At 67.6% G+C, this 112,741-nt stretch carries 97 protein-coding genes and 1 pseudogene (2 of these 98 only partly in view); 41 read left to right on the forward strand and 57 right to left on the reverse strand.

From position 1 onward, the window contains the following. The 6 genes in view from ACSFB7_RS06375 to ACSFB7_RS06400 are tightly spaced (at most 40 nt apart) and all read left to right on the forward strand, a layout consistent with a single transcriptional unit that may run on beyond the window. Positions 1-916, forward strand: partial view of a 2-methylaconitate cis-trans isomerase PrpF family protein gene (locus ACSFB7_RS06375; RefSeq protein ID WP_435468196.1) — the 3' portion only. 257 nt of this gene lie to the left of the window's left edge; only the last 916 of its 1,173 coding nucleotides appear in the window; its start codon lies beyond the left edge, outside the window; its stop codon occupies positions 914-916. Then, positions 913-1,893, forward strand: a complete 981-nt coding sequence (locus ACSFB7_RS06380; RefSeq protein WP_435468198.1) for a tripartite tricarboxylate transporter substrate binding protein — start codon at positions 913-915, stop codon at positions 1,891-1,893. Before ACSFB7_RS06375 ends, ACSFB7_RS06380 begins: the two co-directional genes overlap by 4 nt. A gap of 16 nt (positions 1,894-1,909) precedes the next feature. Further along, positions 1,910-3,304 (forward strand): MmgE/PrpD family protein, encoded by a 1,395-nt coding sequence (locus tag ACSFB7_RS06385; RefSeq protein WP_435468200.1) that lies wholly within the window; start codon positions 1,910-1,912, stop codon positions 3,302-3,304. A 40-nt stretch (positions 3,305-3,344) separates the two neighbouring features. Beyond that, positions 3,345-4,337, forward strand: coding sequence for a Bug family tripartite tricarboxylate transporter substrate binding protein (locus ACSFB7_RS06390; RefSeq protein WP_435468202.1), 993 nt, complete (start codon positions 3,345-3,347; stop codon positions 4,335-4,337). A gap of 5 nt (positions 4,338-4,342) precedes the next feature. Then, on the forward strand, positions 4,343-5,782 hold the full coding sequence (locus ACSFB7_RS06395; protein ID WP_435468204.1) for an MmgE/PrpD family protein: 1,440 nt from the start codon (positions 4,343-4,345) through the stop codon (positions 5,780-5,782). Positions 5,783-5,810: 28 nt separating this feature from the next. After that, on the forward strand, positions 5,811-6,803 hold the full coding sequence (locus ACSFB7_RS06400) for a tripartite tricarboxylate transporter substrate binding protein (protein ID WP_435468206.1): 993 nt from the start codon (positions 5,811-5,813) through the stop codon (positions 6,801-6,803). 44 nt (positions 6,804-6,847) lie between these two features. Here the strand turns inward: ACSFB7_RS06400 and phnX are convergent, their stop codons facing one another. The 5 genes from phnX to ACSFB7_RS06425 all read right to left on the reverse strand — a co-directional run bounded on the left by phnX (position 6,848) and on the right by ACSFB7_RS06425 (position 13,107). Beyond that, a complete protein-coding gene (gene phnX, locus ACSFB7_RS06405) occupies positions 6,848-7,675 on the reverse strand; it encodes a phosphonoacetaldehyde hydrolase (RefSeq protein ID WP_435468208.1) in 828 nt (275 codons plus the stop codon). A gap of 55 nt (positions 7,676-7,730) precedes the next feature. Further along, the gene (locus tag ACSFB7_RS06410; RefSeq protein ID WP_435468210.1) at positions 7,731-8,867 is read right to left on the reverse strand and encodes a TIGR03364 family FAD-dependent oxidoreductase; all 1,137 of its coding nucleotides are present in this window, start codon (positions 8,865-8,867) and stop codon (positions 7,731-7,733) included. Further along, the gene (locus ACSFB7_RS06415; RefSeq protein ID WP_435468212.1) at positions 8,867-10,582 is read right to left on the reverse strand and encodes a putative 2-aminoethylphosphonate ABC transporter permease subunit; all 1,716 of its coding nucleotides are present in this window, start codon (positions 10,580-10,582) and stop codon (positions 8,867-8,869) included. Before ACSFB7_RS06415 ends, ACSFB7_RS06410 begins: the two co-directional genes overlap by 1 nt. A 382-nt stretch (positions 10,583-10,964) precedes the next feature. Then, positions 10,965-12,047 carry an ABC transporter ATP-binding protein gene (locus ACSFB7_RS06420; protein ID WP_435468214.1) on the reverse strand — a complete coding sequence of 361 codons (1,083 nt, stop codon included), beginning with the start codon at positions 12,045-12,047 and terminating at the stop codon, positions 10,965-10,967. A 25-nt stretch (positions 12,048-12,072) separates the two neighbouring features. Continuing rightward, positions 12,073-13,107, reverse strand: coding sequence for a putative 2-aminoethylphosphonate ABC transporter substrate-binding protein (locus ACSFB7_RS06425; RefSeq protein WP_435468216.1), 1,035 nt, complete (start codon positions 13,105-13,107; stop codon positions 12,073-12,075). A 284-nt stretch (positions 13,108-13,391) separates the two neighbouring features. Here ACSFB7_RS06425 and ACSFB7_RS06430 point away from each other — a divergent pair, with 284 nt between their 5' ends. Together ACSFB7_RS06430 and ACSFB7_RS06435 are read left to right on the forward strand one after the other, a co-directional pair. Beyond that, positions 13,392-13,952, forward strand: coding sequence for a phosphonate degradation HD-domain oxygenase (locus tag ACSFB7_RS06430; protein WP_435468218.1), 561 nt, complete (start codon positions 13,392-13,394; stop codon positions 13,950-13,952). 144 nt (positions 13,953-14,096) lie between these two features. Continuing rightward, on the forward strand, positions 14,097-15,893 hold the full coding sequence (locus ACSFB7_RS06435; RefSeq protein ID WP_435468220.1) for an ABC transporter ATP-binding protein/permease: 1,797 nt from the start codon (positions 14,097-14,099) through the stop codon (positions 15,891-15,893). Here the strand turns inward: ACSFB7_RS06435 and queC are convergent. After that, on the reverse strand, positions 15,872-16,579 hold the full coding sequence (gene queC, locus ACSFB7_RS06440; RefSeq protein WP_435468222.1) for a 7-cyano-7-deazaguanine synthase QueC: 708 nt from the start codon (positions 16,577-16,579) through the stop codon (positions 15,872-15,874). The two genes, ACSFB7_RS06435 and queC, sit on opposite strands and share 22 nt — an antisense overlap. 80 nt (positions 16,580-16,659) lie before the next feature. On the opposite strand from queC, the gene ACSFB7_RS06445 reads away from it, so the two are divergent. The 5 genes from ACSFB7_RS06445 to ACSFB7_RS06465 all read left to right on the forward strand — a co-directional run bounded on the left by ACSFB7_RS06445 (position 16,660) and on the right by ACSFB7_RS06465 (position 22,289). Continuing rightward, positions 16,660-17,070, forward strand: coding sequence for a DUF2177 family protein (locus ACSFB7_RS06445; RefSeq protein ID WP_435468224.1), 411 nt, complete (start codon positions 16,660-16,662; stop codon positions 17,068-17,070). Positions 17,071-17,185: 115 nt separating this feature from the next. Further along, positions 17,186-18,319, forward strand: a complete 1,134-nt coding sequence (locus ACSFB7_RS06450) for an acyltransferase family protein (RefSeq protein WP_435468226.1) — start codon at positions 17,186-17,188, stop codon at positions 18,317-18,319. A gap of 171 nt (positions 18,320-18,490) precedes the next feature. Beyond that, the gene (locus ACSFB7_RS06455; RefSeq protein ID WP_435468228.1) at positions 18,491-19,954 is read left to right on the forward strand and encodes an alkaline phosphatase; all 1,464 of its coding nucleotides are present in this window, start codon (positions 18,491-18,493) and stop codon (positions 19,952-19,954) included. A gap of 32 nt (positions 19,955-19,986) precedes the next feature. Further along, a complete protein-coding gene (locus tag ACSFB7_RS06460) occupies positions 19,987-21,582 on the forward strand; it encodes an alkaline phosphatase (RefSeq protein ID WP_435468230.1) in 1,596 nt (531 codons plus the stop codon). Between the two features lie 8 nt (positions 21,583-21,590). Then, positions 21,591-22,289: a hypothetical protein gene (locus ACSFB7_RS06465; protein WP_435468232.1), complete on the forward strand. Its 699-nt coding sequence runs from the start codon at positions 21,591-21,593 to the stop codon at positions 22,287-22,289. 84 nt (positions 22,290-22,373) lie between these two features. Here the strand turns inward: ACSFB7_RS06465 and ACSFB7_RS06470 are convergent, their stop codons facing one another. Beyond that, positions 22,374-22,856, reverse strand: a complete 483-nt coding sequence (locus tag ACSFB7_RS06470) for a cyanophycin metabolism-associated DUF1854 family protein (protein WP_435468234.1) — start codon at positions 22,854-22,856, stop codon at positions 22,374-22,376. Next, on the reverse strand, positions 22,853-25,144 hold the full coding sequence (locus ACSFB7_RS06475) for a cyanophycin metabolism-associated ABC transporter (RefSeq protein ID WP_435468236.1): 2,292 nt from the start codon (positions 25,142-25,144) through the stop codon (positions 22,853-22,855). The genes ACSFB7_RS06470 and ACSFB7_RS06475 overlap by 4 nt, the downstream gene beginning before the upstream one ends. 139 nt (positions 25,145-25,283) lie before the next feature. Between ACSFB7_RS06475 and ACSFB7_RS06480 the strand changes: the two genes are divergently transcribed. From ACSFB7_RS06480 to ACSFB7_RS06500, 5 genes are all read left to right on the forward strand, one after another. Beyond that, positions 25,284-27,536: a cyanophycin synthetase gene (locus ACSFB7_RS06480; protein WP_435468238.1), complete on the forward strand. Its 2,253-nt coding sequence runs from the start codon at positions 25,284-25,286 to the stop codon at positions 27,534-27,536. A gap of 68 nt (positions 27,537-27,604) precedes the next feature. Beyond that, on the forward strand, positions 27,605-30,172 hold the full coding sequence (gene cphA / locus ACSFB7_RS06485) for a cyanophycin synthetase (RefSeq protein ID WP_435468240.1): 2,568 nt from the start codon (positions 27,605-27,607) through the stop codon (positions 30,170-30,172). Positions 30,173-30,341: 169 nt separating this feature from the next. Next, on the forward strand, positions 30,342-30,758 hold the full coding sequence (locus tag ACSFB7_RS06490; RefSeq protein WP_435468242.1) for a hypothetical protein: 417 nt from the start codon (positions 30,342-30,344) through the stop codon (positions 30,756-30,758). Positions 30,759-30,831: 73 nt separating this feature from the next. Further along, on the forward strand, positions 30,832-31,263 hold the full coding sequence (locus ACSFB7_RS06495; RefSeq protein WP_435468244.1) for a hypothetical protein: 432 nt from the start codon (positions 30,832-30,834) through the stop codon (positions 31,261-31,263). Between the two features lie 174 nt (positions 31,264-31,437). Further along, complete coding sequence (locus tag ACSFB7_RS06500) at positions 31,438-31,701, forward strand: hypothetical protein (protein ID WP_435468246.1); 264 nt, start codon at positions 31,438-31,440, stop codon at positions 31,699-31,701. Positions 31,702-31,717: 16 nt separating this feature from the next. Here the strand turns inward: ACSFB7_RS06500 and ACSFB7_RS06505 are convergent, their stop codons facing one another. After that, positions 31,718-32,497: an SDR family NAD(P)-dependent oxidoreductase gene (locus ACSFB7_RS06505; RefSeq protein ID WP_435468248.1), complete on the reverse strand. Its 780-nt coding sequence runs from the start codon at positions 32,495-32,497 to the stop codon at positions 31,718-31,720. A 119-nt stretch (positions 32,498-32,616) separates the two neighbouring features. Here ACSFB7_RS06505 and ACSFB7_RS06510 point away from each other — a divergent pair. Beyond that, positions 32,617-33,480 (forward strand): annotated as a pseudogene (locus ACSFB7_RS06510) (LysR family transcriptional regulator); the annotation flags it as partial. A 49-nt stretch (positions 33,481-33,529) separates the two neighbouring features. Here ACSFB7_RS06510 and ACSFB7_RS06515 read toward each other — a convergent pair. The 10 genes from ACSFB7_RS06515 to ACSFB7_RS06560 all read right to left on the reverse strand — a co-directional run bounded on the left by ACSFB7_RS06515 (position 33,530) and on the right by ACSFB7_RS06560 (position 46,316). Next, positions 33,530-34,447, reverse strand: a complete 918-nt coding sequence (locus ACSFB7_RS06515; RefSeq protein ID WP_435468250.1) for a dihydrodipicolinate synthase family protein — start codon at positions 34,445-34,447, stop codon at positions 33,530-33,532. Between the two features lie 19 nt (positions 34,448-34,466). After that, a complete protein-coding gene (locus ACSFB7_RS06520) occupies positions 34,467-36,215 on the reverse strand; it encodes an IlvD/Edd family dehydratase (RefSeq protein ID WP_435468252.1) in 1,749 nt (582 codons plus the stop codon). 32 nt (positions 36,216-36,247) lie between these two features. After that, a complete protein-coding gene (gene yjfF / locus ACSFB7_RS06525; RefSeq protein WP_435468254.1) occupies positions 36,248-37,276 on the reverse strand; it encodes a galactofuranose ABC transporter, permease protein YjfF in 1,029 nt (342 codons plus the stop codon). After that, positions 37,273-38,307: an ABC transporter permease gene (locus ACSFB7_RS06530; RefSeq protein WP_435468256.1), complete on the reverse strand. Its 1,035-nt coding sequence runs from the start codon at positions 38,305-38,307 to the stop codon at positions 37,273-37,275. The genes yjfF and ACSFB7_RS06530 overlap by 4 nt, the downstream gene beginning before the upstream one ends. 145 nt (positions 38,308-38,452) lie before the next feature. Beyond that, positions 38,453-39,973 (reverse strand): sugar ABC transporter ATP-binding protein, encoded by a 1,521-nt coding sequence (locus tag ACSFB7_RS06535; RefSeq protein ID WP_435468258.1) that lies wholly within the window; start codon positions 39,971-39,973, stop codon positions 38,453-38,455. Between the two features lie 12 nt (positions 39,974-39,985). After that, on the reverse strand, positions 39,986-41,197 hold the full coding sequence (mmsB, locus tag ACSFB7_RS06540) for a multiple monosaccharide ABC transporter permease (protein WP_435468260.1): 1,212 nt from the start codon (positions 41,195-41,197) through the stop codon (positions 39,986-39,988). After that, the gene (mmsA, locus tag ACSFB7_RS06545) at positions 41,184-42,710 is read right to left on the reverse strand and encodes a multiple monosaccharide ABC transporter ATP-binding protein (protein WP_435469931.1); all 1,527 of its coding nucleotides are present in this window, start codon (positions 42,708-42,710) and stop codon (positions 41,184-41,186) included. Before mmsA ends, mmsB begins: the two co-directional genes overlap by 14 nt. 29 nt (positions 42,711-42,739) lie before the next feature. Next, positions 42,740-43,810, reverse strand: coding sequence for a multiple monosaccharide ABC transporter substrate-binding protein (gene chvE, locus ACSFB7_RS06550; protein WP_435468262.1), 1,071 nt, complete (start codon positions 43,808-43,810; stop codon positions 42,740-42,742). A 12-nt stretch (positions 43,811-43,822) separates the two neighbouring features. Then, entirely contained in the window at positions 43,823-44,788 is a 966-nt protein-coding gene (locus ACSFB7_RS06555; protein ID WP_435468264.1) for an ABC transporter substrate-binding protein, read from the reverse strand. A gap of 73 nt (positions 44,789-44,861) precedes the next feature. Then, positions 44,862-46,316: an aldehyde dehydrogenase family protein gene (locus ACSFB7_RS06560; protein ID WP_435468266.1), complete on the reverse strand. Its 1,455-nt coding sequence runs from the start codon at positions 46,314-46,316 to the stop codon at positions 44,862-44,864. A 155-nt stretch (positions 46,317-46,471) separates the two neighbouring features. Here ACSFB7_RS06560 and ACSFB7_RS06565 point away from each other — a divergent pair, with 155 nt between their 5' ends. The 3 genes from ACSFB7_RS06565 to ACSFB7_RS06575 all read left to right on the forward strand — a co-directional run bounded on the left by ACSFB7_RS06565 (position 46,472) and on the right by ACSFB7_RS06575 (position 50,352). Then, the gene (locus ACSFB7_RS06565; protein ID WP_435468268.1) at positions 46,472-47,431 is read left to right on the forward strand and encodes a LysR family transcriptional regulator; all 960 of its coding nucleotides are present in this window, start codon (positions 46,472-46,474) and stop codon (positions 47,429-47,431) included. A 132-nt stretch (positions 47,432-47,563) separates the two neighbouring features. Then, complete coding sequence (locus tag ACSFB7_RS06570; RefSeq protein ID WP_435468270.1) at positions 47,564-49,279, forward strand: type VI secretion system Vgr family protein; 1,716 nt, start codon at positions 47,564-47,566, stop codon at positions 49,277-49,279. Continuing rightward, the gene (locus ACSFB7_RS06575) at positions 49,276-50,352 is read left to right on the forward strand and encodes an Imm71 family immunity protein (protein ID WP_435468272.1); all 1,077 of its coding nucleotides are present in this window, start codon (positions 49,276-49,278) and stop codon (positions 50,350-50,352) included. Before ACSFB7_RS06570 ends, ACSFB7_RS06575 begins: the two co-directional genes overlap by 4 nt. A gap of 49 nt (positions 50,353-50,401) precedes the next feature. Here ACSFB7_RS06575 and ACSFB7_RS06580 read toward each other — a convergent pair whose 3' ends face one another. Further along, entirely contained in the window at positions 50,402-51,175 is a 774-nt protein-coding gene (locus ACSFB7_RS06580; RefSeq protein WP_435468274.1) for an SDR family NAD(P)-dependent oxidoreductase, read from the reverse strand. 139 nt (positions 51,176-51,314) lie between these two features. Here ACSFB7_RS06580 and ACSFB7_RS06585 point away from each other — a divergent pair, with 139 nt between their 5' ends. Further along, positions 51,315-52,259, forward strand: coding sequence for an SMP-30/gluconolactonase/LRE family protein (locus ACSFB7_RS06585; protein ID WP_435468276.1), 945 nt, complete (start codon positions 51,315-51,317; stop codon positions 52,257-52,259). A gap of 9 nt (positions 52,260-52,268) precedes the next feature. Here the strand turns inward: ACSFB7_RS06585 and ACSFB7_RS06590 are convergent, their stop codons facing one another. From ACSFB7_RS06590 to ACSFB7_RS06615, 6 genes are all read right to left on the reverse strand, one after another. Beyond that, positions 52,269-53,351 carry an aldose epimerase family protein gene (locus tag ACSFB7_RS06590; protein ID WP_435468278.1) on the reverse strand — a complete coding sequence of 361 codons (1,083 nt, stop codon included), beginning with the start codon at positions 53,349-53,351 and terminating at the stop codon, positions 52,269-52,271. Further along, on the reverse strand, positions 53,348-54,304 hold the full coding sequence (locus ACSFB7_RS06595; protein WP_435468280.1) for an alpha/beta hydrolase family protein: 957 nt from the start codon (positions 54,302-54,304) through the stop codon (positions 53,348-53,350). The genes ACSFB7_RS06590 and ACSFB7_RS06595 overlap by 4 nt, the downstream gene beginning before the upstream one ends. After that, the gene (locus ACSFB7_RS06600; RefSeq protein ID WP_435468282.1) at positions 54,301-59,088 is read right to left on the reverse strand and encodes a CapA family protein; all 4,788 of its coding nucleotides are present in this window, start codon (positions 59,086-59,088) and stop codon (positions 54,301-54,303) included. Before ACSFB7_RS06600 ends, ACSFB7_RS06595 begins: the two co-directional genes overlap by 4 nt. 66 nt (positions 59,089-59,154) lie before the next feature. Next, entirely contained in the window at positions 59,155-60,198 is a 1,044-nt protein-coding gene (locus ACSFB7_RS06605; protein WP_435468284.1) for an OmpA family protein, read from the reverse strand. 168 nt (positions 60,199-60,366) lie between these two features. Next, positions 60,367-61,191, reverse strand: coding sequence for a HoxN/HupN/NixA family nickel/cobalt transporter (locus ACSFB7_RS06610; RefSeq protein ID WP_187114068.1), 825 nt, complete (start codon positions 61,189-61,191; stop codon positions 60,367-60,369). 408 nt (positions 61,192-61,599) lie between these two features. Further along, the gene (locus ACSFB7_RS06615; RefSeq protein WP_435468286.1) at positions 61,600-62,478 is read right to left on the reverse strand and encodes a LysR family transcriptional regulator; all 879 of its coding nucleotides are present in this window, start codon (positions 62,476-62,478) and stop codon (positions 61,600-61,602) included. Between the two features lie 145 nt (positions 62,479-62,623). Between ACSFB7_RS06615 and ACSFB7_RS06620 the strand changes: the two genes are divergently transcribed. From ACSFB7_RS06620 to ACSFB7_RS06630, 3 genes are all read left to right on the forward strand, one after another. Continuing rightward, entirely contained in the window at positions 62,624-63,604 is a 981-nt protein-coding gene (locus tag ACSFB7_RS06620) for a DMT family transporter (RefSeq protein ID WP_435468288.1), read from the forward strand. Continuing rightward, positions 63,601-64,728: an NADH:flavin oxidoreductase/NADH oxidase gene (locus tag ACSFB7_RS06625; RefSeq protein WP_435468290.1), complete on the forward strand. Its 1,128-nt coding sequence runs from the start codon at positions 63,601-63,603 to the stop codon at positions 64,726-64,728. Before ACSFB7_RS06620 ends, ACSFB7_RS06625 begins: the two co-directional genes overlap by 4 nt. Before the next feature lie 92 nt (positions 64,729-64,820). Beyond that, positions 64,821-65,453 (forward strand): LysE family translocator, encoded by a 633-nt coding sequence (locus ACSFB7_RS06630; RefSeq protein ID WP_435469933.1) that lies wholly within the window; start codon positions 64,821-64,823, stop codon positions 65,451-65,453. 48 nt (positions 65,454-65,501) lie between these two features. Here the strand turns inward: ACSFB7_RS06630 and ACSFB7_RS06635 are convergent, their stop codons facing one another. The 5 genes from ACSFB7_RS06635 to ACSFB7_RS06655 all read right to left on the reverse strand — a co-directional run bounded on the left by ACSFB7_RS06635 (position 65,502) and on the right by ACSFB7_RS06655 (position 69,232). Continuing rightward, entirely contained in the window at positions 65,502-65,987 is a 486-nt protein-coding gene (locus tag ACSFB7_RS06635) for a DUF2147 domain-containing protein (protein ID WP_435468292.1), read from the reverse strand. A gap of 139 nt (positions 65,988-66,126) precedes the next feature. Continuing rightward, positions 66,127-66,918, reverse strand: coding sequence for a class I SAM-dependent methyltransferase (locus tag ACSFB7_RS06640; RefSeq protein ID WP_435468294.1), 792 nt, complete (start codon positions 66,916-66,918; stop codon positions 66,127-66,129). Beyond that, a complete protein-coding gene (locus tag ACSFB7_RS06645) occupies positions 66,915-67,460 on the reverse strand; it encodes a GNAT family N-acetyltransferase (protein ID WP_435468296.1) in 546 nt (181 codons plus the stop codon). Before ACSFB7_RS06645 ends, ACSFB7_RS06640 begins: the two co-directional genes overlap by 4 nt. A 2-nt stretch (positions 67,461-67,462) precedes the next feature. After that, complete coding sequence (locus ACSFB7_RS06650; RefSeq protein ID WP_435468298.1) at positions 67,463-68,062, reverse strand: helix-turn-helix domain-containing protein; 600 nt, start codon at positions 68,060-68,062, stop codon at positions 67,463-67,465. 69 nt (positions 68,063-68,131) lie between these two features. After that, positions 68,132-69,232, reverse strand: a complete 1,101-nt coding sequence (locus tag ACSFB7_RS06655) for an alpha/beta hydrolase family protein (RefSeq protein WP_435468300.1) — start codon at positions 69,230-69,232, stop codon at positions 68,132-68,134. A gap of 180 nt (positions 69,233-69,412) precedes the next feature. On the opposite strand from ACSFB7_RS06655, the gene putA reads away from it, so the two are divergent. Next, positions 69,413-73,156: a trifunctional transcriptional regulator/proline dehydrogenase/L-glutamate gamma-semialdehyde dehydrogenase gene (gene putA, locus ACSFB7_RS06660; RefSeq protein ID WP_435468302.1), complete on the forward strand. Its 3,744-nt coding sequence runs from the start codon at positions 69,413-69,415 to the stop codon at positions 73,154-73,156. 31 nt (positions 73,157-73,187) lie between these two features. On the opposite strand, the gene ACSFB7_RS06665 is transcribed toward putA, so the two are convergent. Beyond that, entirely contained in the window at positions 73,188-73,580 is a 393-nt protein-coding gene (locus ACSFB7_RS06665; RefSeq protein ID WP_435468304.1) for a carboxymuconolactone decarboxylase family protein, read from the reverse strand. A 51-nt stretch (positions 73,581-73,631) separates the two neighbouring features. Then, the gene (locus ACSFB7_RS06670; protein WP_435468306.1) at positions 73,632-73,925 is read right to left on the reverse strand and encodes a GIY-YIG nuclease family protein; all 294 of its coding nucleotides are present in this window, start codon (positions 73,923-73,925) and stop codon (positions 73,632-73,634) included. A gap of 28 nt (positions 73,926-73,953) precedes the next feature. On the opposite strand from ACSFB7_RS06670, the gene ACSFB7_RS06675 reads away from it, so the two are divergent. Next, on the forward strand, positions 73,954-74,223 hold the full coding sequence (locus tag ACSFB7_RS06675) for a helix-turn-helix domain-containing protein (protein WP_435468308.1): 270 nt from the start codon (positions 73,954-73,956) through the stop codon (positions 74,221-74,223). Positions 74,224-74,327: 104 nt separating this feature from the next. On the opposite strand, the gene ACSFB7_RS06680 is transcribed toward ACSFB7_RS06675, so the two are convergent. Both ACSFB7_RS06680 and ACSFB7_RS06685 read right to left on the reverse strand, forming a co-directional pair. After that, a complete protein-coding gene (locus tag ACSFB7_RS06680; RefSeq protein ID WP_435468310.1) occupies positions 74,328-75,452 on the reverse strand; it encodes a 3-deoxy-7-phosphoheptulonate synthase in 1,125 nt (374 codons plus the stop codon). Between the two features lie 90 nt (positions 75,453-75,542). Beyond that, entirely contained in the window at positions 75,543-77,222 is a 1,680-nt protein-coding gene (locus ACSFB7_RS06685) for a serine hydrolase domain-containing protein (protein WP_435468312.1), read from the reverse strand. Positions 77,223-77,561: 339 nt separating this feature from the next. Between ACSFB7_RS06685 and ACSFB7_RS06690 the strand changes: the two genes are divergently transcribed. From ACSFB7_RS06690 to ACSFB7_RS06720, 7 genes are read left to right on the forward strand one after another with little or no spacing between them, the layout of a single operon-like run. Next, on the forward strand, positions 77,562-78,773 hold the full coding sequence (locus ACSFB7_RS06690) for an aminotransferase-like domain-containing protein (RefSeq protein ID WP_435468314.1): 1,212 nt from the start codon (positions 77,562-77,564) through the stop codon (positions 78,771-78,773). Beyond that, a complete protein-coding gene (locus ACSFB7_RS06695; protein ID WP_435468316.1) occupies positions 78,770-79,744 on the forward strand; it encodes a Bug family tripartite tricarboxylate transporter substrate binding protein in 975 nt (324 codons plus the stop codon). Before ACSFB7_RS06690 ends, ACSFB7_RS06695 begins: the two co-directional genes overlap by 4 nt. 25 nt (positions 79,745-79,769) lie before the next feature. Next, the gene (locus ACSFB7_RS06700) at positions 79,770-80,681 is read left to right on the forward strand and encodes an amidohydrolase family protein (protein WP_435468318.1); all 912 of its coding nucleotides are present in this window, start codon (positions 79,770-79,772) and stop codon (positions 80,679-80,681) included. 21 nt (positions 80,682-80,702) lie between these two features. Beyond that, entirely contained in the window at positions 80,703-81,143 is a 441-nt protein-coding gene (locus tag ACSFB7_RS06705; protein ID WP_435468320.1) for a nuclear transport factor 2 family protein, read from the forward strand. A 33-nt stretch (positions 81,144-81,176) separates the two neighbouring features. Beyond that, the gene (locus tag ACSFB7_RS06710; RefSeq protein ID WP_435468322.1) at positions 81,177-81,806 is read left to right on the forward strand and encodes a flavin reductase family protein; all 630 of its coding nucleotides are present in this window, start codon (positions 81,177-81,179) and stop codon (positions 81,804-81,806) included. 37 nt (positions 81,807-81,843) lie between these two features. Continuing rightward, positions 81,844-82,677, forward strand: a complete 834-nt coding sequence (locus ACSFB7_RS06715; RefSeq protein ID WP_435468324.1) for a hypothetical protein — start codon at positions 81,844-81,846, stop codon at positions 82,675-82,677. A 35-nt stretch (positions 82,678-82,712) separates the two neighbouring features. Continuing rightward, the gene (locus tag ACSFB7_RS06720; RefSeq protein ID WP_435468326.1) at positions 82,713-83,480 is read left to right on the forward strand and encodes a DNA-binding transcriptional regulator; all 768 of its coding nucleotides are present in this window, start codon (positions 82,713-82,715) and stop codon (positions 83,478-83,480) included. On the opposite strand, the gene ACSFB7_RS06725 is transcribed toward ACSFB7_RS06720, so the two are convergent. The 4 genes from ACSFB7_RS06725 to ACSFB7_RS06740 are packed head-to-tail and all read right to left on the reverse strand — an operon-like array spanning position 83,467 to position 86,754. Next, entirely contained in the window at positions 83,467-84,219 is a 753-nt protein-coding gene (locus ACSFB7_RS06725) for an HpcH/HpaI aldolase family protein (protein WP_435468328.1), read from the reverse strand. The two genes, ACSFB7_RS06720 and ACSFB7_RS06725, sit on opposite strands and share 14 nt — an antisense overlap. A 20-nt stretch (positions 84,220-84,239) precedes the next feature. Beyond that, positions 84,240-85,235 (reverse strand): Bug family tripartite tricarboxylate transporter substrate binding protein, encoded by a 996-nt coding sequence (locus tag ACSFB7_RS06730; protein WP_435468330.1) that lies wholly within the window; start codon positions 85,233-85,235, stop codon positions 84,240-84,242. 22 nt (positions 85,236-85,257) lie between these two features. Beyond that, a complete protein-coding gene (locus tag ACSFB7_RS06735) occupies positions 85,258-85,875 on the reverse strand; it encodes a fumarate hydratase C-terminal domain-containing protein (RefSeq protein ID WP_435468332.1) in 618 nt (205 codons plus the stop codon). 6 nt (positions 85,876-85,881) lie between these two features. Beyond that, positions 85,882-86,754, reverse strand: coding sequence for a fumarate hydratase (locus ACSFB7_RS06740; protein WP_435468334.1), 873 nt, complete (start codon positions 86,752-86,754; stop codon positions 85,882-85,884). Between the two features lie 171 nt (positions 86,755-86,925). On the opposite strand from ACSFB7_RS06740, the gene ACSFB7_RS06745 reads away from it, so the two are divergent. Further along, a complete protein-coding gene (locus ACSFB7_RS06745) occupies positions 86,926-88,161 on the forward strand; it encodes a porin (protein WP_435468335.1) in 1,236 nt (411 codons plus the stop codon). Then, positions 88,151-89,191: a ketopantoate reductase family protein gene (locus ACSFB7_RS06750; RefSeq protein ID WP_435468337.1), complete on the forward strand. Its 1,041-nt coding sequence runs from the start codon at positions 88,151-88,153 to the stop codon at positions 89,189-89,191. The genes ACSFB7_RS06745 and ACSFB7_RS06750 overlap by 11 nt, the downstream gene beginning before the upstream one ends. A gap of 42 nt (positions 89,192-89,233) precedes the next feature. Here the strand turns inward: ACSFB7_RS06750 and ACSFB7_RS06755 are convergent, their stop codons facing one another. Genes ACSFB7_RS06755 through ACSFB7_RS06775 form a run of 5 tightly spaced genes read right to left on the reverse strand, consistent with a single transcriptional unit; the run spans position 89,234 to position 95,546 of the window. Beyond that, positions 89,234-90,394 carry an acyl-CoA dehydrogenase family protein gene (locus tag ACSFB7_RS06755; RefSeq protein ID WP_435468339.1) on the reverse strand — a complete coding sequence of 387 codons (1,161 nt, stop codon included), beginning with the start codon at positions 90,392-90,394 and terminating at the stop codon, positions 89,234-89,236. Next, on the reverse strand, positions 90,391-91,596 hold the full coding sequence (locus tag ACSFB7_RS06760) for an acyl-CoA dehydrogenase family protein (RefSeq protein ID WP_435468341.1): 1,206 nt from the start codon (positions 91,594-91,596) through the stop codon (positions 90,391-90,393). Before ACSFB7_RS06760 ends, ACSFB7_RS06755 begins: the two co-directional genes overlap by 4 nt. 34 nt (positions 91,597-91,630) lie before the next feature. Continuing rightward, positions 91,631-92,614 (reverse strand): tripartite tricarboxylate transporter substrate binding protein, encoded by a 984-nt coding sequence (locus ACSFB7_RS06765; RefSeq protein ID WP_435468343.1) that lies wholly within the window; start codon positions 92,612-92,614, stop codon positions 91,631-91,633. Positions 92,615-92,634: 20 nt separating this feature from the next. Then, positions 92,635-94,755: an acetate--CoA ligase family protein gene (locus ACSFB7_RS06770; protein WP_435468345.1), complete on the reverse strand. Its 2,121-nt coding sequence runs from the start codon at positions 94,753-94,755 to the stop codon at positions 92,635-92,637. Continuing rightward, positions 94,752-95,546: an enoyl-CoA hydratase gene (locus ACSFB7_RS06775; protein ID WP_435468347.1), complete on the reverse strand. Its 795-nt coding sequence runs from the start codon at positions 95,544-95,546 to the stop codon at positions 94,752-94,754. Before ACSFB7_RS06775 ends, ACSFB7_RS06770 begins: the two co-directional genes overlap by 4 nt. An 81-nt stretch (positions 95,547-95,627) precedes the next feature. Here ACSFB7_RS06775 and ACSFB7_RS06780 point away from each other — a divergent pair, with 81 nt between their 5' ends. Then, positions 95,628-96,386: an IclR family transcriptional regulator gene (locus ACSFB7_RS06780; RefSeq protein ID WP_435468349.1), complete on the forward strand. Its 759-nt coding sequence runs from the start codon at positions 95,628-95,630 to the stop codon at positions 96,384-96,386. A 42-nt stretch (positions 96,387-96,428) separates the two neighbouring features. On the opposite strand, the gene ACSFB7_RS06785 is transcribed toward ACSFB7_RS06780, so the two are convergent. Continuing rightward, entirely contained in the window at positions 96,429-97,358 is a 930-nt protein-coding gene (locus ACSFB7_RS06785; RefSeq protein WP_435468351.1) for a LysR family transcriptional regulator, read from the reverse strand. 89 nt (positions 97,359-97,447) lie between these two features. On the opposite strand from ACSFB7_RS06785, the gene ACSFB7_RS06790 reads away from it, so the two are divergent. Continuing rightward, the gene (locus tag ACSFB7_RS06790; protein ID WP_435468353.1) at positions 97,448-97,660 is read left to right on the forward strand and encodes a YjiS-like domain-containing protein; all 213 of its coding nucleotides are present in this window, start codon (positions 97,448-97,450) and stop codon (positions 97,658-97,660) included. A 142-nt stretch (positions 97,661-97,802) separates the two neighbouring features. Further along, positions 97,803-98,579: an SDR family NAD(P)-dependent oxidoreductase gene (locus ACSFB7_RS06795; RefSeq protein WP_435468354.1), complete on the forward strand. Its 777-nt coding sequence runs from the start codon at positions 97,803-97,805 to the stop codon at positions 98,577-98,579. A gap of 29 nt (positions 98,580-98,608) precedes the next feature. On the opposite strand, the gene ACSFB7_RS06800 is transcribed toward ACSFB7_RS06795, so the two are convergent. From ACSFB7_RS06800 to ACSFB7_RS06815, 4 genes are read right to left on the reverse strand one after another with little or no spacing between them, the layout of a single operon-like run. Continuing rightward, positions 98,609-100,702 carry a 3-hydroxyacyl-CoA dehydrogenase NAD-binding domain-containing protein gene (locus tag ACSFB7_RS06800; RefSeq protein ID WP_435468356.1) on the reverse strand — a complete coding sequence of 698 codons (2,094 nt, stop codon included), beginning with the start codon at positions 100,700-100,702 and terminating at the stop codon, positions 98,609-98,611. A gap of 22 nt (positions 100,703-100,724) precedes the next feature. Continuing rightward, entirely contained in the window at positions 100,725-101,186 is a 462-nt protein-coding gene (locus tag ACSFB7_RS06805; protein WP_435468358.1) for a nuclear transport factor 2 family protein, read from the reverse strand. A 9-nt stretch (positions 101,187-101,195) separates the two neighbouring features. Beyond that, complete coding sequence (locus tag ACSFB7_RS06810) at positions 101,196-102,053, reverse strand: SDR family NAD(P)-dependent oxidoreductase (protein ID WP_435468360.1); 858 nt, start codon at positions 102,051-102,053, stop codon at positions 101,196-101,198. After that, positions 102,050-102,949 carry an NAD-dependent epimerase/dehydratase family protein gene (locus ACSFB7_RS06815; protein ID WP_435468362.1) on the reverse strand — a complete coding sequence of 300 codons (900 nt, stop codon included), beginning with the start codon at positions 102,947-102,949 and terminating at the stop codon, positions 102,050-102,052. Before ACSFB7_RS06815 ends, ACSFB7_RS06810 begins: the two co-directional genes overlap by 4 nt. A 221-nt stretch (positions 102,950-103,170) precedes the next feature. Between ACSFB7_RS06815 and ACSFB7_RS06820 the strand changes: the two genes are divergently transcribed. Further along, a complete protein-coding gene (locus ACSFB7_RS06820; protein ID WP_435468364.1) occupies positions 103,171-104,403 on the forward strand; it encodes an ABC transporter substrate-binding protein in 1,233 nt (410 codons plus the stop codon). A gap of 51 nt (positions 104,404-104,454) precedes the next feature. Here the strand turns inward: ACSFB7_RS06820 and ACSFB7_RS06825 are convergent, their stop codons facing one another. The 8 genes from ACSFB7_RS06825 to ACSFB7_RS06860 all read right to left on the reverse strand — a co-directional run. After that, positions 104,455-105,207: an SDR family NAD(P)-dependent oxidoreductase gene (locus ACSFB7_RS06825; RefSeq protein WP_435468366.1), complete on the reverse strand. Its 753-nt coding sequence runs from the start codon at positions 105,205-105,207 to the stop codon at positions 104,455-104,457. A 140-nt stretch (positions 105,208-105,347) separates the two neighbouring features. Further along, the gene (locus ACSFB7_RS06830; RefSeq protein ID WP_435469935.1) at positions 105,348-105,968 is read right to left on the reverse strand and encodes a phenylacetic acid degradation protein PaaY; all 621 of its coding nucleotides are present in this window, start codon (positions 105,966-105,968) and stop codon (positions 105,348-105,350) included. 13 nt (positions 105,969-105,981) lie between these two features. Continuing rightward, positions 105,982-106,692, reverse strand: a complete 711-nt coding sequence (locus ACSFB7_RS06835) for an ABC transporter ATP-binding protein (RefSeq protein WP_435468368.1) — start codon at positions 106,690-106,692, stop codon at positions 105,982-105,984. Continuing rightward, entirely contained in the window at positions 106,685-108,487 is a 1,803-nt protein-coding gene (locus ACSFB7_RS06840) for a branched-chain amino acid ABC transporter ATP-binding protein/permease (RefSeq protein WP_435468369.1), read from the reverse strand. Before ACSFB7_RS06840 ends, ACSFB7_RS06835 begins: the two co-directional genes overlap by 8 nt. Before the next feature lie 26 nt (positions 108,488-108,513). Beyond that, positions 108,514-109,395 (reverse strand): branched-chain amino acid ABC transporter permease, encoded by an 882-nt coding sequence (locus ACSFB7_RS06845; protein ID WP_435468371.1) that lies wholly within the window; start codon positions 109,393-109,395, stop codon positions 108,514-108,516. 51 nt (positions 109,396-109,446) lie between these two features. Then, complete coding sequence (locus tag ACSFB7_RS06850; protein ID WP_435468373.1) at positions 109,447-110,850, reverse strand: DcaP family trimeric outer membrane transporter; 1,404 nt, start codon at positions 110,848-110,850, stop codon at positions 109,447-109,449. A gap of 162 nt (positions 110,851-111,012) precedes the next feature. Further along, positions 111,013-111,972, reverse strand: a complete 960-nt coding sequence (locus tag ACSFB7_RS06855; RefSeq protein WP_435468375.1) for an SDR family NAD(P)-dependent oxidoreductase — start codon at positions 111,970-111,972, stop codon at positions 111,013-111,015. 3 nt (positions 111,973-111,975) lie between these two features. Next, a protein-coding gene (locus ACSFB7_RS06860; RefSeq protein WP_435468377.1) for an acetyl-CoA C-acyltransferase crosses the window boundary here: on the reverse strand, positions 111,976-112,741 show its 3' portion. Its footprint extends 437 nt past the window's final position; 766 of the gene's 1,203 nt are visible here — the last part of the coding sequence; the start codon falls outside the window, past its right edge — the gene reads right to left on this strand; it ends in the stop codon at positions 111,976-111,978.

Genomic DNA, 112,741 nt, shown 5'->3' on the forward strand with positions numbered 1-112,741 from the left:
GCAGGTCGACGTGGACCGCGACATCGTCGGCCACGACGCCAACTGCGGCAACATCTCCTCGGCCGTCGCGCCCTTTGCCATCGACGAAGGGCTGGTGGAAGCCGTCGAGCCGGTGACCACCGTGCGCATCTACAACACCAACACCGACAAGCTGCTGGTCTCGAAGGTGCAGGTGAAGAACGGCAAGGCCCGCGTGCACGGCGACTGCGCCATTCCCGGCGTGCCCGGCACGGGCGCGGAGATCCTCATGGACTACGCGGGCACCGTGGGCACCAAGACCGGCCGCCTGCTGCCCACGGGCAACGCGGTGGACACGGTGACGCTGGAAGACGGCCGCCGCATCGAGGTGTCGCTGTGCGACACCGCCAACCCCTGCGTGTTCATCGCGGCGTCAGCCCTCGGCATGAGCGGCAGCGAGCTGCCCGATGCCATCAGCGCCGACCGCGCGCTCATCGAGACGCTGGGCGAGATCCAGTCGAAGCTGGGCCAGCGCATCGGCCTCTACGCCGACTGGCGCGACGTGCACCTGCCGGGCCTGCCGCTGGCGGTGATCGTCGCGCCGCCGGCGGACTACGCCGACGTGAACGGCGACACGCAGGAGGCCGCATCGATGGACCTGCGCGCGCGGCTCGTGTTCCTCGGCAAGTGCCACGACAGCATGGCCGGCACCGGCTCGATGTGCACGGCCGCCGCCTCGCGCGTGCCGGGCTCGACGGTGCACCAGGCGGTCGGTGCGGAACGCGCGGCCACCGGCACGCTGCGCATCGGCCATCCGCTGGGCGTGATGGAAGTGAAGGTGGTGGCCGAAGCGGCGGCCGACCCGGCGGACATCCGCTTCTCGGCGCTCGGCCTCACGCGCACGGCGCGCCGGTTGATGGCGGGCGAGGTCTATGTGCCGGTGGAGGAGCACGTATGAAGAAGGCAACCCTCTCGCGGCGCGCGCTCGGCGCGTTCTGCATTGCCGCAGCAACCACTGCGGCATTGGCCCAAAGCCCGCTGCCGGCCAAGCCGCTGCGCATCGTGGTCGGCTACCCGGCGGGGCAGACGGTGGACATCATCGCGCGCAACTACGCCGCCGCGCTCACCAAAGAACTCGGCCAGCCCGTCTACGTCGACAACCGCGCGGGCGCCAACGGCAGCCTCGGCGCGCAGGAAGTGAAGAAGAGCGCGCCCGACGGCAGCACGCTGCTGCTCGGCACGCTGGGCCAGATGGCCATCAACCCCACGCTCTACAAGAAGCTGCCCTACGACACGCTGAAAGACTTCGCGCCGGTGTCGATGGTGAGCATGGGCCCGCTGCTGCTGGTGGCCAATCCGTCGTTCCCGCCGAACAACGTGAAGGAGCTGATCGCCTATGCGAAGACGCGGCCCGGCAAGATCGACTTCGGCTCGGGCGGCAACGGCATCACCGCGCACCTGGCGATGGAACTGTTCCAGGCGCAGGCCGGCATTCAGCTCAACCACATCCCCTACAAGGGCTCGCCCGCCGCGCTGAACGACCTGATGGGCGGCCAGGTGTCGCTGATGTTCGATGCCGTACCGGCGGCGTTGCCGCACGTGAAGTCGGGCAAGCTGAAGGCACTGGCCATCTCGGGGCTCAAGCGCAACCCGCAGTTGCCTTCGCTGGCCACGGTGGATGAGCAGGGCCTCAAGGGTTTCGAGGTCAATTCGTGGGTCGGCTTTCTCGCGCCGGCGGGCACGCCGCAGGCCACGGTCGATGCGCTGAACGCGGCCATCCACCGCGCCGCCGCCAGCCCCGAGCTGGTGGAAGCCACGCGCGCCATCGGCTCCGAAGTGCAGGTCGACACGCCCGCGCACTTCGCGGCCTTCCTGCAGACCGAAGTGAAGAAATGGGGCAAGGCCGTGACCGACGGCCGTGTCCAGATCGATTGACCCGAGGAACATCACCATGACCCTGGACACCCCCGTGGCCGAAGCGGCCGCCCCCACCTCTTCCACCGCCGCGCTGGCTGCGCTCGCAGCCCGCACCGCGTCGACTGCGTTCCCCGATGCGCTGATCGGGCTGATGGAGGAATGCGTGCTCGACCTGGCGGGCCACACGGCTTTTTCCGCGCAGTTCGCTGAAAGCAGCCCGGCCTTCCGCGAGGGCACCCGCATGCTCGATCCCGCAGGACAGGGCTTCAGCGTGATCGGTGAGCGCGGCAGCTACTCGCAGCCCCAGGCCGCGCTGCTCAATGGTGCGTTCTCGCACACGATGGACTTCGACGACACCAATGTCTTCGGCGTGCTGCATCCCGGCTCGCCAGTGATCTCGGCGGCGCTGGCCACGGCCGAGGCCGGCGCCGCCAGCGGACGCGCGCTACTCGAAGCCATCGCCGTCGGCTACGAAGTGGCTTGCCGCATCGGCGGCGCGCTGGGCCCGACCGCCTACGACCGGGGCTTTCACATCACATCGGTGGCCGGCATCTTCGGCGCGATTGCCGCGGCCGGCAGGCTGCGCGGCCTGGACGCGGCCACCATCGAGAGCGCATTCGGCATCGCTGGCAGCCTGGCCGCGGGCTCGATGCAGTACCTGGACAGCGGCGCCTGGAACAAGCGCCTGCACCCGGGCTTCGCCGCGCACGGGGCATTGATGGCGCTGGGCTTCGCGCAGGCCGGCGTGTTCGCGGCGCGCGAGCCCATCGAGGGCCGCTTCGGCCTGCTCAACGGCTACAGCGCGAAACCGCGCCCCGAGGCACTCGGCCAGGACCTGGGCGACAACTGGGTCGCGCTGCAAACGGGCATCAAGCCTTACCCCTCGTGCCGCATGACGCACGGCGCGGTCGATGCCGCGCTGGCGCTGCGTGAGCGCTGCACGCACGAGGAGCGGCTGGCCGCACGGCTGCACATCGAGATTCCGGCCAAGGCCTTCGACATCGTGGGCGAACCGCTCCCGGCGAAGATCGCGCCGCGCAACATCGTCGACGGACAGTTCAGCGTCTACTTTCAGGTCGCCTGCGCCTGGCTCGACGGCAAGCTCGACTGGCAGAGCTATGAACGTCTGGGCCAACCCGACGTGGAGGCGCTGGCACGGCGCATGACGGTGCAGGCGGGCAGCGATTTCCAGGGGCCCGGCGCGCGGCTGCAGGTCGAGGGCCGGGACGACCTGCGCATCGAGATCAAGGTGCCCTCGGGCGAGCCGTCGACGCCGCTGGGCCGGCCGCGCTTGCGGCAGAAGTACCTGTCCCTGGCCACGCCGGTGTACGGGGCTGCGCAGGCCGACGCGCTCGCCACGCGGCTGCTGGCATTGCGCCGCGAGCCTTCGGCCGCCGCGCTGATCCGCGCGCTGCGCGCTGGCGACTGAACGCCGAGCGCCGGCTCTTCAACACCCGAGAAAAACCCCCATGCGCCTGACCCCCTGGTTCAACCCGCTGCTGCTGTGCGTTGCGACATGCATCGCACCCCCCCATGCAGCGGCGCAAAGCTACCCCACGAAACCGGTGAAGATCGTGGTGCCTTTCAGCCCCGCGAGCAGTTCGGACAACACGGCCCGCAGCGTCACCGAGCGGCTCACGGCGCGCTTCAAGCAGCCCTTCATCGTCGACAACCGCGTCGGCGCCGGCGGCACGATCGGCGTAGCGGCCGTGGCGCGGTCGCCGGCCGACGGCTACACGCTGCTGCTCACCACATCGTCGCCACTGGTGATCAATCCGCTGATCGACAGGACGGTGAGCTACGACGTCGAGAAAGACCTGATACCGGTTGCGATGCTCTCCAGCGGCGGCCTGCTGCTGGTGTCGAGCCCGAAGGTTCCCGCAAAGAACCTCAAGGAACTCATCGCGCTCATCCGCAAGAGCCCCGGCACGTACAGCTACGCCTCGAACGGAAACGGCAGCTACTCCCACATGGCGATGGAGCTGTTCAAGCAGATGGCCGAGCTCGACATGGTCCATGTGCCCTACAAAGGACCGGCCCAGGCCGAGACCGACGTGATGGCCGGGCAGGTGACCCTGATGTTCGACGCCGTGGCCACCGGCAGCGAGCAGATCAAGGCCAACCGGCTGCGCGCCTACGGCATCAGTTCGCTGAAGCCGGATGCGATCGCGCCGCAATTCAAGCCGCTGGCGGGGCAGGATATCCCCGAACTCAAGGGGTTCGACGTGGTCGGCTGGAGCGGCGTGCTCGCCCCCAGGGGAACGCCCGCCCCGGTGGTCGAGGCACTGGCGGCTGCCTTGCGCGAGACGGTGGCCGACCCGGTGTTCCGCGACCTCATGGCGCGGCGCAACGCATCGCTCGTTGCGCCCGAAGAGACGGGCGGCATGGCCCGGCAGATCCGCAGCGACCGCGACAAGTGGGAAGCGCTGGTCAAGTCCGCCCAGATCCGGCTGGAACCCTGAACCCGATGACGAGCAACGAAATGAACACCATGAACGACGCCACCGATCCCGCAGGCCCCACCGGCCGCCTCGCCCATTGGCTCGCCGGCTTCCGGCTCGACGACGCGCCCGCCTCGGCGCGCGAGCGCGCCAAGGCGCTCACGCTCGACGGCATTGCCTGCGCCATCGTCGGCGCGCAGTTGCCCTGGTCGCGCACCGCCGCGCAGATCGTGCAGAAGTTCGAGGGCCGCGGCGACCGCACCATCGTCGGCTGGGGCACGCGCACCAGCGCGCCGGGCGCGGCGCTGCTCAACGGCACCTTCATCCAGGGCTTCGAGCTGGACGACTACCACCCGCTGGGCCCACTGCACAGCGCATCGATCGTGCTGCCCGCGTTGTGGGCCGCGTCGGAAGGCGATGCGAAGGTGAGCGGCCGGCAGTTCCTCGAAGCCGCACTGGCCGGTTATGAAGTCGGCCCGCGCGTGGGCATGGCCCTGCACGGCGCGCAGATGCTGTCGCGCGGCTGGCACTCGGGCTCGGTGTTCGGCACGCACGCGGCGGCCGCATCGGTCGGCAAGCTGCTGGGTCTCGACCCGGCGCGCTTCGAAGACGCATTGGGCCTGGCGGGCACACAGTCGGCCGGCCTCATGGCCGCGCAGTACGAGGCGATGTGCAAGCGCATGCACCACGGCTTCTCGGCGCGCAACGGGCTCTATGCGGCGGTGCTGGCCGAAGGTGGCTACACCGGCATCAAGCGCGTGTTCGAGCGCGAATACGGCGGCTTTCTCTCGACCTTCGGCGAAGGCCACGACCCTGACGCATCGAAGATCACCGAGGCGCTGGGCGAGCGCTGGGAGGTGGAGCGCATCGTCATCAAGCCGTATGCCGCGATGGGCGGCATCCACTCGCCGCTCGACGCGCTCTTCGATGCCGGTGCGCAGCGCAAGCTGGTGCCGCAAGAGATCGCACGCATCGAGGTCGAGGTGAGCCATGCGGTCTATCACCACGGCTGGTGGGTGCCCGAGCGGCCGCTGACGCCCATCGGCGCGCAGATGAACATCGGCTATGCACTGGCCGTGGCGGTGCTCGACGGCGAGGCGATGGTGAAGCAGTTCGCGCCCGCGCGCATCGACGCCGACGATGTGTGGGCGCTGATTCCGCGCATCGAGGTGCGGCACCAGCCCGAGTTCGACGCGGGTGGACCGCTCAAGCGTGGCCGTGTGCGGCTGGTGGTGACTTTCACCGATGGCCAGCGCATCCAGGTCGAGCGCAATTCATCGCGCGCCATCGAGTCGCCGCAGAGCAGCGACGAGGTCGCGGCCAAGTACCGCACGCTGACCGATGGGCTGATCGACGGCGCACGGCAGAAAGCCATCGAAGACATGGTGCGTTCCATCGAAGACCTGCCCGACGTGCGCGAACTGCTCGCGCTGCTGGCACCGCCCGTGGCTGCCGCCTTCGACTGATGCACTGAAAAGACGGAGACAAGACACCATGACGCACACACCCGCGCACCCCGACCGCCGCGCGTTCTCGCTGGGCCTGCTGACACTCGCGGGCGCCGCTGCCCTGCCCGCCCATGCGCAAGACCCGTGGCCCGCCGGCAAGCCGATCCGCCTGGTGCTGCCGTTTTCCGCCGGCGGCCCCGGCGACAGCAACGTGCGCGCCATGGCGCAGGCGCAGGGCAAGCGGTTGAACCAGACCATCATCGTGGACAACCGGCCGGGCGCGGGCGGCATCATCGGCAGCGAGTACGTGGCCAAGAGCGCGCCTGATGGCTACACGTGGCTGTCGGCCGGCAACGGCGCCATTGCCAACGCGCTGCTGCGCCCGAAGATGCCCTATGCCGAAACCGACCTCGTGCCGGTCGTGGGCACCAGCACCGCGCCCTCCGTGCTGGTCACCAATGCGAGCGTGCCGGCGAAGAACCTGAAAGAGTTGCAGGCCTGGGCACGCGCCAAGGGCCGGCTGAACTTCGGCACCGCGGGCAGCGGCAGCACGGGGCACTTCGTGGCGGAGATGGTGGAGTCGGCGCTCGGTGTGCCGGTGACGCTGGTGCACTACAAGAGCGGCTCGCAGACGGTGAACGCCATCGTCGGTGGCGAAGTCGACCTGGCCTCGGAGGCGCCCATCGGTGTCTCGGCCTTTGTGCAATCCGGCCGGCTGCGCGCGCTGGCCCTGGCGGCGCGCGAGCGCACGGGGCCGATGAAGCAGGTGCCGACCACGGTGGAGCAGGGCTTCCCGACGATCCTCATGCAGCACTGGGGCGGCATCTTCGCGCCGAAGGGCACGCCGGGCGCGGTTCTGGACCGCATCGCCGATGTCACGCTGCAGGCCTTCAGGGAAGACGCCGACCTGATCGCGCAGACCGAGCGCGGCGGCGCGCAGCCGATGTTGCTGGGACGGGCCGCGTTCGAGAAATTCCTTGCCGAGGAGCGCACGCGCATGGCGCAGATCGTCACCGCGTCGCACATGACGCTGGAGTAAGTAGCCGCGGTCCGGCCGGATGCCGCCGCTTCTCTGGTGACGGGTCAGGCGGCGGCAGGCCGCTCGCCGCGCTGCAACCGACGCTCGATGTCTTCCAGCACCTGCGGCAGATCGGCCACGCTGTCGATCACGTAGTGCGCGCCGGCGGCTTCGAGTTCGGCGGTGGCACGCGCACGGCGCTCCTGCTGCTGGTCGGCGTCGAGCGCCTGCCACTCGGCCAGCGTGAGGCCGTTGGCATTGCCGCTGACCGACAGGCCCACGGCCCAGGTGCCGGCGTTCAGGCCTTCCTGCAGGCCCACGCCGGTGTCGTCGACCTTCACCACCGTGTAGGGCGGCCACACGCCGAGGTCGGCGAAGCAGCGGTACATCATGAGCGGCGACGGACGGCCTTCGGCGAGGTCGCCGCCGCACACGAGGTTGTCGGGCGCATAGCCACCGGCCGCGGCGATGGGCACGACCACTTCCATGATCGGGCGGTTGTAGCCGGTGGTCGAGCCGATCTTCAGGCCGCGCTGGCGGGCCGCGTTCACCGCATCGATCGCGCCGGGAATGAAGTCGGCGTGGTCGCGCGCGCTGGCCGCGTTCATGGGCGTGAACACTTCGTAGAGCGTGTCGACGTCGGCGTCGTTGAAGGCGTGGCCGTGCTTGGCCTCCCACTGCGCGGCGATGCGCGGCAGCGTGCCGAGCGCCTTGATGTGGTCCCACTTGGCCATGCCCATCGGGCCGCGTGCCTCGGCGATGGTGATGTCCACGCCGAACTGCTCGAACAGCTTCACGAAGGCGCCCATGGGTGCGCAGGAACCGAAGTCGAGGATGGTGCCGGCCCAGTCGAAGACGACGGCCTGGAGCTGCGAATGGTTGTGGGCGTTCATGGCTGGAAAGATGAAAGGGATCTGTCGGAGGACAAGGGCAAGCGCGATGCGCGCATCACCAGGCGTTGAAGACGTCGTGCGCAATGCCGAAGCCTGTGCTCGCGCCGCTGCCGCTGGTGACCAGCACCACGCGCGTGGCGTCGTCGGGCGCGTCGATCACGCAAGGCGTGGTCTTCGACGACGGATAGACGCCGGTCCAGCGTTCGGTGATCTGCGCGGTTTCGAGGTTGAGCGTGCGGCGCAAGTGCCGCAGGATGAGCTGGTCGACCTCTTCCATCGCGAAGGGCTCGGGCGCATCACCGTAGTGGTGCGAATCGCCCACCACCAGCGAGCCGTCGGCGCTCTGCACCACGATCAGGTGAATGCCGTGTGCGAGCGATGCGGCTTCTTCCTGCTGCAGGCGTTCGCGCAGCGCGGCGGCTTCGGGCAGCGTGCTGTAGCCCTCGTAGCGCACGAGGCTCAGGTCCGTCATCACCGAGCCCGGCAGATGGAAACCCGCTTCAGGCTTCACGCGCAGCATCTGCAGGCGGCACAGCGTGAGCTTGTGTTCGGCGATGCGGTCGGCAAACAGGCCGTGCAGGTCGGTGTTGGTGCAGACCACCACGCGCTCGCCGCGAAGAATGCCGCGCGAGGTGCGCACGCGCGGCGTTTCCACCTCGTGCACGGTTTCGCCGAAACGGAACACCACGCCATGCACCTCGGCCAGCCACTGGGTGAGCAGGCCGATGGCGGTGCGCGATTCGACGCGCAGCTCGTGCGGGCTGAACAGCACCGAGCGCGCATCGGCCAGGCTCAATGCCGGCGCCTTGGCCTGCGCGTCGGTGGCTTCGAGCAGCTCGCAGGCCTCGCCCATCGGCGTTAGCATGAAGGCTTCGAGCACCGCATGCGCCTCTGGGCGATACGCCGCGAGCCACAGGTTGCGATGCACGATGTCGATGCCGGCCTGCGCTGCCACGGCCTGCCAGACCTCGCGTGAATGCATCGCCCGGCGCCATGTGTCGCCGGGCGCCTGGCCGCTGACGGTGATGAAGCCGAAGTTGCGGATCGACGCGCCGATGCAGGCCGCATCGCGCTCGACCACGCAGACCTTCAGGCCGCGCTGCGCCGCGGTGTAGGCATGGGCCAGGCCGACGATGCCGGCGCCGACCACGATCAGGTCGAAGTAGTTGTCTTGGTGATGGGTGTCGGGCATCAGCGGTTTCTCCAGGCTTGGGTGCGCTTGAGCGTCCAGTGCCCGGCCAGCGCGAACAGGCCGCGGCCGATGGCGGCGGTGAGCATGATCAGCGAGGCCATGGCGGCGGCGGGCGCCACGTCACCGGCGTCGTCCATGTTGAGCACGGCGATGGCCGCCAGCGAGGTCTGCGGCGAATAAAGGAACACGACGGCCGACACGGTCGTCATCGCGTTGACGAAGAAATAGCCGCCCACATTGAGCACGGTCGGCAGCGCCACCGGCAGGTGCACGCGCCACAGCGTGCGCCAGAAGGGCACGCCCATCGACTCCGACACCAGTTCGTATTCGCGGTCGAGCTGGCGCAGCGCGGTGAGCGACGTGAGGTGCGCCACCGAGAAGAAGTGCGCGACCGTGCAGACCACGAGGATGGTCATGCTGCCGTAGATGGCGCGCAGCGGGTTCGACGGCGAGATGAAGAAGAAGATGTAGCCCACGCCCAGCACCAGCCCCGGCACCGCGAGCGGCAGGTTGGCCAGCAGGTTGAGCAGTTCGCGCAGCAGGCCGAAGTGGCGCGGCTTTTCGACCAGGTAAGCCGAGACGAAGGTGATGAGCGCGCCCGCCACGGCCGCGCACACGGCCAGCCGCAGCGAGTTGAAGTAGCTGCCCCAGCCGCCGCCGTCCATGTTGCTGAAGTCGTAGTTCTTGAACGACGGTGCGAGCTGGTAGGGCCAGTAGGTGGCGAGCGATGCGAACACGGCCATGCCGATCATCACGAGGATGGCGCAGGCGGTGAGCGCGCAGAACACGAGCAGCGCGCGGTCGCGCACCTTCACCGGTTCGGGCTGGTAGGGCGTGGCGCGCGCCGACAGCGCCGCTGCCTGCTTGTTGCGCACGCGCCGCTCGATGAGGAAGGACAGCACCGCCGGAATGAGCAGCACGAGGCCGACCACCGCGCCCATCTGGAAGTTCTGCTGCCCGACCACCTGCTTGTAGATGTCGGTCGCGAGCACGCCGGTCTGGCCGCCGACCACCTTCGGCACGCCGAAGTCGGTGATGACCAGCACGAACACCACCATCGCGGCCACGATGAGGCCGTAGCGCGAAGATGGCAGCGTGACGGTTCGGAAGATGCGCCAGCGCGAGGCGCCGAGCGTCTGCGCGGCTTCGTAGAGGCGGCCGTCGGAGGTGGCCATGGCGGTGGTGAGGATCAGCAGCGCATGCGGCAGTGTCCAGAACACCGAGCCGAGCACGATGCCCAGCGGGCCGTAGATCGACACGTCACCCAGCAGCCCCTTGAACAGGCCCTGGTTGCCGAAGAGGTACACGAGGCTGATGGCCGGCAGCAGCGAAGGCGCGAGCAGCGGCACCAGCGCCACCGCGCGCAGCAGGCCCTTGGCCGGCATGCACGAGAGCGTGAGCCCGTAGGCGTACACATACGCGATGGCGGTGCAGATGACCGCGCTGATTGCCGCGAGCCCCAGGCTGTTGAAGGCCGACTGGACCAAGGCGGGGCTGTCGAGGTAGCGCGAGAAATTCGCAAGGCCGACGAAAGCGCCGGCGCGATCGAAGAAGCTCTGGCCGACCAATGCGCCGACAGGCAGCGCAACGATCACTACCAACAGCAGCACGACCAGCAACACGGCGGCGCCGGTCAGCCAGCGGTCGCGGTCGAAGGCGCTGCTGCGGGTCAGCATCACCGGTGCAGTGGCGGTGATGTCGGGGGAACTGCTCATATTTTTTTAGCGCGCTGTTGCGCTGTGCTGCGTGCGATGGGTGCTGTTTGGGATCTGCTGTTCGGAGCGGGTGCATTCGGGGCGCGTGCGAATGACACCAGGTACTCCCCTCCGCGAATGTCCCCCGCTTCGCTCCTCCTTTATTTCGCTGCGGGGAGCACCTGGCGTCATTCGCACAGGACACGCCGTGCGTTTGCGGCCGATCAACGACCGCTCCGAATAACGCTCACGCTGGCGGTGTGCTCTGCGCAGCGAAATAAAGGAGGAGGGGCGCGCAGCGCCCCGGGGGACATTCGCGGAGCAGAGCACACCGTCAGCGTGAGCGCGCCCTGAACGACGCACTTCAAATACGACGCGACAAACAGAAAGCCAAGCGCCCATCTCAATGCGCCAGCACAGACAACGCATTCAACGGCAACTGGATATGAACCATGCTGCTGGGCACCAACGGCTCACCGCCACCACCCCGCGCATCGGCAGGCAACTCGGCTTCGATCTCGATGCCCAACGGCTCGCAAGCAAGTCGCGCCGAGGTGCGGTTGCCGAAGAACTCGGTGTCGAGCAAGCGGGCCGCAAAACTGTTGGCACCAAGCTCGGTGCCGAAACGCTTCACCACCACATGCTCCGGCCGAATGCCCACGGTGGCCTGCGAACCGACGCTCAGGTTGCCCGGCGAGCAGAACAGCTCGCTGTCACGCACGCGCACCTTTCCATCGGCCAGCACGGTGGCGGGCAGCATGTTCATGCGGCCGACGAAGCCGGCCACGAAGCGCGTGCGCGGCTGGCGGTACAGCTCGTCGGGCGTGCCGGCCTGCTCGATGCGGCCGTTGTGCATCAGCACCACGCGGTCGGCCATCGAGAGGGCTTCTTCCTGGTCGTGCGTGACCATGATGGTGACGATGCCCAGGCGCTTCTGCAGTGCGCGGATCTCGCTGCGCAGGCTGGCGCGCACTTGTGCGTCGAGGGCCGAGAGCGGTTCGTCGAGCAGCAACATTCGCGGATTGGGCGCGAGCGCGCGGGCCAATGCGATGCGCTGCTGCTGCCCGCCCGACAACTGCACGGGGTACTTGTCGGCATGCGCTGCAAGCCCGACCAGGTCGAGCATCTCGCGCGAACGCTTGGCCATCTCGCGCGCCAGTGCGCCCGTGGGATGAAGGCCGTAGGCGATGTTCTGCGCCGCCGTCAGGTTGGGAAACAGCGCATACGACTGGAACACCACGCCGAAGCCGCGCGCCGCGGGCGGCAGGCCCGCGATGTCCTGGCCGCCGAGCAGGATCTGGCCGCTGTCGGCGCGCTCGATGCCGCAGACGATGCGCAGCAGCGTGGTCTTGCCGCAGCCCGAGGGGCCGAGCAGGCAGACGAACTCGCCGGGTTCGATGTCGAGGTCGATGCCGTCGAGCACGCGTGTGGCGCCAAAGGACTTGCCGATGCCGCGAAGGGAAAGAAAACTGCTGCTGCTCGTCATGGCCGGATACCGCTTTGCCTGGAGATCAGAGTGGCTTCTTTTCCGACTTCGATTCGTAGCGCTTGGACCACTCCGTCAGGATGCGATCGCGGTTGGCGGCAGCCCAGTTGAAGTCGTTCTTGGCGAGCAGCTTCTCGACGTCGCCCGGCACGAACTCCAGCTTTTCCTGGATGCCCGGCAGCGCGAGCACGGCGAAGTTCTTCGCGTACAGCTCGTTGGCCTGCTTGGTGACGGCCCAGTCGGCGAGCGCCTTGGCGGCGTCCTGCTTCTTGCTGGTCTTGATGATGCCGGTGGCCTCCATGTCCCAGCCGAGACCTTCCTTCGGCAGCACGATGTCGATGGGCGCGCCGTCGCGCTTGGTCTTGTTGGCGCGGTATTCGAAGGACATGCCGAGCGCGAATTCGCCGGCGCCGGCCTGGCGGCAGGGCTTGCTGCCCGACTGGCTGTAGATGCCGATGTTCTGGTGCAGGGCGTCCATGTACTTCCACGCCTTTTCTTCACCCATCATCTGGATCCAGCCCGACACCATCAGGTAGCCGGTGCCCGATGCCGCAGGGTTGGGCATGGTGATCTGGCCCTTGTAGACCGGGTTGGTCAGGTCGGCCCAGCTGGTGGGCTTGGGCAGGTTCTTCTTGGTGGCTTCGGCGGTGTTGAAGCAGATGGCCGACGACCACACGTCCATGCCGACCCACTTGGGCGGGTTGGCCGGATCGCGCATGGTGGGCTTGATGGCGTCCAGGCCCTTGGGCGCGTAGGGCTGGAGCATGCCTTCCTTGTCGAGCAGCATCAGCGAGGTGGCGGCTAGGCCCCACACCACGTCGGCCTGCGGGTTGGCCTTTTCGGCCAGCAGCTTGGCGGTGACGATGCCGGTCGAGTCGCGCACGAACTTCAGCTCGATGTTCGGGTTTTCCTTTTCGAAGGCGGCCTTGTAGGCCTGCACCTGGTCGGCTTCGAGCGCGGTGTAGACCAGCAGTTCGGTGCGGCCCTGGGCCGATGCGGCAAAGGCCAGCGAGAACAGGACGGCCGGCACGAAGGCGCGGCGGAGTTGACGATGCAGCATGGTGGAGGTTCCCCAGGTGGAAAGAAGAAGAAAGAAGAGCGCAATGCAGGACACACGACAGGCAAGCAAAAGTACGCAAGCCCTGCGTGATGACGAATGCGGCGATGCTGGCAGCGGCATGTGACAGGGATTTGTCAGACGCCTCAAAAAACCCCAAACACCCAAAATTGCGCCTGGTCGCCGGCGAGCGTGCGGCGGTTTTGTCATCCGGGTGTCACTGCCTCCCGGCAGACTGCGGGGCGCTGTCACCTGCGGCTTTGCTTCGCCCGCTCCGTTTCACTCTCATGACACTCGACCTCGCCGAGATCGCCCGCCTGTTCGCGGAACGGGGCGGGGTTGCGTACGCGGGCGAGCCGGTGTCGCAAACGGAGCACGCGCTGCAATGCGCCTGGCTCGCGGAGCAGGCCGGCGCCAGCGACGCGCTGGTCACGGCCGCGCTGCTGCACGACCTGGGGCACCTGCTGATCGCCGAGCACCAGACGCTGTCGCACTCGCCCACCGAGCTGGGCATCGACGACCGCCACCAGTACATCGCCCTGCCCTTGCTGCGCGGCGCATTCGACGTCGAGGTGCGCGAGCCGATCCGGCTGCATGTGGACGCCAAGCGCTATCTGTGCGCGACGCGGCCGGACTATTTCTCGAAGCTCTCGCCTGATTCGGTACGCAGCCTCGCGCTGCAGGGCGGCGTGATGGACGAGGAAGCCGCGGCGCGCTTTGCCGGTCTCCGCTGGGCCGGCGATGCGGTGCGGCTGCGCCTGTGGGACGAGGAAGCGAAGGTCGAAGGGCTCAAGACGCCGACGCTGGCGCACTTCCTCGCGACCGCCGCGCGGATCATGCTGCGCTGAGCGGGCGTACTGGCGCCCCGGGCAGTTCTGGCATTTCAGGTGCATCGGGCACCTCTGGCGGAATTTCAGTTCCGTTTAAGAAACATTTGTCTACGATGGGTTCCTCACGATGACCGGCGCACCCGCGCCTGCGAGGAAACCCGAATGTCTCTATCCGTCACGGCGCGCGCCAGCTCGTTCATCCAGGTCCTGCGCCGCGTCTTCACGCTCGCGGCGCCCTACTTCCGGTCCGAGGAGAAATGGCGGGCACGTGCCATGCTGCTGGGGATCATTGCCCTGAACCTTTTCTACGTCTACGTGGCGGTGCTCGGCAACCAGTGGTACGGCCGCTTCTACGACGCACTGCAGACCAAGGACGTGGTCGCCTTCTGGCGCGAGGTGCGGGTGTTCGGCTGGATCGCCTTCTTCAACATCGCGGTGCAGGTGCTCAAGTTCTATGTGACGCAGTTGCTGCAACTGCGCTGGCGCACCTGGATGACGCGCAGCTACCTGTCGCGCTGGATGGCGGACCGCACCTTCTATCACCTGGAACTGGCGCGCTACGCCGGCAAGGACGGCACCGCGCCGGACAATCCCGACCAGCGTATCCAGGAAGACATGCAGATGTTCACGAGCGCCACGATGTCGCTCTCGATGGGCCTGCTGAATGCCGTGGTCACGCTGCTGAGCTTCATCGGCCTGCTCTGGACGCTGTCGGGCAACTTCTCGTTCACAGCCAGCGGCACCACCTACCAGATCGTCGGCGCGATGGTCTGGCTGGCGCTGGGGTACTCGATCGTCGGCACCGTGGTCACGCATTTCATCGGCCGTCCGCTGATCGGGCTGAACTTCAGGCAGCAGCGCTTCGAGGCCGACTTCCGCCATCACCTGGTGCGCGTGCGCGAATACAGCGAAGCCATTGCACTGGACCACGGCGAGAAGGTCGAGAGCGGCCAGCTCAATCTGCGCTTCGGCGACGTGCTGCGCAACTACCTGTTGCTGATCAAGCAGCAGAAGAACCTGGTGACCTTCACCTCGTTCTTCGGCCAGGCGGCGGTGATCTTTCCGTTCATCGTCGGGGCGCAGCAGTATTTCGGCGGCTCGATCCAGCTCGGCCACCTGATGCAGATCGTCTCGGCCTTCGGCAAGGTGCAGGAATCGCTGAGCTGGTTCGTCGACAACTACGACAGCGTGGCCGTGTGGCGCGCCACCACCGACCGCCTGACCAGCTTCGACGACGCCATGAAGGCCCACGCGACGCGCGACAACGAACTGCAGCGCGCCCCGGCCGCCGTCCTGCACACCGACGACCTCGGGGTGGCCCTGCCCAACGGCACGCCGCTGCTTGCCGGTGCCGCCCTGTCCGTGGTGCCCGGCGACAGCGTGCTGCTGCAGGGCCCATCGGGCAGCGGCAAATCGACGCTGTTCCGCTCCTTCGCAGGCATCTGGCCGTTCTCGCGCGGGCATGTGCAAGTGCCCGGCGACGCGATGTTCATGCCGCAGCGACCCTATGTGCCCGATGGCAAGCTGCGCGATGCGCTGACGTACCCGAATCCCGCCTCGAACTACAGCGACGACCAGTTGCGCCAGGCCCTCGCCGATGCCCTGCTGCCGGACCTTGCCAGCCGCCTCGACGACAGCGACGCCTGGAGCCAGAAGCTCTCGGGCGGCGAGCAGCAGCGCCTGGCGATTGCCCGCGTGCTGCTGAGAAAGCCGGCATGGCTGTTCGCCGACGAGATCACGAGCGCGCTCGATGCCGAGGCCGAAAGCGTGCTGTACAAGCGCCTCGCCGCCACGGTGCAGGCTGCGGGCGGGGCGATGGTGTCGATTGCGCACCGCGCGGCCGTGGGCGATTTCCACAACCAGCGGTGGACGCTGGTGCCGCGAACCGGTGGCACGGCCGGTGACGGCGGTGCGCGCTACCGCTTGAACACGGCCGCTCAGCCCGCTGCTGCGGCGTAGCGCTCCCAGCCCTTCTTGCGCAGGTCGCAGGCGGGGCACTCGCCGCAGCCGTAGCCCCATGCCTGGCGATGTTCGCGGTCGCCGAGGTAGCAGGTGTGGGTTTCTTCCACGATCAAATCGACCAGCGGCTCACCGCCCAGGCGATGGGCCATCTGCCAGGTCTCGGCCTTGTCGATCCACATGAGCGGCGTCTCGATCACGAGGCGGCGCTCCAGCCCGAGCGACAGCGCGAGCTGCATCGCCTTCATGGTGTCGTCGCGGCAGTCGGGGTAGCCCGAGAAGTCGGTCTCGCAGACGCCGGTGACGATCACCTGCAGCCCGCGCCGGTAAGCCAGCGCGCCGGCCAGCGTCAAGAACAGCAGGTTGCGTCCCGGCACGAAGGTGTTGGGCAGGCCGTCGGCCTGCATGGCGAAGGCGACTTCTTCGGTCAGCGAAGAGCCGCCGAGCTGCGCCAGCGCCGCGAGCGTGAGCACATGGTCTTCACCCAGGCGCGGTGCCCAGTCGGGAAAGCGCTCGCGCATCTGCGCGAGGATGGTGCCGCGCACGTCGAGTTCGACCCGGTGGCGCTGCCCATAGTCGAAGCCCAGGGTTTCGACGCGCTGGTACTTCGAGAGCGCGTCGGCCAGGCAGGTGGTCGAGTCCTGGCCGCCGGAAAAAAGAACGAGGGCGGTGGTGTGCAGGGGCATGTGCGTCAACGGCCGGGCCGTTGTAGTCCAAATGCGCGATTTTCGCAGGCCGCGCCGCGGGCACGGATACGATCCCGCGAATGAGCACTAAACACCTGGTTGCATGGGCCGTTACCTTCGTGGTGCTGCTGGTGATCGACATGATCTGGCTGGGCCTCGTCGCCAAGGGCATGTACCAGCAGGGCATGGGCGAGCTGATGTCGCCGCAACCCCGGCTGGCCTTCGCGGCGGTGTTCTACCTGCTGTACCCGGTCGGACTGGTGATCTTCGCGATCCAGCCCGGCGTCGAGGCGCAGAGCGTGATGCGGGCGGCGGTGCTGGGCGGCCTGTTCGGCATGTTCTGCTACGGAACCTACGACCTGACGAACCTGGCGGTGATCCGCAACTGGCCGCTGGGGCTGTCGTTCATCGACATCGCCTGGGGCGCGCTGGTGAGCGGCGTGGCGGCTGCGGCGGGCGCGGTGGCGTGGCGCTGGTTCGCTTCGCGCTGAGTCGCTGCCAAGGGTGAATCAGGGCCCGCGGCCTCTTTGAAACAACCGTCCCGGCCTGAGTCATGAATTTGACATGAGGCAAAATCCCGCGCAAACAAAGCGGGAGACACACGGAATGGGCGAGCGCGGTACAGCGATCAGCTTCGAGGACTTTCAAGGCACACGCAACTTCGCCGCACTCGATGGCCTGCGGGCCGTTGCTGTCTTTCTCGTTTTCACGGCCCACATGGGCGGCATCGCCGCAAGCAAGTTCTCCGGCTGGCTGGGCGTTCATGCCTTCTTCGTGCTGTCGGGCTTCCTGATCACCACCTTGCTGTTGCGCGAGCGCGATGACACCGGCCGCGTGTCGCTGAAGGCGTTCTACATCCGGCGCACCACGCGGCTTGTGCCGCTCTACCTCCTCATCTACCTCGTGGTGCTGGCGCAGAGCTACTTCGCCCAGGGTGCGAGCTGGGAGCAGATGAAGGCTGCCACGCCCTACTACCTGACGCTGCGCAACGAACTGGCACCGTACGCACCGCTGGTCGTCACCTGGACGCTGAGCGTGGAGTGGAAGTACTACCTGGTCTGGCCCGCGCTGATCACGGTGTTCGGCCTGACGATGCGCTCGCGCCTCGCGACCGTCGGGCTCTGCATGGCGGCGCTGGCAGCCCTGGGCCTGAGCGGTGCGCAGCCCGACTGGCTCAGCCCGCAGAACTACATCGGCATGATGATCGGCTCGGCGCTGGCCATCCTCATGCACACGCCGAAGACCTTCGGCTGGGTGCGCAGCCTCATGACGTACCGCGCGCCGCTGGTGATTCTTCCACTCCTGTTCATCGTGCACAGGCGTTTTCCGCTGGTGACGAGCTACATCGGGGACCTGGGCGCGATCACGCTGTACGGCCTGCTGGTCGGCCTGCTGCTCCCGTCCCTCATCGCCAGCCGCACGTTCATGGGCAAGGCGCTGGGAGCGAAGTGGCTGGTCTTCATCGGACACCGCTCGTATGCGATGTACCTGATCCAGTACATCGCAGCCCATGCGGTGCTCGATGTGCTGAGCGCGATCGGTGTGGTCATCGTCAATGGGCCCGCACTGCTGCTTCTTTCTTTCATCGTGTCGCTGGCAATCTCGGACCAGCTCTATCGCTGGTTCGAGAAACCGATTACCGACTGGGGCCACCGCTGGGCCAAAGCGACCAAGCAGGCGGCCTTGTCGCGGACTGCCGCAGCGGGCGCCAGCAACCCGGCCACGCGCAGCCTTTCCTAAGCGCGGCGCATGACGAGCCGAAGACGGCTCGCGCATTTATTTCAGGAAACCCGCGGAACTTTCATTCCGCTTTCGTTTCGTCACGGCCGGGTCATTTGACGTCTTTAGATTGCATCTCCAGAAATGGTGCGCGGTGCGCGCACCTCTCGAATAACCACCCGAGGGATTTGCATGACCCAACGCTTCGTCGCCCCAGCACTGCTGGGCTTTTCGCTGCTGCTGACCGCCTGCGGCGGTAGCAGCCATGGCCCGTCGCTGCTGCCGCTCATTCCGCCGCCCACCACGCCGCCGGTGGCACAGAAGAACATCATCTTCTTCCTGGGCGACGGCATGGGCATCACCACGATGACCGCCGCGCGCATCTACAAGGTCGGCGAAGACGGCGACCTCACGATGGACACGCTGCCCGAGACGGCCTTCGTCCACACCTACTCGAACGATGCGCAGGTGACCGACAGTGCGCCCTCGATGTCGGCCTACATGACCGGCGTCAAGATGAACAACGAAGTCATCTCGATGAGCCCCGAGACCAAGGCCACCGACGCTTCGGGCAAGGCCTACCACGTCAACTTCGACAGCACCTGCCCGTCGGGCAACGGCCAGGCGGTGGAAACGCTGCTGGAGCAGAGCAAGGCCAAGGGCTATGCCACTGGCGTGGTGACCACCACGCGCATCACGCACGCCACGCCGGCGGCCACGTACTCGCACGTGTGCCATCGCGATGCCGAGAACACCATCGCTGCAGCACTGGTGCCGGGCGGCGCAGGCTACAACGCGAAGCTGGGTGACGGCGTCGACGTGTTCTTCGGCGGTGGTACGGATTACTTCCTGCCCAAGGAAAAGAGCGGCAAGCGCAACGACGGCCGCGACCTGACCGCCGAACTGAAGACGGCCAAGTACAGCTACGCCACCAGCAAGAGCGAATTCGACAAGCTGCCTGTCGACGGCAGCACCAAGATCGCCGGCCTCTTCACCAAGAGCCACATGGCCTACGACCTGGACCGCGACGCCACCAAGGAGCCGAGCCTGGCCGAGATGACCGGCAAGGCCATCGACGCGCTGAGCGCGCGCAAGAAGGGCTTCTTCCTGATGGTGGAAGGCGGCCGCATCGACCATGCGCTGCACGCCACCAACGCGCGCCGCGCCCTGCAGGACACGGGCGCCTTCGACGACGCCATCAAGCTCGCGCTCGACAAGATGCAGGCCATCGACCCGGGCCTGAAGAACACGCTGGTGGTGGTCACGGCCGACCACGACCACACGCTGCAGCTCAACGGCTATGCCGCGCGCACGGGCAAGACGGAGCCGGGCAAGCCGGGCGTGCTCGGCCTGGTGAAGGACTACGTGGACAACAGCAAGACCAGCAAGGACGTCGACGGCAACCCGTACACCATCATCGGTTTCGGCAATGGTCCGGTTCGTCTTGCTACGCGCGGCGCCATTGACAGCACCGCGCTGGAAAGCAAGGACTACAGGCAGGAAGCCGTGGTTCCCATGGACGCCAGCAGCGACTCCGAAACCCACGGCGGTGCCGACGTGTTCCTCGGCGCGCAAGGCCTGGGCGCCGACAACTTCTCCGGCGTCATCACCAACACCGACGTGTTCGGCCTGATCAAGAAGGCGGTCGGCCTGTGAGCGGCCACCAGCGCCCATCGACGAACACCAACATGAACACGACCATGAACCGCATCACCAGTAAAACCCGCCTGGCCGCCGCCCTCGTCTGCGCCGCCGCCGGCACCCTGGCTGGCAGCGCGCACGCCGCCGGCGAAGCCAAGAACGTCATCTTCTTCCTCGGCGACGGCATGGGTCCCGTCACCGTGACCGCCGCGCGCATCTACAAGGGCGAAAAGCAACTGGCCGCCAAGCCCGGCTCGCTGGTGAGCCCCGAGCGCGCCAACCTCGTCATGCAGTCGCTGCCTTACGCGGCCCGCGTGAAGACCTATTCGCTCGACGGCCAGACCACCGACAGCGCACCCTCGATGGCCGCCTACATGACCGGCGTGAAGATGCGCAACGAGGTGATCTCGATGTCGAGCGACACCGCCGCCGTGGACAGCACCGGCAAGCAGTACATCAACGGCAACAGCGACGACACGACCTGTCCGCCCACCAACGGCAAGGCCGTCGATACGCTGCTCGAACTCGCCAAGGCCAAGGGCCGCTCGGTGGGTGCCGTGTCGACCACGCGCGTCGGCCACGCCACGCCGGCGACGACCTATGCGCACATCTGCAACCGCAACGGCTACAACGCTATTGCCGAGCAGAGCGTGCCGGGCCATGCCAACTACAACCCGAAGCTGCTCGACGGCGTCGACGTGCTGATGGGTGGCGGCCAGCGCAACTACCTGCCGAAGCCTGGCAACCCGAGCAGCAAGCGCACGGACGGCGTGGACCTCGTGGCAGCGATGCAAGCCAAGGGCTACGCCTATGTCGACACCGGCACCAAGCTCAAGGCCATCGACCCGGCCGCGACGAACAAGCTGCTGGGCCTCTTCTCGCAAAGCGAGATGGCGTATGAGCTGGACCGCGTCAAGCAGAGCCTCGACCAGCCCAGCCTGTCGGACATGACCGAGAAGGCCCTGGGCGTGCTGAGCAAGAACGACAAGGGCTTCTTCCTGATGGTGGAAGGCGGCCGCATCGACCACGCACTGCACGGCACCAACGCCAAGCGCGCGCTGGAAGACACGCTGGCCTTCGACACGGCCATCCAGACCGCACTCGACTACATGAACAAGAAGGACCCGGGCCTGAAGAACACGCTGGTGGTGGTCACGGCCGACCATGACCACGCGATCGCCTTCAACGGCTATCCGAAGATCGGCAATCCGATCCTGGGCCTGGTCAACGGCTATGCCGACGGCAAGCCCACGAAGGCGGCTGACGGCAAGCCGTACACCACGCTGGTGTTCGGCAATGGCGGACGCCCCGGTTCGATCTCCTACACCGACGCCAACGACCCTGCCGCAACCCCGGCCGACATCACCAAGAAGATTGCCGACAGCAAGGTGAACGCGGAAGACAGCAAGAAGCCTTGGACCGGCCCCCTGCGTGGCCCCGTGCGCGACGACCAGACGGCCATGGACACCACCGACGACAACTTCCTGCAGGAAGTCGGCATCAACCTGGGTCCGCCCGGCGCGGAAACCCACGGCGGCGGCGACGTGATGCTGTTCGCCGGCGGCGCGGGCTCGAAGATCTTCAAGGGCACCATGGAGAACATCAAGGTGTTCAACAAGGTCAAGGAAGCGGCTGGCCTGTGACGGCATCCATGACACTGAAGACGCTGCTGGCGGCAACGGCCCTGGTGGCCTTGCCGCTGGCAGCCAGCGCCGCGGGCGATGCCGCTGCGCCCGACCAGAACCTGCGCATCCAGCACCACATGATGTCGATCGGCAAGGACGGCGTGCAACGCGAGAGCCGTTACGCCGACCTGATGTTCCGCCGCGCCGGCTCGGTGTGGGTCGAGCGCGAGCTGCCGCCCGCGCTGCGCGAAGACCACGACCACGAAGCCCGCGAAGGCAAGGTGCACATCGGCCATGCGCATGCGGACAACACGGCGGCCCCGCTGTGGGTGCGCCGCGATGCCGCCGGCAAGGTGGAGGTGGGCATGGTGCTGCGCGAGCAGCGCAAGCTGATCGACATCGACGCGGCCAACTACGGCAACGTCGGCTACAGCGGCTCGTGGGCCAACTCCTACTGGCTGGTCGATCCGGCGAGCCTGGCGCGCATGAAGGACCTCGGCGCGGCCGGCAAGGGCGTGCAACGCTACGAGCTGCAGCAGGGCGCGGGCACGCTGCGCATCGATTGGGACACGGCCGGCCGCTACGCGCGCAAGATCGAGCAGCGCAATGCGCGCGGCACTTCGATCAACGTGATGACCGCCTCGGTCATTGCCGCGCCGAAGACGCTGCCATGGAAGACCGTCGAAGCCTACGAGCGCGGCGACTACTCCGACCTGCTGGACTGACCGACCTGGCTCAACCCAGGTTGCGCGGTGTTTCGCGCATGGCCCCGAACCCCTGAAAGGGCTTCGGGGCTTTTCATTTGATGGTCAGAGAAAGCGCTCGAGCAGCTTGCGCGAAGCGCGGTCGAGCGTCTTCACATCGGGAATGCGGAACTGCACGCCATGCGCGCTGGCGATCAGCAGCGCGCCGCCTTCGAGCCGGCGGATGTCTTCCTCGGCCTTGAGCACGAAGCTGGTGTCGCCACGGTCGGTGCGCACGGTCCAGGTGCTGGGCACGCCGAAGCTGGACACGCTGTGCAGTTGAAGCAGCGTGGGCGCGAAGTCGCGCACCGCCAGTTCCTGTTCGAGCAGCGCGCGGGTTGGCGCCGGCAGCAGCTCGACGCGGTCGATCCAGACCAGCTCGCGGCCATCGCCGCCGACCAGCGACAGGCCATCGCCGGGCGCGCTGAGCGGAAAGGCCCGCACCGGCGTCACGCCCACATGGCGCTCGCCTTGCGCGTCGGTCAGCACGAGACGGCCGAAGGCGTCGCGCTCGAGTTCAAAAGCCTGGGTGGTGATGTTGTCGCTCATGCTTCCCCCGCCGGATGGGCTGCGTGGCTGACAACCAGCGGCGCCTGCGCGCCCGCGCGCTCGTCGGCCGCGCCTTCGCTCGCATCGTCGTCGCCCTGGCGCAGTTGCGCCTGGTAAAGCCGCCAGTAAGCGCCCTGCTTGGCCATCAAGGTGTCGTGCGGCCCGACCTCGACCACTTCGCCGCGGTCCATGACCACGAGCCGGTCGGCCTTGCGCAGCGTCGACAGGCGGTGGGCAATCGCGATGGTGGTGCGGCCCTGCACGAGGTTGTCCAGAGCCTTCTGGATTTCCTTTTCGGTCTCGGTGTCCACGGCCGAGGTGGCTTCGTCGAGGATCAGGATGCGCGGATCGATCAGCAGCGCGCGCGCAATGCTGATGCGCTGGCGCTCGCCGCCCGACAGGCCCTGCCCGCGCTCGCCCACAAGCGAGTCGTAGCCGTGCGGCAAGCGCAGGATGAAGTCGTGCGCATGCGCGGCGCGCGCGGCGGCCACGACTTCCTCGCGCGTGGCATCGGGCTTGCCGTAGGCGATGTTCTGCGCGATGGTGCCGAAGAACAGAAAGGGCTCCTGCAGCACCAGCCCCACGTGGCGCCGGTAGTCGGCCACGGCAAAGCGGCGGATGTCGGTGCCGTCGACCTTGATGGCGCCGTCGGTCACGTCGTAGAAGCGGCAGATCAGGTTGACCAGCGTGCTCTTGCCCGAGCCGCTGTGGCCGACAAGGCCGATCATCTCGCCGGGCTCGATCACCAGGTCGAGGTTATGGATGACGGCGCGCGAGCCATAGCGAAAGCCCAGCCCGCTCATCTCGATGCGGCCCTGCACGCGCTCCACCTTCACCGGGTTGGCCGGCTCGGGCACGTTGCTCACATGGTCGAGGATGTCGAAGATGCGCTTGGCGCCGGCCGCCGCCTTCTGCGTGACCGAGACGATGCGGCTCATGGAATCGAGCCGCGTGTAGAAGCGGCCGATGTACGCGATGAAGGCGGTGAGCACACCCACCGTGATGCTGCCGCGCGCCACCTGCCAGATGCCGAAGGCCCAGACCACGAGCAGGCCGATTTCGGTCAGCAGCGACACGGTCGGCGTGAACAGCGACCAGGTGCGGTTGAGCTTGTCGTTGACCTGCAGGTTGTAGGCGTTGGCGATGCGAAAGCGCTCGGCTTCGCGACGTTCCTGCGCGAAGGCCTTGACCACGCGGATGCCGGGGATGGTGTCGGCCAGCACGTTGGTCACCTCGGACCAGACGCGGTCGATTTTCTCGAAGCCGGTGCGCAGGCGGTCGCGCACGACGTGGATCATCCAGGCGATGAAGGGCAGCGGCACCAGCGTGACCATGGCCAGCAGCGGATTGATGGAGAACAGGATGATCGCGGTCATCACGATCATCAGCACGTCGTTGGCGAAATCGAGCGCGTGCAGCGACAGAAAGACGTTGATGCGGTCGGTTTCCGAGCCGATGCGCGCCATCAGGTCGCCGGTGCGCTTGCCGCCGAAATAGTCGAGCGGCAGGGTCAGCAGATGCTCATACGTGGTGGTGCGCAGGTCGGCGCCGATGCGTTCGGACACCAGCGCCAGCAGATAGGTACGGGCCCAGCCCAGCCCCCAGCCCAGCAGCGCGGCACCGAGCAGGCCACCCAAGTAAAGGCCCACGCGCCCGGAATCGATCTTCTGCCCGTTCTGGAACGGAATCAGGATGTCGTCCATCAGCGGAATGGTCAGGTACGGCGGCACCAGCGTGGCGGCGGTCGAGATCAGGGTCAGTACAAACCCGGCGATCAATTGCTTGCGGTACGGCTTGGCGAAACGGCCAAGTCGTAACAAAACCCAGGTCGAGGGCGGGGACTGGCGTTCGCTGTCGGCCGCGGCCAGGTCGTCGCCGTCTGCCGCTTCGATGATTTCCGGTGTCGCCTTGGCGACACCAGCCGTGCGCTGACCGAAAAGCTTGAGCAGCCGCAGTGCCTCGACCTGGCTGGCCAGGGTGTAGCGCCAGCGGCCCAATCGGCCCGCAGGCCCCGTCAAATCAAGGGTTCCGACGCCGGAATGGTCGGAAAGACGCAGTTCGAGGGCCGCATCGGTGAGCGGCCACTCACGCCATTCGCCGCCGGGTTCCCGTGCGATCAGCCGCTGGTCAGTCAGGGCAACTAGGCCGCTGGCGAAGCGAAGTTGGTCGTCAAGGTCAACCGACAGTATTACCAGAACGTTTTCCGCGACTGCGAGCCGGTTTTTCAGAAGCTCTGAAGCCGACTCTGTTTCGCCCTCCCGGGTGCCGACTGGATCGTGATGTTGCATTGTGTTTCTCTGACTCTTGCCCGTCGCGGGCCGCATGGACCGCGTCATGGCGCCCTTTGTCGGGCGCCGATTCTGACCGATCGCCATGGGCGCGCTTGAAGGCGCCGTGGTGCTCGGTCAAAGCACATCGAACGTTTGCATGACCCGTTTCGACGACATCCGCCTGCTGCGCATCAATTATTTGCGCGGTCCCAACCTCTGGACCTACCGTCCGGTGCTCGAAGTCTGGCTCGATCTGGGCCAACTGGAAGACTTCCCCTCCAACAAGATCGACGGTTTCACCGACCGCCTGACCGGCCTGCTGCCGGCGCTCATCGAGCACCACTGCGGCGTGGGCGAGCGCGGCGGCTTCATCCAGCGCCTGACCGAAGGCACCTGGTCGGGCCATGTGCTCGAACACGTGGTCATCGAGCTGCTGAACCTGGCCGGCATGCCGACCGGCTTCGGGCAAACCCGCAGCACCTCGGAGCACGGCGTCTACCGCATGGTGTTCCGCGCACGCGACGAGCAGGTGGCCCGGGTGGCGCTGGCCGAAGGCCACCGCCTGCTGATGGCGGCCATCAACAACGACCCGTTCAGCGCTGGCGACGTGCAGAAGGCGGTCGATGCGGTCAAGGCCAAGGTCGAGGACTGCTACCTCGGCCCGAGCACCGCCGCCATCGTGAGCGCCGCCACCGATCGCGGCATTCCGCACATGCGGCTGAACAGCGGCAACCTGGTGCAACTGGGCTACGGCGCCAACCAGCAACGCATCTGGACCGCCGAGACCGACTACACCAGCGCCATCGGCGAATCGATCGCCAGCGACAAGGAACTGACCAAGTCCCTGCTGGCCAGCTGCGGCGTGCCCGTGCCTGAAGGCCAGGTGGTCGCCAACGCTGAAGAAGCCTGGGAAGCCGCCGAAGACATCGGCCTGCCCGTGGTCGTGAAGCCGTCGGACGCCAACCACGGCCGTGGCGTGTCGCTCGAATTGACCACGCGCGAGGAAGTCATCGCCGCCTTCGCGGTCGCCGAGCCCGAAGGCAGCGACGTGATGGTCGAGCGCTTCATCCGTGGCCACGAGCACCGCCTGCTGGTGGTGGGTGGCGAAGTGGTGGCCGCCGCGCGCGGCGAGATCATCACCGTGACCGGCGACGGCAAGGGCACCGTGGCCGAGCTGATCGAAAAGCAGCTCAACAGCGACCCGCGCCGTGGCGCCGAAGAAGAATTCCCGCTCGACCTGATCGTGCTGGCCACCGACGCCAAGCTGCAGCTCGAACTCAAGCGCCAGGAACTCGACGGCGCGGCCGTGCCCGCCGCCGGCCGCGTGGTCACGATCCAGCGCAACGGCAACATGGCCAACGACTGCACCGACCAGGTTCACCCCGAAGTCGCGCATGCCGCCGTGCTGGCCGCCCGCGTGGTCGGCCTGGACATCGCCGGCATCGACCTCGTGGCCCTGGACATCAGCAAGCCGCTGGGCCCGCAGGGCGGCGCGATCGTCGAAGTCAACGCCGGCCCCGGCCTGCTGATGCACCTGAAGCCGGCCGTCGGTTCGCCGCGCCCGGTGGGCCGCGCCATCTGCGACCACCTGTTCCCCAACGACGCGCCCGGCCGCATTCCCGTGGTCGGCGTGGCGGGCTCCCGCGACACCGCCGTGCTGGCGCGCCTGATCGCCTGGCTGATCAACCTGGGCGGCCGCCACACCGGCCTGGCCTGCCGCGACGGCCTGTTCCTGGAACGCCGCCGCGTCGATGCGCGCGACAGCGCCAACTGGGACGCCGGCCATCGGCTGCTGGTCAACCGCGCCGTGCAGGCCGTGGTGATCGAGAACGGTGCCGAAACCATCCTGCGCGACGGTCTTTCCTACGACCGCTGCGAAGTCGGCGTCGTGACCGACCTCGAAGGCTCCGAAGCACTGGCCGACTACGACATCACCGAGAGCGACCAGATGGTCAAGGTGCTGCGCACGCAGGTCGACGTGGTGCTCAGCGAAGGCACCGCCGTGCTGAACGCGGACGACGCGCGCGTGGCCGGCCTCGCGCCGCTGTGCGACGGCGCCGTCATCCTGTATGCCGCCGATTCGCAGGCCCCGGCGCTCACCGCGCACCAATCCGCCGGCGGCAAGGCCGTGCTGGTGCGGCAAGACCGCGTGGTGCTGGCCAACGGCAGCAGCGAATCTTTCCTGCCGGGCCTGGGCCGCCTGACGATCTGGCGCGCGACCCATGCCGGCGTGAGCCTCGAAAGCCTGCTGGCCGCCGTGGCCGCCGCCTGGGCCATGGGCATTCCGCTGAACCTGATCGGCGCCGGTGTCGAAGCCTTCGAGGCCGACCTGCAGGCCGCACTGGCGTCGCTGCAGTTGTCGCAGACGCAGCCGCTGTCGTCGCAGCATCCCCAACATCAACTTGCATGACGCGCGCGGCCGCCTCGGCAGAGGCGGCCCCACCGTCCAACAGAATCCGCGAACCGAGCCGTAGCCCCATGAAAGTCACCCGCATCCGCGCCCTTCGCGGGCCCAATCTCTGGAGCCGCCACACCGCCGTCGAAGCGGTCGTCGCCTGCGAAGGCGATGAGAACGCCATCAGCAAGCTGGCCGGTTTCGAAGCCCGCCTGCGCGCCCGCTTCCCGACCATCGGCGAGCTGCACCCGATGGTGCTGGGCCAGCCGCTGGCGCTGGCCCATGTGCTCGAAAACGCCGCCGTGGCGCTGCAGGCCCAGGCCGGCTGCGCCGTCAACTACGGCCACACCGCACCCACGACGGAAGAAGGCGTCTACCAGGTCACCGTGCAGTACAGCGAAGAGGCCGTGGGCCGCCGCGCACTGGCGCTGGCCGAAGAACTGATCGCCGCCGCACTGGCCGACACCGCCTTCGACGCCGACGCAGCCATCGTCGAGCTGCGCGACCTGGACGAATCCGAGCGCCTGGGCCCGAGCACCGGCTCCATCGTCGATGCGGCCGTGGCACGCGGCATTCCCTACCGGCGCCTCACCAGCGGCAGCCTCGTGCAGTTCGGCTGGGGCTCCAAGCAGCGCCGCATCCAGGCCGCCGAAATCGACAGCACCAGCGGCGTGGCCGAATCGATCGCGCAAGACAAGGAACTGACCAAGCAGTTGCTCAACGCCGCCGGCGTGCCGGTGCCGCTGGGCCGCCCCGTCAGCAGCGCCGAAGACGGCTGGGCCGCCGCCCATGAAATCGGCCTGCCGGTCGTGGTCAAGCCGCAGGACGGCAACCAGGGCAAGGGCGTCACGGTCAACATCACCACGCGCGAAGCGCTGTTCTCGGCCTACGACTCGGCCGCCGTGTACGGCGAGGTGATGGTCGAGAAATTCCTGCCCGGCTTCGACTTCCGCCTGCTGGTGGTCGGCGACCGCCTCGTGGCCGCCGCCCGGCGCGATCCGCCCCAGGTGATCGGCGACGGCAGCGCCACCGTGCGCCAGCTGGTCGACACCGTCAACCTCGATCCGCGCCGCGGCGAGGGCCATGCCACCTCGCTCACCAAGATCCGCCTGGACGACATCGCCATCGGCCGGCTCGAAGCCCAGGGCCTCACGCCCGACAGCGTGCCCGAACGCGGCCAGCGCGTGGTGCTGCGCAACAACGCGAACCTCTCCACCGGAGGCACCGCCACCGACGTGACCGACACCGTGCACCCCGAAGTGGCCGCGCGCGCCGTCGATGCGGCACAAATGGTCGGCCTGCACATCTGCGGCGTCGACATGGTCTGCGAGAACGTGCTGCGCCCGCTCGAAGAGCAGCACGGCGGCGTGGTCGAAGTGAATGCCGCGCCCGGCCTGCGCATGCACATCTCGCCTTCGTTCGGCCGTGGCCGCGCCGTCGGCGAAGCGGTGATGGACACGCTGTTCGCCCACGGCGACGACGGCCGCATCCCCGTGGTCGCGGTCACCGGCACCAATGGCAAGACCACCACCGCGCGCCTCATCAATCACCTGCTCGCTTCCAGCGGCCTGCGCACCGGCATGACCAACACCGACGGCGTGTACGTCGACGGGCGCCAGACCGACAGCGGCGACTGCAGCGGCCCCAAGAGCGCGCGCAACGTGCTGATGCACCCCGACGTCGATGCGGCCGTGTTCGAAGTGGCCCGTGGCGGCGTGCTGCGCGAAGGCCTCGGCTTCGACCGCTGCCAGGTGGCCGTGGTCACCAACATCGGCAGCGGCGACCACCTGGGCCTGAACTACATCACCACCGTCGAAGACCTCGCGGTGCTCAAGCGCGTCATCGTGCGCAACGTGGCGGCCGACGGTTTCGCGGTGCTCAACGCCGCCGACCCGAATGTCGCCGCCATGGCGGCCGGCTGCCCCGGCCATGTGATGTTCTTCACCGCCGACCGCCAGCATTCGGTGATGGCCACGCACCGCGCGCAAGGCAAGCGCACCGTGTACGTCGACCAGGACACGCTGGTCGCGGCCGAAGGCTCCTGGCGCGAACGCATCGCGCTGCGCGACGTGCCGATCACGCGCAACGGCACCATCGGCTTCCAGGTCGACAACGTCATGGCCTCGGTGGCCGCCGCCTGGGCCGTGGGCCTGGACTGGGACACCATCCGCAGCGGCTTGGCCAGCTTCATGAACGACGCGGCCGGCGTGCCCGGGCGCTTCAACGTCATGGACTACCGCGGCGCCACCGTGATCGCCGACTACGGCCACAACACCGACGCCATGCGCGCGCTGGTCTCGGCCGTCGACACCATGCCGGCCAACAAGCGCTCGGTGGTCATCAGCGGCGCGGGCGACCGGCGCGACTCCGACATCCGCGACCAGACCGCCATCCTCGGCGAAGCCTTCGACGACGTGATCCTCTACCAGGATGCGGCGCAGCGCGGCCGTGCCGACGGCGAAGTCATGGCGTTGCTGCGCCAGGGCCTGCAGGGCGCGGCGCGCACCCGCCAGATCGACGAGATCCGCGGCGAGTTCGTCGCCATCGACACCGCCCTGGCCCGCCTGCAGCCGGGCGACCTCTCGCTGATCCTGGTCGATCAGGTCGAGGAAGCGCTCGCTCACCTCGCGCAGCGCATCGCAGCAGGCTGAAGAGCTCACGCCGCGCGCGTGCTGCGGGACAGGTCCCACACGGAACGGCGCGTACCGCCCGCTCTTTCTGTGCGGCTGTCCCACAGGCCCACCGGCCCCGCTGGCATCACACTGTGACTCCGGTCGCGCACTTCTCCCACGGAGGGCGCGGCCCAACCAAGGAGTCCGCATGACAACAACAGTTCGTTCCGTCCTGTCCGCCGCAGCCCTCTTCGCGGCCGGCGGCTTTTTCGTCCTCGGCGCGCCCGTTGCCAGTGCCCAGGCAACGGCTTCCAGCAACGCCCGGGTGCAGAACGAACGCGCCACCTGCGACGGCGTGCAGCAAGACCGCGCTTCCTGCCTGCGCGAAGCCCGCGCGGCACGGCAGGAAGCGGGCCGCAACGGCCTCACCACCCCCAGCGCCGGCCGCGAGGACACGAACGCGCTCGCCCGCTGCCGTGAACAGCCCGCCGGCGACCAGGCCGGTTGCGAAGCACGCGTGAGGGGCGGCGCGCACACGACCATCGACGGCAGCGTGATGGGCGGCGGCGTGATCCGCGAAACCGTCACGCCCCTGCCGGCCCAGCCCGTGCAGCCGCCACGCTGAACTGAATGAACCCGCCCGAATCGGGCCTGTCCAACACATCCAGGTTTTTACCGGTCACTTCAAGGAGCCATCCATGACAAGCAATGCGCGCTCGATGATCTTCGCCCTGCTGGCCATCAGCGGGCTGGCGGCCAGCACCATCGCCTCGGCGGCCACGCCGCGGCGCGGGGAATCCGACAGCACCTACCAGCGGGAACTCGCGGTCTGCGGCCACAACCAGCAGGACCGTGCCGCCTGCATCCGCGAGGCCGGCGCCGCGCGACAGGCCGCGGCCCGTGGCGGCCTGACCAGCGCCCCCGACTACCGCGCCAATGCGCTGGCCCGCTGTGGCCTGCAGCCGCCGGCGGACCGCTCCGCCTGCGAGGCGCGCGTGCTCGGCAGCATGGGCAACACCGACAGCCGGGTCGAAGGCAGCGTGATGGGCGGCGGCGTGATCCGCGAATCGGTCACCACAACCATGGTGCCGGCCCCCGAAGAACGGCGGATGCCCGCCCCCATGCGCTGAATCCACCCGCCTGTCAGCCGAATCAGCCGCTGAAAAAACCACTGCACCGGGGTGCCGGGCAGTGGCCAAGGGAAAACCCGGAGCGATGGCCCCGATTGTCACGAGACTGTCACAAAACCCCAGACGGTGCTAGCTATAGTTCTCGGTCCCCCGCCAACTGAGGAACTCCTCCCCATGAATGCCATCAAGGTCGCTCGCCGATTCATAGAAACGGACCCGGCCAACGAATCGGCCAAAATCCTGGCCCAGCTCGTGTTGGCGCTCGAGTCCGAACGCAGCTTCGAGCTGGTCACGCTCTACAACCTCGACTACAAGAGCTTCCAGCTCGCCATGGACATCCTGAAAGAGTGGCGCCTGGACCGCTACTACGCCAGCAAGTCCAAGCTGTTCGACCTGTCGCTGCAGGTCAGCGAACTCGAAAAGACGCCCGAAGCCTGAGCTGAGGCTTGGGCGCTCAGACGAGCATCCCGCCCGACACCTCGATGCGCTGGGCATTCACCCAGCGATTGCCCTCCCCCAGCAAGCCCGCGATCGCCCCGCCGATGTCGTCGGGCTTGCCCGCGCGCCCCAGCGCGGTGAAGCCGGCGACCATCGCGTTCACCTGCGGGTTGTCGCGCACCATGCCGCCGCTGAAGTCGGTTTCTATCGCCCCCGGCGCGATCGTGTTCACCGCGATGCCGCGCGCGCCGAGTTCCTTGGCGAGGTAGCGCGTCAGCGTCTCCACCGCGCCCTTCATCGCCGCATAGGCGGAAGCACCTTCCATGGCGAAGCGCGTCAGCCCCGTCGACAGGTTGACGATGCGTCCGCCGTCGTTGATCAACGGCAGCAGCTTCTGCGTGAGGAAGTACGTGCCCTTGAAGTGGATGTTGTAGAGCATGTCGAACTGCGCTTCGCTCGTGTCCTCGAATTTCGCGTGAAAGCCCACGCCCGCGTTGTTCACCAGGAAGTCGAAGCGCTCGCGCTGCCATGTGGCCGCGAGCACAGCCTTTACTGAATCCGCGAACGCGGCAAAGGCCTTGCTGTCGCCCACGTCGAGTTGCAGCGCAACGGCGCGGCGGCCCTTCGCCTCGATCTCGGACACCACCGCCTGCGCGCTGGCTTCGTTCGACACGTAGGTCAGGATCACGTCGACGCCGTCGGCGGCGAGCGCCAGCGCGGTGCTGCGGCCCAGGCCCCGGCTGCCGCCGGTGATAAGCGCGATGCGGGATGGGTTGGATGTGCTGGAAGCGGTCATTTCAAAGTCCTCGGTGGTTGATCGGTGGATCGATGGGTGGACTTTAAGAATTACCGTCATCCAGATAAATCTCGCAAAACGCCGCGCACTGTTATTTGGAAAGATAACAATGGAGCGCCATGAACACCGATGAACTGCGCATCTTTTCCAGGGTCGCCGAACTCGCGAGCTTCAGCCGCGCCGCGGACCAGCTCGGCCTGACCCGCGCGCGCGTGTCAGTGGCCGTGCAGCAGCTCGAAGAACGGCTCGGCACGCGGCTGCTGCAGCGCACCACGCGCAGCGTGCGCCTGACCGAAGACGGCGAACGCTTTCTCGACCGCTGCAAGGACTACCTGGCCGAAGGCGAACAGCTCGCCACCATGTTCCGCACGCACGCCAGCGGCCTCACCGGACGGCTGCGCATCGACCTGCCCAACGTGGTGGCGCGCGACCTCGTCATTCCGCGCCTGCCCGAATTTCTCGCGCGGCATCCGGCACTCGAGATCGGCATCAGCACCACCGACCGCCGCGTCGACCTCGTGCACGAAGGCTTCGACTGCGTGCTGCGCGTGGGCATGCTCGGCGACTCGGACCTGGTGGCGCGGCCGCTGGGCGCCATGCAGATGGCCAACGCCGCGAGCCCCGACTATCTGCGCGCGCACGGCACGCCCCGCACGCTGGACGACCTCGCGCAGCACCGCGTCGTGCACTTCGCGCAGGCGCTTTCGTCCAACGCCGGCTGGGAATACCTGGATACCGCCGACGGCCTCTACAAGATGCATCCGGTGCGCGCCACCATCACGGTGAACGGGACCGAGGCCTACCAGGCGGCCGCGCTGGCCGGCCTGGGCCTGATCCAGGCGCCGGTCGCGGGCCTGGCGGCGAGCTTCGCCTCGGGCGCGCTCGTGCGCGTGATGCCGGAATTCGACGCACGCCCGATGCCGGTGTCGCTGCTGTACGCCAACCGCCGCCAGCTCGCGCCGCGCGTGCTGGCCGTGATGGACTGGCTGGGGGAGATCGTCGCGCCCTACTTCGTCGAGAAGGCCGGCAAGGCTAGCGGCCCCAGCGCAGCACCATCGGGTCGAGCCGCTTCGCCGTCTCGATCAGGCCCGCGCGCGTCTCGGGGTGCATCGCCGGCAGCGGATGCCGCGGTGCCTCGCAAGCGATCACGCCGCCCTCCTTCATGAGCGACTTGCAGGCCAGCAGGCCGGCCTGCCGGTTCTCGTAGTTGATGAGCGGCAGCCACTGCTGGTAGAGCGCGAAGGCCTTGTCGCGGTCGCCCGCGCGATGCGCCTCGATGATCGGTCGGATGCCGTCGGGGTAGCCGCCACCGGTCATCGAACCGGTCGCACCCGCATCGAGATCGGGCATCAGCGTGATGGCTTCTTCACCGTCCCACGGGCCTTCGATGGCATCGCCGCCCAGGCGGATCAGCTCGCGCAGCTTCGCAGCGGCGCCGGGCGTCTCGATCTTGAAGTACGCAACGTGCTCGATCTCCTTGGCCATGCGCGCAAGGAACGGCGCCGACAGCACCGTGCCGCTGGCCGGCGCGTCCTGGATCATGATGGGAATGCCCACCGCGTCCGACAGCCGCGCGTAGAACTCGTAGATCTGCGGCTCGGGCACGCGGAAGGTTGCGCCGTGGTACGGCGGCATCACCATCAGCATCGCCGCGCCCATGTCCTGCGCGCGGCGGCTGCGTTCGGCGCAGACCTTGGTGCTGTAGTGCGTGGTCGTCACGATCACCGGCACGCGGCCCTTCACGTGTTCGAGGATGCTTCGCGTCAACACCTCGCGTTCATCATCGGACAGCACGAACTGCTCGGAGAAATTCGCGAGGATGCACAGCCCATCGGAGCCCGCGTCGATCATGAAATCGACACAACGCTTCTGGCTCTCGATGTCGAGGGCGCCCTGTTCGGTGAAGGTGGTCGGCACCACCGGGAAGATGCCGCGGTATCTGGGGGTCATGGCTTCAGTGAATCAATCATCAGTGTGAATGGCGGGGAACGGCCGCGCCGCGGCAGCCGACGAGAAAGTCGAAGTCGCAGCCTTCGTCGGCCTGCAGCACGTGGTTGACGTAGAGCTTCTGGTAGCCACCGCCGCGCGTGCTCATCGGCTGCGCATCGTTCGCGCCCAGCGATGCCAGGCGTGACGCGAGTTCTTCATCGCTGATGTCCAGGTGCAGCCGCCCCGCATCGCAATCGAGCTCGATCCAGTCGCCGTCGCGCACCGCCGCGAGCGGCCCGCCATCGGCCGCCTCGGGCGCGACATGCAGCACCACCGTGCCATAGGCCGTGCCGCTCATGCGCGCATCCGAGATGCGCACCATGTCCTTCACGCCCTGGCGCAGCAGCTTCGGCGGCAACCCCATGTTGCCCACCTCGGCCATGCCGGGGTAGCCCTTGGGGCCGCAGTTCTTCAGCACCATCACCGAGCTGGCATCGATGTCGAGGTCTTCATCGACGATGCGTTCCTTGTAGTGCTCCAGGTTCTCGAACACCACCGCACGGCCACGGTGCTTGAGCAGCGCGGGCGTTGCCGCCGAAGGCTTGAGCACCGCGCCGCGCGGCGAGAGATTGCCGCGCAGGATGCGGATGCCGCCATCGGCGATCAGCGGGTTGTCCAGCGGGCGGATCACCTCGTCGTTCAGGCTCGGCGCCTCGCGCACGTTGTCCCAGATCGAATGGCCGTTGACGGTGAGCGCACCGGGGTGCGGCAGCAGGCCGTTCTCGCCGAGGCGGCGCAGCACGGCGGGCAATCCACCGGCGTAGTAGAACTCCTCCATCAGGAAGCGGCCCGAGGGCATCAGGTCGACGATGGTCGGCGTGTGGCTGCCGATGCGCGTCCAGTCTTCCAGCTCCAGCTCGACGCCGATGCGCCCCGCAATCGCCTTCAGGTGAATCACCGCGTTGGTCGATCCGCCGATGGCCGCGTTCACGCGAATGGCATTCTCGAAAGCCTCGCGCGTGAGGATCTTCGACAGCGTGAGCCCATCTTTCGCCATCTGCACCGCGCGCATGCCCGACATCTGCGCGAGCACATAGCGCCGCGCATCGACCGCAGGAATGGCCGCGTTGTGCGGCAATGAAGTGCCCAGCGCTTCGGCCATGCAGGCCATGGTCGAGGCCGTGCCCATGGTGTTGCAGGTGCCCGCCGAACGCGACATGCCGCCTTCGGCCGAGAGGAACTGGTGCAGATTGATCTCGCCCGCCTTCAGCGATTCGTGCAGTTGCCACACGGCCGTGCCCGATCCGATGTCCTTGCCGTCGAGCTTGCCGTTGAGCATCGGCCCGCCCGTGACCACGATGGCCGGGATGTCGCAGCTCGCGGCGCCCATCAACAGTGCCGGCGTGGTCTTGTCGCAGCCCGTGAGCAGCACCACCGCATCGACCGGGTTGCCACGGATCGCTTCTTCCACGTCCATGCTCGCGAGGTTGCGCGTGAGCATCGCGGTGGGCCGCAGGTTCGACTCGCCGTTGGAGAACACCGGGAACTCCACCGGAAAGCCGCCCGCCTCCGAGATGCCGCGCTTGACGTGCTCGGCGATCTTGCGAAAGTGCGCGTTGCACGGTGTCAGCTCCGACCAGGTGTTGCAGATGCCGACGATCGGCCGACCGTCGAACTCGTGGTCTGGAATGCCCTGGTTCTTCATCCAGCTTCGGTACATGAAGCCGTTCTTGTCGGCCGAGCCGAACCATTCGGTCGAGCGCAGTTTCTTCGGAGATATGTCCGGCATGCGAGGTGTCCTGGGAAAGAAAAGAGAGAAAGTCAGCGCCGGGGTGCGCGCGAAGTGAAGAAGCGCTGCAGCAGGCAGAACACGAACAGCAGCGCGCCGACCACGATGCGCGTCCACCACGAACTGAGCGTGCCGTCGAAGGAGATCAGCGTCTGGATGATCCCGAGCATCAGCACGCCGAACAGCGTGCCCGCCACATAGCCCACGCCGCCGGTGAGCAGCGTGCCGCCGATCACCACCGCCGCAATCGCATCGAGTTCCAGCCCCACCGCATGCAGGCCGTAGCCCGAGAGCATGTAGAAGGTGAAGATCACGCCCGCCAGCGCCGAGCAGAAGCCCGACAGCGTGTACACGCCGATCAACGTGCGGCGCACTGGCAGGCCCATCAGCATGGCCGATTGCTCGCTGCCGCCGATGGCATACACCGCGCGGCCGAAGGGCGTGCAGTGCGCGATGAACACCGCCGCGAGCAACACCACGACGGCGATCACCGCGCTGATCGAGACCGAAGCCTCGCCCCAGATCGGGATGCGGATCTGCGAGACCTCCGAGTAGAACTCGTTGGTGATGCTGATCGAGTCGATGCTGATGAGGTAGCAAAGCCCGCGCGCCAGGAACATGCCCGCCAGCGTGACGATGAAGGGCTGCAGCCGGAAGCGCTCGATCAGCAGCCCCATGAATGCGCCGAAGGCCGTGCCCATGAGCAGCACCAGCGGGATCACGATGACCGGGCTCCAGCCGTGCTTCTCGACCAACGAGGCGGACACCATGGTGGTCAGCGCAATCACCGAACCCACCGACAGGTCGATGCCGCCCGAGAGGATCACGAAGGTCATGCCCACGGCCACGACGATCAGGAAGGCGTTGTCGATCAGCAGGTTGAGGAACACCTGCGCCGAGAAGAAGCCGTCGTAGAACACCGAGCCCAGCGTGGCGACCAGTACGAACAGCGAGATCGTCGCCACCAGCGGCAGGTACTTCGGGTTGAGCCCTTTCTTGCCCCCTTTCCCGCGCGCGGGAGAAGTCTGGGCTGAGGGAGCCGTGTCCATCACCGCGCTCATGCCCGTCCCCCTTCATGCGCCGGCCGTTGCACCAGCGTGCGCACCTGCGCCCTGAACTCCGGCGACTGCAGCAGCATCACCGCGAACACCACGCCCGCCTTCACCACGAGGTTGATCTCCGGTGGCACGCCCAGCGAATAGATCGCATAGGTCAGGGTCTGGATGATGAGTGCACCGATCACGCTGCCCACGAGGCTGAAGCGTCCGCCGGTCAGCGCGGTGCCGCCCAGCGTGACCGCGAGGATCGCGTCGAGCTCGATCAGTTGCCCCGCGTTGTTGCCGTCCGCGCTCTTCACGTTGGAACTGATCAAGAGGCCCGCCACGCCCGCGCACGCGCCGCAGAAGGCATAGGCGCCCACAACCAGCCGCCGCGCCTGCACACCCGCCACGCGCGCTGCCGTCGGGTTGATGCCCACCGCCTGGATGAACAACCCAAGCGCGGTGCGTGTGATGGCCAGGTACAACAACACGAACACCGCCGCCACGATGAACAGCGAGAACGGCAGCCCCAGCAGATAGCCGCTACCGAGGAAGAAGAAGGGCTTGTAGTAGATCGTGATGATCTGCCCGTCCGCGATGAGCTGCGCAATGCCGCGCCCCGCCACCATGAGGATCAGCGTCGCGATGATCGGCTGCATGCCGACCTTGGCAACCAGCAGGCCGTTCCACAGGCCGCACACGAGCGCGATGGCAATGGCCGCAACGATGGCCAGCCACATCGGAAAGCGGCTCACGTCGCTTGCGACCGAGCCGCCGATCATCCATGCCGCGAGCGCTGCGGCAATCGCGACGACCGCGCCCACCGAGATGTCGATGCCACGCGTCGCGATCACCAGCGTCATGCCCAGCGATACCAGCACCAGTGGCGCCGCGCGGTTGAGGATGTCGATCAGGCTGCCGTAGAGATGGCCCTCGCGCCATTCGAGGTGCAGGAAGCTGGCGTTGAACGCGGTGTTGACCGCGAGCAGAAGCAGCAGCGTGATGAGTGGCCACGCGAGGCGATGGCGCATGAAAGACGAAAGGCGGTTCATGTGTGCTGCCTTGCTCCTTCCCCCTTTGGGGGAAGGCTGGGATGGGGGCAAGCGGCCTCGAATGCCGCGCGACGGTGGCGGCCGACTGCCCCCACCCCTGCCCTCCCCCAGAGGGGGAGGGAGAAACACAACGCGTCGCGAGAGTTCATGCGGCGGCAATCATTTCGTACACCTCATCCTCGGACGAACCACCCGGCAGCTCGCCCACCTTCTTCCGGTCGCGCAGCACCACGATGCGGTGCGCCACGCGCACCACTTCGCTCATTTCCGACGAGATGAAGATCACCGCCATGCCCGCCTTCGCGAGCCGCAGGATCTCTTCCATGATCTCCTGCTTGGCCGCCACGTCGATACCGCGCGTGGGCTCATCGAGAATCAGCAAACGCGGCTCGGTCGCGAGCCAACGCGCGATCATGGCTTTCTGCTGGTTGCCACCCGAGAGCAAGCCGATGGGGGTTTCAACGCTCGCCGTCTTGATGCCGAGCGACTTGACGAAGCGCTCGGCCATCTCGGTCTGCTCCGCATGCGACAGAAACCGCCGCGTACCCAGGCGCGCCTGCAAGGCGAGCGCGATGTTCTCGCGCACCGACAGCTCCGACACGACGCCATCGGTCTTGCGTTCCTCGGGGCACAACGCCAGCCCCTCCCGGATCGCATCCGCCGGGTTCGAGAAGCTCACCGTGCGGCCGTCCATCTTGAGCACGCCCCGGTCGGGCGACTCCAGCCCGAACAGCAGGCGCGCGAGTTCCGTGCGCCCCGCGCCCAGCAGGCCCGCGATGCCGACGACCTCGCCGGCGCGCACGCGCAAGTCGGTCGCCTGCAATTGCCCCGCCTGCCCCAATCCCTCTGCCTGCAGCAGGGCCGGCGCGGCTTCATCGAAAGCAGGCAATGCGGCGGGACGTGCCGACTGCGCTGCGAGTTCGCGCCCCAGCATCGCTGCGATCAGCGCCTGCGGTCCCAGATCGGCAGCGCGCCATTCGCCCACCCAGTTGCCATTGCGCAGCACGGTGATGCGGTCCGACACCGCGTACATCTGGTTGAGAAAGTGCGTCACGAAGACGATGGCCAGCCCTTCGCCACGCAAACGCCGCAGCACCTCGAACAGCTTTTCCACCTCGTCATCGTCCAGGCTCGACGTCGGCTCGTCGAGGATCAGCACCTTGGCCGACACACCGAGCGCGCGCGCGATCGCCACCATCTGCTGCACCGCCACCGAGTAGCTCGACAGCAGCCGCGTCACGTCGATGTCCAGCCCGATGCGCGCCAGCAGTTCGGCGGCGCGGCGGTTCACTTCGGCCCAGTCGATGCGAAAGCCCTGCGCCATGCCGCAGCGTGGATAGCGCCCGGCAAACACGTTCTCGGCCACCGAGAGGTTCGGGCACAGGTTCACCTCCTGGTAGACCGTGCTGATGCCCAGCTTCTGCGCCTCCAGCGGCGAGCCGGGGCGAATGGTCTTGCCGTCGAGATGCATCTCGCCACCGCTCGACGGCAGCACGCCCGTCAGCACCTTGATGAGCGTCGACTTGCCCGCGCCGTTCTGCCCCATCAGCGCATGGATCTCGCCGGGGTACAGCCTCAGTTGCACGTCGTTCAGCACCGGGATGCCGCCGAACTGCTTGTGGATGCCCTTGAGCTCCAGTACGGGCGAGAGAGTGTCGTCAGCCATGCGCAGCAGCCATCACTTGTTCTTGTTGTAGACGTCGATGAACACCGCCGCCAGCAGCACCAGCCCCTTGATGACCTGCTGGTAGTCGATGCCGATGCCCAGGATCGACATGCCGTTGTTCATCACGCCCATGATGAAGGCGCCGATCACCGCGCCCATCACGCGGCCCACGCCACCCGATGCCGAGGCGCCGCCGATGAAGCAGGCCGCGATCACGTCCAGCTCGAAACCCAGGCCCGCCTTGGGCGTGGCCGTGTTGAGCCGCGCCGCGAACACAAGGCCGGCCAACGCGGCCAGCGCGCCCATGTTCACGAAGGTCAGGAAGGCCAGCCGCTGCGTCTTCACGCCCGACAGCCGCGCCGCCTTCTCGTTGCCGCCCAGCGCATAGATGCGCCGGCCGATGGTGGTGCGGTTGGTGACGAAGTCGTACACCACGATCAGCACCGCCATCACGATCAGCACATTGGGCAGGCCCTTGTAGGTCGACAGCAGGTAGCTGAAGAACAGGATGACCGCGGCAAAGAACAGGTTCTTCACGAGGAAGAAGGCGTAGGGTTCGGTCTCCATGCCGTGCGCCGCGAGCTTGGCGCGCCCGCGCAGCTTGAAGAACACCAGCGCCGCGGCGGCCAGCACACCGACGACCAGCGAGGTGGTTCGTAGTGCCTCGCCGCCCAGCGGATCGGGAATGAAGCCCGAGCTGAGCCGCTGGAACTCCACCGGAAACGGCCCCACCGATTGCCCCGCCAGCAAGGCCAGCGTGAGTCCCTTGAACACCAGCATGCCCGCCAGCGTGACGATGAACGACGGTATCTTTCGGAACGCCACGAACCAGCCCTGCGCCGCGCCGATGAGCGCACCCGCCGCGATGCTCACGATGGCCGTCGGCACGAAATGCCATTCGTACTCGACCATCAGCACCGCCGCCAGCGCGCCGATGAAGCCGCAGACCGAGCCCACCGACAGGTCGATGTGGCCCGCCACGATCACCAGCAGCATGCCCAGCGCCATGATGACCACGTAGCTGTTCTGCAGCAGCAGGTTGGTCAGGTTCAGCGGCCGCAGCAGCGTGCCGTCGGTCAGCACCTGGAACAGCACCATGATCGCGACCAGCGAGATCAGCATGCCGTATTCGCGCAGGTTGTTCTTCAGGAAGCCCGCGTGCAGCTTCGGCCCCTCCGCCACCGGCACGACGGTCTTCACGGCATTGACTTCAGGCTGCGACATGGACCGTGCTCCCTGCGCTCACGATGGCGTGCATGATGCGTTCCTGCGAAGCTTCGGCGGCGGTGAACTCGGCCACGAAGCGGCCCTCGTTCATCACGTAGATGCGGTCGCACATGCCGAGCAGTTCCGGCAGTTCCGAAGAGATCATGAGAATGCCTTTGCCCTCGCTCGCGAGCTGGTCGATGATGGTGTAGATCTCATATTTGGCGCCCACGTCGATGCCGCGCGTGGGCTCGTCAAGAATCAATAATTCGGGTTTGGTAAAAAGCCACTTGCTCAACACCACCTTCTGCTGGTTGCCTCCCGAGAGGTTGACCACCAGTTGCTCGACGCCCGAGCAGCGGATGTTGAGCGCCTTGCGGTAGTCATTGGCCACCTTGAACTCGCGGCCGTTGTCGATCACCGTACGCTCGGAAATCGCATCGAGATTCGCCAGGCTGATGTTCTTTCGGATGTCTTCCTCCAGCACCAGCCCCAGGCCCTTGCGGTCTTCCGTCACGTAGGCGATGCCGTGGTCGATGGCCTTGCGCACGGTGCTCACGTCCACTGGCTGGCCGTGCATCAGCACCGTGCCGCTGATGCGCTGGCCGTAGGAGCGGCCGAAGACGCTCATGGCCAGCTCGGTGCGGCCCGCGCCCATGAGGCCGGCAATGCCGACGATCTCGCCCTGGCGCACGTTCAGGCTCACGCCCTTGATCTGTTCGCGGTCGGCATGCAGCGCGTGGTGCACATGCCAGTCGCGCACCTCGAACACCATCTCGCCGATCTTCGGCGTGCGCTGCGGGTAGCGGTGTTCCATGTCCCGCCCGACCATGCCGCGGATGATGCGGTCTTCGCTGATCGGCTGCGTGCGGCAGTCCATGGTCTCGACCGTGGCGCCGTCGCGCAGCACGGTGACCGAGTCGGCCACCTTGGCGATCTCGTTGAGCTTGTGCGAGATGAGGATCGACGCGATGCCCTGGCGCTTGAGTTCGAGCAACAGCATCAGCAGCGCGTCGCTGTCGTTCTCGTTGAGGCTGGCGGTGGGCTCGTCGAGGATCAAGAGCTTCACCTCTTTCGCCAGCGCCTTGGCGATCTCCACCAGTTGCTGCTTGCCCACGCCCAGGTCGGTCACGAGCGTTGTGGGCAACTCCTTCAGCCCCACCTTGGCGAGCAGTTCGCGCGTCTTCGCATACGCGGCGAACCAGTCGATCACGCCGCCGCTGGCGATCTCGTTGCCCAGAAACAGGTTCTCGGCAATCGACAGCAGCGGCACCAACGCCAGCTCCTGGTGGATGATGATGATGCCGAGCTTCTCGCTGTCGGCAATGCCTTTGAAGCGCCGCACCTCGCCCTCGAAGTGGATCTCGCCGGTGTACGAGTCGCACGGGTAGACGCCGCTCAGCACCTTCATGAGCGTCGACTTGCCCGCGCCGTTCTCGCCCACCACCGCGTGGATCTCCCCGGCACGCACCGCCAGGTTGACGTTGCTCAGCGCCTTCACGCCGGGAAACGTCTTGGTGATGCCCCGCATCTCGAGGATGGTGCGTTCGCCTTCCACGCTCACTTGACCTGGCTTTCCTTGTAGTAGCCGCTGTCGATCAGCACCACTTTCCAGTTCGAGGCGTCCACGCTCACCGGCTTGAGCAGGTAGGAGGGCACGACCTTGATGCCGTTGTTGTAGGTCTTGGTGTCGTTCACCTCGGGCGTCTTGCCCGAGAGCATGGCGTCGACCATGGCCACCGTCACCTTGGCCAGCTCGCGCGTGTCCTTGAACACGGTGGAGGTCTGCTCCTTGCGCAGGATCGACTTGACCGACGGCACCTCGGCGTCCTGCCCCGACACGATGGGCATCGGCTGCGAGGCCGAGCCGTAGCCCACGCCCTTGAGCGACGAGAGGATGCCGATGGACAGGCCGTCGTAGGGCGACAGCACCGCATCCACGCGGTCCTTGGTGTAGTAGGCCGACAGCAGGTTGTCCATGCGCGCCTGCGCCACCGCGCCGTCCCAGCGCAGCGTGCCGACCTTGTCCATGCCCATCTGCTTGCTGCGCACCACCAGCTTGCCGCTCTTGATGTACGGATCGAACACCGACATCGCGCCGTTGTAGAAGAAGAAGGCGTTGTTGTCGTCGGGCGAGCCGCCGAACAGCTCGATGTTGAACGGGCCCTTGCCGCTCTTCAGGCCCAGTGCCGTTTCGATCGACTGCGCCTGCAGCACCCCGACCTGGAAGTTGTCGAAGGTGGCGTAGTAGTCGACGTTCTTCGAGCCCTTGATGAGCCGGTCGTACGCGATGACCTTCACGCCCTTGTCGGCAGCCTTTTGCAGCACATCGGACAGCGTGGTGCCGTCGATGGCCGCGATGACGAGAACCTTCGAGCCCTTGGTCACCATGTTCTCGATCTGCGCGAGCTGGTTCGGAATGTCGTCGTCGGCGTACTGCAGGTCGGTCTTGTAGCCCTTGTCCTTGAAGTACTTGACCATGTTGGCGCCGTCGGCGATCCAGCGCGCCGACGACTTGGTGGGCATCGAGATCGCGATCGGGCCCTTGTCCTGTGCGTTGGCCAACGGCGTGAAGCCAACGACGGCCAGCGCGATGCCTGCCAGCGATGCTTTGAGGAAGTTGCGTTTCATGGATGTGGGCTCTCAGTACTTGCGATTGGGGAATTCTTTGGCTGCGACTTCCATCGGGAAGATGCCTTCCACAGTCACGATGCGCTTGGGCAGCGTCTTGCCGTCCTTGATGTCCTTCACCGCCTGCATGAGCTGCGGCCCCAGCAGCGGGCTGCATTCCACCGACACGTTGAGCTTGCCGGCGATCATGGCTTCGAAGGCACCCTTCACCCCGTCGATGGAGATGATGGTGATGTCCTTCGCCGGCTTCAGACCTGCTTCTTCGATCGCCTGGATGGCGCCGATGGCCATGTCGTCGTTGTGCGCGAACAGCACGTTGATCTTCTTGCCGTCGGCCTTCAGGAAGGCTTCCATCACCTCCTTGCCCTTGGCGCGCGTGAAGTCGCCGGTCTGCGAGCGGATGATCTTGAACTTCGGGTCGGCCTTGATGATTTCCTCGAAGCCCTTCTTGCGGTCGATGGCCGGTGCCGAGCCCACGGTGCCCTGCAGCTCGACGATGTTCACGTCGCCCTTCTGGTCCTTCATCTTCTCGACCAGCCACCGGCCGGCCTTGCGGCCCTCTTCGATGAAGTCCGAGCCCATGAAGGTCACGTAGAGCGAGTCGTCCTTGGTGCTCACGGAACGGTCGGTCAGCACCACCGGGATCTTGGCGGCCTTGGCTTCGCGCAGCACCGTCTCCCAGCCCGACTCGACCACGGGCGAGAAGGCGATCACGTCGACCTTCTGCGCAATGTAGGAGCGGATGGCCTTGATCTGGTTCTCTTGCTTTTGCTGCGCGTCGGAGAACTTCAGCTCGATGCCGGCGTCCTTGGCCGACGACTTGATCGACTCGGTGTTGGCGGTGCGCCATTCGCTCTCGGCGCCCACCTGTGCGAAGCCCAGCACGAGCTTCTTCTGCGCGAAGACGGACACGGGCAGCATGCTGCCCAGGGCTGCGGCGGCGAGCGCGGTGTGGAGGGTGCGGCGATTCATGGTCATGGGATGTCTCCTTCTTGATGTCACGAGGACTTTGCTGTTGGCTGTTGGTGTGGTGAAACGAAACCCCGTCCGGTCAGGCCAGCATGTAGCCGGTCTTCACCGTCGTGTAGAACTCCGCGGCGTGGCGCCCTTGTTCGCGCGGCCCGTAGCCCGACCCCTTGCGGCCGCCGAAGGGCACGTGGAAGTCCACCCCCGCGGTCGGCAGATTGACCATCGTCATGCCGACCACGGCATGCCGCCTGAAATGCATCGCGTGCTTGAGCGAGTTGGTGCACAGGCCCGCGCACAGGCCGAAGGGCGTGTCGTTGCACAGCGCCAGCGCTTCGTCGTAGTCGTCGGCGCGCAGCACGCAGGCCAGCGGGCCGAAGATTTCCTCGCGCGCGATGCGGTGCTCGGGCTTGGCCAGAAAGAGCGCGGGGCTCATGTAGTGGCCCGTGGTGGCGCGTGCCAGCGCTTCGCCGCCCCACACATGCTCGGCGCCTTCTTCGCGCGCGACCTCGACCCAGGCGAGGTTCTGCGCCAGCCGTTCTTCATCGACCACCGGGCCGATGTCGACGCCGCGCTCCAGTGCATGGCCGATCTTCAGTGTCTTCAGGCGCTGGCGCAGCCTGGCCACGAAGGCGTCGTGCACGGCAGCCTCGACGATGAGCCGGCTCGACGCGGTGCAGCGCTGGCCGTTGGAAAAGTAGGCGCCCTGCACCGCGCAATCGACAGCGCGGTCGAGGTCGGCATCGGCCAGCACCACCAGCGCGTTCTTGCCGCCCATCTCCAGTTGCACCTTGGCGCGGCGCGTGGCGGCGGCCTGCAGGATGCGCTCGCCATTCGCGGCCGAGCCGGTGAAGCTCAGCGCATCGACCAGTGCGCTGTCGACCAGCGCCTGCCCTGCTTCGCGTCCGCTGCCCATCACGAGGTTGAACACACCGGCGGGCAAGGTCGCGCGGCTGATGATGTCCGTGAGCGCCCAGCTGCAGGCCGGTACCAGCTCGGCCGGCTTGAAGACCACGCTGTTGCCATGCGCGAGCGCCGCCGCGATCTTGGACGCCGGCACCGCGAAGGGCGTGTTCCACGGCGTGACGAGGCCCACCACGCCGACCGGCTCGCGCGTCACATCGACCTGCACGCCGGCGCGCACCGAGGCCACGTTCTCGCCACCACCGCCGCGCAAGGCCTCGCCGGCGAAGAACTTGAAGATCTGGCCCGCGCGCGCCGCCTCGGCCACGGCTTCGGGCAGCGTCTTGCCGACTTCGCGCGCCAGCAGCAGGCCCAGCTCGTCCTTGCGGGCCAGCAGTTCGGCGCCGATGCGGTCGAGCACGTCGGCGCGCCGCTGCGGCGTGCTGTGGCTCCAGTGCGGAAAGGCTTCGGTGGCGGCGCGAATCGCGGTCTCGACCTGGCGGCGGTCGGCGCGTGCGTATTCGGCGACGACCTCGGTGGTGTCCGACGGATTGGTGCTCACACCGGTGGTCGCGCTGGTTTCCCAGCGGCCGTTGATGTACTGCCGCACGTTCTGATGGATCTCGCCATGAATCACCGGGCGCCGACCTTGTCTGTTGTATGTGGGGTGCGGGCAGTCTAGGAACAGAATCGATATCGATCCAATCGTTTTTTAGACAAAATGCATATCGATCGCCGGATTCTGGAAAACCCGATCAGCCCTTGGTTTCCAAAAACAAGAGAAGAAGAGCCATGACCAACTACAACCACTGGTTCATCCGCGCCCGCCTGAAAACCCGTCAATTGCTGCTGCTCGTGGCGCTGGCCGAGGAAGGCAACATCCACCGCGCGGCGCAGGTGCTCAACATGACGCAGCCGGCTGCCTCCAAGCTGCTGAAAGACCTGGAGGACGTGCTGGAGGTGTCGCTGTTCGACCGTCTGCCGCGCGGCATGCGGCCCACCTGGTACGGCGAAACCATGATCCGCCACGCCCGCGTGGCGCTGGCCAGCCTGAACCAGGCGCACGACGAACTCACCGCGCTCAAGGCCGGCCGCTTCGGCCAGGTGAGCGTGGGCGCCATCACCGCGCCCGGCCTCACGCTGATGCCGCCCGCGGTGGCGATGGTCAAGCGCGAGCAGCCCGACCTGCGCGTGTCGCTGGAGATCGAAACCAGCCCGGTGCTGATCGAGCGGCTCGAACAGGGCAAGCTCGACATCCTGGTGGCGCGGCTGTTCGCCGAGCACGACAAGTCGCAACTGCGCTACGAGGCGCTGAGCGAAGAGCCGGTGTGCGCGCTGGTGCGCCCCGGCCATCCGCTGCTCGGCGTGAGCGGGCTCACGCTGCGCGATGTGGTGAGCGCCGGCTGGATCGTGCCGCCCGCCGGCAGCGTGCTGCGGCATCGCTTCGAGCTGATGTTCCAGGAAGAAGGGCTGGCGCCGCCGACCAACACCATCGAAAGCTCGGCCCTGCTGTTCATCACGCGCATGCTGCAACAGAGCGACATGGTCGCCGTGCTGGCGACCGACGTGGCGCGCTACTACGCATCGCACGGCATCGTGTCGCTGCTGCCGCTGGACATGCCCTGCCACATGGACGCCTTCGGCATCATCACGCGCACTGATCGGCTGCTGTCGCCGGCGGCGAAGGTGATGATGAAGGCGCTGAAGACGGCGAGCATGAGCGTCTACGGACGCAAGCTGGACATGAGCTGAACGGGCCATGCCGCTTTTTCACGCTTTTCGATAGTTTGTTGGCCACCTCTGCGTGAGGTGACCATTGTTTGCAGTGTCCGCACGGCATTGCGTCAAGACTGCGGCGACCTCTTGCTGTCACACAGGTCGCCGATGTCGAATGCCTCGCGCACACTCTCAGTTCGTTCCCCCGCGATCCCTCTTGTTCTTGGACTGCCCGCACTGGAGCCCGTGCGGTTGTCAGGGCACGAAGGGCTCGACAGCCTCTTTGCCTACGAGCTTCTTCTCAAGACCCCTGATGCGTTGAACCTCGGCGCCTCGGGTGCTGCGGACTTCGACCTCGATGGGTTCATCGGCCGGGAGATCGCTTGCTCGATCGAACTCGATGACGGCTCTGCCCGCCAGATCAACGCCCTGATCACCGATGCCGGCATGTGGGGCGAGGAAGGGCGGCATGTCCAGTACAAGCTCACGCTGCGCCCCTGGCTGCACCTGGCCACCCTGCGCACCGACTGCAGGATCTTCCAGAACAAGACAGTGGTCGAGGTCCTCGATGAACTGCTGGCCGGCTATGCCTTTCCCGTCGACAAGCGCCTGTTCGAGACCTACCCGGTGCGCGACTACCAGACCCAGTTCAACGAGAGCGACTTCCAGTTCTTCGAGCGCCTGTGCCAGGAGTGGGGCATCAGCTACCACTTCGAACACTCGGAGGGCAAGCACCGGCTGGTCCTGTGCGATGCCATGGGTGCCTATCGGCCGCAAGACAGTGCGATCTACCGTGAAGTCGAGTACCACGCGCCCGGCTGGAAGCTCGATGCCGAGTACATCCACAGCTTCGTGCCCTCCCATCGCCTGACCAGTGGCCGCTACGCGACGAAGGATTACGACTACACACGCATCGGCAATGCCGTTCAATTCATCGCCAAGAACATGAGCGCGGTGCTGCCTGCAGCAGTTTTGGCACACCTGAGGGCGCTCCCGTCCAAGCTCGAGGTTCTGCGGCCACTGGGTGCGCACAAACTCGTGCAAGCCATCAAGGATCTGAACGAGTTGCTCAATCGGTTGCGCCAGCACCTGATTGACGGGACGTGGGCCAATATCACCGTTGGCACGAGCGGCACCCGAGTGATGACTGAGGAGGCTCGATTGGCAGAGTTGGCTCGGGATATGGGAGCGAGCTTGGGGCATACGGCTGCGAGCGAAGCGCACTACGTGCACAAGGACCACTGGACAGATTTGCGGGATCCAAAATTTGATCGCGGCCCTCCGATTCCTACTTTTAGTGTCAAAGCCTCGATCGAAGCCATCACACAGAGGCCCGGCGCCGTCATGGTCCGTGTTGTCGACACCGCTGAGTTGGGAAAGCCTTGGACTATTCCGGGCCGCTTCTGGACCACACACCTCCCCTCCAACGGCACAGCGTGGCGCACCCAATGTGCAGTCAAGCACAAGTGGAGCAAAAACGGAAGTTATGTCGAGATGAAGGTCCCCACAGCACAAGAAATGCGTGACCTTGGAATTTCCGTCCCGCTCGACTGGGAAGGCATGCGAGTTTGGCGTGGGCGAATTGCAGAGCAATTGGATAACGAAGGAACTTCGGCAGAAGCCACCATGCGAATTTTCCCCGGAGGAGACATTCAGTTTTTCGTGGATTTCGATCACGCATACAACGCGCCGATTCGTGAATGGATCAGCAAGAAAATTCGTGCCACACGCACGCACTGGGTAGACGTGTGGCTGCCCAATCAAAAGCAAGCGCAGGCTCTGATGCTGGCCGAGCGCGAGCGCTCGGCCAAGATTCGGCTTGAGGGCTATGCACTGCGCGGAACTGCCATCACAGGAAAGCAAGCAAACGAGGAGCCCCAATGACAATGCTCTCACCGAAGACCATGACGCCTGAACAGGAAGCGGAGTCACGCGCCAAGGCGTTTCATCTACTTAAGAAATGGACCAGCCTGACTTTCATCAATCAGGCAGTCGGGCTGTATCGCTTGTTCTTGGATGCGTATGAAAAGCAGTTGGACACGCCGTGGCCCAACCAGAAGTGGTTGGAAGAAACATACATCCATACCTTCCTGCCTCGCCTTGTCGAGTTGGAGCAGGGCATCAATGCGCTAAGGACGGGAACTGGCAAAGAAGGTGCGTACAGAGCCATCGTTGCAGCAAGCGAGGAGTTCCCTCTTTTCGGCAGAGGTGCCGAGGAATGGGGATTGGATTTCGATCCATTTTTCATCGCCCTGGGCATCCTCAGACCTACGAGTCGAAATCCAAAGCCGGAGACCGGATTTGTCAAATCATGCTGGGAAGCCAACCTACGCATCAAGGCGCTCAAATGCACCTCGAACTTTAGCTTCATGTACCGACTGAATTTCGGGGTGCGTGCGGACGGAGGCAATCGAGTTTTCACGCACTGGACTTACGAGTCCCTGTTCCAGGAACCACCTTCACCAGGCTGGTCCAATTGGCCGCCAGGCCGCACCTTTCCAGCAGTATTGCCTCCTTGCCCGCCCAAGAATGAATCCAATGAAGGCCAGATCATCAGTGGCGAGAAAATCCTGCTGGATGGCATCTATGAACCCTGGTTCTTCATCGGTGGCGTCGGCTGCCCCAACTACTTCCTTGAGGGCCAAACGGCCCATCAGTACCAGCCTGAAGGCACGAACGAACTCGTACCCGTGCGCTGGCGCCTGCTATGGGAAGACCGCCGCTATCTCGACGGAACAGTGCCGGCAGAAGAAGCGCACTACAACATCGCAACTTCTGCAGAGCAACACCCTCCTGCGGCGCTGACAGCCTTCGCCGGTGACCCCTGCCCCCAGACTGGCAACTGGCAAGCCCCTCGCCTGAACAACCGCATCGAGCACATCGAGCGCGGCCAGCCCATGCCCGGTCCGGCGAGCACGCAGAGTGGCTCTGTCGTTTGGTATTTGCAGAAGGAATGATGAGGCGGCCTGCAGCAGGCAGGCGCGGACAGTCCCGCACGCTAATTAGTTACGTCCAACCCGCGTCCACCGTGAACTCTTGCGCCGTGCACATCTTCGCGTCATCCGACGCAAGAAACAGCACCATGCGCGCGATGTCTTCCGGCATCAGCTTGTCGGGCAGGCACTGGTTGCGCTTGAGCGCCTGCTCGCCTTCGTCGTCGAGCCACAGCTTCACTTGCCGCTCGGTCATCACCCAGCCGGGCGACACGGTGTTGATGCGGATGCGGTCCTTGCCTAGGTCCACCGCGAGCCCGCGCGTGAGCCCGTTGACCGACGACTTGGCAATCGCGTAGCAGGGGTAGCCCGAGCCCTTGGTCTGCCAGCCCGTGGAGCCCAGGTTGACCACCGAGCCGAAGCCGAGGCGCCGCATGCCCGGCACCACCGACTGGATCGCGAACAGCGCGGGCCGCTCGTTGATGGCCATGCGGTTGTCGTAGTAATCGGGCGTGACCGATTCGAGCGTGTGGCGGTCGTCGCTTGCCACGTTGTTGACCAGCACCGCGAAGTCGCCGAGTTCGGCGGCCGCATCGGCAATGGCCGCCTGCAGCGACGCGATGTCGCGCACGTCGCAGGCGCGCCACCACGGCGCCGCATGGCCGGCCTCGACGATCTGCCGTGCGAGCGCCGCGCTGGCGCCCTCGGCAATATCGACAAAGGCCACGCGCGCGCCCTGCGCCGCAAATGCGGCGACGATGGCCGCGCCGATGCCGCTGCCGCCACCGGTGACGAACACCGTGCGGCCCTGCAGGCTGGGATGGATCGAGAGCTTCGGGGGATTCACAGAACGTCTCCAGGAAGAAAGAAGGTCGGCATATGACATTGCAATATGAATATCAATTGATGCCGTATTGTTTGATTTCCATTATCAATATGCCTTGATACGATCCGCCGCGTCAAGAAGACAAGACAAGGAAAGAACAATGAACAGACAAGAGACAAGCCCCCTTCCCCCGCTTCCAGTGCCGGTTGTCGAGGGCGCGCCTGAATGCATCTGGGCCGCAGGCGCCAACCTCGGCGAGGGCACGCTCTGGTCGCAGCGCGAGCAGGCGCTGTACTGGATCGACATCCTCACGCCGCGCCTGTTCTGGTTCCGGCCCGCCGACGGCGCGCGGCGCGCCTGGCAGTTCGATGAAGAGATCACCGCGATCTCCGAGCGCGCGAATGCGCCGGGCCTCGTCCTCACGCTGCGCCGTGGTTTCGCGCTCTTCGACACCACGCAGTTGCCCGGTGCCGGCGCCAGGCCGCGCTACCTGCACCAGCCCGAATCCGAGCGCACCGGCAACCGCTTCAACGACGGCAAGTGCGACGCCCGCGGCCGCTTCTGGGCCGGCAGCATGGACTTCGATTGCAAGGCGCCCACCGGCGCGCTCTACCGCTACGACGCCGACGGCCGCTGCACGCGGCACGACGACGGCTTCGAGGTGACCAACGGGCCGACGTGGTCGGCCGACGGCCGCACCATGTACTTCAACAACACGGTGCTCAACAACCTCTACGCCTACGACTTCGACATGGACGCGGGCACCGTCTCGAACAGGCGCGTGTGGCATCGCTTTCCCAAGGGCGACGGCCTGCCCGACGGCATGACCACCGATGCGGCCGGCCGCCTGTGGATCGCGCACTGGGACGGTTCGTGCGTGACCTGCCACGACCCGGTGAGCGCGGCCGAACTCTGCCGCATTCCGCTGCCCGCGAGCAACGTCACCGACTGCGCCTTCGGTGGCGCCGACATGCGCACGCTCTACATCACCACCGCGCGCAACAGCCTCACGGCCGAACAGCAAGAGGCCGAACCGCTGGCAGGTGGGCTCTTCGCGGTGCGCATCGGCAGCCCCGGCGTGCCCGCCGCGCTGTTCGCCGGCTAGGGATGGGCTTCAGCAAAGGCTGAAGCGGTGTTCGGTCGTGCTGCTGAAGACTTCACCCGGCCGCAGCACGGTCGAAGGAAAGCCCGGCCGGTTCGGTGAATCGGGATAGTGCTGCGTTTCCAGGCACAGCCCGTCGCCCTGTCGCAGGCTCGCACCGGCCGTTCCCATCAGGCTGCCGTCGAGGAAGTTACCCGAATAGAACTGCACGCCCGGCTCGCTGGTGTGCACTTCCATCACGCGACCCGAGGCTTCGTGCTCGAGGCGCGCCGCCAGCGCCAAGCCATCGCGGGCATCGTGCCGTTCGAGCACCCAGTTGTGGTCGTAACCGTGCGCGACCAACAGTTGCTCGTGCCCTTCGCGAATGCGTGCGCCGATGTGCGTGGCTTCGCGAAAGTCGAAGGGCGTCGCCGCCACATCGGCCAGCCCGAGCGGGATCAGCGTCGCGTCCACCGGGCAGTAGCGGCTCGCGGGAAGCGTCAGCCGGTGGTCCATCACCGAGCCGCTGCCTGCAAGGTTGAAGTAATCGTGGTGGCTCAGGTTCAGCACCGTCGGCCGATCGGTCACGGCGCGGTAGTCGATGCGCCATGTGTTGGCCGTTGCACTGAGCGTGTAGCGCACTGCCAGTTGCACCTCGCCGGGGTAGCCCTCTTCGCCATCGGCGCTGGTGTAGCGCAGTTCGATGGCGATGTCGCCGCCGGCCTGTTCGGGCGCGAGCGGCTCGATCTGCCAGAAGCGCGTGCCGAAACCGTCCTTGCCGCCGTGCAACGAGTTGGGCCCGTCGTTGAGGTCCACCTGATGCGCCACCCCATCGAGCGTGAAGCGCCCCGCCGCGATCCGGTTGGCATAGCGCCCGACGATGGTGCCCAGGTGCGGATGCGGCCTCAGGTAGTCGGCCAGCGTCGGCAGGGCCAGCACGATGTTCGCGCTCTGCCCCTGCCGGTCGGGCACGCGCAACGCGGTGACGATGCCGCCGCGATTGATCGCGCTCAGGCTCAGGCCCCGGCCGTTGTCGAGGGTGTATTCGGTCACGGCTCGGCCATCGGGCATGCGGCCGTATTCGCGCGAAGTGATGCTGCTGTTGTTGTTGCTCATGGGCGGTCTTGTGACGGGAACATGGCTTCGCGCGCGCACAGCGAGGCGGTGCGCAGGCCAATGCCGTCCTTCAGGTCGTGGAACTCGGGCGGCTCGGCCGCATGCGTACGGATCTCGATGCGGTGCCCTGCCTTGGCCACCGCATCGGCAAAGCGCTGCTGCAGCGCAAAGGGCGTGTTCTGGTCGTCGCGGTTGCCGATCAGCACGATGCGCCGCGAGGCATCGCGCGCGATGCCGCTCACATGGTCGAGCGGGTCGTAGAACTGCGTGCTGCCGGTGGTGTCGGTCAGGCCGTCCTTCGAGCGGCCGAGCAGACGTGCGCGCTCCAGCAGCCCGAAGGCGCCCGAGGTCAGCACCGCGCAGGCCACCCGCGTGCGCCCCATCGTCAGCAGCGCGGCGCCCGCCGTGGCGCCGCCGCTGTGGCCGACGATCACGATGCGCTGCAGCTTGTGGCGCGCCATGAGCGCATCGAGCGCCGCGTCGAGCGCATGAAACTCCACCGGCTGGCGCCGCTTGCGGTGATCGCCCGACGAGCCGTAGGTGCCGGGCCGCGCGACAAAGATCCACGGCACGCCTGCGCGGTCGCGATTGCGTTGCGCATCGAGCGTGCGCAAGACTTCGGTGTTCTCGGGAATGCGCGTGGGCGCCTGGTCCATCACGCCGTCGCGGTCGCCGGAGAACTGCACGATGGCCATGCGCGCACCTTCGATGTCGTCGCTGGCAAAGTAGCGGATGCAGGCGGGCCCTTCGACCGGTTGCACCCACAGGTAGCCCGCGCGGTCGGGACAGTTGACGCGCACGGCGGGCTGGTTCCAGTGCAGCACGGCATCGCCGGACGCCACCAGGGGCGCGGGCACATCGGGGCCGGTGCGCTGCGCGCAAGCCGTCTGCGCCAACGCAAGCAGCATGAGCGCAAAGCGCGCATGCCGCCGAAGGTGGCCCGATGCACTCACAGCTTTTCCAGCAGGCGCGGAATCTCGCCGAAGTCGGACAACTGGCGGTCGCCCTTCACCAGCACCAGGTCGCCGTCGCGCAGGAAGTCGCCGAGGTAACCCGCCACCTGCGCCGCATCGTCGAAGTGCGGCCCGAGCAGTTCGGCCGGCACTTCTTCGCGCAGCCAGCGCATCTCGTGCCCGTGCGTCACCACATGCTGGATGCCCGATGCCATCAGCGGCGCGGCCAGGCTGCGGTGCATGGCCTCTGCATCCTGGTCGAGATTGATGATGCGGCCCAGCACGCCGATCTTGCGCGTGACCGGCCCGGTCTCCGCGCGCTGGTAGGTGCGCACGAACTCCATGGCGTTGCGCATCGACATGACTTCGGCGTTCCAGCTGTCGTCGATCAGCGTGGCCTGCACGCCGGCCTGCGTGCGCAGCGCGCGCACCTGCATCACCGATGCGGGCAGGCGCACATGCGGCATGCGCGCGCAGGCGGCCTCGCCATCGAAGCCCATGGCCAGCAATGCGGCAAAGGCCAGCGCTGAATTGCGCACGAGGCCCGCGCTCTCGATGGGGAACACGTATTCCAGCGTACGCCCCGCCACGGCAAGGCGAACGCGGCAGCCGCCACCAGGCTCGGGGCGGGTGTCGACCACGCGAACGTCGGCGTCGGGCCGGGTGCCCACCACCCAGATCGCGCCCGCCGTGCGCGCGGCCCCTTTCACGACCTGCGCAAGACAGGGAATGTGGTCGGCCACGATGGCCACGCCGCCGGGCTCCAGGCCCAGGAAGATGCGCGACTTGAATTCGGCCGTCAGCTCCAGCGTCGAAGCCTGGCGGGTCTGCGACAGGCCGATCTCGGTGACGATGGCCACGTGCGGCCGCGCCACCAGCGAGATCGGGCCGCGTTCCATCCAGAGGCCGCTCTGCGCCATTTCGAGAATGCACACGTCCGCGTCGGCCGCGAGGTTGGCCAGGATGGCCGGCACGCCGACGCGCGAGTTGTAGTTGTCGACGGTGGTGCGCACGCGCGCCGCTTCGGGCAGCAGGTCGCGCAGCATGGCGATGGTGGACGACTTGCCGACAGTGCCGGTCACGCCCACCACGAAACCCTGGTAGCGCTCGCGCGCGGCGGCGCCCAGCGCGAGCATGGCGCGGATCGGATCGTCCACCTGCAGCAGCGGAAAGGCGGGGTCGAGCCCGTCCACCGGATGCGCGACCATGGCCCCGGCCAGTGCCTGCTGCAGGCCGGGCAGTTCGAGGTGGCGGTCCCAGTTGTCCGGACGCGGCTTGCTGTAGCTCTCGTGCACGGCCAGCGTGCGGTAGTCGGAGGCGACGAAGAGCGCCGGGCCGGGCAGCATCGCCAGGTGGCTGGAGCCGCGCACCACCGAGTTGACGGACCAGCCCGGCGGCGGCTCGACCAGCCAATGGCCGCCCGTCACCTCCTGCAGTTGCGCGGCCGTCCACAGCGGTGCCGGGTTCGGGCCCGCGCCGGGGCGCAGTGCGGCGAGCACGGGCGCCGGGCGCTGCGGCAGCGGCGTCGGAAAGTCCGGCACGCGCAGGCCGCACCACACGGGCAGCAGGCGCGCAGATGGCAGGTTGGGCAGGCCGGGTACATCGCCGCGCACGCGCACTTCGAGCCGCAGCACATCGCTTTCGAGCAGGCCGGGGCGCGGTGCGCGCAGGCCGTAGCGGTCGCGGTAGATGCGGCCGGACTCCCATCGGCTGGTGGGCCACATCCAGTCGCAGGGGTCGTGGTCCATGCCTTCGCCCCAGGGCGGCATGGTGGTGCTGCGCGTCGGCACGGCGCGGAACTGCACGCGCAGGTCGGCGGCCACGGGTGCATCGACGGTCCAGAACGATTCGACCCACAGCATGCGGCGCCCGACGATCTGCCGTGGCGCGCAGCGCATGCCCAGCAGGCGCAGCGGGCCGATCTGCAGCGGCGGCATCTGCGCGTCGATGGGCACGGCGTCGACCAGCCACTCGGGGCGCGGCGCACGCACCGGACCGACGACGACGGTAGTTGGGCGCGGCGCCGCAGGCATCACCACCGGCTCCGCCTTGGACACCGGCCGCGCGGGCGGCGACAGGCGCACGGCGCAACAGCCGCCGGGCGCGGGTGTCATCTCGGTGCCGAAGGCGCGGCATTGTTCGGCGAAGCGCGCGCTCGCGGCCTGCGCCTGCTCGCCGCCGAGCTGCTTCGAGAAGCCGAAGCCGACGCCGACCGGCGTGAACATCACTTGCTCGACGCCGTGCAAACCCAGCGTCAGCGAGAACACGCCGGAGGGCGCGAAGTCGTTGCGGATGGAGTCGAACAGCAGGTCGCCCGCGTCATGCAGGATCGGCCGGCCGCGATGGATCTCGATGCCCTGCAGCACATGCGCCGAAGTGCCGAGCACCGCATCGGCCCCCGCATCGACGATGGCATGGCCGACCGCGATCTCCGCGGCGGAAGGCTCGGTTTCGAGGTTGTCGCCCCAGTGCACCGCCACCAGCACCACGTCGGCCTCGGCGCGCGCGGCTTCGATGCGCGGCGCGAGCGTGATCGTCCATGCGGCGGGATCGTCGAGCGACAGCCATGCGGCACCGGGCTGCTCTTCGCCGGCCGCGAAGCGCGGCTGCGTGGCATCGAGCGAGAACAGCGCCACGCGCACACCGCCCGCGCGACGGAAGGCCGGGCGCAACGCGGCCTCGCGCGTGCTGCCCGTGCCCGCGTGGGCGATGCCTGCGGCGTTCAACAGGCCTTGCTGTTCCAGCAGCGCCTCGGGGCCGTAGTCGCCGCTGTGGTTGTTGGCGGTGGCGACCATGCCGATGCCCGCTTCGGTCAGCACCGCGAGCATTTCGGGCCGGGCACGGTAGTAGTACGGGCCGGCCTCGCCCTTTTCCACGCCTTGCTCGCCGGTGGTGGCGACCACGCATTCGAGGTTGACGATGCGCAGGTCGGCTTCGCGCAGCGCGGCGATGTCGCCGAGCATCCTGTGCGCCCCGCCCAGCTCGTGCATGCGGTAGTGCTGGCGGCGCCCGAGGTTCACGTCGCCACCCCATGCGACCACCGTCGTTGCCGTTGCCGTCGCCTGCAATGCCGCAGGCTGGCTCGCCAGTTCGGCCAGCCGCGCTTCACGTGCCTTCAGTATCCGGTGGTAGGCGACATAGCCCGAGAGGTAGTGCTCCACGTCGTCGATGCGCACGCGAAAGCTGTGGTGCTTGATGAAGAACGAGCCCGCGATGCGATCGGGGTTGCGGAAGAACATCGCCAGCTCGGGCCAGAAGTGGCCGTTGGCGAGGTAGCGCGCGCGGTACTCCAGCGCGCGGTCGAACTTGTCGCGGTCGAGCTCGGCCAGCAGCGGGCGCAGCGCCGGGTCGGCTTCCATGCGCAGCACCATCTCGCGCGCGGCCATCATCAATTCGAGCAGCGTCGGAAAGGTGGTGATGCGCTCCAGCACGAAGTCCAGGTAGCCGGACACGTTCTGCAGGCCGAACTGGTAGTAGCGCGTCTCGGGCCGAAAGCGCGTGAGTTCGTTGACGCAGTAGCTCAGCCAGTGGTCGTGCGCGCGCCAGTGCTCGGCGGCAATGAAATGCTCGAAGGCTTTCTCGACCACCGCGAGCCAGCGCGCGTCGCGCGTGAGGCCGTACAGCCGCATCATGCCGAAGGCGGCTTCGCCGTCGTAGTAGATGACGCGGAACTTGTCCTTGACGTCGAGCGCCGGCGCATTGAGCACGTGCACGAAGCTGCCGGTCTGCGGGTCCTGCATGTGGCGGATGCCCAGTGCAAGCTGCTCCATCAGCGGCTGGTAGTGCGTGTCGCCGGTCAGCTCGGTGTACTTGACGAAGGCGAGCAGGCAGACGGCGTTGCCGCCCAGCTTGATCTCGCTGCCGATGTCCAGCAGGTAGGCCGCGCGCGTGCCGTCCGGCAGGTTGGCCGGCCGTATCAGGTTGGTCGCCAGGAAGGCCAGCGAGCGATCGATGGCGGCCTTCTGCGTGGCGTCGCGCGTCATCTCCCAGGCTTCCAGCATCGCGTAGGTGGAGCTGGCGTGCCGCAGCGTGTTGTAAGTGGGAATGGCGCGGTCGAAGCAGGGAAACCAGCCGTAGTCGAATTCGCCCGTGGGCTTGACCTGCTTGGCAAGGTAGACGCTGGCGTCGTCGATCATCGCGCGGATCAGCGCGGTGTTCCAGTCGGGCAGCGTGCGCAGGCCGGCCGCCTGCCCTTGCGCGGCGATCGGCCAGGCGCCCTTGGCGTCCACGTACACGGCGCGGGTGGTGAAGCACCAGACGGGCGCGGCGTCGTCCGCCGGAAAGTCGATCTCGCGGCCGAAGCGGCGCTTGGTGTGCAGGTGCAGGTTGCCGGTGTTGGGCTCGGAATGCTCCACGTCGCCGTTGTAGAGGATCGCGCTGCCGTGCATTTCCTGCGCGAGCAGCGCGACGTCGAACTTCGCGTCGAAGGCGATGCCCAGGTTGAAATAGTTGCGCTTGGTCTGCGCCATCTGCGCCTTGAGCGCGCCCCAGCTCAGGGCCCAGACCTGGTCGACCACCTCCGCGCGCAGGCGCTGCGTCGGGTGCTCGATGCGCTTTGCAAGCGCCGCCGCCGCACTGGCCGCCTGGCGCCACGCCGCCTCGATGTCCGCCCCCCGGCCCGACGCCACGCGGGCCCGGCTGGCGCCTTCGCCGATGGCGAGGAACACCACGCATCCGGCCTCGCCGGTGGCCGGCGGCGCGGCGGCAAGAGCGCCGTGCGGGTCCGCCAGTGCCTGCCTGGCGCGGTTCAACAGATCGGTGAGGGTGTGCGGATCTTGGTTCATGCAGCCGCGAATGATGACAGGCCCCCGCGTGGCCTGTCACCCCGGCAATCCATGAGTGCGTGCGCCTTACAGGCGCAGCAATTCCACCCGGCGGTTCTTCGCGCGGCCGTCCTCGCTGGTGTTGGGCGCGACCGGCTCCTTCGAGCCCGCCCCGCGCGACGTGAAGCGGCGCGCATCCAGCCCCGACTTCGCCAGCGCCGCGATGACCGACACGCTGCGCCGGCGCGACAGGTCGGCGTTGTGCGGCTCCTCGCCCTGCGCGTCGGTGTGGCCCACCACCTGCACGCGCAATTGCGGGTTGCTGCGCATCAGCTTGGCGATCTCGTCGAGCGTAGGCTGCGAGTCGGGCTTGATGCTGTCCTTGTCCAGGTCGAAGTGAATGCCGTAGAGGCTGACGCGGCCGTTTTCCTGCAGGCTCTTCTGCATGGCCGGGGCATCGACGAAGACAATCTTGTCGGTTTCCATCGCCTTGGTCTCGACGATGCGCACCAGCGCGAAGCTGCCGCGAAAGCTGCCTTCGGCGAACGCGATGCTGGCGTAGACCTTGCCATTGGGCGTGTCGTTCTGGGCGAGCAGGTAGCGGCCGTCGCTCTCGAAATAGGTGCTCACGTAGGTGCGCCCGTAGCCGATCAGCGGCCATTCGGGCGTGTCGATGACGGTGGCCAGTTCGGAGACGTCGGTATTGGGCTCGCTCTTTTCCGGGTCCTTTTTGTAGCAGCTGCCGTCCTTGGTGCCGCACGAGAACATGATCTGGAAGCCCTTGGCCTTCAGGCCCGCCTCGTAGTTGCGCTGCACTTCGAGCAGCGAGCGGCCTTCGGGCAGGTGGTAGTAGTAGAGCGAGACCTTGCCCGCCACCCGCAGCAGGTTGGGCTTGGGCTTCGGGTCGCCCCAGGGCTGGATCGGCTCGCGCAGCAGTCCGACCTCGTCGTAGTTCTTGACCTGGAAGGCGTCCATGGTCGAGCCTTCATAGCGCCCGACCAGCGGGTGGTCCTTGGCGGGCTCGGCCGCCGACGCAAAGGTGGCGGCCGCGAGCAGCGCTGCAGACGCCAGAAGTTGTTGCCAGCGCCGGCCGTGGTGAAACGACCGGAACGCGGAGATTGAATGAGCCATGTGGTGGTTGTCCGTTTTCCATGCGAATCGCGCCTCGGATGAGGCGCGATTCAAAGGTATCGGTGGCTCGCAGCGGGGGCAATAAGCCGTTCGGCCAGCCCATTAAGAAGAAGCGTTTAAGAACGGCGCGGACGGATGCAAACAGCCGCAATTGCCCGGCGCTTTTCGCTATTTCGGGGCGGCGTTAGCGGCGGCCGAGCGGGACCGCGCGCGAGCGATCCAGCTCCAAAGCGCGAGCATCACGGCGACCAGCGCAAAGCCGGTCCACGAGAACGCGAGGTCGCTGAGTTCGACCTGCGGGAACCACGCCTTGGCCAGGTTGTACGCAGCGACCGCATAGGAGATGAAGACGATCAGCCAACCCAAAATGCGCCGCGCCTTGCGCCCGGCCTCGGGGCCTTCGGCGCTGCGGCTGATGCGGCAGACCAGCCGGCCATCGAGCGTGTCGGTGATGACCATGCCGGCGGTAAAAGTCAGGCCCGCCGTGAGCGCGGCCCAGGCACCGCCGTCGCGGTTGCTGGCCACGTAGCCCCAGGCGGCGGCCTGCGTGGCGGTGTCGAACACGGTGGCGAACAGCACACCGATGACGATGATGGCCCACGCGCTGGACTGCGCCTGCAGGCGCTTGGGAATCAGGCTCATCTTCCAGCCCATCGGCGCATACGCTTCATTGCGGCCGAGCAGCAGCCGCAGGTTGAGGGTGCCGACCAGCAGGAGCAGCGCAGTCGGAATCCACTCGAACACCTGGATGACGACGGCCGGTGGATCGATATGCAGCGTGAGCCGGCTCACAACCACCGCAATGGCGGTGACCAGCAGGCCGTGGCCGACGGCGAACAACGTGCCGACCCAGCCCGCATGTCGGTGTTTGTGCGACAGCGCCCGCCAGGTCAGGCCGTCGATGCAGGCGATGTGGTCGGGGTCGAGGCCATGACGCAGACCGAGCACGAACATCAACAAGAGGCCAGGCAGGGGAGCGATTTCAGCGGTCATGAGGGCGGTGCGTTGTGGCGGCGGGCATCGTACTCTGCTGTGAAGTTCGGTGCTGTGTCTGTTCGGGTCAGTTGTTGGTCAGTTTTTTCGTTTGCGAGCGGTGTGTTCGGGGCGGGGTCATTCGGGGCGAGTGCGAATGACACCAGGTGCTCCCCTCCGCGAATGTCCCCCGCTTCGCTCCTCCTTTATTTCGCTGCGGGGAGCACCTGGTGCCATTCGCACATGGACGCGTCGCTGGTTTTCGCTGATCAACAAGTGCTCTGAGCGCTCACGTCGATACGGGGCTCTTTTTCGCGAAATAAAGGAGGAGCGAAGCGGGGGACATTCGCGAAAAAGAGCACCGTGTCGGCGGGAGCGTCGCCCTGAACAGCAGCGCCCCAAAAAATCAAACACAACGCATCAAGAAGCTCAGGCCCAAGCCTCCAACACCGCACTGCGCACAGCATCCACAGCCACGGCGCGCTTGCCGCCAGCCGGCGCAACCCAACAAAGCCAAGTGTGCGAACGCCACCCCTGCCAGATCGCCAGCTCACCATTGCGCTCTCCCTGCTCAGCCTGATCCAGCCGCAGCAACCCAGCGCCCATGCCGCTCGCAACCATGCTGCGGATCGCGCTTTCACCATCGGCCGTGCGACCCTGGCGGTACTCGCGACCCGCATCAGCGAACAGCTTTTCGAGATGCACACGCAGGATGCATGAAAGCGGCGTGCCCACCCACGGCAGGTTCGTGAGCTGGTCGAGCGACAGGTCGGGATGCGCCTGTGCGATTGGCACCGGCAACGTGACGACCAGATCGACCGCGCCCAACCGATGCAGCTCCAGTCCCTCGCTCTGCTCGCCGTCGCTCAGCACATAGGCGCAATCGAGTTCGCCGCGCTGCACGGCGGACAGCGTTTCGTAAGACAGCCCCTGCTTCAGTTGCAGCGTGACCTGCGGATGGCGCTCCGCCAGCTTCACCAGCACATCACCCAGCCGCAACGCCACCGGATCGACCACCGTGCCGAAGCGGACCACGCCCTGCGCCGCGCCCCGCAACTGGTCGGCCGCCGAACGCATGCGCGACGCCGAGGCCAGCGTGCGCTCGGCCTCTTCCAGCAGGCTGAGGCCGGCCTCGGTGGGCGACATGCCCTTGGGCGTGCGCTCGAACAGCTTCACGCCCAGTTCGTCTTCCAGCGCCTTGAGCTGCGCGCTGACCGCCGGCGCGCTGGTGAACACGCGCTCGGCGGCGCGGGTCAGGCTGCCTTCCTTCGCAATGGCGACAAAGGTCTTCAGTTGGTAAAGCTCCATGGGGCAAATTGTGAGCGCTCCGGCCGCTTTCGGCCCTTCGCATTTTTGGAGGCCTCTATCCAAAGAAGCGAATGGCAATCGGCGCGGTGAAACCCGATCCTTGGAGCCATCGATTCGTTCAATCATTCATCGCCAAAGGCTCCCCATGTCTCCTCGTCAACGCCTGCTCGGCATCGCCGCGCTGCTGCTCGCCACATCCGGCTGGGGCGGCATGTTCCTGGTCAGCAAGGGCGTGCTCCACCACGTCGCGCCGGTGTGGTTCACGCTCATCCGCTACAGCATGGCGGCGCTGCTGTTCGTGCTGCTCATTCTTCCGCGCGGCGCGGCGCCCTGGCGCAAGCTGCGGCTGAATGCGGGGCCGCTGGCGCTGCGCGGCTACGCGGGCTTCGGCGTCTTCAGCGTGATGCTGCTGGTCGGGCTCTCGCATTCGGTGCCCTCGCACGGCGCGGTGATCATGGCGACCACGCCGATGACCACGCAACTGCTGCGCTGGGCGCTCGACGGCGTGCGGCCCGCGCGCGCCACGCTGTTGACCACCGCACTGGCGCTGCTGGGCGTGGCCATCGTGTCAGGGCTGTTGTTCAGCGCGGGGCCGGCCGCCGAGTCCACGCTCTTCGGCGATGCGGTGGCCTTCATCGGCACGCTGGGCTGGGTCTGGTACACGCGCGGCGCGGCACGCTTTCCGGAACTCGACGTGATCGAGTACACCGCGCTCACGGTGCTGGCCTCGTGGCCGCTGCTGCTGGCCACCGCCACCGTCGCCACGCTGCTGGGCTGGTCGCATGCGCCGAGCATGGAAGGCCTTCGCCTCTCGTGGCAGGCATTGTTGTACGTGGGGCTGGTGTCTTCGGCGATTGCGGTGCTGGCGTTCAACTACGGCGTGCGCACGCTCGGTGCGGTCACGGGCACGGCTTTTCTCAACTTCGTGCCGGTGTCGGCGCTGCTGATGGGCGTGGCCATGGGCAAGCTGCCCACGGTGAACGAGATCGTCGGCATGGCGATGGTGGTCGGCGCGCTGCTGATCCATACCGCCACGAGCCGCAAGGCTTCTGCGGCGCCCGCGCCACGCATCGCGGACACGCCCCAGAATTACCGCTCCTGTGGAGCCGCATCACCATCATCATGAGCAGTCGTAGCAGCCAACTCTTCGAGCCCTTGCGGCTCGGCAAGCTTCAGATAGACAACCGCATCGTCATCGCGCCGATGTGCCAGTACTCCGCCACGGAGGGCACGCCGGGCGACTGGCATCTCATTCACCTCGGGCACCTTGCGCTGTCGGGCGCGGGACTGCTGATCATCGAGGCGACGGCAGTAGAAGCCGAAGGGCGCATCTCGCCCGGTGACCTCGGGCTGTATTCCGACGCGAACGAAGAAGGCCTGGCGCGGGTACTGAAGGCCACGCGGGCCAATTCGCCCATCGCCATCGCCATGCAGCTCGGGCACGCAGGGCGCAAGGCATCGAGCCGCGCACCGTGGGAAGGCGGCAAGCAGATCCGCCCCGAAGAACCGGGCGGCTGGAAGGCATACGCGCCCTCCGCCGTGCCGCATTCGCCCACCGAAGACGCACCCATCGCGCTCGATGCAGCAGGCCTTGCCCGCGTGCGCGATGCCTTCGTGGCGGCAGCACGGCGCGCGGCGCGGCTGGGCATCGACGGCATCGAGATCCATGCGGCGCACGGCTACCTGCTGCACCAGTTCCTGTCGCCCATCGCCAACCACCGCGACGACGAATACGGCGGCAGCCTTGAAAACCGCATGCGTTTTCCGCTCGAGGTGTTCGACGCGGTGCGCGCGGTCTTCCCGGCCGATCGCCCGGTGTGGGTGCGCGTCTCGGCCAGCGACTGGGTGCCCGGCGGCTGGGACCTCGACAGCACGGTCGCGTTGTCGCAGGCGCTCAAGGCACGCGGCTGCGCGGCCATCCATGTGTCGAGCGGCGGCGTCTCGCCACAGCAGGCCATCACGCTCGGTGCCGGCTACCAGGTGCCGTTCGCGCAACGCATCAAGGCCGAGGTCGGCCTGCCGACCATCGCCGTCGGGCTCATCACCGAGCCCCGGCATGCCGAAGCCATCATTGCCGACGGGCAGGCCGATGCGGTGTCGCTGGCACGCGCGATCCTGTATGACCCGCGCTGGCCTTGGCATGCGGCGGCCGAGCTGGGGGCGCAGGTGAAGGCACCGCACCAGTACTGGCGCTCGCAGCCGCGGGAGTTCAAGGATCTGTTCGAGAACGCGGCGTTCGGGGCGCGTTAGTCAGTCAAGCAGTCAGTCAGTTGGCCAGGTCATTGGCTGCGAGGGTCGCCCATGTACGATCCGCCGATCGCCCGCACCGAGGACATCCGGCCATGCCATCTTCACAAGACCTGCTGACCTTTTCTCTTCTTGCACTGGGGCTGGTCGTCACGCCGGGCCCCAACATGATCTACCTGGTGTCGCGCACCTTGTCGCAGGGGCGCAAGGCAGGTTTTGTTTCCTATGCCGGCGTGGTCACCGGTTCGGTCTTCTACCTCGCATGCGCGGCGCTGGGCATCACGACCTTGCTGTTCGCGATCCCTTACGCCTATGACGCCCTGCGCTTCGCGGGCGCCATCTATCTCGGGTATCTGGCCTGGCAAACGCTGAAGAAGAACGGCTCCTCCGCATTTCAGCTTCAGGACCTGCCTGCCGACAGTCCGCGTCGCCTGTACACCATGGGCTTTCTGACGAACCTCCTCAACCCGAAGCAGGCGCTGTTTTTTCTCGCGGTCCTGCCGCAATTCATCGACGCGCAGCGGGGCAGCATCGTTGGCCAGTTCCTTCTGCTTGGCGCCCTGCAGATCGCCATCAGCATGGTCGGCAACACCTTGATCATGCTGGCTGCCGCCAGGGCCGCTTCATCACTTCAACGACGCAGCCGCTGGAGACTGGCCCAGCGCTGGATCATGGGAACAGTGCTGGCCGGACTTTCCGCAAAGCTCGCACTGCAATCGCGCAGTTGAGAACGGCGCGAGAACTGCGCTGACCCAAAAAAGCCCTCGCCGCACTTCTCAACGGTCGGACGCGGCGCGCACCCAGCGTTGTGTCTTGCCGAAGAGCGGGATGCCGACATAGGCATGCAGCAGCAATTCGCCGGCTGCATTGCCGGCGGTGCTCACCGTCATGTTGCAGTTGTAGGTCTTGCCGTTCTCGCGGTTGTAGATCTGACCGGCCCATTCGGTGGCCGGGCGCGCAGGGTCGGTCGCATCGACGGGCGCGAAGTCCTTCAGCAGCGTCATACCCAACGCCGGACGTCCGTCGGTGGGCTGCATGTCGCCGCCGCCGGGTGCCATCGAGCGATTGCCGAGCACCTTGACGACGGTGCCGCACAACGCGGCGCCGCAAGGCGCGACCTCGACTTCGAGGTTGCCGTTCGCGGTGATCCAGCGACCGCGCGGATCGTTCGCGGGAGAAGACTGGGCCTGTGCAGCGGCTGCAATGAACAACAGGACGGCGGCGAGCGCGCGGCCTGAACGATGGAGCGGGGGCATGGTCATGACGGGCTTCGTGTCGAGTGGATGAAGTGGCCATTCCATCGCGACCGACGCCTGCATGTGTGTCGAATCACCCCCCGATTCGTCGCGCACCGTATCTGGCGGGTTGCCAGACAAGGTGCGATACAAAAATCTTTGCAGCTCAAGCCGCCGCAGGTTTGACCGCGTCCAGCCAGAAGAGTTTCTGCCGCATCGCGAGCGGCCCGTCGCTCTGGATGCGTCGATGCAAATGCGCCAGCGCAACGCGGCATCCGTCGATGGTGAATTCGGGGCACACATAAGGCACGTGCTTCAGGTACCAGGCGAACGCGCCGACGTCATCGAAGGAAAGCACTTCGGCGCCCTCTTCGCCATGCGTGACGCTCAGGCCCGCGAGCGTGACCTGATCGACGGCGGTGTCCAGTTGCCATCGCGGCAACCCGGGCATTGGCAGATCCAGCAATGCATAGCAATCCGCATTGAAGTCCGACGCGACCTGCTGCGTGACGAAGCGCCCGCCAGTGGCAAGGATGCGATGCACATCGCTCGCAACAAAAGACTCGTGGCGATTGACGACCAGATGAAACGACGCATCCGCAAACGGCAGCCGCGCCTGCTCTTCTTCGCCTTGCGCCTGCGCCGCGTTGTCATCCGCGCCTTCAACCTCGACCACCTCCACGCCCAGCGGCGCAAGCCGCTCGCGCGCAATGCCGACATTCGGCGCCCATCCTTCAGTGGCCACAGTGCGCGCCGGCCGGTATGCAAGCCGGCTCAACCACTCGCCGCCGCCGGTGCCCATGTCCAGCATGTCGGGCGACTGGCGTGCGTGGCGCTCGACCTCGGCCTCGAAGTTCCATGGCGTGGCCGTGGTCGCGATGCGCCCGTTGCACGACAGGTCCCATCCGACGAGCGGCGTTGCATCCGCCTCCCGCAGCAGTCGGTCGAATTCAGTCACGACCCGGCACCGAGTTCGCGATAGAAGAAAGTGGTGCCGCACGGGCTGCCGTCGGGCAGCAGCGCATAGCCGGGGATCACGCCCACTTGTTGCCAGCCAACGCGGGCATAGAGCCGCGCGGCCTCTGCGCCCGATGTGTCGAGCACCAGCAGCGTCTTGCCATGCGCGCGCGCCGCTTGCTCGGCCGCCTGCATCAGCAGCGCGCCGAGGCCCTGGCGGCGTGCCCGGCGATGCACGAGCATCTTCGCCACCTCGCCGCGGTGCGGCTGGTTCTCGGGCTGGGCAAGCACGAGCTGCACCGTGCCGACGATGCCCTCGGCGTCTTCGGCCACGAACAAGATGCGCTCGCCGCTGGCCACGCCATCGGCCACGCCTTGCCAGAAGGCGCACGCGCGCTCGAAGGACAGCGGCTGCATGAAGCTCACCGAGGCGCCGCCCGCGACGCAATCGATGAGCACGTTGGCCAGCGCATGCACCTGCGCGTCGGTCACTGTGGGAAGGGCGCGAATGCGCGGGGTGTGGGTGGAGGTTTCGGTGGTCATGTTCATTTCCAGGAGGAAGCCGTCGAGCTGGTGATCACGACCGCGTAGCGCGCGGTCTTGCGGGTGGGGTTGTGGTAACTCATGGGGCGGTCGAGCGTGAGCGCGAGGCAGTCGCCGGCATCCAGCAGATGGCGGTCGTCGCCCACCGTGACTTCGATGCGGCCTTCGAGCACCCACACCTGCTGGTGCACCTTCGGCTCGCGCGCGCCGGTCTCGTAGGCCACGCGCGCCTTCGGTGGAAACTGCACCTCGACGATCTGGATCGGCGAGGCCGCGCTGCCCGGCGACACGTTCCTGCGCACGTAGCCCGAATGCGGATCGCGCCACAGCAACTGGTCGGCCAGCCGCGACACGGGGCCGGACTCGGCAACGGGCTCTTCAAACAGCGAGGCCAGGGGAACGCCCAGGCCGGTGGCGAGTTTTTCGAGCACCACGGCTGTCGGGCTGCTCTCGCCGCGCTCGATCAGCGAGATCATCGAACGGCTGACGCCGCAGTGCGTGGCCAGCGCATCGAGCGACAGCTCGCGCGCCGCGCGAAGGTCGCGCACGCGCTGGGCGATGCGGTCGTTCAGGCTGGCGGGTTCTTTGGGGTCTTCTTTCATATTGGATGAAATATCCAATATTCAGGAAACCATGTCAATCACCGAATGGCGTATGCGGCGTATGCGGCGTCAACGCGAAGGCCCGAGCAATGCGGCGCGCGCAGCCGGCGAAGGAAAGACGCACGCCACGTCGTGCGCGCAGCCCGGCACCACGACGACCTCTCGGCGCTTGTCGGGTGCGAGCAGCGCCCTGTCGTACTGCGCATAGGCCAGGCCGCGCTGCATCCGGTACGGGCCCTGCGCGGCGGCCGCGCAGGACTTGTCGAGGATGCCGTAGTAGGTGCCCTTGGCATCGCTGCTGTCGAGCGCGCCTTCCAGATAACTGATGTCGGCGCTTGCGTAGCGCTGGCGCGCCTGCGCGGCGCTGCGGCCGAGGCTGGCGGGCAAGGTGTCGGTGCCGTACTTCCAGCGGTTCAGTGCGGGGCAGGCGTAGTCGGCCTCCGCCGGAAACCTCAGCATGCAGTTGCGCAAGGTGTCCGCCCCGCTGCCGCAAGCCGTCCATGCGACAGCCACGCCATCGCGCATCGGCTGCGGCCGCACCGGATCGAAGTAGAGCCAGGTGCCGGGGTCGGCAACCACATAGCGCACCGCCACCGAACCAGCTTTCTGTTCCTGCGCGAAGCCGATGTAGTGCTGCACCATCTGCGCGCCAGCCGAGAAGCCGGCAATGGTGACGGTGCGCAGGCTGGGCCAGCGCCGGGTGAGTTCGGTCACCAGCGCGTCCATGGCTGCGAATGAGGTGATGCCGTTGCCATTGCTCGCCTGGCCGCCTTCGAGCCAGGAGCCGCATGTCCACAACAGGTCGCCGTCTTCGGCCGCTGGCACGCCCGGCGTGCTGCACTTGGCGGCCTTGCCCTGCGGCACCTGGAAGACCGGAGCCACGACCAGCGTGTCGGCCAGCGCGCCGGCGCCGCGCACCGCCTGCAAGGTCGCGTCGAAGGTCTTGTTGGCATCGCGGGAGTGGCCGTGCATGGCGACGATCACCTTGGCAGGTGCCGCGCCATCGGACGGCAGCGACGCGTAGTAATGCAGCGCTCCGCCAGAGCCCGGCGGCTGGAAGGAGTGGTAGCAAGCCGCGGACGCCGACGCGGTGCAGTCGGCGCCCTGCGCCGCAACCTGCAGGCTTGCAAGCGCCAGGCACCCGGCCGCGAGGTAAGACCATCCGTGCATACAAGGACTCCCTGCAATGTCGCCCTCGGGCGGGATGTGGATTCTCGCCCCGGCCCTTGCGAGGCCAGAAAGGAAGGCGTCTGATGACCTAGTGATTTGCTCGGCAGACATGCCATTCTTCGAACAGACATTCAGCTTGCGCAGAGAGATCATCCAACTTATCACCAGCACGGACGTCCTATGCCCGCACCCAGCCCCGCCGCCCCGCCCTCTTCTTCGTTCGCAGCGTTTGCCGATGGCCCGGCAGGGCCGCCCTCATTGCTGCGCGGGCAGATCACCGCGGCGTACCGGCGCCCCGAACCGCAAGCCCTGCCGCCTTTGCTGGCAAAGGCCCGCCTGCCAGTCGGCCTTGCGCAAGAGGCCCAGACACTGGCCCACCGGATCGCCCATCAACTGCGCGCCCGCAAGAACGCCAGCGGCCGCGCCGGTCTCGTGCAGGGCCTGCTGCAAGAGTACGCGCTGTCGTCGCAGGAAGGCGTCGCGCTGATGTGCCTGGCCGAAGCGCTGCTGCGCATTCCCGATGCCGAGACGCGCAACGCGCTCATTCGCGACAAGATCGCGCACGGCCAGTGGCAATCGCATGCGGGCCGCAGCCCCTCGGTGTTCGTCAACGCCGCAACCTGGGGCCTGCTGCTGACCGGCAAGCTGGTCGCCACGCACAGCGAAACAAGCCTGTCGAACATCCTCACGCGCCTGATCGGCAAGGGCGGCGAACCGCTGATCCGGAAGGGCGTGGACATGGCGATGCGCATGATGGGCGAGCAGTTCGTCACCGGCGAGACGATCGCTCAAGCGCTGGGCAACGCGCGCGAGCTGGAGGCGCAGGGCTTTCGCTATTCCTACGACATGCTCGGCGAAGCGGCGCTGACCACCGAAGACGCGAAGCGCTACCGCGTCGCTTATGAAGAGGCGATCCATGCGATCGGCCGGGCATCGAACGGGCGCGGCGTGTACGAAGGGCCGGGCATCTCGATCAAGCTGTCGGCGCTGCACCCGCGCTACAGCCGCGCGCAGTACGCGCGCGTCATGGCCGAGCTGTACCCGGTGCTGCGCGATCTTGCGCTGCTGGCGCAGGCCTACAACATCGGCCTGAACATCGATGCGGAAGAAGCTGACCGGCTCGAACTCTCGCTCGACCTGCTGGAGCGGCTGTGCTTCGAGCCCGCGCTCGCGGGCTGGAACGGCATCGGCTTCGTGATCCAGGCCTACCAGAAGCGCTGCCCCTTCGTGATCGACTTCGTGATCGACCTGGCACGCCGCAGCCGGCACCGGCTGATGGTGCGGCTGGTGAAGGGCGCCTACTGGGACAGCGAGATCAAGCGCGCGCAGATCGACGGACTCGACGGCTACCCGGTCTACACGCGCAAGGCCTACACCGACGTGTCGTACCTCGCCTGCGCCCGCCAGTTGCTCGATGCGCCCGAAGCGGTGTACCCGCAGTTCGCCACGCACAACGCGCACACGCTGGCCGCGATCTACACGGCGGCGGACCCATCGCGCTACACGCCGGGCCAGTACGAGTTCCAGTGCCTGCACGGCATGGGCGAGCCGCTGTATGAACAGGTGGTGGGCCCGCTCGGTCGGCCCTGCCGCATCTACGCGCCGGTGGGCACGCACGAGACGCTGCTCGCCTACCTCGTGCGGCGCCTGCTGGAGAACGGCGCCAACACATCCTTCGTCAACCGCATCGCGGACCCGACGATCTCGCTGGACGCGCTGGTGGAAGACCCGGTGGCGACGGTCGAGCACATGGCTGCGCGCGAAGGCGTGGTGGGGCAGCCCCATCCATCCATCCCGCTGCCGTCGGCGCTCTATGGCGGGCAACGCGTCAACTCGCAAGGGCTCGACCTGGCGAACGACGACAGCCTGCGCCTGCTGGGCGAGGCGCTGCAGTCCAGCGCCGATGAAACGTGGCACGCCATGCCGCTGCTCGCCGAAGCCGCGCCGGGTGCCGATGCATCACGCAGCGAGGCCGATGTGCTGAACCCCGCAGACCATCGCGATGTGGTCGGGCGCGTGCAGGAAGCGACGATGGCCGATGTCGAATCGGCCATCGCGCAGGCCCAGGGCATTGCCACGGCATGGGCTGCGACACCACCAACACAACGCGCCGCGCTGCTCGAACGCGCGGCCGACCTGCTCGAAGCACGCATGCCGCGCCTGCTCGGCCTGCTGGCCCGCGAGGCGGGAAAGACGTATGCCAATGCCATCGCCGAGGTACGCGAAGCGGTCGACTTCCTGCGCTACTACGCGGCGCAGGCACGCAACGATTTCTCTAACGACACGCACCGGGCCCTGGGCCCGATGGTCTGCATCAGCCCGTGGAATTTTCCGCTCGCGATCTTCACCGGCCAGGTGGCGGCCGCGCTCGCTGCCGGCAATCCGGTGCTGGCCAAGCCGGCCGAGCAGACGCCGCTGGTCGCGGCCGAAGCGATCCGCGTGCTGTGGGAAGCCGGCGTGCCCCATGCCGCCGTGCAACTGCTGCCAGGTCGTGGCGAGACGGTGGGCGCCGGGCTGGTCGCGGATGCGCGCGTGCAGGGCGTGATGTTCACGGGCTCGACGGAGGTGGCGCGCATCCTGCAAAAGACGCTCTCGCAGCGCCTCAGCGCGCATGGCGCGCCGGTGCCGCTCATCGCGGAGACGGGTGGGCAGAACGCGATGATCGTCGACTCGTCCGCGCTGGTCGAACAGGTGGTCACCGACGTGATGGCCTCGGCCTTCGACAGCGCGGGCCAGCGCTGCTCGGCACTGCGCGTGCTGTGCGTGCAGGAGGAAGCGGCCGACCGCCTGATCGAAATGCTCAAGGGCGCGATGGCAGAGAGCTGCATCGGCAACCCCTCGCGGCTGGCCGTGGACGTGGGTCCGGTGATCGACGCCGAAGCGCGCGACGGCATCGAGCGCCACATCGCAACGCTGCGCGATCGCGGCCGCAAGGTCTATCGACAGGGCCGCGAGCAGGGCCAGGACACGCGCCACGGCACCTTCGTGATGCCCACGCTGATCGAGCTGGACAGCATCGCGGAACTGCAGCGCGAGGTGTTCGGCCCGGTGCTGCACCTGGTGCGCTACCGCCGCCGCGACCTCGCTGCATTGGTGAGCCAGATCAACGGCACCGGCTACGGCCTCACGCTGGGCGTGCACACCCGCATCGACGAGACGATCGCGCAGATCGTGGACCACGCGAAGGCCGGGAACATCTATGTGAACCGCAACATCGTCGGCGCGGTGGTCGGCGTGCAACCCTTTGGTGGCGAAGGCCTGTCGGGCACGGGGCCGAAGGCGGGCGGGCCGCTGTACATGGTGCGCATGCTGTCGAAGCGGCCGGACGATGCACTGGTGCGCGCGATGAAGCACGGCGGCGACACGGGCCACGGCGCTGCGTTGTCGGTCTTGGGCCAATGGGCCGAAGACACCGGCCGCCCGGCGCTGGGTTTGCAGTGCAGTCATTTCGCCGCCGTGGCGCGCGCCGGCTGCTCACGCACGCTGACCGGGCCGACGGGCGAGCGCAATGTCTACACGCTGCTGCCGCGCGAAGCGGTGCTGTGCCTGGCCGATGCCGAAGCGGATCGGCTGGTGCAACTGGCGGCGGTCCTGTCGGTGGGCAGCTCGGCGATCTGGCCTGCGGATGCGGCGGCGCAGAGTCTTCTCGCTTCGCTGCCGGCCGACGTGCAGCAGCACGTGGCGATGGCGAGCGACTGGACCGCGCAGACCGTGGCCTTCGACGCGGCCCTGTATCACGGCGATGCCGATGGGCTTTCAGGCATCATGCATCGCATCGCGTCGCGACCGGGGCCCATCGTCAGCCTGCGCGCCTTCGCCCCCGGCGACACCGACATCCCGCTCGAAAGCCTCGTGGTCGAACGCGCGCTCAGCATCAACACGGCGGCGGCCGGCGGCAACGCGAGCCTCATGACCATCGGCTGAGCGCCGCGCGAATGCCTTGCGCTTGCGGCTGCTACTTGTCGAACGCCGGATCGATCGGCACGCGGTAGCCGTTCACCAGCCGGTTGGTCTCGTTGGCCATGCCGACCACGCCCATCAGCTCGGCGAACATCGCGGGCGTCATGCCGGCCTTCTCGGCGCCAGCGTGGTGGCTCGCGATGCAGTAGCCACAACTGTTCGTGACGCTCACCGCGAGGTAGACCATTTCCTTCACCACCGGATCGAGCGCGCCCGGCGCCATCACTTCCTTCAGGCTGCTCCAGGTGCGCTTGAGCGTGGCGGGGTCGTTGGCGAGGTACTTCCAGAAGTTGTTGACATCGGGCACGTTGCGCGATGTCTTGATGTCGTCGAAGACGGCCCGGACTTCGTCGGAAGCGTCGGCATATTCGATGGGCTGGGGTTTCATGGAAGGCTCCTGGGTTGAAGGCTGTGGCCGGCTGCGGTGCTGCAGGTTGCACTACGCCATGGTGTCGAAGAAGGCGAGTTTGCGGGCCCGAGGCAATGCCTTGACCCTGATTTCCGCCCGCAGTGCGGCGCTCTTGTCAGGGTAGGCGCGGGCTGCAAGCACGCGCAACGGCGGACGCGCGCGCGTGAATTTGGCGCCCAGCCCGAAGAGGTGCTGAAAGAAACGCTGCTCCACGTCGATCGCGATGCCCGTGTAGTACACGCCGCCCTCGCATTCGAGAAGGTAGAGCCAGTAAGGCGTGGGCGTGAGCGGCGGGACAGTTGGGGCAGGCGGGGTTCGGGGCACGCGGGAATTGTGCAGCGACAATCCTGCGATGGCTCAAGGCAAACGCATTTCCGCAGACATCGACAGCGGTGCCCTTCAGGCAATCAAGGACATGGGCGCGGCCGCCAAGCAGGCGCGCATCAACGCCGGTGAAGGCCAGGCCGCAGCCGCAGCCCGACTGGGCGTTCACGTCCAGACGGTCGCCCGAATCGAATCGGGCGAACCGGGCGTGGCCATCGGGCATGTGGTGGGCATGCTGGCGCTTTATGGCATCGCTACCAGGCTGAAAATTCCGGGCGACGATCAGTCCGTGGCCTGAGCTGGATCGCAGGCATTCGCGCTCGCTGACGTCTGCGAAGCCGCCACTGCTTCAACTGCAGCGCCGGCTTCCCGGATACATGGAAAGCGGCGCCGCTTTCAGCCTCACGCCTTCGACAACCGCCGCCGCGCCTTCACCGCCGAAGCCAAGCCTTCAAGCACCGGCACCGTCTGCGCAAAGCCGATGCACGCATCGGTGATCGACACACCGTGCTTCAGCGCGACGCCGGGCTTCAGGTCCTGCCGCCCTTCCTCGAGATGGCTCTCGATCATGAGGCCCGTGATGCGCCGCTCGCCGGCCGCGATCTGCGCGGCCACGTCTTGCGCGACCACGATCTGCCGCTGGTGCTGCTTGCTGCTGTTGCCATGCGAGACGTCGATCATCACCTGCGGCCGCAGGCCGTTCGCCATCAGCGCCTGGCAACTGGACTCGACATCCGCGGCCGAGTAGTTGGGCGCCTTGCCGCCGCGCAGGATCACGTGGCAATCGTCGTTGCCGCGCGTCTCGAAGATCGCCGCCATGCCCATCTTGGTCATGCCCATGAAGGCATGCGGCGCGCGGGCCGCGAGGATGGCGTCGGCCGCAACCTTCACGCTGCCGTCCGTGCCGTTCTTGAAGCCGACCGGACAGCTCAGGCCCGATGCCAACTGCCGGTGGCTCTGGCTCTCGGTGGTGCGCGCGCCGATGGCACCCCAGGCGATCAGGTCGGCGATGAACTGCGGGCTCAGCAGGTCGAGAAACTCGGTGCCGGTCGGCAGGCCCAGGGTCGTCAATTCGAGCAGCAGGCGCCGCGCGCGTTCCAGGCCTTCGTTGATCGCGAAGCTGCCGTCCAGGTGCGGGTCGTTGATGTAGCCCTTCCAGCCGACGGTGGTGCGCGGCTTTTCAAAGTAGGCGCGCATCACGATCAGCAGGTCGTCCTGCAGGGAATCGGCGACCGTCTTCAGGCGCTGTGCGTATTCGATGGCCTGGTCGTGGTCATGGATGGAGCATGGGCCGACCACGACCACCAGCCGGTCGTCGCGGCCGTGCAGCACGTCGGCAATCGCCGCGCGGCTGCCTTCGACCAGCGCCAGCGTGTTGTCGCGCACGGGCACGCGCTCCTGCAGCAGCGCGGGGGTCATGAGCGGGCGAACGGCGCCGATGCGCACGTCGTCGATCCGGGTGGTGTCGAGCGTGCTGTCGCGGGAACCGATTTCGGCGTCGTGGAGGGGGTCGTCGAGGCGGGACATGGTCGTGGCTTTGGTTTCTAAGTGAGCTTCCACTATTGTCCTCTCGAAGGCGCGGGAGGCCCCACCCCAGGCCGCCCGCCCCTGCTCACCTCACTCTGACGACGCGCGAAAGAAACGCAGATGCCGCACGCGCGGCGTGTCCATCCGCAACCCGACGACACGGCCCGCCACACGATCGACGTTGATGATGCAGTTTCCAACCAGCGCAGCAAACAGCGGATCGGCCGCAACACCGAGCAGCACGTCAGCCGATAAACCCAGAAGACGAAATTCATTGCGGCCGTGCGGACCCTGCAGGCGCAGCAACAGAACTCCCGCCTTCAGCTCGATGCTGGCGTGCGCCTCCAGATCCGGAACCCGGTAGCCGCCGGCCAGCGCGGCGGCCAGCTCGGCGGTTGCCGGAGCTTCATCGGGCAGGCGCTCGCAGCGCAGCAGATTGCCGCCTTCGTTCAGCATGATCGCGACCGGTGCGGCGTCGCCGGCAAGCGCATGCAGCGCGACAGAGATCGGATTGAGCGCCGTGTCCTCGCAGGCCAGCAACCCGTTGCCTTCACTCTCGCGCAACGGGGCGGCCTTCTTGCCGATCCACGAAAGCCCGAGCTTGCCCGCCACATCCTCGAAGCCGATGACGACCCCGGTTTCCGTCGCGTGATAGCGCTTGCCGAACAGCGACGAATACCCGTCGGCCGGTACGTGCGCAACCGGTGCACCGAGGTGCGCATCGCCCAGCAATGCATCGATGATCTGGAACCCGAGCGCCACCTGGGACACGGCCGCGCCATTGACCATGATCATGATGTCCAGCGCATGCGCGGGCACCGTGATCATCTGCGAGGTGGTGCCCAGCACGGCGCCCGAATGGTGGACCACCTCGACACCGCGATACGGATGGCGCATCAGGCCGAGCCCGTAGGGCACCACGGTGCCGCTCGACAGGGTCGGCAGTTCGAGCATCTGCGCCCAGCTTGCGGCGCTGCCGATCTTCTTGTCGGGGCTGCGCATGTGCGCCAGCCAGCGCAGCATGTCGTCGATGCTGGACACCAGCGATCCGCTGCCGCGCAACTCGCCCGGGTACATGCCGCGCCGAAGCCCGCCACCCGCGGATGCCGGCAGTGCCTGGTACTGCATCGCCATGCCCGGGCGGATGTCGAAATCGCTCGTCAGCGATTCGGTGTCGTGCATGCCCAGCGGCTCGAAGATGCGCATCTTCATGAACGCCGCAAAGTCCAGGCCGCTGACCCGCTCGATCACCCGCGCGAGCCATTGGTAGCCGCCGTTCGAATAGATCATGCGGCTGCCGGGCTCGAAGTTCAGCTCGCTCGGCACGGCCTGCATGGGCGCGCGCCAGTCTTCGACCGGCTCGACCGCCAGGCCTTGCGCAAGGTCGGAGATGGCGGCCCGGCATCCGCCCGTGTGCTGCATCAACTGGCGCAGCGTGGGGCCTGCGCTGCTCAGCACCGGCAGCTCGGGCAGGTGGGTATGGATGAGATCGTCGACGCCCAGCTTTCCCTCTTCGGCCAGCAGCAACACGGCCAGCGCCGTGAAGTGCTTGCTGGTCGAGGCGATGCGCATGCGCGTGTGCGCTGTGTTCGCCACGCCCTGCTCGATGCTGGCCAGCCCCATGCCACGGCGATAGAGGGTCTTGCCGTCGCGTGCGATGCCGATGACGAGGCCGGGCGCATCGCAGCGGTTGAAGGGTTGCAGCAAGGCGTCGACGGCGGCCAGGCCTGTCGGTGTTTCTGTCGGGGTTTGCGTGGCGGTAGAGGGCATGTTGCGGTCAGTCAGATCCGACGATTCGGACCGAGAGTGAAGAAGTCGGAACGCGATGCGAAGGGGCAGCCCCTTCGATCCGGCACTTGCTTAGACGAACGAGCCGGCGGTTTCCGGCACCTTCGCGATCCACCAGCGCGCGATCGACGCGAACGTGCCCACGGGCAACCCGCAGCCAGTTGGGCGCAACTTTTCTACTGGTGAAAACTTCGAAATTTCCGATTGCGGCAGCCGGAGGCCGATGAAAAGATGCCGCCTCTCGTGGAAGTTGTCCTCTACCCGCATGTCATGCGACGGACCGGACGCTTCTTCTTTTCGCGCATCGCAACCCACCACCGCATGAGTTCTTCGCCCCCGTTCCAGCTGGCCCGACGTGCCCAGCGCATCCAGCCGTCGATCATTCGCGAGATCCTGAATCTCGCGGCCCGCCCGAGCGTGATCTCCCTCGCCGGTGGCCTGCCTTCGCCGGATGCGTTCCCGCTGGACAAGGTCCGCGAGGCGACACAACACGTGCTGCAGCAGACGCCGCGCGAAGCATTGCAATACGCATCGACCGAGGGCTTCGCGCCCCTGCGCGAATGGGTGGCGCAAGACCTGGCCGCACAAGGCCTGCGCATCGGCGCGGGCGACGTGCTGATCACCAGCGGGTCGCAGCAGGGCCTGGACCTTGTCGGCAAGGTGCTGCTCGATCCCGGCAGCGTGGTGGCGGTCGATTCGCCCACTTACGTTGGCGCGCTGCAGGCCTTCAACCCGTACGAGGCCGACTACCTCGACATCGCCGGCGACGACGAAGGCCCGCTGCCCGAGGCGCTGGCGCAGGCCGGTGGCGCGCGCTTCCTGTACGTGGTGCCGAACTTCCAGAACCCCACCGGCCGCACCATCGGCGCGGCGCGGCGCGAGCAACTGGCCGCGCAGGCACGTCGCATGGGCCTGCCGCTGGTGGAAGACAACCCCTACGGCGACCTGTGGTTCGACGCACCCGCGCCGGCATCGCTGGCCTCGCACTGGCCCGAGGGCAGCGTGTACCTGGGCTCGTTCTCGAAGGTGCTGGCGCCGGGCCTTCGCCTGGGCTACGTGGTGGCGCCCGCCTCGCTGATGCCCAAGCTGGTCCAGGCCAAGCAGGCGGCCGACCTGCACACGCCGATCTTCAACCAGCAGATCGTCTACCAGATCGTGCGCGACGGCTTTCTGGCACAGCACGTGCCGTTGATCCGCGAGCGCTATCGCAGCCACCGCGACGCCATGCAGGCCGCGCTGCTGCGCCACATGCCGCAAGGCTGCCGCTGGCGCGTGCCGGCCGGCGGCATGTTCTTCTGGCTCGAACTGCCCGAGGGCATCGATGCCATGGCATTGCTGCCGCGTGCCGTCGAGCTGGGCGTGGCGTATGTGCCCGGCTTCGCGTTCTTCGCGGACCGCTCGCGCCACAACCTGCTGCGCCTGTCCTTCGTGACCGCGCCGCCCGCGCAGATCGACCGGGGCATCGAACTGCTGGCGCAGGCGCTGAACACGGCGCATGGCCAGCCGACCACAAGACAAGGAACCCTTTCATGATGATGAAACGCCGCCACTTCTCGATGTCGCTCGCCCTCGCGGCGGCCGCCTCGCCCCTGCCGTCGGTGTGGGCGCAGGACACCACGCCCACTCGCATCCTGGTGGGCTTTCCGCCCGGCGGCGGCGTGGACGCGGTCGCCCGCCTGCTGGCGGACAAGCTGCGGGTTTCGCTGAACACCAACGTGCTGGTGGAGAACCGGCCCGGCGCGGCCGGGCGCATCGCATTGAGCGAGCTGCGGCGCTCGCGGCCCGACGGGCGCACGCTGGCGATTGCGCCGGGCGGCGCGCTGACCATCCTGCCCTGGCTCTACCCGACCAGCCTGGGCTACGACCCGGTGAAGGACTTCACGCCGGTGTCGCGCCTGACCACGCTGGACCTGGCCGTGTCCGTCGGCTCGGCCGTGCCGCCGGGCGACGTGAAGGCGCTGTTCGCGTGGATGAAGGCCCACCCCGCGCAGGCCACGTATGCCACCTCGGGCGCAGGCTCGGTGCCGCATTTCGCCGGCCTGGTGATCGCGCAGGCGACCGGCGTTCCGCTGCTCCATGTGCCGTACCGGGGCGGTGCGCCCGCCATCCAGGACCTGATCGGCGGCCAGGTGCCGCTGATGATCGACAGCCCGGCCGAAGTGGTGGAGATGCACCGCAACGGCAAGCTGCGCGTGCTTGCCGTGACCGGCGCCCGCCGCACGCCCGCCCTGCCCGACGTGCCGACGCTGCGCGAGTCCGGGATCGACGTGGTGGTCGACAACTTCTTCGGCCTCTACGGCCCGGCCAACATGCCGCCCGCCGTCACCGAACGCATCGACAAGGCGGTGGCGCAGGCGCTCGCGTCCCCGGACGTGCGCGAGAAGCTGGTCAACCTGGCGATGGTGGCCGACCACGGCAACTCGCAGCTCCTGGCGAGCACGCAGGCCTCCCAGTACAAGCGCTGGGAAGAGCCCATCAAGCGCTCCGGCTTCAAAGCCGAATGAAGAAGAGACAAGGCACAACAACACCATGACAGACAGCACCACCAGCACACCCGCGCCCCTCAAGGTCAACCCTCCCCCACACCCGAACCCCAGCCGGCCCACCTACCGGCTGCCGCCCGGCGCCTGCGATGCGCACTGCCATGTGTTCGGGCCGGGCGCGCGTTTTCCGTATTCGCCCAAGCGCACTTATGAACCGACGGACGCACCGGCGGCTCAGCTGCGCGCGCTGCATGCGCTGCTGGGCATCGAGCGCGTGGTGCTGGTGCAGGCCAGCATCCACGGCCACGACAACAGCGCGATGCTGGACGCCATCGCGCAGTCGCCCGACACCTACCGCGGCGTTGCGATGGTCCCCGCGTCGATCGACGACGCCGGGCTGCGGGCGCTGCACGAAGGCGGCGTGCGCTCGCTGCGCTTCAACTTCGTGCGACGGCTGGGCGGCGCGCCCGACCTGGACGCCATCCGCAGCCTGGCCCATCGCGTGAAGACGCTGGGCTGGCACCTGGTGCTGCACTTCGATCCGCAGGACCTGCCGGTGTACCGCCGGTTTCTCGACGAACTGCCGCTGCCCTACGTGATCGACCACATGGGCCGCGTGCTCGCCGAAAGCGGCCCGCAGCAGGAGCCCTTCGATGCGCTGCTCGACCTCATGAAGGACGAGCGCTGCTGGGTCAAGGTGAGCGGCGCGGAGCGCACCTCGCACCTTCTGTCTTCCGGCCCCGGCCTGCCTTTTGAAGATGCCGTGCCCTTCGCGCGCCGGCTGGTCGAGGCCGCGCCCGACCGCGTGCTCTGGGGCACCGACTGGCCTCACCCCAGCGTGCGCGAGATGCCCGACGACGGCAAGCTGGTCGACCTGCTGCCGCTTTTTTCCGACGACCCCGCCGTGCTGCACAAGCTGCTGGTGGACAACCCCACGCGCCTCTACTGGCAAGACTGAACCGGCACAGGAGCCACTCGCATGAACCACACCGAAAGACTCGCGCTTCGCCAGGCGCTCGAGGCGCTCGCCGTCGACTACTGGTACGAGGTCGACTTCAACTGGGGCCAGCACGCCCACGCCTACTACACCGAGGACGCGGTGTTCACCACCAGCCAGAAGTCGCGCACCGGCCGCGCCGCCATTGCCGACTTCTACAACGCGCGGCAGGCGCGCGGCGCGCGCACCTCGCTGCATGTGGTGCAGAACTTTCGCGCGGTGCCGGTGTCGCCGGACCGCGTGGACTGCAACTACGTGATGAGCCTGTACGCCGCCGACGGCGAAGGCGTGCTGCCGTCCAGGCCCGCGATCATGATCGCCGACGTGCGCGAGACGGCCGTGCGCCAGGGCGACGGCGGCTGGCTCTATGCGCTGCGCACGCTGCGGCCGCTGTTCCGGGACGACACGCCCACCACGGGCTGAAGCGGCCGAACGAAGGAACGAAAGAAAGCCCGCATGCTGTTCATCGACCCCGAAAACACACCCGACTTCAAGCGCACGCTGTTCAATGCCATCGTGGCGCCGCGGCCCATCGGCTGGATCAGCACGATGTGCCCCGAAGGCCGGGTCAACCTCGCGCCGTTCTCGCACTTCAACCTGGTCTCGACGGCGCCGCCGGTGGTGATCTTTTCCTGCAACGCGCCGGCCGACCGGCACGAGAAGGACACCATCACCAACGTGCGCGCCACCGGCGAATTCGTCACCAACCTCGTGACCTGGGACCTGCGCGACGCCATGAACATCAGCTCGCTCGATGCGCCCTACGGCACCGACGAGTTCGAGCTTGCAGGCCTGGAGAAGGCGCCGAGCCAGAAGGTTCGGCCGCCGCGCGTGGCGCGCTCGCCCGCGAGCATGGAATGCAAGCTGCTGCGCATCGTGCAGATCGAGCCGCAGGGGCCGGGCGACACGGTCAGCAACGTGGTGTTCGGCCGCGTGGTCGGCATCCACCTCGACCCGGAATTCATCGAGCCGAACGGCCGCTTCGATGTGGCGCGCACGCTGCCGCTCACGCGGCTGGGCGGCAACCAGTACGCATCGGTCGGCCCGCTGGTGGAGCTGTCGCGGCCGAGCCCGCGACGCGACTGACAACACGCACGCTGAACAAGACAACGAAAGAAACACGATGACCAACACAACACCTGAAACCGGCGTGCGCAGCGCAGCCGTCCATGAACTCCCGCCGGGCTCGGTGGCGCGCGGACAGAACTTCTGGGTCCAATGGATCGAGGGCGCGGCGCCGGTCGAAGCCACCAGCCTCCACGAGATGCTGCTGCTGTTGCCCGACGGCGGCGCCACCGTGCACGCCGGCGCCGAAGTGCGCGAGGTGCCGGGCCGCAGCGTCTGCGTGCTGCCGGCCGGCGCCGTCACGGTGCGTCTTGCGAATGCAGGCAGCGGTGCGGGCCGCGCCGCGCTGGTCGCCTCCTCGCGCCCCGACCTCGCGCCCGGCGCGGCGCGCAACCAGGCCGACTACGCCGTGCCCGACGCGCGCGTGCGCCCGACCGGCGATGAGTACAGCCGCCGCGTGCCACCCAGCGCCATCCACGTCATGGAGGTCGACACCATCCAGCCCCCGGCCGACAAGCCCCGGCTCAAGATGTTCCAGACCGACACGCTCAGCATCAACTGGGTCGAGTACCAGGGTCCGCGCGACCGCACGCAACTGAGCCCGCACAACCACGCCGACTTCGAGCAGGGTTCGCTGGCGATGGCGGGCGACTTCGTGCACCACCTGCGCGTCAACTGGGGCGGCAACGCCGACCAGTGGCGCGACGACGAACACCTGCACGCCCCCTCGCCCTCGATGATCACGGTGCCGGTGCTGCTGGTGCACACCACCGAGGGCGTCGGCCCGGGCCGCCATCTGCTGATCGACGTGTTCTCGCCGCCCCGGCATGACTTCATCGACAAGGGCTGGGTCGCCAACGCGGGCGACTACGAACGCCGCAAGGCAAGCTGAAGCACAGGACAGGCGCAACCTACACTGCGCCCTCCATGCCTTCCTTCACCCCCATCCGCGCCGTCGAGCGCGCCATCGACGTGCTGGCCGCGCTCAACCGTTCCCCCGTCTGCACGCTCGACACGCTGCACCGCCAGACGGGCATTCCCAAGCCCACGCTGGTGCGCCTGCTCGAAACGCTGCAAGGCAAGGGTCTGGTGACGCGGGCGCCGCAGTACGGCGCATACGGCCTGACCTCGGGCGTGCGGCAACTGTCCTCGGGCTTTCATGGCGAGCCGCGCCTGGTCGAAGCCTCGATGCGGCTCATGGACGAGCTGACGCGCAAGCTCAAATGGCCGATCGCGCTGGCCGTGCCCGACTACGACGCGGTCGTGATCCGCTACAGCACCATTCCCAGCTCGCCGCTGTCGCTGCTGCATTCCAGCATCAACATGCGCCTGAGCTTCATGACGCGCGCGCTCGGGCGCGTGTACCTCGCGGCCTGCACGGCGCAGGAGTGCCGCGCGTTGCTCGACATCCTCAAGGTCTCGGGCGATCCGGAAGACGCGGTGGCCGGCCAGCCGCGCACCGTGCAGGCGATGCTGCGGCAGATCCGCCAGCAGGGCTACGCGTTGCGCGTGCCCGGCGTCAAGCCGGTGTCGAACACGCTGGCCGTGCCCATCTTCGAAGGGCGCAGGGTGGTGGCCAGCGCGGGGCTCACCTGGATCGCCTCCGCCGTCAGCGAAGAGCAGGCGGTCAAGAGATTCCTGCCGCCGATGCAGGAGATGGCCCAGCGCATCAGGGAGCGGCTCAGCGCGCTCTAGATGTCTTGGGCGGGCCGGCGAAGGCCTGCACGGCCTGCCGCAGCAGGGTCTGGTCGGAGGAAACCACGAACCAGTCTGCCCCCTCGGCCATGAACTGCTCGCGCTCGGGCGTGCCGCCCACGTGCATGCCCGCGAGCTTGCCGGCGCGCGTGGCCGCCTGCAGCGCCACGCGCGTGGCCTGCAGCACCTCGGGCGCGCGCGGATCGTCCAGCCCCATCGACAGCGCCAGGTCGGCGCGGCCCACGAACAGGCCCGCCACGCCCGGCACGTCGGCAATCGCCTGTGCTTCTTCGACGGCCTGCGCGCTTTCGATTTGGCAGATGATCTGCGCCTGATCGCCCAGCTGCAGCGCCTGCGCCATGCCCAGGCTCGCATAGCCGGCAAAGCGCGGTCCGCCCGAGTAGCCGCGCCGCCCGCCCCGGTAGCGCGCCATGGCCACCACCTCGCGCGCCTGCTCGGCGGTGTCGACATGCGGCACCAGCAGGCCGGCGGCACCGATGTCGAGGCAGGAAAGAATCACCGCCGCGTTGATCTCGGGGATGCGGATGAACACCGGGATACGCGCGGCGCGGCCGGCCATCACCATCAGGTCGAGCAAGGCGCGGTCGAAGGGCGCGTGCTCGGCATCGACCACGACGAAGTCGAGCCCGGTGGTGCCGAGCACTTCGACCGTCTGCGGCGAGCCGGTCTTGACGAAGGTGCCGAGTTGCGCGGCGGTGGTGCTGTTGCTGTTGTCCATGGCGATGCGCCTGCCTTTCTTCAGTCGAGCTTGATCTGCGCGGTCTGGATCACGCGCTGCCACTTGCGGCCGTCGGCCTCGATGCGCTTTCGCAGCAGTTCGGGCGCGCCGCTCGCGACCACGCCGCCGTACTGCTGCAGCTTGTTCTTGCCCTGCGGGGATTCGAGCAGCCGGTTGATCTCGGCATTGAGCCGCTGCACCATCGGCGCCGGCATGCCGGCCGGCCCGACCATCGCGAACCACACGGTGGCCGTCTGGTCGATGCCCTGCTCCTTCGCGGTCGGCACATCGGGCAGGCCGGGAAAGCGCGTGCTGGAGGTCACCGCCAGCCCGCGCAGCTTGCCCGCCTGGATGTTCGGGATGAAAGTGGACACCGGCGCCGAGATCGCCTGCACCACGCCGCCCAGCAGGTCGGTGAGCGCCGGCGTGTCGCCGCGATAGGGCACGTCCTGCAGCTTCACGCCGGCCGTCTGCGACAGGTCGGCCAGCGCCAGGTGGCCGATGGTGCCGTTGCCCGGCGTGGCGACCGAGAACGCGGAAGGCTTGGCCTTCGCCGCCTCGATGAACTCCTTGAGGTTGCGCACCTTCAGTTGCTCGGGGTTGCTGACGAAGACCATCGGGATCTCGCAGACCAGCGCGATCGGCGCCAGGTCCTTGTCGCCGTCGAAGGGCATCGACTTGTAGAGAAACTTGTTGTTCACCAGCGGGCCCGAGGTGACGAGGCCGATGGTGTAGCCGTCGGGCGCGGCCTTGGCCACCGCGTCGGTGCCGATGTTGCCGGCCGCGCCCGCGCGGTTGTCGACGATGACGGACGTGCCCAGCCGCTCGCCCAGGCCCTGCGCAAGATAGCGCGCCACCATGTCGGTGCTGCCGCCGGGCGGAAAGGGCACGACCATGCGGATGGGCCGGTTCGGCCATGCGCCGCTCGCAGCCCATGCGGCCGCCGGCACGAGGCCCGTGGCCATGCCCGCGCCGATGGCGCCCAGGCTCGCGCCGAGCCAATGTCTCCTGTTCATTCTTGAAGTCTCCTGAGGTTTTCTAAAGGGATGCCTTGCGGTCCGTTGCCAGGCGCTGCAGCAACTGCGGCATGCGCGCTTGCGCCTGGTCGCGCAACTGGTCGTAGAGGCTGTTGCCGTGCGCATCGATCGCCACCGTGGCGGGGCCGAGCGACGCCACGTTCAGCGTCAGCAGGCGGAACTGCGAGATGTATTCGTTCCAATGCGACGACACCACGCGCCGCAGTCCGCGCGACAGCAGCGGCGCGCCGCCGCCCAGGAAGGACAGGTAGACGCAGCCGGTGTCGCGCAGCGCCTGCACGCAAGCCGCGTCGAGTCCGCCCTTGCCGCCGACCAATCGCAGGTCGAGCCCGCGCACCAGCGACGGCATCCACGCGTTGTAGCGCGTGCTGGTGCTCGGGTTCATGTAGAGCGGCACGGGGCCGTCGGCGGTCTCGCGCACGAAGGTGCTCAGGTGGAAGAAGGCGCCGCCGCGCAGGTCGACCGGCAGTGCCTGGCCTTCGGCCACGGCCTGTGCCATGCGCTGGTGGGTCGGCAGGCCGATGCTGACGGTGATGTCGCCGTCCAGCGTCACCATGTCGCCGACCGCGAGTTCGCGCACCTTGTCGCGCGAAAGGGGAAGTTGGAGCTTGTGGAGCATCGCGGCCTACCAGTTCAGGTCTTCGACGCGGCCGTCGTTGTAGATGCGCGCGGCGGTGCGGCGGTTGATCCAGCAGTTGAAACACACCGCGACCGGCACGAAGCCATGGCTTGCAGCGTAGTCGATGTGCACCGCCATCGCGCTGGCGTCACCGCCCGTGCCCATGGGGCCGAAGCCCATGCCGTTGATGGCGTCCAGCAGGCGCTTTTCCATGGCCGCGAGGATGGGCTCGGGGTTGGTGCGACCGAAAGGGCGCAGCACCGATTCCTTGGCCAGCCGCGCCGCGTAGTCGAAGGTGCCGCCGATGCCCACGCCGACCACGATGGGCAGGCAGGGCTGCGAGCCCGCGCGCAGCACGGTGTCGAGCACGAACTTCTCGATCTGCTCCAGCGTCGGGTACACGAAAGCGTCGATGGCCTCCCACCGGCCGGTGCCCATCGCCTTGGGCGCGCAGACGATCTCCATGTAGTCGGCGTCGTCGATCACGTCGAAGCTCAGCAACGGCATGTCCTTGCCCGCGTAGCTGCGCGCATGCGTGAGCGGGTTGGTCACCATCTTGAGGATGGGCGGGTCGATGTGCTGCACCAGGTCGGCAAAGCCGCGCGTGATGGCCTCGCGCACCGGGCCGTCGAACTGCACGCGCGTGCCGATCTTGATGCTGTAGGTGGGTATGCCGACGTCGGTGCACACCAGCTCGTTGCCCTGCTGCGCGGCGTCGGCGCTCTGCAGCATGATCTTCAGCGTGTGCTTGCCGGTGGTGCCGGTCTCGGTGCTTTGCGCGCGCTGGAGCACGGCACGCGTGTCGTCGGGAATCTTCTTCAGGGAGCGCTCGTAGAGCTGCGCCGTCACTCGTTGAAGAGTGGCACTGTCGATGGCCATTTGTGTGGGGGTTCGCTTGTCTCGATGGGCCGTACGATGCGCTGTCGCAGGCAAGTGTTCAAGCGCATTCTTTGAAGTTTTCACCAGCAGAAAAGTCTGAACGTTTCGTTTGCGGCGATGCCATCGCTCCTCCAACAATGCGCTCCCCAACTTTCATGGAGGAGACAAGCAATGAGGATTTTTGCGATGGGCCTTGCGGCCGCCGGGTTTGCCGGCGCGGCGTGCGCCCAATCTTCGATCACGCTGTTCGGCGTGCTCGATGCCGGCATCAGCGGCTATTCGAACAAGTCGGCGGACGCTAAGTCGGCCACGCTGGCCAATCCGTTCTACCTGAACAAGGGCAGCCGCACCGCCAGCCAGACGGTGCTGTCGAACTCGGGCCTTGCGTCCAGCCGCCTCGGCTTTCGCGGCACCGAGGACATGGGCGGCGGACTGGCCGCGAGCTTCTGGCTCGAAGCGGCGCTCACGAACGACTCGGGGCTGGACGGCCTGCAGAGTTTTGCGCGCCGCTCGACGGTCAGCCTGTCGGGCGGCTTCGGCGAGATCCGGCTGGGCCGCGACATCAACGCGACCTTCGCCAACGACTTCGTGTTCGACCCGCTCGGCGTCAACGGCGTGGGCATCAACCTGCTCTACCGCGCCGGTACGGCGATGAGCAAGCTGGGCGTGCCGCAACCGGCGCCGGTGCCGGGCCAGGCGCCCGTGTCGGCCGTGCTGGTCAATGCCTATGCGCGCAGCAGCAACATGGTGGCGTACTTCCTGCCGGCGAACCTGGGCGGTTTCTACGGACAGGTGCAGTACGCCTTCAACGAAAAGAACCACGCCTCGCCCGGCGCGCTGACGCCGGCTGCGACCGACACGCGCTCGGGCCGCTTCACCGGCGGGCGCTTCGGCTATGAGCGGGGCCCGCTGAACGTGGCGCTGGCCGCCAGCCGCAACACGCTGGCGAGCGACTACCTCGCGGGCAGCACGCTGCGACAGGACACCATCAACCTGGGCGCCTCGTACGACCTGAGCGCGGCGAAGCTCTTCGGCGAGGTGTCGCGCATCAGGAACCGGACGATCGTCAGCGGCGTGGCTGCAGGCACCTCGTCCGACCTCGACCTCACGGGCCTGATGTTCGGCGTCACCGTGCCGGTGGGGCCGGGCCTGATCCGGGCCTCGTATGCGAAAGTGAAGTACGACTACAACCGCCCGTTCAGCACCACGCCGGACCCGAAGGCCAGGCAGCTCGCGCTGAGCTACGTGCACAACCTGTCCAAGCGCACCGCGCTGTATGCGAGCGTTGCGCGCATCGACAACAAGAACGGCGCGTCGCTGTCCGTGGGCGGCCCGAGCTATGTGTCGGGTGCTTTTTCACCCAAGCGCTCGACCGGCTACGACCTGGGACTTCGCCATGCCTTCTGAGTCCATGCGCTCCCCCTCCGGCACGCAGCCTTTGCGCATCGCGGTCATCGGCGCGGGCGCCATCGGCGGCCACTTCGCGGCGCGGCTTGCAGAGGCGGGGCACTCGGTCACCGTGCTCGACCGCGGCGCCACGCTGGATGCGATTCAAAAACACGGCCTGCGCTACGCGAGCGGCGCGGAACCGCAGCGAAGCATCGCGGTTCGGGCGGCGGCATCGCCGCTGGAGATGGAGCCGCCTGAACTCGTGGTGCTGGCGCTCAAGTCGCATGTGCTGCCGGCCGTGGTGCCCACGCTGTCGCCCCTCTTGCAGGCAGGCGCGACGGTGCTGCCCATCGGCAATGGCTTGCCGTGGTGGTACTTCCTGGTGCCCGATAAGCCGCTGTCGGGCCTGCGCCTGCGCAGGGTCGATCCCGAAGGCGCCATCGAAAGAACCATCGGCTTGCAGCAGGTGCTTGGCGGCAGCGTGATGGCCTCCTGCCATTGCCCTGAGCCGGGCTCGGTGGTGCACAGCTCCGGAGGGCGCGTATCGATCGGAGAGCCCGCCGGAGGGAGCAGCGCACGCGCGCAGCACTGGGCCGGCGTGCTGGCCGATGCGGGGCTGGGCGCGGTCGTGAGCGAGGACATCCGCAGCGAGCTGTGGCTCAAGCTGCTGGGCAATGCCTGCGCCAATCCGCTGAGCCTGCTGACCGGCGTGACGACCGACCGGATGCTGGACGATGCGCCGATGCGGCACCTCTTCGAACGCATGATGAACGAGTGCATCACGCTCGGCCGGAGCCTGGGCCTGACGATCCACACCGACGCGGCGCAGCGCATGGCGCAGACGCGCAAGCTCGGCGCGATCAAGACCTCGATGCTGCAGGACCTGGAGGCCGGGCGCAGCGTGGAACTCGATGCGATCCTTGGTGCCGCGCTCGAAAGCGCAGCGGCCCTGCAGCAGCAGGTGCCGCAGTTGGAGAGCGCCTTCGCGCTGGCCTGCATGCGTGCGCGGCAGGCCGGGCTGTATGTGCCTGGAACTGCGGCCACGTGATCCAGCGGCGGTTGCCTGGCGCACCGCGCCGGCGCCGCGGCTTCACGCGTCCAGGACCGTCCGGGCGATGAGCCCCAACTGAATCTCCGCCGCGCCACCGAAGATGGTGTACGCGCGGCTGTTGCAGTACTCCGGCACCAACGTGCCCGCGGCATTGCGCTTGTCGGCCGGATCGCTGCGCCAGCGCAGGCTGTCGGCACCCAGGGCTTCCACCCCGAGTTCGCCGATGGCCTGCTTGAGCCGGCTCGCGCGCAGCTTCAGGATCGACGACACCGGCCCGGGGTTGGCGCCCGGGGCCAGGCCGCCCATGGTGCGCAGCTCCAGCCACTCGAAGGTGTCGACGTCCGACACCACCTCGCCGAAGCGGCGCATCAGTTCGTCGCTGGCGGCGCCGGGCGCGTGCAAGGCCTGCGCCACGCGCTTCAACTGCGAGCGCAGCCGGGGGCTGAAGATGCCCGCGCCGCGCTCGAACTCGAGCAGGTACTTCGCGCATTCCCAGCCCGCGTTCTCCTCGCCGATGCGATCGGCCTGGGGCACGCGCACCGCGTCGAAGTGCACTTCGTTGACTTCGTGGTCGCCGCCGATCGTGGCGATCGGGCGCACGGTGATGCCGGGCAGCGTCATGTCGATCAGCAGGAAGCTGATGCCCTGCTGCTTCCGGCCTTCGGCGCTGGTGCGCACCAGCGCGAACATGCGGTTGGCATGGTGGGCGTAGCTGGTCCAGATCTTCGAGCCGTCGAGCACGTAGTCGCTGCCGTCCGCCCGCGCGCGCAGCGAGAGCGATGCAAGGTCGGAGCCCGCGTTCGGCTCCGAGAAGCCCTGGCACCAGTAGTCTTCGCTCGACAGGATGCGCGGCAGGTAGCGCTGCTTCTGCTCCTGCGTGCCATAGCGCAGGATCACCGGCCCCACCAGGCGCACGCCCATCGGGTGCACCAGCGGCGCGCCGGCCAGCGCGCACTCCGTCTCGAAGATGAAGCGCCGCAGCGCACTCCATCCGGTGCCGCCCCATTCCTTGGGCCACAGCGGCACCAGCCATCCCTTGGACTGCAGCGCACGCTGCCAGGGCGTGGAGACCTCGGGCTCCGGATACATCGAGGTGGTGCCGCCCTGCCCTTCGCGCAGTGCGTCGCTCAGGTGCGCGGCGAGAAAGCCGCGCACCTCGTCGCGAAAAGCCAGGTCGGCGGGTTCGAGTTCGAGATTCATGCTGCTTGTGTTTGTTCTTCTTCTGCCGCTGCCGCAGCGCGCTCGCGCAGCGTCTGGCTGTGTGCGAAATCGCCGCTCGCCGCGAGCGCGCGGCCACGGTGCAAGGCATGGGATGCCACGTCGCCGCCCTCTTGCCCGAAGGCCAGCAGCAGCCGGAAGGTGGCTGCAATGGGCAACTCCTCGCACACGCCCATCGCACCGTGCAACTGCACGGCCTCCTGCGCCACGAAGCGCGCCGCCCGCCCGACCTTGTTCTTCACCAGCGCCGCCAGGTCGGGGCCGGCATCGGGCACCAGTGCAAGCCGCATCGAAGCCAGTTCGCAGACCGCCTGCGCTTCGGCGCAATGCACCGCCATTTCGGCCAGGCGGTGCTGCACCACCTGGAACTGCGACAGGCTCTGGCCGAACTGCCTGCGCTGCTGCGTGTAGGCGGTGGTCTGTGCCAGCGCCGCCTGCATGGCGCCCGTGGCCTCCCAGCCAAGCGCGACCAGGCCTTCGGCCAGCACCCTGTGCAAGAGCGCGCCCGCATCGCCGGTGTGCGTGTGTGCGGCGTCTTCTTCGCCCACGAGCGTTGCCGCCGCGCCGTCGAACACGATGTCGGCCGCGCGACCGCCACAGAGGGTGTCGTAGGCATCCACCCGCACGCCTTCAGCGGCGGGGTCGACCAGGAACAGGTGCGTCGCGCCTTCGGCCGTCGCAGAGACGATCCAGCGCGCCGCGCCGGGGGCGGCGATGGCCTGGCGCTTTTCGCCATCGATGCGCCATCCGGCCGCTGTCCGTCGTGCCGTCGTGCGCCGCTGCGCCCATGGCAGCCGGTCACCCGGCTCCATGTGGGCCAGCGCCAGGCGCAGCTCGCCCGCCATCAGGCGAGGCAGCCATTCGGCCTGCTGTTCGGCCGTGCCCGCCAGCGCCAGCAGACGACCGGCCTGCAGCACGGCGGCATGCCAGGGCTCGACCACGAGATGCCGCCCGAAGGCCTGCATCAGCAGGCCCGCTTCGAGCGGTCCCATGCCGAGGCCTCCGGCTTCCTCCGGAAGCGGCAGCCCGAGCCAGCCCATCTGCGCAAAGGCGCGCCAGGCATCGGGCGAGCCGCCGTCGCGGTGCAGGCCCGCTTCCCGTTGCCGAAAATCGCAATTGCCTGCAAGCCAGTCCAGCGCGCTCGCCTGGATCAGGGCCTGTTCTTCAGTGAGCACGAGGTTCATGCGCGCTCCTTCGCTTTGCCGGTGGTCCGCGCCATCAGTCGGCCTTGATCTTCGCGCTGGTGATCACGCGCGCCCACTGGTCGATGTCGCGACGCAGGAAGCTCGCGAACTCGGCCGGCGTGTTGCCGATGATGTCCAGGCCCCAGCCCTTGAAGCGCTCGCGCAGTTCAGGTTCCTTGAGGATCTCGACGATCTCGCGTTGCAGCCGGTCCACCACGGGCTGGGGCGTTCCCGCAGGCGCCACCAGGCCGAGCCACGGCATGGCTTCGTAGCCGGGCAGGCCCGACTCCGCGACGGTCGGCAGTTCCGGAATCGACTGGGAGCGCCTGGCCGTGGTGACGGCCAGCGCGCGCAGCTTGCCGGACTTGATGAACGGGCCCGACGATCCGAGGGCGTCGATCATGACGTTCACCTGTCCGCCCACTACGTCGGTCAGCGCCGGTCCGCTTCCCTTGTAGGGGATGTGCACGATGTCGACCTTCGCCATGCTCTTGAAGAGTTCGCCTTCGAGATGCGTCGAAGTGCCCGTGCCGGTCGAGGCGTAGTTGAGCTTGCCGGGGTTCTGCCTGGCGTACGCGATCAGCTCGGCCACCGTCTTGAACGGCAGCTGGGGGCTCACCTCCAGCACGTGCACCACCGAGGCCACTTGCGTCACCGGAGTGAAGCTCTTGATCGGGTCGTAGTTGACCTTCTCGTAGAGCAGCGGCGCGGTGCCCAGCGACGATGCCGCCAGCAGCAGCGTGTAGCCGTCGGCCGGTGAGCGCGCCACAAGGTCCGATGCCAGCACCGTGCCCGCACCCGGCTTGTTGTCGACGATGACCGGCTGGCCCAGGCGCGGCGAGAGCTTCTCGGCCAGCGCGCGCGCCAGGATGTCGGTCACGCCGCCAGGCGGGAACGGCAGCACCATGCGGATCGGTTTCTCGGGGTAGGCCTGTGCAAGGGCGGCCACGGGCGCGACCAGCAATGCGGCGGCGGCAAGTGCCGCAGCCGGCCAGCCCTTCATCAATGACTTCTTCATCTTGTCTCCTGTGATGGCTTTCAAACGGAGGGGCGCATCAGCACCAGCGCGTCGAGCGCCGCCGCGCCTTCGCCGCGCGCGCGCACCTGCAGCGGATTGATCTCCAGCTCCTGCGCCTGTGCGGCAAGTGCCGTTGCGGCATCGGACAGGGCTGAGATGCTGGCGCAGGCCGCGTCGACGTCGGCCTTGGGGCGCCCGCGGAATCCGTCCAGCAGCGGCCAGGCCTTCAGCGCGCGCAGCATGTCGCCGACCATCGATGCATCGACCGGCAGCAGGCGGTGGCTCGCGTCGCGGTACAGCTCGGTCAGAACGCCGCCGAGGCCCACGGTGAGCGCGGGGCCGAACACCGCGTCGTGCGTGACGCCGGCGATCAGTTCGGCCACGCCGTCGCGGGCCATCGGCTGCACCAGCAAGCCGTCGATGCGCGCCGATGCGTCGTACTGCCGCGCGGCGGCGAGCACTTCGGCGCACGCCGTGCGCAGCGATGCCGCATCGGCAATGTTCAGCCGCACGCCGCCGGCCTCGGTCTTGTGCGCGATGTCGGCGCTGAGGATCTTCAGCGCGACGGGCCAGCCGAACGCTTCGGCGGCACGCACCGCGGCGTCGGCATCGGTGCAGACCTTCTCCGGCAGCGACGGCACGCCGAAGCGCGCGAGCAGTGTCTTGGTGTCGTGCTCGTTGAGCTTCGCGGGCAGCGGCGGGGCCGCATCGTGCCGCGGTGGCGCCGCGCGCAAGGCGGCCCAGCGCGCCACCGCCGGACGGCGTGCCAGCCACTGGCAGTACGGAGCCAGTGCCTGCGTGGCACGGCCAAGGTCGTCGAACACCGGCACGCCGGCATCGGCCAGGCGCGCACGGCATTGCGCAGCACCCGTGTCGATGGCGACGAACAGGCGCGGATGGCGCGCGCACACGTCCACCAGCGTGTCGGCCATGCGGTCGAGCAGGTAGCCCGGGGCATAGACGATCACCGTGTCGATCGCATCGCTTTCGGCCAGCGCGGTGAAGATGGTTCGCACGAACTCGGGCTGGTTCACCACGTTGCCGGTCACGTCGATCGGGTTCGACACCATGCCGTAGTCGGGAATGCCTTCGCGCAGCGCCTGCTGCAGCGCGGGCGGCAGCGTCGGCACGTCCAGGCCCGCGCCGATCAGCTTGTCGGCCAGGATGGCGCCGAGCGCGCCCGACATGGTGACGATGGCCACGCGGCTGCCGCCCTCGCGCCGGCGAAAGCCGCTCAGGTAGGCCAGGTCGGCCATCTGCGCGAAGTCGGTGCCGCGAATCACGTTGAGCTGCTCGAAGGCGGCCTTGTACAGCGCAAGGTCGCCGGCCAGTGCCGAGGTGTGGGAGCGCACCGCCTCCGACCCCTTTTCGGTTTCGCCGGCCTTGTAGATCACCAGCGGCTTGCCCTGCGCGGCGAGCGACAGCGCGGCATCGATGAAGCGCGGGCCGTGGCGCAGTTGCTCGACATAGCCGATCACGCAATCGGTCTGCGCGTCCTGCGCGAGGAATTCGAGGTACTGCGAAAACTCCAGCGTGGCTTCGTTGCCGGTGTTGATGAAGTGGCTCACCGGCACGCCGAGGCGGCGGATCAGCGCGAACACCGCCGAGCAGACATTGCCGCTCTGCGTGAGCACGCTCACGCGGCCGGGCTGCGTCTGCGGCGGCACGTTGCGAAACACCGAGGCGAATGCCGTGTGCGCCTGCAGGTTCAGGTTGGCGAAGCCCATGCAGTTGGGGCCGGCCACCACCATGCCGCTGCGCGAGACGAAAGCCTCCAGCGTGCGCTGCAGGGCGGCACCGCCCTCGCCCGCCTCGGCAAAGCCGGCGGCATACACGATGGCCGCCGGAATGCCCTTGGCGTGGCAGCGCTCGAGCATGGCGGTCACATCCTGTGCGCCGATGGCCAGCACCACGAGGTCGGGCACCTCGGGCAACGATTCGATGTCGGGATAGCAGGTGTAGCCGAAGACCTCCTGGTACTTCGGGTTGATCGGGAACACCTTGCCCGCATAGCCGAAGTGCCGCAGCAGGTCGAGCGGCATGCCGCCGATGCGGCCGGGCTGGTTGCTGGCGCCGACCATGGCGATGGAACGCGGCTGCAGCAACGGGGCGAGGCGGTGAGGCGATGCCGCAGCGCTCATGCGCGCGCCCCCTTGATGATGGCGTTGGCCAGGCCCGCTTCCTTGGTCCGGCGGTATTCCTCGCTCACGTGGCTCAACTGGTGCACGTCGAAGTGCGCCGACAGCGCCTGGCGCATGCCCTGCACATCGACCGAGCGGTTGAGCGATTTCTTGAGCACCTGCAACGCAAAGGGCGGTGCCTGGGCGATGCGCTGCGCCAGCGCCATCGTGTCTTCGTCCAGGCGGTCGTTGGCGCTCACGCGGTTGACCATGCCCATCGCCTTGGCCTGTGCAGCCGTCAGGCGCTCGCCGGTGAACAGCAGTTCCTTGGCCTGCCGCAGCCCCATGACCCACGGATGGATCAGCACCTCGGTCGCGGCGGCGCCCATGGTGTGCGTGACCGGATCGGAGAAGAAGGCATCTTCCGACGCCACCATCAGGTCGCACATGTTCGCCAGCATGAAGCCCGCCGCGACGCACGCGCCCTGCACCTGCGCGATGGTGGGCTTGGGAAAGTCCCAGATGCGCATGCAGTAGTTGAAGTAGCGCTGCTCCTCGTAGGCCCAGCGTTCCTCCACCGTGAACTCGGCGCGCTCGGCCTGCGCCTGCTTCAGGTCATGGCCGGCCGAGAAATGCGCGCCCTTGGCGGCCAGCACGACCACGCGGGTGGCCGCATCGGTGCGGGCGGCCTCGAAGGCGAGGTCGAGTTCGTCCAGCATTTGCTGGCTCTGCGCATTGCGCGCCTGCGGGCGGTTGAGCCATATGCGGCGCACGGCGCCGGCCTGCTCGACCAGAAGAAGGGGTTCGCTCATGAAAGGCTCCTGCATTCGGTAATGCGCCGATATTCGAGCTGATATGCTCATCCTGCGATCAACAACATGGACATATCCCATATGGTGAGCAAACCTATGGAAACCCCGGGGGCGCAGAACATGCGCCGTTCGCTCCAGGTATTGCGAGCGCTGGGCGCGCACCATGAAGCGGGGTTGGCGGTGAACGAGGTGGTGGCGCTCACCCAACTGGAGCGCTCGACGGCGCACCGGCTGCTCACCTGCCTGGTCGAGGAACAGTTCGCCGAACGCGATGCAGTCACGCGGCGCTACAGGCTCGGCCTGGAAGCGATGCGGCTGGGTTTTGCCTCGCTCAAGCGGGCACCGCTGGTGGCGACCTATCAACCCGTGCTGCAGCGGCTGGCGCGCATCTCCGAAGACACGGTGTTCCTGCTCGCGCGCCAGGGCGACTACACCGTGTGCCTTGCACGGGAAGACGGCGCCTTCCCGGTGAAGATTTTCAGCACGCGCGTGGGAGACATCAGGCCCCTGGGCATCGGCGTGGCCGGCCTGGCGATTCTTTCGTCGGCCACCGACGAGGACATCGCCCGCATCCGCGCCCAGCACGCGCCGGCGTTCGACGCGGCGGGACTCACGCCGGCCCTGATGAACAAGGCCATCGCGCGCACGCGGCGCACCGGGTTTTCTGAACTGGTCGACACGGTCACGCAGGGCGTGGGCGGCGTTGGCGCCGTCATCCCCGATGCTGCGGCCCCGTTCGCGGCCATCTCCATCGCGGCCATCAAGCCGCGCATGTCGGCCGGCAGGCGGGCTGAACTCGGGCAACTGCTGCTGGAGACGCTTTCCGGGCGCGCCACCTGACTGGGCAATGCCCGAGCCGCTTCGGGCACGAGCCTCGAACATTCACTGCGATTGTTCCTGCCCCGGTGTGCCTTCTTCCTCGCCCTTTCCCAAACCGGCGAGCACGTTCAGCACATTCAAGGTCGCGCCGTCGAGCATGGCGCGCGGCCTGTGCGCCACGCCAAGCCGCCATGTCAACGCCGGCTTCAGCGGAACGACCTGGACCCGTTCGGTGGGAACCACCGCATCGGCCTCCGCTTGCAACGGCAGCAGCGCGGCACCGTAACCGGCCTCCACCAGCCTGCGAACCGCTGTATCGACGTTGAGTTCGATGCGCGGGCGTGGCGCCAGGCCCGCCGCGGCAAACCACGCCAGCGTGAGCTGGTGCATGGAGGTGTTGGCTTCGTTGAAGATCAGCGGCTTGCGGGCCAGCCAGGCCGGCGTGGCGTGCTTCGGTGCCTTCCAGCGCTGCGGCACGAAGGCCACCATCGGCTGCTCGCGCCAGGGCGAAACCACCAGGCCGGACATCACCGGCGCGGGCATGGCCACCAGCCCGATGTCGAGCGTGCCGGCGGCCAGCCGCGCGATCGCTTCGCTGGTGACGAGGATGCTCACTTCGACATCGATCTCCGAGTGCTGGGCTTCGAGCGCTTCGAGCACCTGCGTGAGCATGTCCAGCACCACGCCCGTCGAAGCACTCAGGCGCACGCGGCCGGTACGGCCTTCATGGCGCCGCCGGGTCGCATCGACGAGGTCTTCGGTGTCCCGCAGCAATTTGCGCCCGCCCTCGACCAGCACGGCACCCGGTGCGGTGGGAAGAATGCGGCCCTTGCCGCGAATCACGAGCGGTGCGCCCAGGCGCGACTCCAGCTCGCTGATGTGCAGGCTCACGGTGGGCTGCGCCAGATGCAGCGCTTTCGCCGCGGCCGCGAATGTGCCGAGGTCGACAATGGAAATCAGCGTGCGCAGTTGGTCTAGGTTGAGGTGGCGCATCGGAAACCCTGAAGGTGGGCTCAGAAATCTCGACTTCCACACTAGCACGTATCGCAGGAAGATGAGCGTTCTCCAACCAGGAGGACCTCATGGCAACGCTCACGCTCGCTGTATTACGTCGATGGCTCCTCGATGCCCTTCGCGATGGCACCCGGTACATCGAAATCCACCGTCGCCTCCGTGTCGACGCATCGCAACTGAAGGCCATGAGCGAGCACGAATTGTGCGACCTCGGCGTCGGGCGCAGCGAGGTGCCGGGCCTGCTGCAACTGGCTGGCGCGGCGCCATCGCCTCGCCCTTGAGTCCTTCGCAATCGGCGCCGGCCTGATTTGCCGGATGGTGCTGTGCGCATGGCGGCATCACGCTGCGATGCAGGCGAACGCCGGGCCACTGGGCCGCACCCCCTTCATTCGGACGATGCCCGCGCACGGCATCCGGCGCACCATGCCCTCGACATTTCTCAAGGAGCACAAGGTGGGAAAACTCGAAGGCAGGACCGCGCTGGTCAGCGGCGCCGCTCAAGGCATGGGCGAGGCGATCGCGCGCCTCTTCGTCAAGGAAGGCGCACGGGTGGTGATCGCCGACATTGCCGTGGACGCGGCCCGGCAACTGGCGCACGCGCTGGGCGAAGCCGCGCGCGCGGTGGAACTGGACGTGCGCGACCCGCAAGCGTGGGCCGGCGCCGTGGCCACCGCCGAGCAGGCCTTCGGCCGCCTGGACATCCTGGTCAACAACGCCGGCGTGCTGGCATGGCAATCCATCGAGGCCATGACGCTGGACAGCTATCGCGCCGTGATCGACGTGAACCAGGTCGGCTGCTGGCTCGGCATGAAGGCCGCGCTGCCCGCGCTGCGGCGCGCAGGCGGCGGTGCCATCGTCAACATCGCATCGCTGGCCGGGCGCCAGGGCATGCGCGACGGCTCGGCCTATGTCGCCAGCAAGCACGCGGTGCTGGGCATGAGCAAGTGCGCGGCGCTGGAGTTCGGCCCTGACAACATCCGCGTCAATGCGGTGCTGCCCGGCGCCATCGCGACACGGATGGCCGGACTGCGTCCGAGCGTACCGGGCGAGCCCGTCGTTGCGGCCTGCGCGAAGCAACCCATTCCCAGGCGGGGCACGCCCGAGGAGGTCGCGCGACTGGTGGCGTTCCTGGCCAGCGACGAGGCCGCGTACTGCACGGGCGCCGAGGTCACGCTCGACGGTGGCATGTCACTGGCCTGAAGGCGATCGCCCCCTGCCCGCCACCCGGCTCACAGGCTGTAGAAGCCCTTGCCTTCACGGGCCAGGCGCGCGAGCAGCGGCGACGGCGTCCAGTGTTCGGCACCCAGCGTCTGCTGGTAGCCCTGTATCGCGCGGTGGATGCGCTTCAGGCCGATCTGGTCGGCATGGAACATCGGGCCGCCCCGGTAGCGGGGAAAGCCAAAGCCGTGGACCCAGACCACGTCGATGTCGAGCGCGCGCGAGGCCATGCCTTCCTCCAGGATCCGGGCGCCTTCGTTGACCATGGCGAACAGGCAGCGCTCGAGAATTTCGTCGTGGGGCACCGCGCGGCGCACCAGCCCCCGGCGCTGCGAGTGCGCCGCGATCAACGCCTCGATGTCCGCATCGGGCATGGCGCGCTGCGGGTTGTCGCGGTCGTCGTAGCTGTAGTAGCCCCGTCCGGTCTTCTGTCCGTAGCGCTGCAGCCGGCAGAGCTGGTCCAGGATGTCGCAGGCCTGCTCGCGGGGCGTGAGCCGGCCCCAGCGGGCCTTGCGCGCGGCCCAGGCCACGTCCAGGCCGGCCAGATCGCTCATGGCGTACGGGCCCATGGGGAAACCGAAGTCGAACAGCACCTTGTCGATCTGCCACGGCGTCGCGCCCTCCTCCAGCATGAAGAAGCCTTCGCGCGAACGCCTGGCCAGCATGCGGTTGCCGACGAAGCCGTCGCACATGCCGACCAGCACGGCTTGCTTGCCGAGCGTCTTTCCAAGCTGCATCACGGTGGCCAGCACGTCGGGCGCGGTCTTCGCGCCCCGCACGTTCTCCAGCAGCTTCATGACGTGGGCCGGGTTGAAGAAATGCATGCCCACCACCGACCCGGGACGGCGCGTTGCGTCGGCCAGCGCGTCGATGCTGAGGTAGGAGGTGTTGGTCGCCAGGATGGCGCCCGGCTTGCAGACCCGGTCAAGTTCGGCGAACACGGCCTGCTTGGCGGCCATGTCCTCGGCCACGGCCTCGATCACCAGGTCCACGGCGCCAAGTGCGTCCCATGACATGGTCATGGTGAGCAGGGCCAGCCGTTGGTCCATGGCCGCCTGCGTCAGCGTGCCGCGCGCCACGCCGCCCGCGTAGTTCTTGCGCACCATGCCCAGGCCGCGCGCCGTGCCTTCTTCGCTGCGGCTCAGCCACAGCACCGGCAGGCCGGCATTCAGAAAGCACTGGGTGATGCCCGCGCCCATGCTGCCGCAGCCGATGACCGCGACCGAGGCGATGCCGCGCACCGGCGTGCCTTCGGGCAGGCCGGGCACCTTGCCGACTTCGCGTTCGGCAAAGAACAGGTGCCGCAATGCGTCGGACTGCGGCGAAGCCAGCAACGCCCGCGACAGTTCGCCTTCGCGCGCCAGGCCTTCGGTCAACGCCAGTTCGCAAGCCCCGCGAATCGCCTGGATGCCGCGAGCGGGCGCGAGAAAGCCCCTGAATTTTTTGGCGACGCTGGCCTCCCAGCCGTCGAAGACCCGCGGATCGACCGGCGCGACGGGTGGCTCGCCGATGCGGCGCATCGGCCGCGTGCCCGCCACGACCTCTTCGGCAAAGGCCAGGCTGCCGGCCAGCAGGTCGCCGTCGATCACGGCATCGATGGCGCCCAGGGCCATCGCCCGGGCCGCACCGATGGGGTTGCCTTCGACGACCAGCCGCAGCGCTTCTTCCACGCCGATGAGCCGGGGCAGGCGTTGCGTTCCGCCGCAGCCGGGCAGGATGCCGAGCTTGACCTCCGGCAGGCCGACCTGGGCCGAGGCCAGCGCCACGCGGAACTGGCAGGCCAGCGCCAGCTCGAAGCCGCCGCCGAGGGCCGTGCCGTGCATGGCGGCGATGACGGGCTTGGCGGACCGTGCGATGGCACTCACCACCTCGGCCAGCTGGGGCTCCCGCATCGGCTGGCCGAACTCGCGGATGTCCGCGCCGACGATGAAGGTGCGGCCCTTGCAGACCAGCACCAGCGCATCCAGCGCGGGGTCCGAGCCCCCGCGCAAGACCGCCTCCAGCAGGCCGGCCCTGACAGCCTGCGACAAGGCGTTGACCGGCGGCGAGTGGACGGTGATCACACCGATCCGGCCGTGCGTGGACAAGGTGACAGGCAGGGTCATTTCAATTTCCGAAGAGAAGAGTTCAACCGCGCCCCGGCCTCGGTTCCACGCGCTCCAGCCGCATCGTGCGGGTCAGCCAGCGCCCCTGCACCCGCGCATAGTCTTCGTGGTAGCGGCCGCTGCCCTGCCAGTGGCGCCAGCCATCCGCAGCGGCGGCGTCGGGGAACCACAGCCGGTCTTCCATCGACCAGATGCCGCGGGCGGCGGTGGACGATTGCAGCGTGATGAAGGGCATGCCCGCGACATGCAGCGTGACGGCGCCGGCGAACAGCGTCGACACCTTGTCCACGAAGCTGTCGCGGCCGCGCCATCGGCCCTGGCCGCCGGTGTCCGTGGTGGCATCGGGCGTGAAGAGTTCGCGCAGCTCATCCCATCGCTGGCCGTCGACGCACAGGCAGTAGCAGGCCTTGAGCTGCCGGATCGCTTCCATGGCCTCCAGGGCATCGACGGACGCCATCGCGGCCGGCCGATCATGCGCGTCCATGCCCACCGCCTAGATGGAAAAACCGGAGCCACTGACCAGCGGCGCGTTGGTCCAGTGGCCTTCGGGCGTGCGATAGAAACCGCCCGCCGCGAGCGCGCCGCCATCGACGTGCAGGGTCGTGCCGGTGACCCACGACGACAACTCGCTGGCCAGGAACACGGCGGCACCGGCCACGTCGCGCGGCCGCCCGTAGCGCCCGAGCGGCACCCAGTGCTGCGGGTTCTCGCGCAGCAGGGGCGGCAGGCCCGACAGGTCCACCTGGAGCGAATCGGTGGTCTCCGGGGCGATGGCATTGACGCGGATGCCGCGCGGCGCCTGGCCCACCGCCAGGCTGCGCGTGAATCCGATGAGGCCGGCCTTGAAGGCCGAATACACCGGGCAATTCGGAATGCCGCGAAACGCCTCGATGGTGCTCAGGTTGATGATGGAACGGTCGCCCTCGGTGCGCAGCATCAGCGGCAAGGCCGCGCGCGTGACGCGAAAGACCTGCTTCAGGTTGATGTCGTAGAGCTGCTCCCACTGCGCCTCGGAGTGCCGCTCGAAGCGCCCGAAGATGCGCAGGAAATCGCCGACGTTGTTGACCAGCACATCCAGCCGGCCATAGCGTTGTTCGATGGCCGCGATGCAGGCATCGACTTGCCCGGCATCGCGCACGTCGGTGCAACTGACCAGCGCATCCACGCCCTGCGCATTGAGCGCGGCCTGCAGGCTCGCGGCGCGCCCGGGGTCCGCCTCGGCGACGGCGACGCGCGCGCCCAGTTGCGCATAGGCCAGGGCGATCGCGCGGCCGATGCCGGCGCCGCCACCGGTCACCCACGCGACCTTGCCGTGCAGGTCGATGCTCGGTGGCATGCTCGTCGGTGTCATGGGTGCCTGTACTGGGCGACGATCTCTTCGATCGCCCGGTCGATGTCGTGCCGGTCGTAGCCCAGCAGTGCCGTCTGCGCCGGATCGGGTTCGAAATACAGGGTGCCGCCCAGCCCGGCGAAGCTGGACGCCAGCGGATGGTCTTGCGCCAGTTGCGGGATCGCCGCCGTGTTGCCGACGGCGCGAAAGAAGGCCGTGAAGTAGTCGAGGAAGGACAGGTTCTGGTCACCGACCAGATAGGCGCGTCCCGGTTCGCCGCGCGCCAACGCACCTTCGATCGCCTGCGCCAGCGAGCGTGTCGACATGAAGTTGACGCCGCCCGTCGGCGCGAACACCGGGATCTTCGCGACCAGCCCCTGCGCATAGTGGGTCAGCCGCTCGAACGCGCGCGAACCGAGGCCGGGGACGGCGCCGAGCATGTAGGGCGGATTCAGGCAGACGACGCTGAAGTCCGGCGTGCAGAGCGCGCGCACGGCCTCGTCGACGCGATGGCGCGACAGGATGTAGGGGTTGCCCTCGATCAATCGCGGCGCAGCCTGCGGATAGAAGCTGCCGATGTTGACGGCGCGCCGCACGCCTGCGTCACGGGCCTGCGCAAAAAAGCGCGGCACCGCTTCCACGTTGGCGCGCTCCCAGTGCGCAGCTGCATCGTCTCCCTTGCGCAGGTGGCGCGGGTCCTGCCCGGCCGCGAACACCATCGCGTCGAAGCGCGCGAGATCGGCGCTCCTGAAACTGCCGGCCACGTAGTCGCCCTGAAGAAATTCCATGGCCACCATCGGCGTCGTCTCGGCCGGTGGGTTGCGCGAGGCGATCGTGACCTCATGCCCTGCGGCAGCCAGATGCAGGGCCGCATGCCCGCCAATCATTCCGGACCCGCCGACGACGAGAATATGCATGGGGCTCCTTGTCCGATGGATCGGGGAAGAGAGTTCCCCGCGAGGCCCATTCTTGCTTTCGCCCCCGCGCAGGTCTTCGTCTGTTCGGACTAGAAAAACATCGCGCAGACCTTAGTCCGACTGGACGATGCCCGCCCACCCCGAAGTACAGACCATCCGCACTGAAGCACCGCGCGTGCGCGGCAAGCCTCGCATTCTTTCAATAACGATGGAGCAGACAAATGAAGCCTTCGCGAGCCCCTCACCGGGCCCCTGTTTTTTCCCCTGCCCGGCGCACCCTGGTCGCCGGGCTCGTCGCCGCTGCCTGCTGCCTGCCGGCGCTGGCCCAACCCGCCGGCGAGCCCGTGCGCCTGGGCGCGCTGGTGTCGGTGACCGGCAACCCGGCCAACGGCCTGACCTCGCTGGCCGGCTACAAGATGGCGGTCAATGAAATCAACAAGTCCGGCGGCATCCTCGGGCGCCAGGTCGACCTGTTCGTCGGCGACGACGCCAACGACCCGACCCAGGCGGTCACCGCCGTCAAGCGCCTGATCTCCAAGGACAGGATCCAGGTCCTGGTCGGCCCCATGGTGAGCCAGGCGACGCTGGCCATCGCACCGGTACTGACCGAGGCCCGCATCGCCAACATCAGCGTCTCCGGTTCGTCGGCCATCACGCCCAAGGTGGCGCCCTACCACTTCAGCCTGTTCACCAGCATCGAGGCCGTCTCCGAGGCCATGACCGACTACATCGCCAACGTGCTGAAGGTGAAGTCGGCGGCGATCATCACCGACACCGGCAGCCAGGGAAAGTCCGCGCAGGACAACCTGCAGCGCATGCTCGCGGCGCGCGGCATCAAGGTGACCGGCACGCAGCAGCATGAGCCGCACATCACCGACATGACCTCGCAGATCCTGTCGCTGCGCCGGGGCAACCCCGAGGTGCTGCTGCAGGTCAGCAGCACGGGCGACGACACCGGCTCCATCCTCAAGAACCTGGACGAGGTGGGCTGGAAGGTCAAGCTGGTCAGCAACTCGGCCGCGTTGAACGTTCCGATGGTCATGCGCACCGGCGGCCCCGATGCGTTCAGCAACGGGCTGACCGCCGGCCAGCTGCTCAAGGCCTACACCTACTGCCCCGGCGATGCGGTCGGCCAGACCGAGTTCGGCAAGTTCGTCACGAAGCTCAAGGCCGCCGACAGCAAGAACTTCGCGCAGCTCAACCAGCAGGTCGTCAGCATGGCCTATGACGGGGTCTACATCGTGAAGGCCGCCATCGAGGCGACCCAGTCCTTCGACGGCCCGGTGCTGGCGGCATGGATCGAGAAGAACGCCCAGACCGTCAAGGGGCGCATCAACGGTCCGCTCTCGGCATCGCCCACCAACCACTTCCTGGTGGGCACCGACGCCATCGTGTTCGTCACCCGGCCCGACAAGAAACGCGAAGACGGCCTGCCCGAACGCAGCTGCATGTAGGAACACGAACGAGGCGGCCCGCCGTGCAGGCGCGGGCCGCCGCATCGCCGTTCACAGCATCCAGTTGCCCCCGTTGACCAGCAGCGTCTGCCCGGTCACGTAATTGCTCGCATCGCCCGCAAAGAACGAGACCACGCTGGCGATCTCCTCCGGCTCGGCGATGCGCTGCATGGGAATGCCCGCGATCACCTTGTCCATCAGGTCCTTGGGCGCCTGCTCGATGGCGCGGGTGCGCGTGGCACCGGGGCCGATCACGTTGACGTTGACCTGGAAGGGTGCCATCTCGCGCGCCAGGGCGCGCGTGAAACCGATCACGCCGGCCTTGACCGCCGCGTAGTCCCAGTTGCGCAGCACGCCGTTGACGGCCGCTTCCGAGGTCACGTTGATGATCTTGCCGCTGCGGCGCTCGCGCATCTGCGCCACCACCTGCTGCGAGCACAGCACGCAGGTCTTGAGGTTCACGGCGAACAGGAAGTCGATGGACGCCAGGTCGGCCTGCAGGAACTCGTGCGTGTTCTCACGCGCGCCCTGGCCGACGTTGTTGAACAGGATGTCCACGCGCCCGAAGCGGCGGTCGATGCCGGCGAAGGCCTCGCGCACCGCGGCCTCGCTGGTGCAGTCGATGGCGTACGTCTCGGCCTGCCGGCCGAGCGCGCGCACGTCCTCGGCGGTCTGGCGCAGCCCGGCCTCGTCGCGGTCGAGCAGCGCGATGTCCGCGCCGTCGCGTGCCAGCCGCAGCGCCGCCGCATGGCCGATGCCGTTGGCGCCGCCGGTCACGACGGCGATTTTTCCTTGCAGGGTCATGTCTTGTCTCCTTGGGGTTGTTGTGCGGGTCTGTTGCGCAGGGCGTGCATGCGCACCGACGCCATGACCTTATCGAAGCGTGCCCGCGCGCTCATCGTCCAAGCGGACGATTCACCCCGCCGGCATCGTTCCCTCGCGGCTCAGGGCGCCGTGGCATCGCGCCTGCGCGACAGCCGCTCATGCGCCTGCAGCGCGAACGCCACGCTCTTGCGATCGGGTTCGATCTCGGTGCTCGCCTCGACCGCCCGCAGGGTGCGCAGCGACACGGCCGCCAGGCGCTGGTACTCGGTCGTGCCTTCGGACTTCCGGATCACCTCGTCATCGGTCATTGCGCGCACCACCCGCGCGGGAATGCCGGAGACCATCGAGCGCGGCGGCACCACCATGCCCTTCTTGACGAAGCTCAGGGCCGCCACCAGGCTGGACTCGCCGATGACGGCGTTGTCCATGACGATGGCGTTCATGCCGACCAGCACATTGCGGCCGATGCGGCAGCCGTGCAGGATCGCGCCGTGGCCGATGTGGCCGTCGGCCTCGACCACCGAGGCCCGTCCGGGAAAGCCGTGCATCACGCAGGTGTCCTGGAAGTTCACCCCGTCCTCCAGCACCAGTTGTCCGAAGTCGCCGCGCAGGCAGGCGGCCGGGCCGATGTAGCACCGCGCACCGACGATCACGTCGCCGATCAGCACCGCCGTCGGATGGACATAGGCCGAGGGATGCACCACTGGCCGCACGCCATCGAATTCATACACCATCGTCATCGCCGGGCGCCCTTCATCGCGTGTGCCCGGGCGCATCGGCCTGCTGCTTCAGGTGGGCCTTCAGGTCGCGCGCGGCACAACTGAGCTTGATGGCACCGCGCTCGACCACCATGGCCCGGTCGGCCACGGACAGGGCAATGTCGATGTGCTGCTCGACGATCACGATGGCCGTGCCCGATGCCGCCCAGCGGCGCAGGAAGGCGAGGATGGGCGGCAGCAGCGACTGCGCCAGGCCCAGCGAGGGTTCGTCGCTGAGCAGCACGCGCGGCTGCGCGACGAAGGCTTGCCCCAGCGCCAGCATCTGCTGCTGCCCGCCGCTCAGGTTGCGCGCGGGCTGCTTCAGCCGATCCTTGAGGATGGGGAAGACCTCGAACACCTCTTCGATCGCCCGGTCGAAGCCGCGCTTGTCGCGGCGGATCACCGCGCCCAGGCGCAGGTTGTCCCACACCGAGATGTCGGGGAACACGCGGTGTCCGTCCAGCACCAGGCGCAGGCCGCTGCGCGCGATGGCCTCGGGGCTCATGCCGCCGATGTCCTTGCCGTCCAGCCTGATGCGGCCCTGCTCGGGCCTGATGAAGCCGCCGATGGTGCGCAGCAGCGTGGACTTGCCCGCGCCGTTCTCGCCCACCACCAGCAGGATCTCTCCCGGCTTGACCGACAGATCGATGTCGCGCAGCACCGGCACATTGCCGTAGCCCGAGCGCAGTTGTGTGGTTTCAAGCATGGGCCGGCTCGATGAACAGTTTGCGGACGAAGGGGTTTTCGGCAATGTCGCCGGCGCTGCCGTGCGCGACCACCTTGCCGGCCTCCAGCACGGTGATGGTGTCGGCAATGTCCCAGACCAGCTCCAGGTCGTGCTCGACCAGCACCACGGTCTTGCCCAGGTCATCGCGCAGGCGGCGCAGCAGTTGCTTGAACTGCTCGCGCTCCGACGGCGAGAGGCCGGCGGCCGGCTCGTCCAGCAGGATGATGTCCGCGCCCATCAGCACGACGCGCATCAGCTCCACCAGGCGGCGCTGCCCATGGGGCACCAGGTCGACATGGCCGCCGTCCATGGCCTGCGCCAGCGCCGCGATCAGTTCGGCCGGATGCGCCTGCCCGGCCCGGCTGCCCGCGACGCGCGAGGCGTCCACGCCGATCTCGACGTTCTCCCACAGCGACATCGCCGGAAAGATGCGCGGCTTCTGGAAGGTGCGCCCCAGGCCCAGCCGGGCGATGCGGTGCGCGGGCAGCGAAGTCACTTCGCGCCCCGCCATGCGCACGGAGCCGCTGTCCAGGCGCGAGAAGCCGCTCAGCATGTTCAGCAACGTGGTCTTGCCCGAGCCGTTGGCGCCGACCAGGCCGTGGATCTGGTGGCGCCCGACCCGCAGGTCGACGCCGTCCAGTGCCGCCACCGAGCCATAGCGCTTGGTGGCCGAGCGCACATCGATGGCGTCGCCCGATGCCTGCCCGCCCCCGCGGGCCTGGGCGGCGCGCACTTCGAGCAGGCAATCCAGGTTCACGTTCAACGGCGCCTGGGTCTCGCGGCGACGCCGGCGCCAGCGCTCGAAGGTGCCGACGATGCCGTCCGGCAGCAGCAGCATGACGACCAGCGCCGCGGCGCCATAGGCCAGCAGGCGGTACTGGAACAGTTCGGCCAGCAGGATGTTGGGCAGCAGGTAGAGCACCCACACGCCGACCACGGTGCCCAGGATGTGGCCGCGCCCGCCGACGATCACCGCCAGGAAGAACAGGATGGAGGTGTCGAGGTTGAAGGCCGCGGGACTGACGAAGCCGACGATGGGCGTGTAGAGCGTGCCGACGACGCCCGTGCCGAAGGCCACGAGGGTGAAGGCGATGCAGCGCATCAGGCCCGGCGACACACCCAGCGACTGTGCCGCCTCGGGGCTGCTGGCGGCCACGCGCAGCAGCCGCCCCAGCGCGGTCCGCCGCAGCAGCACATGCGAGGCCAGCGCGGCGCAGGCCACGCCGCAGACCGCCAGGGTCATCGGCGAAGCGCCGAGCACCGTGCGTTCGTGCCAGGAGGAAAAGCTCAGCGAGAGGCCGTTGATGCCGTTGGTGTAGCGGTTCGCCGCCACCAGCATTTCGGGGAACACGGTGGCCGCGCTCATCGTGACGAAGCCGAGGTAGTAGCCCTGCACGCGCAGCGACGGCAGCGCATAGAGAAAGCCCGCCACCACCGCCGCCGCCACGCCGAAGCAGGCGGCCACCCAGTAGGGCTGGCCGTACAGGCTGGCGACGACGGCCGCGCCATAGGCGGCCACGCCGAAGATCGCGCCCTGGCCGAAAGAGGTCTGGCCGGCATCGTGCATCAGCAGGTTCTGGAAGGCGGCGACGGCGATGAACAGGTTGACGAGCTGGAAGCTGTGCGTCCAGTAGTCATCGCCGAGCCAGTCGGGAACAAGCCCGCTCAGCACGATCAGGACGCAGGCGATCGCCAGTTGCCCGGTGTCCGCATCCAGCCTGGAGCGGCGGGCGGTTGCCGGGGCGGCGGGCGTGTAGACGGCAGTGGATGTCATTCGAAGGGGTTCCAGATAGACGCTCATCACACGCGGCGCGCGCTCGCCCGGCCGAACAGGCCTTCGGGTCGAATCAGCAGCATGCCCACCAGCAGCAGCAGAGACACCAGGCCCTGGTACTCGCCGCCGAACAGGTAGATGGCCAGCATCGAGACCACGCCCACCAGCGCGCCGCCCACCATGGCGCCCAGGTTGCTGCCCATGCCGCCGATGACGGAAGCGACGAAGCCGTTGAGCACGTAGCGGATGCCGGTGTCGGCCGAGATCGACATCAGCGGCGCCGCCACGAAGCCCGCGCTGCCCACCACGAGGCCGCTGATGCCGAAGGCCAGCAACTGCAACTGGCGCACCTTCAGGCCCGCGGCCCGCGCGGCCTCCAGGTCCTGCGACAGCGCGCTCACGGCCAGGCCGGCCAGCGTGCGGGTGAGGAACAGGCGCAAGGCGACGAACCAGAAAACGGCAAGCGCCATCACCGCGATGTAGGGGCCGGGCGTGCGCACGCCGAACAGCACCAGCGGCGGCACCGGGCTGCGCGCCGTCGCGGCCCAGGGGCCCTGCACCAGCAGCAGCGCGGCGCTGATCATGATGGACACGGCCATGGTCGTGATCAGCCAGGAGTTCTGCTCGACCGAATGCCGCAGGGGCACCAGCGTGATCCAGCCCTGCACCGCGACCACCAGCGCCAGCACCAGCGCCGCCGCCGGGATCAGCGCCAGCCAGAGCACCATGCTTTGCCCGGCGGGCGTCGCGGCCACGGCGACGAAGCCGCCCAGCACGAACATGTTGCCCTGCGCGAAATTGAGGATGTGCGTCGCCCCGTAGACGATGTTCATGCTCATCGCGATCAGCGCGAAGATCGCGCCGAGGCCCAGGCCGCGGACCACAACAATCGCAAATTCGTCAACCATAGTCACTGCCCTTGAATGTCGGCGGCCGGTGGCCGGCCGCCCTGGCCGCCATTAAAACTTGTACTTGCCGATGAACGACAGGCGGCTGCCGATGCCGGACTTGGGCACGTCGTTCTTGATCTTGGCCCAGGCGTACTCCAGCCCCAGCTCGGCCTGCGGCACCGGCGACCAGATCAGGTTGGCAAAGACCGACTGCACCGAACTCATGGTGGTGAGCGGCAGTTGCGGATGCGGCACCGAGGTGCGGACCCTGCCGTAGTCGATGGTCGAGCGCCACTGGTCGTTCCAGTAGTGCAGGTAGGAGACGTTGAAGCCGGTCGACTTGATGGCGTCGAGCGTATTGGGCGCGCCGGCCACGTTGGGGTACAGCACGGCGGACGGCTGCTGCTGCGTGATGTAGCGGCCGGCGCCCTTGCCCCAGACCAGGTGGTAGGCCAGCTTGTCCCGGCCGAACACGTTGAAGGTGCCCTGGTTGTTGATGGAGTAGCCGGTGGTGCCCAGGGTCTTGTCGCCCAGGGCCGCGCCCGGCGTGCCCGCGCCGCCCACATTGGTCGCCGTCAGCCGGCGGGCCACGAAGCCGAAGGACTGGCGGCCCCAGGTGTCGTCGAAGACATAGCGCGCGGTGACGTCCGGCAGCTTGTCCAGCGAATTGGCGCTGATGTTGTTGTAGCCCGCCTGGAACACCACGCTGTCCGCGCCGCTGAAGTCCTGCGAGGGCTGCTCGATCGAGGCCGAGAAGGTGGAGCGCGGATTGATCTTCCAGGTGTAGCGGATCTGCGGCACGCGGCTGAGGGCGGCCAGGCCGACCGGGCCGCCGAAGTCGTACACGTCCGGCCCCTGCATCAGGTCCGCCGAGTTGGACCAGTACTGGCCGAACATCCACGGACCGATCTCGGCCATGGCATGGCGCAGCCGGAAGGAGACCGAGTTGGTCGAGACCTTGGTGCCGCCGGTGCCGTAGAAGTCGCCTTCGATCAGTGTCCTCAGGTCGCCGTAGCGCGTGGGCGTGAGCGTGGTCACGTTCAGCCGCGATTCGCGCGCCTCGAAGCTGGTCTCGCCGCTGCGCTTGGCAGGCTGCGATCCCGAGAAGGGAATGCCGCCGAATGCGGTGGAGAACGGCGCCAGCACGGTCTGCGTGTTGCCGATGAAGCCGTTCATCTCCCGGCTCGCGGCCAGTTGCACGTAGCCGCCGATCTTCAGCGAGGTGTTGGTGCCCGGCAGCATGATGGAGCCCGGCAGCGCGCCCGCCACCACAGGTGCCGGGCCCTCCGGCTTTTCGGCGGCACTGGCGGCCTGCCTGGCTTCCATTTCTTCCTGCTTCTTTTGCAGCGCCTGCACCTGCTGCAGCATCTCGTTCATCTTCACCTTGAGGTCCGACAGTTCGTCGGCATGCGAAGGCAGGACGAACGCGGCCGAGAGGGCCAGCGCCATCGGCACTTTCCTGAATGTCTTCATGTCTCTTGTCTCCTGGGCTTTTATGAAAATCGGTGGGATCTTTCGAGATCCCCTGCGCGGGCCGCTTCTTGTCCGGTGCGTGTCCGCCGGCCGGATTCTGTGGAAAGACATTCGCCTCAACATCGTCCTTCAGGACTAGGCGGATCGAACGGAGCGACGCCTTCAGCCGCCGGCGTCCGCCTCGCGCGGATAGCGCAGCGCATAGGGATGCAGCACGAGCTGCGCACCGACCACGCCGGCGGGCAACTGGCGGGCTTTCAGCTGCGACTCGAAAGCCTGCGCGACTTCGTCCACGCCCCAGTGCTCGCTCTCCAGCGGCGGATGCAGCACGGCGGGATGCGTCATCAGCGACAGCCGATCGCCGTCGATGCGCACGACCTGTCCGTTGACGCCCCGCGCCGCATCGGACAGCAGATAGGCCACGACGGGTGCGTTGTCCTCGGGGCTCACCGCGACCTGCGGCCACGGCGTGCGCTGGCGCTGCGTGAAGTAGCTGCGGGCCACGTCGGCCATCGGCGTCTTCGCCATGGGCGACACCGCATTGACGCGCACACCGTGCGGCGCGGCATCGACCGACCAGCTGTAGGTCAGCGAGGCCACCGCGCCCTTGGACGCGCCGTACATGCCCTGCAGCGTGGTGCCAGTCTGCGAACCCGAGGTGACATTGACGATGGCGCCCCGTCCGCGCGCCACCATGTGGCGCAGCGCGTGCACGCCGCAGAAAGCCGTGCCCAGCACATTGACGGCAACCAGCGCGCGCATCGCGGCCTCTTCGTCTTCCTCCGGCCGGGACATGTAGAAGCGCGCGGCGTTGTTGACCAGCCCGTCGATGGTGCCGAAGCGTCCGATGCATTCGCCGACCAGGTCGGCGGCGCCGGCCCAGCTCGAAATGTCGGCCGCGTTCGCCACGGCCCGGCCGCCGGCGGCCTCGATGTCCCGCACCACCGCCTGCGCAGCGGCTGCATCGATGTCGTTGACCAGCACGCTCGCGCCTTCCGCGGCGGCCAGGCGCGCATAGGCCGCGCCCAGTCCCTGGCCGGCACCGGTGATGGCGACGGCCTTGCCTTGCAGCACGCCGGCGCGGTCAACCCTCGCGGTGTCCGCGCCCCTTGTGGCGGCCACGGATCACAGCACCTCGAACAAGGCGGCCGCACCCATGCCGCCGGCGATGCACATGGCCACCACCACATGGCGCACGCCGCGCCGGCGTCCTTCGATCAGGGCATGGCCCACCATGCGCGCGCCCGACATGCCGAAGGGATGGCCGATGGCAATGGCACCGCCGTTGACGTTCAGGCGGTCGTGCGCAATGCCGAGCCGCTCGGCGCAATACAGCACCTGGCAGGCAAAGGCCTCGTTGATTTCCCACAGGCCGATGTCGTCCACGCCCAGGCCGTGCCGCTGCAGCAGCTTGGGAATTGCGAACACCGGCCCGATGCCCATTTCGTCCGGACCGCATCCCGCCACCGCCATGCCCCGGTAGACGCCCAGCGGTGCCAGGCCGCGCCGCGCCGCCTCGGTGCGGCGCATCAGCAGCGTCGCCGAGGCCCCGTCCGAGAGCTGCGAGGCGTTGCCCGCCGTGATGTGCCGCCCCTCCTTCACCCAGGTGCCGTTCTTCAGCACCGGACGAAGCGCGGCCAGGCTTTCCAGCGTGGTGTCGGCGCGGTTGCCTTCGTCGCGCGCCAGGGTCACGCGCGTGCTGCCGATCGACTGGCCTTCCTTGTCCGTCAGCGCCTTGTCGACGGTGAGGGGCACGATCTCGTCGTCGAACAGGCCCGCCGCCTGCGCGGCGGCCGTGCGCTGCTGGCTGGCCAGCGAATACGCGTCCTGCGCGGCGCGTGAAATCCCGTAGCGCTCGGCCACCACTTCGGCGGTCTCGATCATCGCGATG

Origin of the sequence: Variovorax raffinosi, assembly GCF_051216615.1 — a bacterium.
Taxonomy (GTDB): Bacteria; Pseudomonadota; Gammaproteobacteria; order Burkholderiales; family Burkholderiaceae_C; genus Variovorax.

Bases quoted from the DNA above. Each gene is read 5' to 3' on its own strand.
- ACSFB7_RS06795 (WP_435468354.1), top strand. From the start codon at position 97,803: ATGCCCTCGACATTTCTCAAGGAGCACAAGGTGGGAAAACTCGAAGGC.
- ACSFB7_RS06740 (WP_435468334.1), bottom strand. From the start codon at position 86,754: ATGGCCATCGACAGTGCCACTCTTCAACGAGTGACGGCGCAGCTCTAC.
- ACSFB7_RS06630 (WP_435469933.1), top strand. From the start codon at position 64,821: ATGCCATCTTCACAAGACCTGCTGACCTTTTCTCTTCTTGCACTGGGG.
- queC (WP_435468222.1), bottom strand. From the start codon at position 16,579: ATGCCCCTGCACACCACCGCCCTCGTTCTTTTTTCCGGCGGCCAGGAC.
- ACSFB7_RS06705 (WP_435468320.1), top strand. From the start codon at position 80,703: ATGAACCACACCGAAAGACTCGCGCTTCGCCAGGCGCTCGAGGCGCTC.
- ACSFB7_RS06680 (WP_435468310.1), bottom strand. From the start codon at position 75,452: ATGTCCCGCCTCGACGACCCCCTCCACGACGCCGAAATCGGTTCCCGC.
- ACSFB7_RS06490 (WP_435468242.1), top strand. From the start codon at position 30,342: ATGACAACAACAGTTCGTTCCGTCCTGTCCGCCGCAGCCCTCTTCGCG.
- ACSFB7_RS06465 (WP_435468232.1), top strand. From the start codon at position 21,591: ATGACACTGAAGACGCTGCTGGCGGCAACGGCCCTGGTGGCCTTGCCG.
- ACSFB7_RS06380 (WP_435468198.1), top strand. From the start codon at position 913: ATGAAGAAGGCAACCCTCTCGCGGCGCGCGCTCGGCGCGTTCTGCATT.
- ACSFB7_RS06655 (WP_435468300.1), bottom strand. From the start codon at position 69,232: ATGCACGGATGGTCTTACCTCGCGGCCGGGTGCCTGGCGCTTGCAAGC.
- ACSFB7_RS06500 (WP_435468246.1), top strand. From the start codon at position 31,438: ATGAATGCCATCAAGGTCGCTCGCCGATTCATAGAAACGGACCCGGCC.
- ACSFB7_RS06820 (WP_435468364.1), top strand. From the start codon at position 103,171: ATGAAGCCTTCGCGAGCCCCTCACCGGGCCCCTGTTTTTTCCCCTGCC.
- mmsB (WP_435468260.1), bottom strand. From the start codon at position 41,197: ATGTCGCAGCCTGAAGTCAATGCCGTGAAGACCGTCGTGCCGGTGGCG.
- ACSFB7_RS06785 (WP_435468351.1), bottom strand. From the start codon at position 97,358: ATGCGCCACCTCAACCTAGACCAACTGCGCACGCTGATTTCCATTGTC.
- phnX (WP_435468208.1), bottom strand. From the start codon at position 7,675: ATGAACGCCCACAACCATTCGCAGCTCCAGGCCGTCGTCTTCGACTGG.
- ACSFB7_RS06410 (WP_435468210.1), bottom strand. From the start codon at position 8,867: ATGCCCGACACCCATCACCAAGACAACTACTTCGACCTGATCGTGGTC.
- ACSFB7_RS06420 (WP_435468214.1), bottom strand. From the start codon at position 12,047: ATGACGAGCAGCAGCAGTTTTCTTTCCCTTCGCGGCATCGGCAAGTCC.
- ACSFB7_RS06725 (WP_435468328.1), bottom strand. From the start codon at position 84,219: ATGGACAACAGCAACAGCACCACCGCCGCGCAACTCGGCACCTTCGTC.
- ACSFB7_RS06585 (WP_435468276.1), top strand. From the start codon at position 51,315: ATGAACAGACAAGAGACAAGCCCCCTTCCCCCGCTTCCAGTGCCGGTT.
- ACSFB7_RS06690 (WP_435468314.1), top strand. From the start codon at position 77,562: ATGAGTTCTTCGCCCCCGTTCCAGCTGGCCCGACGTGCCCAGCGCATC.
- ACSFB7_RS06730 (WP_435468330.1), bottom strand. From the start codon at position 85,235: ATGAACAGGAGACATTGGCTCGGCGCGAGCCTGGGCGCCATCGGCGCG.
- ACSFB7_RS06840 (WP_435468369.1), bottom strand. From the start codon at position 108,487: ATGACATCCACTGCCGTCTACACGCCCGCCGCCCCGGCAACCGCCCGC.
- ACSFB7_RS06745 (WP_435468335.1), top strand. From the start codon at position 86,926: ATGAGGATTTTTGCGATGGGCCTTGCGGCCGCCGGGTTTGCCGGCGCG.
- ACSFB7_RS06845 (WP_435468371.1), bottom strand. From the start codon at position 109,395: ATGGTTGACGAATTTGCGATTGTTGTGGTCCGCGGCCTGGGCCTCGGC.
- ACSFB7_RS06775 (WP_435468347.1), bottom strand. From the start codon at position 95,546: ATGAGCGAACCCCTTCTTCTGGTCGAGCAGGCCGGCGCCGTGCGCCGC.
- ACSFB7_RS06435 (WP_435468220.1), top strand. From the start codon at position 14,097: ATGTCTCTATCCGTCACGGCGCGCGCCAGCTCGTTCATCCAGGTCCTG.
- ACSFB7_RS06685 (WP_435468312.1), bottom strand. From the start codon at position 77,222: ATGCCCTCTACCGCCACGCAAACCCCGACAGAAACACCGACAGGCCTG.
- ACSFB7_RS06620 (WP_435468288.1), top strand. From the start codon at position 62,624: ATGTCTCCTCGTCAACGCCTGCTCGGCATCGCCGCGCTGCTGCTCGCC.
- ACSFB7_RS06390 (WP_435468202.1), top strand. From the start codon at position 3,345: ATGCGCCTGACCCCCTGGTTCAACCCGCTGCTGCTGTGCGTTGCGACA.
- ACSFB7_RS06470 (WP_435468234.1), bottom strand. From the start codon at position 22,856: ATGAGCGACAACATCACCACCCAGGCTTTTGAACTCGAGCGCGACGCC.
- ACSFB7_RS06400 (WP_435468206.1), top strand. From the start codon at position 5,811: ATGACGCACACACCCGCGCACCCCGACCGCCGCGCGTTCTCGCTGGGC.
- ACSFB7_RS06520 (WP_435468252.1), bottom strand. From the start codon at position 36,215: ATGCCGGACATATCTCCGAAGAAACTGCGCTCGACCGAATGGTTCGGC.
- ACSFB7_RS06625 (WP_435468290.1), top strand. From the start codon at position 63,601: ATGAGCAGTCGTAGCAGCCAACTCTTCGAGCCCTTGCGGCTCGGCAAG.
- ACSFB7_RS06825 (WP_435468366.1), bottom strand. From the start codon at position 105,207: ATGACCCTGCAAGGAAAAATCGCCGTCGTGACCGGCGGCGCCAACGGC.
- ACSFB7_RS06750 (WP_435468337.1), top strand. From the start codon at position 88,151: ATGCCTTCTGAGTCCATGCGCTCCCCCTCCGGCACGCAGCCTTTGCGC.
- ACSFB7_RS06665 (WP_435468304.1), bottom strand. From the start codon at position 73,580: ATGAAACCCCAGCCCATCGAATATGCCGACGCTTCCGACGAAGTCCGG.
- chvE (WP_435468262.1), bottom strand. From the start codon at position 43,810: ATGAAACGCAACTTCCTCAAAGCATCGCTGGCAGGCATCGCGCTGGCC.
- ACSFB7_RS06575 (WP_435468272.1), top strand. From the start codon at position 49,276: ATGACAATGCTCTCACCGAAGACCATGACGCCTGAACAGGAAGCGGAG.
- ACSFB7_RS06695 (WP_435468316.1), top strand. From the start codon at position 78,770: ATGATGATGAAACGCCGCCACTTCTCGATGTCGCTCGCCCTCGCGGCG.
- ACSFB7_RS06735 (WP_435468332.1), bottom strand. From the start codon at position 85,875: ATGCTCCACAAGCTCCAACTTCCCCTTTCGCGCGACAAGGTGCGCGAA.
- ACSFB7_RS06395 (WP_435468204.1), top strand. From the start codon at position 4,343: ATGACGAGCAACGAAATGAACACCATGAACGACGCCACCGATCCCGCA.
- ACSFB7_RS06445 (WP_435468224.1), top strand. From the start codon at position 16,660: ATGAGCACTAAACACCTGGTTGCATGGGCCGTTACCTTCGTGGTGCTG.
- ACSFB7_RS06720 (WP_435468326.1), top strand. From the start codon at position 82,713: ATGCCTTCCTTCACCCCCATCCGCGCCGTCGAGCGCGCCATCGACGTG.
- putA (WP_435468302.1), top strand. From the start codon at position 69,413: ATGCCCGCACCCAGCCCCGCCGCCCCGCCCTCTTCTTCGTTCGCAGCG.
- ACSFB7_RS06495 (WP_435468244.1), top strand. From the start codon at position 30,832: ATGACAAGCAATGCGCGCTCGATGATCTTCGCCCTGCTGGCCATCAGC.
- ACSFB7_RS06590 (WP_435468278.1), bottom strand. From the start codon at position 53,351: ATGAGCAACAACAACAGCAGCATCACTTCGCGCGAATACGGCCGCATG.
- ACSFB7_RS06765 (WP_435468343.1), bottom strand. From the start codon at position 92,614: ATGAAGAAGTCATTGATGAAGGGCTGGCCGGCTGCGGCACTTGCCGCC.
- ACSFB7_RS06535 (WP_435468258.1), bottom strand. From the start codon at position 39,973: ATGGCTGACGACACTCTCTCGCCCGTACTGGAGCTCAAGGGCATCCAC.
- ACSFB7_RS06835 (WP_435468368.1), bottom strand. From the start codon at position 106,692: ATGCTTGAAACCACACAACTGCGCTCGGGCTACGGCAATGTGCCGGTG.
- ACSFB7_RS06455 (WP_435468228.1), top strand. From the start codon at position 18,491: ATGACCCAACGCTTCGTCGCCCCAGCACTGCTGGGCTTTTCGCTGCTG.
- ACSFB7_RS06480 (WP_435468238.1), top strand. From the start codon at position 25,284: ATGACCCGTTTCGACGACATCCGCCTGCTGCGCATCAATTATTTGCGC.
- yjfF (WP_435468254.1), bottom strand. From the start codon at position 37,276: ATGAGCGCGGTGATGGACACGGCTCCCTCAGCCCAGACTTCTCCCGCG.
- ACSFB7_RS06815 (WP_435468362.1), bottom strand. From the start codon at position 102,949: ATGCATATTCTCGTCGTCGGCGGGTCCGGAATGATTGGCGGGCATGCG.
- ACSFB7_RS06600 (WP_435468282.1), bottom strand. From the start codon at position 59,088: ATGAACCAAGATCCGCACACCCTCACCGATCTGTTGAACCGCGCCAGG.
- ACSFB7_RS06810 (WP_435468360.1), bottom strand. From the start codon at position 102,053: ATGACACCGACGAGCATGCCACCGAGCATCGACCTGCACGGCAAGGTC.
- ACSFB7_RS06430 (WP_435468218.1), top strand. From the start codon at position 13,392: ATGACACTCGACCTCGCCGAGATCGCCCGCCTGTTCGCGGAACGGGGC.
- ACSFB7_RS06450 (WP_435468226.1), top strand. From the start codon at position 17,186: ATGGGCGAGCGCGGTACAGCGATCAGCTTCGAGGACTTTCAAGGCACA.
- ACSFB7_RS06460 (WP_435468230.1), top strand. From the start codon at position 19,987: ATGAACACGACCATGAACCGCATCACCAGTAAAACCCGCCTGGCCGCC.
- ACSFB7_RS06515 (WP_435468250.1), bottom strand. From the start codon at position 34,447: ATGACCCCCAGATACCGCGGCATCTTCCCGGTGGTGCCGACCACCTTC.
- ACSFB7_RS06675 (WP_435468308.1), top strand. From the start codon at position 73,954: ATGGCTCAAGGCAAACGCATTTCCGCAGACATCGACAGCGGTGCCCTT.
- ACSFB7_RS06770 (WP_435468345.1), bottom strand. From the start codon at position 94,755: ATGAGCGCTGCGGCATCGCCTCACCGCCTCGCCCCGTTGCTGCAGCCG.
- ACSFB7_RS06425 (WP_435468216.1), bottom strand. From the start codon at position 13,107: ATGCTGCATCGTCAACTCCGCCGCGCCTTCGTGCCGGCCGTCCTGTTC.
- ACSFB7_RS06780 (WP_435468349.1), top strand. From the start codon at position 95,628: ATGGTGAGCAAACCTATGGAAACCCCGGGGGCGCAGAACATGCGCCGT.
- ACSFB7_RS06385 (WP_435468200.1), top strand. From the start codon at position 1,910: ATGACCCTGGACACCCCCGTGGCCGAAGCGGCCGCCCCCACCTCTTCC.
- ACSFB7_RS06610 (WP_187114068.1), bottom strand. From the start codon at position 61,191: ATGACCGCTGAAATCGCTCCCCTGCCTGGCCTCTTGTTGATGTTCGTG.
- ACSFB7_RS06710 (WP_435468322.1), top strand. From the start codon at position 81,177: ATGCTGTTCATCGACCCCGAAAACACACCCGACTTCAAGCGCACGCTG.
- ACSFB7_RS06850 (WP_435468373.1), bottom strand. From the start codon at position 110,850: ATGAAGACATTCAGGAAAGTGCCGATGGCGCTGGCCCTCTCGGCCGCG.
- ACSFB7_RS06565 (WP_435468268.1), top strand. From the start codon at position 46,472: ATGACCAACTACAACCACTGGTTCATCCGCGCCCGCCTGAAAACCCGT.
- ACSFB7_RS06415 (WP_435468212.1), bottom strand. From the start codon at position 10,582: ATGAGCAGTTCCCCCGACATCACCGCCACTGCACCGGTGATGCTGACC.
- ACSFB7_RS06505 (WP_435468248.1), bottom strand. From the start codon at position 32,497: ATGACCGCTTCCAGCACATCCAACCCATCCCGCATCGCGCTTATCACC.
- ACSFB7_RS06555 (WP_435468264.1), bottom strand. From the start codon at position 44,788: ATGACCATGAATCGCCGCACCCTCCACACCGCGCTCGCCGCCGCAGCC.
- ACSFB7_RS06650 (WP_435468298.1), bottom strand. From the start codon at position 68,062: ATGAAAGAAGACCCCAAAGAACCCGCCAGCCTGAACGACCGCATCGCC.
- ACSFB7_RS06530 (WP_435468256.1), bottom strand. From the start codon at position 38,307: ATGAACCGCCTTTCGTCTTTCATGCGCCATCGCCTCGCGTGGCCACTC.
- cphA (WP_435468240.1), top strand. From the start codon at position 27,605: ATGAAAGTCACCCGCATCCGCGCCCTTCGCGGGCCCAATCTCTGGAGC.
- ACSFB7_RS06755 (WP_435468339.1), bottom strand. From the start codon at position 90,394: ATGAATCTCGAACTCGAACCCGCCGACCTGGCTTTTCGCGACGAGGTG.
- ACSFB7_RS06830 (WP_435469935.1), bottom strand. From the start codon at position 105,968: ATGACGATGGTGTATGAATTCGATGGCGTGCGGCCAGTGGTGCATCCC.
- mmsA (WP_435469931.1), bottom strand. From the start codon at position 42,710: ATGCGGGGCATCACCAAGACGTTTCCCGGCGTGAAGGCGCTGAGCAAC.
- ACSFB7_RS06760 (WP_435468341.1), bottom strand. From the start codon at position 91,596: ATGAACCTCGTGCTCACTGAAGAACAGGCCCTGATCCAGGCGAGCGCG.
- ACSFB7_RS06715 (WP_435468324.1), top strand. From the start codon at position 81,844: ATGACCAACACAACACCTGAAACCGGCGTGCGCAGCGCAGCCGTCCAT.
- ACSFB7_RS06790 (WP_435468353.1), top strand. From the start codon at position 97,448: ATGGCAACGCTCACGCTCGCTGTATTACGTCGATGGCTCCTCGATGCC.
- ACSFB7_RS06645 (WP_435468296.1), bottom strand. From the start codon at position 67,460: ATGACCACCGAAACCTCCACCCACACCCCGCGCATTCGCGCCCTTCCC.
- ACSFB7_RS06635 (WP_435468292.1), bottom strand. From the start codon at position 65,987: ATGACCATGCCCCCGCTCCATCGTTCAGGCCGCGCGCTCGCCGCCGTC.
- ACSFB7_RS06475 (WP_435468236.1), bottom strand. From the start codon at position 25,144: ATGCAACATCACGATCCAGTCGGCACCCGGGAGGGCGAAACAGAGTCG.
- ACSFB7_RS06800 (WP_435468356.1), bottom strand. From the start codon at position 100,702: ATGACCCTGCCTGTCACCTTGTCCACGCACGGCCGGATCGGTGTGATC.
- ACSFB7_RS06605 (WP_435468284.1), bottom strand. From the start codon at position 60,198: ATGGCTCATTCAATCTCCGCGTTCCGGTCGTTTCACCACGGCCGGCGC.
- ACSFB7_RS06615 (WP_435468286.1), bottom strand. From the start codon at position 62,478: ATGGAGCTTTACCAACTGAAGACCTTTGTCGCCATTGCGAAGGAAGGC.
- ACSFB7_RS06805 (WP_435468358.1), bottom strand. From the start codon at position 101,186: ATGGACGCGCATGATCGGCCGGCCGCGATGGCGTCCGTCGATGCCCTG.
- ACSFB7_RS06570 (WP_435468270.1), top strand. From the start codon at position 47,564: ATGTCGAATGCCTCGCGCACACTCTCAGTTCGTTCCCCCGCGATCCCT.
- ACSFB7_RS06700 (WP_435468318.1), top strand. From the start codon at position 79,770: ATGACAGACAGCACCACCAGCACACCCGCGCCCCTCAAGGTCAACCCT.